The following is a 113,141-nucleotide window of genomic DNA, read 5'->3' on the forward strand; positions in this document are numbered from 1 at the left end:
CCTCAGGCGCGTTATGTGGGTTGACCTATGCAGCCCCGAGATCGGCGTGGTGAACGCGTAGCAGGGTGTGGGCGGCAATGGTGGCGGCGGTGCGGGTCAGCAAGCCCCAGAAGGTATGCGCGCCGTGGCGGGCCAGCTCCATCCGGTCGGTGAGCTCACCGAAGGTGACCTCGATGTAGTTGCGCCAACAGGCGATCACCTTGCGCAGGGCGCTGGGCATGCCGGCGCGCTGGGTCTTGGTGGGCGGGATCAGCACGGCGGTGCCGCGGGCGGCGCAGGCCGCGGCGAACGCCCGCCCGGCGAAGCCCTTATCCAGCAGGACGTCGCGCGGTGCCGGCCCGGTCTCGAGCAGATCGACCGCCACCTCCCGCTCGTTGACCGCGGCCGGCACGATGCTCCAGGCGCGCACCAGCCGGGATCCCAGGTCGGTGGTGACCGCCAGCCGGAAGCCGTAGAACCACTCGCCGTGCGCCCCGTCGCGGCCGAAGCGGGCGACCAACTCGTTTGGGCCGACCCAGCCATCGGGGCCGCGCACCCGGGAGGGGTGCTTGACCGGCAGCGCGGTGGTGTCGACCTGGGCGCAGTGATCGACCGGGCACCGAGCCGCGAGCGCGGCCCGCAGCTGCTCAAAGGCCGCCCACAGCCAGCGGATCCGCCGGTTGGCCTCGGACTGGTGCGGCAGCCGGGGAAACAGCTGCGCCCAGTTCCGGGCCACCTCGGCCACGAACCCGGCCTCGCTGCGCCGGCCCAGCAGATGACGGACCAGCGCGATGGTCAGCAGTTCGGCGTCGCTGCAGGCCGGGGCCGGACCCGGCCGCGCCGGGATGGTGACCTCCCCGGCGGTGATGGCGTCGTCGACGAGCACGTAGACGTGGACGAACAGGTCCTCGGTGGGCAGCATGATGGGCGCCTCTGCGGGCGAGGGGTCTTCGACAACCGCCACGTTCCGCAGAGGCGCCCCCATGTCAAGCGATCAGTTGACGTGGGCAACCCACATAACCCGCCTCAGGCGCCGCGAGGGGCCAGCGGGCTCTCCTCGACCGCCTGGCGCTCCAGCTTCTCCAGCCGGTTGCGTAGCATCCGCAGGTAGGGCTCGCGGCCCCGGGTGGCCTCCTCGTAGGCGACCAGGTCGGCCACGGTGGAGAGCTGGTAGCCGCGCAGCCGGCCGCGGAGCTGGGCGATCGTGAGGCTGTCGTAGCCCTCGACCGGGGCGGCGCCGGCGGCCGCGGCCCCCGTCGTGTCGGCGGCCTCGTCGGCGGTGGCCGACTCGTCGACGTCGGTGCGGACGCCGGTCGCCGCCGCCACCTCGGTGCCGCCCTCGTCGGTGGCGACCACCTCGCCGGTGGCGGCCCCGTCCTCGGTGGCGACCACCTCGTCGGTGGCGCCCACCTCCTCGGTGGCGCCCGCCTCGCCGGTGGCGGCCGGTGCGCTCGTGTCCTCGCCGGCGCCGAGGTCGTCGTCGACCTGCGCGCCCGCCGCGGTGACGACCTCGTCGCCGCGGCCGGTCGCGTCGTGGTCGTCGCCGGCCGGGGTCCCGTCGGTGGCGGGGCGGGTGTCGGCGTCGCTGACCCCGCTGCCGGCCGCCTCGTCGACCCCGGTGTCCTGCCGGTCGGCCCGGGCCGGGGCGCCGGGGGTCTCCTCGGCGGTCGCGGCGGGGGCCTCCTCGGCCGGTGTCTCGGGCGCGGCGACGCCCTCGTCGGTCACCGTGCCCTCGACGGTGGCGACCCCGCCGTCGGGCGTGAGGACGTCGACCTCGGAGGTGACGTCGGGCGCGCCGTGCTCCTCGCCGACGGGCGACCCGCCCGGGTCGCTGGGCGCCGGCGCCTCGGCCGTCCCCGAGGGGTGGACGTCGAACTCGGTCGCCTCGGCCTCCAGCAGGGACGCCGGCGGCGTCGTCGGGCTCTCGGCGATCTCGTCGCTGTCGACGGTGCCGGCGTCGCCCGTACCCCCGTCGACCAGCGCGCTGTCGGGGGCACCGTCGGCCTCCAGCAGCGCGGTCTCCAGCGCGTCCTCCGTGGTGAGGCCGGACTCGGCGCGGTCGAGGTCGAGGCCCGCGGCGGCCACCTCGTCGGAGATGTCGGCGAGCGCCTCGACGACCTCCTCGGGCGCCGGGTCGGCGGGCAACCCGGAGACCTCGTCGTCGATCATCGCGGCGACCTCCTCGGCCACCTCGTCGTCCTCGGCCGGCGCCGCGGCGCGGTCGAACGACGTCGCCTGGTCGAACCCGGGGGCGCGGTCGAAGGCGGACGTGCGCCCGGGGGTCGGCTCCGGCAGGTCCTCGTCGAAGGTCGCCATGCCGGGCTCGGCGTCGCCGCGCAGGCCGGTGAAGACCTCGTCCCCGCGGGCGACCAGACCCGAGTAGTGCTGCTGCACCTTCATCGTGGCCTGCATGGCCAGCCCGATCACCCGCACGGGGAGGCTCGGCAGCGCCCGAGGCAGCTGGAGGGTGTCGTCGATGACGGTTGCGGCCAGCCCGACCAGCGCCCGGACGAGCTGTGGGATCTCACGCGACATGGCCCCACCCTGCCCCGAATCGCCGCGCCCGACACCCCACTCCGGCGCGCAGCACACCGATGGTGGTAGGCGTCTCGTGCCCGGCGGCGGCTCCGGCAGGTGGGCGGTGTGAGCCTGCCGACACCCCCGAGGGTGGCCTCCCTGCAGGGACCCGGTGTGAGCTGGCGTTTGGCGTGTGCCTTGGGCAGGGCGGCCTCCTTGCAGGGTCCCGCCGCGAGCTTGCGAGTAGCGGGGGGCAAGGAGGTCCTTCTCCTACCATGGGGGGCATGGCTGATCAGCGCGGACGTGTCCTGCTGGCCGACCCCCGGGGCTACTGCGCCGGCGTGGACCGGGCGGTGGTCGCCGTCGAGCGCGCCTTGGAGCTCCACGGCGCCCCGGTCTACGTCCGCAAGCAGATCGTCCACAACAAGCACGTGGTGGCGACGCTCGAGCGGCGCGGGGCGGTCTTCGTCGACGAGACCGACGAGGTACCCGAGGGCTCGGTCGTCGTCTTCAGCGCGCACGGCGTCTCGCCCGCGGTGCATGCCGAGGCCGCCGCCCGGCAGCTGCGGACCATCGACGCCACCTGCCCGCTGGTGACCAAGGTGCACCAGGAGGCCAAGCGCTTCGCCCGCGACGACTACGACATCCTGCTGATCGGCCACCGCGGGCACGAGGAGGTCGAGGGGACCTCCGGGGAGGCGCCCGAGCACATCCAGCTCGTGGACGGCGCCGACGACGTGGCCGACGTCCAGGTGCGCGACCCGGAGAAGGTCGTCTGGCTGTCGCAGACCACGCTGTCGGTCGACGAGACGCTGGCGACGGTCGACCAGCTCAGGACCCGCTTCCCCGGCCTGCAGTCGCCGCCCAGCGACGACATCTGCTACGCCACGCAGAACCGGCAGCAGGCGGTCAAGCAGATGGCGAGCGAGTGCGACCTGGTGGTCGTCGTCGGCTCGACCAACTCGTCGAACTCCGTCCGGCTGGTCGAGGTGGCGCTGGAGGCCGGCGCGCGGGCCGCGCACCTGGTCGACTTCGCCTCCGAGATCGACCCGGCTTGGCTCGACGGCGTCGGCACCGTGGGCGTCACCAGCGGCGCCTCGGTGCCCGAGGTGCTGGTGGGCGAGGTGCTCGACTGGCTGGCCGAGCGCGGCTACCCCGACGTCGAGACGGTGAAGGCCGCCGAGGAGCGCCTGGTGTTCGCGCTGCCGCACGAGCTGCGTGCCAAGCGCGACGGAGCCGCCCGCCCCGCTCGCTGAACGGGGACCCCCGCCAACGACGAGAAGGCCCCCTCCCGGTTCCCGGGAGGGGGCCTTCTGCGTTCGGTCTGGACGTCGGCCCCTGGAGGGGGCCTCCCTCAGCGGCGCGCGGCCCATCGGATCAGCGCCACGACCCCGGCCGCCGCGGTGGCGACCGCCATCGCCGGGAAGCCGCGGATGAGCAGCGTGGCCACCGAGGCGAGGTTCAGCGAGGCCGACGGCGCGAGCGCGGTGTTCAGCGCGGCCACGGCGACGTAGACCAGCGGCGGGGCGATCACCGGGGTGAGCAGGTCGCTGCGGCGGACCAGCAGGGTCGCCACGGCGCTGGCCGCGGTCAGCGTTCCGAACGTGACCAGGCCGAGGCCGGTGTCGATCCACGACTCGAGGGCCGCACCGGCCAGCGTGACGAGGAAGACGGCGACGACGGCGACCGCGCCGCGCAGCCGGCTGCCCCGCTCGAGGGTCGAGGCCGTGGCGCCGCGACCGCCGGGACGGCGCCCGGCGGGCCGGGCCTCGGGCGGGCGGGGGTCGCGGCGGTCGTCGTCGGGGGTGGGCAGGTCGCGGGAGCGGTCCTCGCGCGAGCGCTCCTCGCGGACCCGCGGCCGGTCGGCCTCGGGGGAGACGGGTCGGCGGCCGGCGTCCCGCGCGGGGCGCGCCGTCCGGTCGGCGGACGGGCGCGGGGGCACCGGTGGGCGCTCGTCCCGGCGGCGCCCGGCGCGCGCCATGTCCTCGGGGAGGGGCGGCAGGTCGGTCGACCGCATCCGCGGGGGCGGCGGCGGGACCGGCGGACGGCCGATGCGCGAGACGTAGTCCGCGCCCTCGGGACGGGCGGCGACGCGCCGGCCGGCGCGGCCCGTGGACTCGCGCCAGGTGTCGGCGGTGCTCACCGAGGCCATGGCGGACCTCCCGTCCCCTCGTGGCGGACCTCCTGGCGGGGGTCCCTGTCGCGAGCCACGGTAACGACGGCGCAGGCCGGAGGGAGGGAGGACGGCAGCGAGGCGCGCTGTGCACAAGTGCCAAAACCGCAGCGCTGGGCGCACAGGAGGTGCGGGTCGCGGGACTCGTGTGACGGAGCGGTACGCGCGCGACGACGTGGACGCCCCCGGTCGCGCCGGCGGCCTCAGCCGGTCGTGCCGTCGCGCTCCGCCGTCCGCGAGTCGTCGTCCCGCGGCGGGAGGCCCGCCGGCCGGGGCAGCTCCCCGGGCAGCGGCAGCTCGGTGGGCCGCAGCGTGCGGACCGTGGCCTCGACCGGCGGCGGCGTGGGGACCGGTGACTCGGCGACCCCGAGGTCGTCGAAACGGCGGGCGGCCACGAGCACCGAGCCCTCGTAGGAGCCGACCGTCTCGTTGTACCGGGTCAGCGTCGACGACAGCGCCGAACCCAGCCGGATGAGGTGGCCGGACAGGGTGGCCAGGCGGGCGTGCAACCGGCGGCCGACCTCGAGCACCTGGTCGGCGTCGCGGGCCAGTCGTTCCTGCCGCCACGAGTAGGCGACGGTGCGCAGCAGCGCCAGCAGCGTGCTCGGGGTGGCCAGCACGACGTCGCGGCCGAAGCCGTACTCCAGCAGCCCGGGCTCGGCCTCCAGCGCGGTGGTGAGGAAGCCGTCGGAGGGCACGAACAGGACGGTGAACGGCGCGGCCGGGCGGAACGCCGTGGGGTAGCGCCGGGCGGCGAGGGCGTCGACGTGGGCGCGCAGCTGGCGGGCGTGCGCGACGATCCGCTCGGCGCGCACCGCGACGTCCTCGGCCTGCACCGCCTCGATGTAGCCGGTGAAGGGCACCTTGGCGTCGACCACGACCTGTCGGCCGTCGGCGAGGGTGACCACCAGGTCGGGCCGGACGCCCGCCCCGGCGTCGTTGGTGCTGGAGGGCTGCTCGACGAAGTCGCAGTGCTCGAGCAGGCCGGCGACCTCGACCACCCGGCGCAGCTGCACCTCGCCCCACCGCCCGCGCACGTGCGGGGTGCGCAGCGCGGTCACCAGCGCGGCGGTCTCCTGCCGGAGCAGCAGCGAGGTATGCCCGACGGTGCCCATCTGCTCCCGCAGCTCGCCGTGCGCGGTGGCGCGGTCCCGCTCGATGCCGGCCAGCAGCCGGTGCAGGTGGTCGAGCGACTCGTGCACCGGCTCCAGGCCGTCGTCGGCCGGGCGGCGCCGGGAGACCAGCGCGACGACGCCCAGGGTGACCGCGGTGGCCAGGAGCGCCCCGACGAGCAGACCGGTGAGCAGGGAGGCGGCGTCCACGATCCAGAGGGTGCAGCAAGCGACCGACACTTCCCGGGAGGCACACGGCCTTCCGGTCACCAGCGCCGAGCCCGGTGAGGCGCTGGAACGGCCCCCTCGCCGGGGGGCAAGGGGGTCCTCCGTCAGGCGGGGACGGGGGCGTGCGCCGCCTCGTGGTCGAGCAGCCACCGCTTGACCGGCGTGCCCCAGCGGAAGCCGCCGAGCCCACCGTCGGAGCCGAGCACCCGGTGGCAGGGGACGAACAGCGCCGCGGCGTTGCGGGCGCAGGCGTTGGCCGCCGCCCGGACGGCCGCGGGGCGCCCGCAGCGCGCGGCGAAGGCGGCGTAGCTGTCCGGCTCCCCGGCGGGGACGGTGCGCAGCACCTCCCACGCGTCCTCGAGGAAGGGGCCGGAGCGCTGCCGCACCGGGACGTCGTCGATGGCGGTCACGTCCCCGGCGACGAAGGTGGCCACCGCGTCGAGCACCGGCAGGTGCTCGACGGGCTCGACCCAGGCCGGCCGCAGCGCGCGGTGCACGACGGGCAGCAGGTCGGCGACGTCGGCGGTCCAGCCGCTGGCGAGGACGGCGCCGTCGGCGGCCACGACCACGGTGAAGGGTCCCGGTGGGGTGTCCACGGTGGCGGAGCGGGCGGGAAGCGTGGTCATCAGGCGCTCCGATCGAGGGGGAGTGGTCGGGTCAGGGGGACGGGGCGCGTGGACAGCGCCGGCACGGCGAGTGCCCACAGGTGCATCACGGCGTAGGACCGCCACGGCCGCCAGCGGGTCGCGGCGTCGGCGTCGGAACTGCCGAGGGCCGCCAGGGAGCGGCGCAACGCGAGGTCGCCGGGCAGCCACACGTCGGGGTCGCCGAGCCCGCGCAGCGCGACCAGCGCGGCGGTCCACGGGCCGATGCCGGGGACGGCGCGCAGCGCCCGGCCGGCCTCCTCGCGGTCGGCACCCGGGTCGAGCGGCACCGCCCCGGACGCCAGTGCCGCGGCGAGCGCGTGCACCGTCCGCCGGCGGGCGCCGGTCAGGCCGACGTCGATGAGGTCGGCGTCGGCGAGCGCGGCCGGGCGCGGGAAGGCGTGGGTCAGCGTGCCGACCGGCTCGGCCAGCGGCGTCCCTGCGGCCCGGAGCACCCGGGCGGTGAGCGTGCGGGCGCCGGCGAGCGAGACCTGCTGGCCGAGGACGGCCCGCACGGCCAGCTCGTCGGCGTCGGGGGAGGCGGGCACCCGGCGGCCGGGCGCGGCAGCGACCAGCCCGGCCAGCGCGGGGTCGGCGCCGAGGACGCCGTCGACGGCGTCCGGGTCGGCGTCGAGGTCCAGCGTGCGGCGGCAGCGCGCCACCGCCGTCCCCAGGTCGCGCAGCGCGGTGAGCTCGAGCCGCGCGGTCACCGCGGGGCCGCCGTCCGGGGCAGGGGAGAGGTGGACGACCCCGGGCCCGTGCGGCAGGTCGAGCACGCGGGAGAACGTCGTCCCGTCCCACTCCTCCAGGCCAGGGACGGCGTGCACGCCCAGGAACAGCAGCACCTCGGCGGCCTCGTACGGTGCGCGCGCGGCAAGCCGCAGCGTCAGCCGGCCGGGGGTGCCGGGCGGTCCGGCCGGCGCGGTCCGCCGCAGCTCGGTCGGGGTGGCGGCGAAGACCTCGCGGACGGTGTCGTTGAACTGCCGGATGCTGGCGAACCCCGCGGCGAAGGCAACGTCGGCCATCGGGAGGTCGGTGGTCTCGACGAGCAGCCGGGCGGTCTGGGCCCGCTGCGCCCGGGCCAGCGCGAGCGGGCCGACGCCGAGCTCGCCGACGAGCAGCCGGTGCAGCTGGCGCTCGGAGTAGCCCAGCCGCGCGGCCAGGCCTGGGACGCCGGAGCGCTCCACCTCGCCGTCGCCGATGAGCCGGACGGCGCGGGCGACGACGTCGGCGCGGTTGTCCCACTCCGGCGACCCGGGGACGGCGTCGGGGCGGCAGCGGCGGCAGGCCCGGTAGCCGGCGCCCTGGGCGGCGGCCGCGGTGGAGAAGAAGGAGACGTTGTGCGGCAACGGCGTGCGGGCCGGGCAGGAGGGGCGGCAGTAGATGCCGGTCGTGGCGACGGCGGTGAAGAACCAGCCGTCGAACCGGGCGTCCCGGCTGGCGACCGCGCGGTAGCAGCGTTCGGCGTCCAGCGGCGGTGTCACACGACGAGCATGACAGCGCGCGGGCCGGGGGACTGGCGGTTTCCGGACACGGCTGCCGGTGGGCGGCTACGCGGCGGCCGCGGCGTACGGAGCGTGCCGGCGGGTCCGGAGCGCGGCGACGGCGAGCAGGACCAGGCCGCCGGTCGCCCAGAGCGCCAGGACGGCCAGCGGTCCGCCGGCGCCGGTGCCGCCGAAGCCGGAGACCGCGCGCAGCGCGGCCACGACCGCTCCCGGGGGCAGTGCCTGGCCCAGCTCGCTCCAGCCGCCGGGTAGCAGTGCCGGGGCGCCGGCGGCGGCCGACAGCGGGTTGCCCAGGGCGATGACGGTCAGCTCGGCGAGGACCAGCCCAGGCCGACCCGCGACGGCGGCGACGCCCAGCACGCCCAGTGCGATGGCGGCGACCCCGAGGGAGACGACGGCCGACTCGGCCAGCCAGTCCCCGCTCAGCGCGCCGAGCCACCCGTGCAGGACCCCGACGGCGGTCGGGCCGGCCAGGAGGGCCAGGACGACGGCGCCCACCGCGCGGCGACCCGGTCCGCGGACCCGCAGCGCCAGGACCGCGCCGGCGACCGCGCCGATGACCGTCAGCGGCAGTGCGCCGGCGGCCAGTCCCGCGCCGCGCGGGTCGCCGGCCGGCGCGGGCGCGACGTCCTCGACCGGCACGGCGGCGCCGGTGGCCGCCTGCCCCACCTGGGTGAGCAGCTGCGCGACCGCGGGTCCGGCCTGGGTGGCGACGACGACGCTCGGCCCGCCGGGACCGAGGACGAGCGCCCCGGAGACCTCGCGGCTGCGGACGAGGTCCCGCGCCTGCTCGACGTCGGCGGCCGCGGTCACGTCGAACGCGCCCGGCTGGGCCCGGTCGAGGGCCGCCCGCGCCTGCTCGACGACCGGCGGGGGGCCGACCACCGCGACGGGGAGGTCGCGGGGCCGGGTCTGGGTGGCCGGCCACGCGAAGGCGGACAGCAGCAGGGCCAGGGCCGCGGTGAGCGCGAGCGCCAGCCCGAGGACGGTGCGCCAGGGGGTGTCCCCGGGCGGGAGAGCAGGGGAGTCGGACGTCGCCGTCCGGTTGGGGGTGAGGGTGCTCATGGCTGCTCCTCGGGTCGAGAAGGTCTGCAAATCGGACGACCGTTCGCCAATGAGGAGGGTGCTCCGCCCCACCCCGCCCGTCAAGACGGACGACCGTTCTCTAATGTGGTGGCGTGCCCCGCGTGACCGCCGACCACCTGGAGAACCGCCGGCAGGAGATCGTGCGTGCCGCGCTGCGCTGTTTCGCCCGCGAGGGGTTCCACGCCACGTCGGTGCGGGACGTGGTGCGCGAGTCCGGGCTGTCCGCGGGCGCGGTCTACAGCTACTTCCCGAGCAAGGCCGAGCTGGTCGCCGGCGCGGTGGAGCCCATCCTCGAGGCGCTGACCGGGGTGCTCGACGCCGTCGTCGTCGACACCGACCGGTCCCCGGAGCCGGGCCGGACGCCGGCGGAGGCCGTCGCGGAGGTGCTGCGGCGGATCTACCCGCTCGCGGTCGGCGGCGAGGTGGACTACACGCGGGTCGCCGTCACCGCGTGGGCCGAGGGGCTGCGCGACCCCGCCGTGCGGGCCATCGCGGAGCAGACGTACGGCACGGTCCGCGGCCGGCTGACCGACCGGGTGGCGACGTGGCGCGACGCCGGGCACCTGGCCGCCGACGTGGATGCCGAGGCGCTGGGGCAGGTGCTGTTCTCGACGCTGGTCGGCTTCGTCCTGCAGCACGCCCTGCTCGGCGACGTCGACCTCGACCGCTACGCGACCGCGGTCTGCCTGCTGCTGCCGCGCCCCTGATCCCGACGGCCGCCGCCGCGAGGGGGCGCGGGTCAGGGGAGCCGGCCGTCGTCGCGGACGATGCGGAGGTGCGGGCCGGTGTGGATGTCCTCCCGGGCGTCGTCCACGAGCGGCAGCCCGGCTACCCGGCGGACCCGGTTCGCCGGCACGTCGAGAGCCCGGGCGAGGGCCTCGGCCAGCCGCTCGGTCACCGGCCGGCGGTGCTGCCCACCGGCGATGCGCTCGATGGTCTGCGCGGTTACGGCCCAGCAGGATCGGCGGGCCGCCGCCACGGCGTCCCCGCCGAGCTCGAAGAGGCGGCGCTGCACCAGCCGCTGCAGGTCGTCGTCGGCCACCCGGTGAGGCTAGGTCGGCGCGGCCTCCGATGGCAGGGCCGCCGAGCCGAAGGCCGCCACGACCTCCCGGCTGCTGCAGCGGTGGGAGAGCAGGCTGTAGTCGAGGCCGGCCAGTGATCGCTCGGCCGCCTGGGTGTCCACGACTCCGCAGGCGTCGTCGACCACCACGGGCAGGAGGCCGAGGTCGGCGGCGTGCCGGGCGGTCGGCTCGACGCCGATCTCGAGGACGGCGCCGACCAGCACGAGGGTGGTGACGCCGCGGTCGCGCAGGACCTGCTCGACCGGGGTGCCGACGAACGCCGACATGCCGAGTTTGTCGAACACCGGTTCGCCGTCCACCGGTGCCAGTTCGCCGACGACCTGGGTGTGCGGCGCGTCCGGCGGGAAGGCCGCGGTCACCGCAGCCGCGTCCTGCACCCGCTGCCACGCCATGGCGGTGCGCAGCGCCGTCACGCCCATGTGGGTCGGCGGGAGCGACACGTGCCGGACGTAGAGCACGGGGACCGCTGCCTCCCGCGCTGCCTGCAGGACGGCCGAGATCCGCTCGACGAGCCGGTCCCGGTCCTGCACGTGGGCGAGGATGCCCACCTGCGCGTCGTACACGAGCACCGCCGACGTCGTCGGACGGCACATCTCGTCCACCGTCTCGGGGACCGCCATGCCGAAGGCCTGCTGCATGCGCGGCAGCCTGTCAGTCCCGGCAGCTCCCCGACCGGTCCAGCGCGCGGCGTCCTGGTCAACTCGGTCTGCCCCGGGTGGGTGGCCATCGATATGGGCGGCGCCGGCGGGCGCCCGGTGGCCGATGGGGCGGCCGGCGTGCTGTGGGCGGTCGACCTGCCCGACGACGGCCCCACCGGCGGCTTCTCCCGCGACGGCCGGCCGCTGCCGTGGTGAGCACGGACCCGACGGTCCGCGTGCACCGCTACGCCTCCGTGCCCGAGGTGCCCGGACCACCCAGGGCCGGCAGCACCGCCCGCGCCCGCTCCCCGGCCAGCAGCACCTCGGGCAGGCCGGCCAGCGCCGTGCGCATCTCCTCGACGCCACCGAACTGGAAGCCCAGCTGGGTGGGGTAGCAGGCGCAGGCGTCGGCGCGCCGGTCGAGGTCCTGGGGGAGGCGGACCTCGGCCAGCCCGTCCGGCAGCTCCGGGCCGGGGACGGCGGCCCGGTCGCGCAGCACGTAGGGGCTGTCGCGCCACCACAGCACCGGACGGTCCAGCCCCGCCACCGCCCGCAGCACCTGCCGGTGGTCGACGTGCCCGCCGAGCGCCTGCGGGGCCAGCCAGAGGTCGGCCTCGTGCCCCTCCAGCGCCGCGGTGAGCGACCGCCACACGTCGTCCCCGTCGTGCACGCCGGCGAACAGGTCGGGGGCGCTGGTGTACCCGCGGTGCGGCGCCTCGGGCAGGCCCAGGTAGACCGGCGTGGCGCCCAGCAGCGACATGGCCGCGGCGTCCTCGTCGCGCCGCAGGGCCAGGTAGTCGACGTCGGCCGGGAGCCCCTTGTCCAGCTGGCAGGCCAGCGCGAAGCCCTCGGGCTCGGGCACGCTCGCCGTGAAGCAGGTGACCACGGTGACGTCGTGGCCCTCCGCGGCGAGGGCCGCGAGGGTGCCGCCGACGGAGAAGGCGGCGTCGTCGAGGTGCGGGCTGACCGCGAGCACCCTCACAGCAGGTGGGCCGCCGCGCGGAACCGGCAGGTCAGGTCCACCCCCGCGGGCATCGACCAGTCGTCGGACGGCGTCGTCCCGACCACCTCCCGGTACACGTCGTCGATCGAGGCGGCCAGCACCGGCCAGGAGTAGAGCCGCCGCACCTCCTCGAGCGCCGTCGTCGCCAGCCGGGTGCGCAGCGCGCCGTCGGCCAGCAGGCGGGTCAGCGCGGCCCGCAGCCCGGCGACGTCCCCGGGCGCGTGCAGCAGCCCGTTCTCCTCGTGCCGCAGGCAGTCGACGACCCCGACGCTGTCGGTGCTCACCGTGGGCAGCCCGCTGGCCATCGCCTCGAGCAGCGTGTTGCTGAACCCCTCGCTGTAGGTCGGGCTGACGAAGACGTCGGCCGAGCGGTAGACCTCCGGCGCGCGCTCGGGCGGCACGAAGCCGAGGAACGTCGTCCGCTCGTCGGCACGGGCCCTCGCCTCGTCGAGGTCGGGACCGATGCCGGAGACGACCAGCCGGACGCCGTCGGGCAGCGCCTCGATCAGGTCCAGCACGCCCTTGCGCCGGTCCACCCGGCCGTGGAAGAGCAGCACCGGCGGCTCGCGCAGCGCGCCGAGCGGCCGCTCGGCCGGCGTGAACCGCCGCGTGTCGGTCGCCCCGGGGATGATCGTGAAGCGGGCCGGGTCGCTGCCGAGGTTGCCCACCACCTCGTCGCGGAAGCTGGCGCTGCCGATGAGCACCGCGCTCGAGGAGTCCACCACCGTGCGCATCGCCTCGGCGTGGATGGTGCAGCAGGTGCCCACCCAGTGGCCGTCGCCGCCCTGGATGCTCACCACGGCCGGCAGCCCGGTCTCGCGGGCGGCGGCCAGCACCGCCAGGCCGGGCGGGTAGCCGTACTGGGCGTGCAGCACGTCGAAGGGCCGCTCGGCGTGCAGGCCGACGACGGTGCGCACGATCTCCGCGATGTCGCCCTCCCAGTCGGCGGGGACGACGGTCTCGCCGCGGCTGGGCAGTGCCACCACCTCGACGCCGGCGGGCACGCGGTCGGCCGGGGGCGGCCCGCCGCCGTAGACGCGGGTGCCGGCCTCGTCGTCCCGGTACTGGCTGACCAGCGTCACCTCGGAACCGAGCGCGACCAGCTCACGCAGCAGGTTCTCCGCGTAGACGCTCATCCCGCTGACCGCCGGCCAGTAGCGCCGGCTGACGAAGCAGATCCTCACGCCGCCTCCTCCGCCGACCGCAGCGTGGCCATCGCCCGCGGCACCATCTCGTGCGCTCGGTGCCCGTCGCGAGAGAGCTCCAGGGTGACCAGCCGGTCGTATCCGACGTCCCGCAGCGCGCGCAGCACCGCGGGCAGGTCGACGTCCCCCTGGTCGAGGGGCAGGTGGTCGTGCACGCCGCGGCGCATGCCCTCGACGGCGACCGTGCCCAGGTGCGGGGCGAACGCGGCGACCGCCTCCTGCGGCTCGTACGCCCCGGCGACGACGCAGTGCCCGGTGTCCAGCGCCAGCGTGATCCCGGGCGCCTCCTCGGCCAGCCGGGCCCAGCCGTCGCAGTCCTCGACCAGCATCCCGGGCTCCGGCTCGACGGCGAGCGCGACGCCCCGCCCGCCGGAGCTGTCGACCAGCGCGCGCACGCCGTCGACCAGCCAGCCCCACGCCGCGTCGCGGCCGACCCCCGGCCGCGGCACGCCGGCCCAGAAGCTGACCGCCTCCGCGCCGAGCACCTCCGCCAGGTCGCAGGCCAGCCGCAGGTAGGCCAGCCGCCGCGCCCGGCCCTCGGCGTCCGGGGTGACCAGCGTCGGCTCGTGCTTGACCCGCGGGTCGAGCAGGTACCGCGCGCCGGTCTCGACGACGACGCCCAGGCCCAGCTCCTCGCAGCGGGCCCGCACCTTCTCCGCCTGGGCGAACGCGTCGGGCGCGAACGGGTCGAGGTGGACGACGTCCAGGGTCAGCGCGACGCCCGCGTAGCCGGTGTCGGCCAGGAGGGGCAGCGCGTCGGACAGCCGGTGCGAGGTCAGCCCGTTGGTGTTGTACGCGTACCGCAGTGTCGTCACCGGGCCAGCACCTCCGCGACCGTGTGCCGGCCGGGCTCGCGGTAGAGGGCGTAGAGCGCCCCCACCCGCCGGTCGGCGCCGGCGCGGTCGAACCAGGCCGGCCCGCCGAGGCGCGCTCGTGCCTCGGCGGTCAGGTGCACCCCCGCCCAGCCGCCCGGGTCGGCCCCGACCGCGACCAGCGGGTCGCCGCGCTCGAGCAGCCGGCGCACGCCGCGCTCGCCGATCCGCCCGTAGGACATCGTCTCGACCTCCAGGCCCGGCACCAGCACCTTGGCCGCGACCGCGTCGCCGACCGAGGGCTGCAGCTCGACCAGCACGTCGTGCCCGGCGGCGTGCAGAGCCCCGGTGACGGTCGCGTGCAGGTCGTCGCCGGTCCAGGTCGGCAGGTCGGCGAGCGCGACGGTCCCCCGGCGGGCGAGGACCGAGTCCTGCAGCAGGTCGACCAGCGCGCCGGTGCCCATCCGGGTCCAGGCCAGCATCGCCTCGAGGGCGCGGTCCTCCTCGACCAGCCGCTCCGGCGGGTGCCCGCCGCGCCACGAGTCGAGGTAGCCCGGTGGGGTCGCTGGCAGGACGACGTCGAACGGCCCGTGCATGAAGGCCTTGCGGCTGCGCGCGGAGGCGAACTCGTGCAGCGCCTTGCGGACGGCGGTGTCGCGGTCGGGGTGCGCCGCCTCGCCGCACGCCGTCGCCATGACCGGCACCGGCTCGGACAGGTCGCGCGAGCAGCCGACGGCGTAGACGTCGACCACGCCGAACTCCGTCGCCGCCAGCTTCACCATCACGTCGATGCCCTCGGCGTCGAGCCGGTCGAGCAGCGCCAGGGCGTCGGGGTCGCGCAGGCCGGCGAGGTCGACCACGACGCCGGTGTCCATGGCGCGGAAGGAGGTGGCGTTGCCGTCGCGCTGCAGCACCTCCAGCAGCGCGTGCGCGACCGCGCGCTCGGCGTCGAAGGCCGCGCCCTGTCCGTTGGTGATCACCGTGGTCAGCCAGCCGCCGGGCGGCGGGGCACCGGGCAGGTCGTCGGGGGCGGAGGCGACCAGCTCGGCGGGGACCAGCACCGTCTCGCCGTCCCGCTGCCGGGTCGTCGGCAGCCACTGCAGGGGCCGGTCGTCGTCGTAGGCGCTGCCGGCCTCCAGGCACAGGGTGCGCGGGTCGGCGACCCGGTCGCGGCCGTGCCGCCGGGTCATCTCCGCGAACGAGCCCTGCTCCCGCTCGACGCCCCGGTGTGCGCGCAGCGACAGCGCCATCTCGGCCATCTCGCCGAGCGCCCCGGTGCGGGCCTCCTCGCGGGTGGCGCCGTAGCCCAGGCCGCTGCCGCCGGGATGCGCCGGGCCCGGCGGCAGGACGGCGCTGTGCAGCGGCACGTCGAGGACGTCGAGGCCCTCGATGGCGAACTCGTCGACCGGGGTGGGGAAGGAGTCCAGGTACCGCTGCGAGGCGGTCGTGACCGGGGCGTTCACAGCTCCTCCAGGGCGACGGGGGCGGCGTCCGGCGGCCCGGAGAGCAGCCGCTGCACCAGGTGGACGACGTGGTCGGTGGTCACCCCGCGGACCAGCTCGAACGGCGTCGCGACGGCCTCGAAGTCCAGCGTGCCGACCACCGTCAGGTACTCGCGCAGCTCGCCGTGCGACAGCGGGATCTGCGCGTGGAAGGCCTTGTGCGCACTGAGCGCGACCGGGGCGCCGGCCTCGTCGACGTCCACCTTGAGCGAGTCGCCGCAGAAGAGGACGCCGCGGCGGCGGTCGTGCAGCACCGAGTGCCCGGGGAAGTGGCCGCCGGTGCGGTGCAGGGTGAGGTCGGGGGCCAGCTCCAGCTCGTCGTCCGCGGGCCAGGTGACCCGGAAGGCCTTGGTCCACTCCAGGTCCCGGACGCCGACGCAGACCACCCGCGGCTCCAGCTCCTGCTGCAGCTGCCACAGCGCGCCGTAGCCGTGCACGTGGCTGGAGGCCAGCACGTCGAACCCGCCCTTCGCGTCGGCCATCCGCCGCAGCCGGGCGAGCATGTCGGGGGTGTACCAGGGCGCGCACTCGAAGCCGACCAGGCCGGCGTCGCTCTCGATCACCCACCCGCGGCTGTCCAGCCCGAAGCGCGGGTGCGTGCCGAACTCCGTGACGCCGTCGACGGCGGTCGGCCGGCAGAAGCCCTCGACCAGCTCCTCGACCTGCGCGGGCGTGACGAACTCGAAGCCGTCCTCCGGCAGCGCGTTGCGGACGTCGGCGCAGACCGGGCAGGCCAGCGGCCCGGGCGCCGGCCAGCGCTGCCAGTGCCCGCAGTTGGTGCAGGCGTAGGCGGGCAGGTCGGGCAGCAGCCCGCGGTAGGGGTTGGTCATCTCGCGTCTCCCAGGGTGGTGAGGAGGAGGCGGTGCAGCGCCAGGTCGCGGTCGGCGTCGTACGGCCAGGGCGCGTGCCCGGCGACCGCGGCGGTGAAGGCGGCGAACTGCGCGGCGAACGGGGAACCGTCGGCGAACGGGACGTCGACCGGCTCGGGCCGGTGCAGCGTCAGGCACCCGCCCGCCGTCTGGCCCATCGTGTCGACGGCGACGGCCATCCCGCGGGTGCCGACGACCTCGAGCCGGCGGCGGGGGAGCGCGTCGGGGGTGTTGAAGGCGACGTGCAGGTCGACCAGCACGCCGCCCGCGGTGCGCCCGGAGAGCAGCGCGCCGTCGTCCACCGGGTAGTTCTGCACCCGGCGCTGCAGCAGCGCGCGCAGCTCGACGACGTCCTCGCCGAGCAGCACGCCGGCCAGGTCGAGGCCGTGCGGGGCCAGGTCGATGGCCGCGCCGCCGCCGGCCCGGGTCCGGTCGACCCGCCAGTTGTCGTGCGGCCGGCCGTCGGGCGACCAGTCGGCGGGCAGCCAGCAGCAGTAGACGATCCGCAGGGCGGTCACCGTGCCGAGCTCGGGAACCAGCTCGCGCAGCCGGACGTGCGCCGGGTGCCAGCGCTGGTCGTACGCCGTCCCGAGCAGGACGCCGGCCTCGCGGGCGGCGGTCGCCATCGCCCGGGCGTCGGCGACGTCGGCGGCCAGCGGCTTCTCGCAGAGCACCGCCTTGCCGGCCGCGGCCGCCGCCTCGACCACCTCGCGGTGCGCGGCGTTGGGGACGGCGACGTAGACCGCGTCCAGCCCGGGCGTGGCGAGGAAGGCGCCGAGGTCGGCGTGCGCCGGCCCGGCGACGTCCATCCGGGCCGTGGCGCCGGGGTCGCGGTCGTGCAGCGCGACCACGCGGGCGCCCGGCGTCGCGAGGAGGGCGGGCAGCGCGTGGTCGCGGGCCACCCAGCCGCAGCCGGCGACGCCCCACCCGACGGCGGTGCTCACCGCGCCCCTCCCCGCGGCGAGATCTGCACAGTGGCGCCCATCAGCGGCTGATGGGCACCACTGTGCAGATCTCGCGCGCTCACCACGCCTCCGGCAGGTCGACGAGCAACCGGCGGCGTGCCGCGTCGGCGGGCAGCGGGTCGGGCCAGCGGGCGGGCAGGTACGCCGAGCGCGGGCCGTACTCGGCGGCGTAGCGCTCGCTCGGCCAGCGCAGCTCCCCGTCGGCGTAGAGCGGGTTGCGGCGCAGCGGCGGCAGCGGTTCGCCGAGGTCGACCGGCGCGGGGGACAGCGGGTCGCCGGCCACCAGGGCGACCGCCTCGCTCGCGTGCAGGTCGGCGGCCGGGGCGGGGCGTGGGCGCCGGCCGGTGAGCAGCGCGCCGGTCAGCTCGGCGTCGTCGTAGAGCAGGTCGGTGCCGAGCACCGCGGCGTAGCCCTCAGGGGTCAGCGGCTCGCCGTGCGGGTCGGCGACGTGCGCGTGCCCGACGACGACGGTGCCGCCGTCCCCGGCGAGGTCGCGCATCGCCGCGGCCGCGGCCGGCTTGTCCCGCAGGAAGTAGAAGGCGTCGTGGCACAGCACGTAGGCCGGCGCCGGCACGTCCAGGTCGGGGACGCCGGTCACGTCGGCGCAGACGTAGCGCGCGGCCGGGCAGACGAAGCGCCGGGCCAGCCACAGCTTGGCCCAGACGACGTCGACGCCGACCAGGCCGGTGCAGCCCCGGCGGGCCAGCTCGCGCAGGTGCGTGCCGGTGCCGCAGGCGACGTCCACGACCGGCCTGCGCCCCGGCCAGTGCTGCTGGAGCAGGGCCAGGCCCGCGAGGTGGGTCGGGTCGGACCAGCGGTGGGCGAAGTAGTCGGCGACCCGGCCCATGCCGAGCAGCGCCATCGCCTCGCGCAGCGTCCCGGCCGCCGGCACCCGGGCCAGCTGCTCGGGCGGCGGGGGCGGCTCGGTCCACCAGTCGTCGGCGTCGGCCAGCAGCGCCACGCGGGCCCGGTCGACCTCGCCGTGTGCGATCAGGCCGGCCACCTCCGCGCGCAGCTCGTCGCGCCCGGCCCTCGCGTACGGGATGCCGTCGACCACCGGGACCGCCGGAGCCGGTGCGCTCACAGCGTCACCGTTCGCTCCCGCGCGGCGCCGCCGCCAGGTCGACACAGCCGCTCACAGTCCGGCCGCCGCCAGGACGTCGAGGTGGAAGGCCTGCACCGGCCCGGCGTGCACGAGCTCGAGGTCGTCGAGCGCCTGCGACGCGGTGAACGCCGCCGCGCGCGCGTGGTGGTGCACCTGCAGCACCCGGTCGAGCACGTCGGCGGCGTGGAACGCCTGCGACTCCGGCGCACCGGCGTCCGCCCGCAGCCGCAGCACGCCGCGCAGCCGCTCGGCCAGGGCACCGGGCAGGGCGGCCAGCTCCCGCTCCTCCAGCGTCGTCATCACCCGGTCGAGCGCCGAGCCGAGCAGCACCTCGCCGGCGAACCCGGCGTCGGGCAGCACGACGTTGTGCAGGTGGTGGGCCAGCCCGACGAGGAACGGCGCGACCGGGTCGGCGCCGAACACCGGGGCGACGAGCACGCCGTAGACCGCGACGGTCAGGCAGTGGTCGCCGTGGCTCTCCGGCGGTTCGACGACCACCCGCGGCTTCCCCGGGGCGGTGGCCCCGGCGCGCGGCTGGCGGTTGAGCCGCTCGGCGAGCGGGGGCGGCTGCGGCGCCGGGACGGCGAGCGGCAGGGCCGCGCGCAGCCGGGCCCGCAGGCCGTCGTCCAGCGGGCCGGCGACCTCGTCGAAGCCGCGGCGCAGCACGTCGAGCGCCTCGTCGTCGGCCAGGCCCGCCGTCCGCAGCACGGTGCCGTCGATGCCGGCCAGCCGGGCGCGGGCCACGGCCGCCGCCGTCTCCGACAGCGCGACCGCGGCCGCGTCCTCGCCCGCGACCAGCCGCCCCCAGGCGCGGGCGAAGGCCTGCTCGGCCAGCGAGCCGGGGGCGTCGGCGACACGGACCCGCTTGGCGTCGCCGACCTCGGTCAGCAGCGGGCGGAGCGCGGCGAGGGCGGGGGAGCCGCCCGTCACCGGCCGGCCGGCGCGCCGGCGACCCAGTCGAGCAGCACGCGCTCCTGCCGGTGCAGGGCGTGCTCGGGGGTGCTGCCGTCCGGGGTCATCGGCGCCTTGAAGAACCAGCCGAACTGGGTCTGCACGCCGGCCTGCCCGCGCTGCTGCGCCAGGTCGGTCAGCCGGGCCAGCTCGATCGCCAGCGGCGCGGCCAGGATCGAGTCGCGGCACTGGAAGTCGACCTTGACCTGCATGCGCTGGCCGAGGAAGCCGACGAGGTCGATGGCGTCCCAGGCCTCCTTCTGGTCACCGCGCGGGCGGTAGTAGTCGATCCGCACGACGTGGTCCTCGACCGGGTAGCCGAGGATCGAGTCCAGCACGCTGCCCTTGGTCTGCAGCTTGCTCTCCAGCGAGTCCGGGTCCTCGAGGGCCAGGCCGTCGCGGTTGCCCAGGATGTTGGTGGAGTACCAGCCCTCGACGGTCAGCGACCGGCTGCGGAAGGCCGGTGCCAGCACCGTCTTCATCATCGTCTGGCCGGTCTTGCCGTCCTTGCCCGCGACGGGCACGCCGCGGCTCTCGGCGAAGGCGATCAGCGCGGGGACGTCGGCGGCCAGCGACGGGGTGAAGTTGACGTACCCGACGCCCTCGGCGATCGCCGCGTAGGCATAGACCATCGAGGGGGTGATGGAGCGGTCGTCGGCGTCCAGGCCGGCCTCGAAGGCCTCGACCGTCTGCAGCGCGGGCGCCGCCGGGTCGGGCCAGCGCTCCGTGGAGGCCAGATTGACCAGCACCAGCCCGTCGAGCCGCTCCTCCTCGCGGAACCGGCGCAGGTCGGCCCGTACGGCGTCGACCTGCGCGCGGCGGGTCTCGGCGAGCACCACGTTGCCGCCGGTGACGTTGCGGCAGAAGTCGGCGTCGCCGGCCGCCGCCCACGGGGTGACCGAGGACAGGTACGGCCCGGCCTGCTCCAACTGACGGTGGTCGAGGACGCCGTGCTGGTCGGCGGCCTTACGCAGGTCGCTGCCATCGAGGTCCCAGCCGCCGACGACCAGGTCGGCGTAGTCGGCCATGCCGGTCGCCTCCGCGACCGGGACGCCGTCCACCTCCACTCCAGCGAGCGGCAGCCCGGAGGTGTCGCTCGCGCCGACGCGGAGCAGTTCCAGCCCCGCCACGGCGGTCGTCGCGACCGCTCCTCCGAGGCCGACGACGGCCATCCCGACCCGACGCGGTCCAGCAGACAACTCGATCCCCCTCGCACTCGACACCATGACGCGCGACCCACCGTGGCACGCCTCACCGGAGTCCGCGCGTCGAAAGTGGAATCAGTCCAGTTCTGGAGTCGGTTCCAGGTTCGTCCACCGACCGGTGGACGACGAGCCGCGTCGAGGCACCGACCGCGCGGCTGACCGCTGCAGGGATCGGGCGGGAGCCGGTGACGGTGGGGACCCACCTGCTGCGGGTCTCCGCCGAGCTCGCCGTCGACGACCGCGCAGGGGCGGTCATGGTCGCCGTGGAGCGCGGCCTGCTGCCCGGCCGCGGGCGATGACCGACTCGATCACCTCACCCTTCGCCCCGGCGTAGTGGTTGACGTCGGTCCACAGCTGCCGGGCGAGCTCCTCCTTGCGGGCCTGGTAGCGCGCGCGGTCGCCGGGATCTGCACGGAGCTGGTCGCGGAAGAGGAGGCAGCGCTCGACCTCGGGGTCGTCGGGGGCCCAGACGTGAACGTTGGCCGAGGGGCCGCAGCCCTCCGGGACGACCAGGCACCGGTGGCCGGGCTCGCGGACGTGCAGCCGGTAGCCGGCGGCCTCCAGCCGGCTACCGGCTGCACGTCCGGGGCCTCCGGGTCGGCGACGGTCACGAGGACGTCGACCCGCGGCTTGGCCCGCAGCCCGGGACCGACGTCGACCCGATGTGCTCGACGCGCCGGACGGCCGGCCCCAGCGCGGCCCGGATGCGCGCCTCGTGCTCGGCGTACTGCCGCGGCCAGTCGGGGTCGGGGTCGACGAGGACCACGTGCCTCGGCGTGGTGTCGCGCGGACCGACGACGACGTGGTCGAGGTACTCGTCGTCCACCGGTGGCGGGACCATCCGCGCTCCTCAGGCGGGGCGGCGCTCGGCGGTCAGCTCGCTCGGCGTGTCCCCGGTGTTCACCGTGGCGCTGGGCTCGACGAGCAGGACCTCCGCGCCGTGCTCGGAGAACGGCTGGTGCGGGGTGCCCCGCGGGACGACGTACAACTGACCGGGGCCGAGCGTGACGTCGCCGGCGTCCATGCGGATGGTGAGGGAGCCGGACAGCACGAGGAAGACCTCGTCGGTCTCGGGGTGGCTGTGCCGCGTGAACTCGCCTCGGGTCCGCACCACGCGCACGTCGTAGTCGTTGAGAACGGCGACCGTGCGGGGCTGCCAGGGCCGGTCGAGCCGGCGTAGGACGGCGGCGAGGTCGACGGGACCGGTCATGTGGTCATCGTGCCCCGACGACCGCCTCGCGGCGGGCGGTGCGCAGCTCGTAGAAGGCCGCGTCGAAGCGCCGCATCTGCCGCAGGAACGTCAAGGTGTGCGTGGGCCACAGCGTGACGTTGCGGCCGTGCTCGTCGCGGTACCAGGAGCGGCAGCCGCCGGCGTTCCAGACGGTGTCGGTGAGGGCGGCCTGCAGCTGGGCGTTGTAGGCGTCCTGCGCCGGACGACGGACCTCCAGCGCGCCGGCACCCGCCCGCTCCATCGCCCCCAGGGCCGCGAGCACGTAGCCGATCTGGGCCTCGATCATGAGCACGACCGAGCTGTGGCCGAGTACGGTGTTCGGGCCGAGCAGCAGGAAGAGGTTGGGGAAGCCGGCGACCGTCGTTCCCCGGTGGGCCTGCGCGCCGCCCTCGGCCCACCGCTCGGACAGCGTGCGGCCCTCCCGGCCGGTGAGCCGGTGCGCCAGCGGCAGGTCCATCACCCGGAACCCGGTGCCGTAAACGATCGCGTCGACCTCGTGCTCGGTGCCGTCGGCGTCGACCACCGAGTGCGCGCGGACCTCGGCGACCGGGGAGGCGACCAGCTCGACGTTGGGCCGGGTCAGCGCGGGCAGGTAGTCGTCGCTGACGATCACCCGCTTGCAGCCGATGGCGTAGTCCGGGGTGAGCTGGGCGCGCAGCTCCGGGTCGGGCACCTGCCGCTGGAGGGTGCGCAGCGACTGCCGCTCGAACAGCCGGCGCAGCAACCCGCCGCCGATGAGCGCCCGCGGCCGGGCCTCCCGGCTCCAGTACTGGCCGGTGCGCACGAGCCGTTGCGCGGCCGGAAGCCGCCGGAAGAGGGCCTGCTCGCGCGGGGTGTGGGCGCGGTCGGCGCGCGCGATGACCCACGGGGGCGTGCGCTGGAAGACGACCACGCGCGCCGCCGTCCGCTGCAGCTCGGGCACGAACTGGGCGGCCGAGGCGCCGGTGCCGACGACGGCGACGCGCTTGCCGGTGAGGTCGACGGCGTGGTCCCAGCGGGCGGAGTGGAACGACGGGCCCCGGAAGTCCGCGGTGCCGGGACCTCGGGCAGGTGCGGCTCGACCAGGCCGCCGCAGCCGCTGACCAGGACCACGGCGGTGAGCGGCCCGCGGCTGGTCTCCAGCCGCCACACCAGCGCGTCGTCGTCCCACCGCCCGGCGAGGACATCGGTGTCGCACCACAGGCGCGGCAGCACGCCGGCGTCGGCGGCGACCTGCTCGAGGTAGCCGCGGATCTCCGGCTGGCGGGCCTAGACGTGCGACCAGTCCGGCTTGGGTGCGGCGGAGAACGAGTAGAGGTGGCTGGGGACGTCGCAGGCCGCACCCGGTTAGGTGTTGTCCCGCCAGGTGCCACCGAGGCTGCCCGCCCGCTCGAGGACGACGAAGTCCTCGATGTCCGCCCGTCGCAGCGCGACCGCCGTGCCGATGCCGGAGAACCCGCTGCCGACGACGGCCACGCGGGTGTGGGCCGGCAGCGGACCGGTCGCGGTGGCGTGTCGGGCGGGCGGGCGGGGTCAACGGGGCCTGCCGGTGCGCGGGGTGACGAGCCTGGCACGGCCGGTGCCCGATCCGGCGGCGCCGTCCCGAGGCGGGGGCCGGGCCGCCCGGCGGGCCCGTAGGCTGGATGTGCCCGAGCGAGCTCGGCCATGAGCACAGCAGTCCGACGAACGCGGACGACGAGCGAAGCGAGGAAGTGCGCGTGAGTCTCACCATCGGCATCGTCGGGCTGCCCAACGTCGGCAAGTCGACGCTGTTCAACGCGTTGACCAAGAACGACGTCCTGGCGGCGAACTACCCGTTCGCCACCATCGAGCCGAACGTCGGCGTGGTCGGGGTGCCCGACCCCCGCCTCGACGAGCTGGCCCGGCTGTTCTCGTCGCAGAAGACGATCCCGGCGACGGTGTCGTTCGTCGACATCGCCGGCATCGTGCGCGGCGCCAGCGAGGGGCAGGGCCTGGGCAACAAGTTCCTGGCCAACATCCGCGAGAGCGACGCGATCTGCCAGGTGATCCGCGTCTTCACCGACCCCGACGTCGTGCACGTCGAGGGCAAGGTCAGCCCGGCCGACGACATCGAGACGATCAACACCGAGCTGGTCCTCGCCGACATGCAGACGCTGGAAAAAGCGATCCCGCGGCTGGAGAAGGAGTCGCGCAAGGACAAGGAGCGGGCCGCCCTGCTGGCTGCCGCCCTCGACGCGCAGAAGGTGCTCGACGAGGGGCGGACGCTGTTCTCCGCCGGCGTCGACCCCGAGCCGCTGCGCGAGCTGACGCTGCTGACGACCAAGCCGTTCCTCTACGTCTTCAACGTCGACGAGGAGGAGCTGGCCAACGAGGAGCTCATCGCCGAGCTGCGCGGCCTTGTGGCGCCGGCCGAGGCGATCCTCATGGACGCCAAGATCGAGGCCGAGCTCGCCGAGCTGCCCGACGACGAGGCTGCCGAGCTGCTCGCCGGCATCGGCCAGGAGGAGCCCGGCCTGCACCAGCTCGCCCGCATCGGCTTCGCCACCCTCGGCCTGCAGACCTATCTGACCGCCGGTCCCAAGGAGGCCCGCGCGTGGACCGTCCCGGTCGGCGCGACCGCCCCGCAGGCCGCCGGCGTCATCCACACCGACTTCCAGCGCGGCTTCATCAAGGCCGAGATCGTCTCGTACGGCCAGCTCGTCGAGGCCGGCTCCATGCAGGAGGCCAAGGCCCGCGGCTGGGTGCGCATGGAGGGCAAGGACTACGTCATGCAGGACGGCGACGTCGTGGAGTTCCGCTTCAACGTGTAGCAGGCGGCATTCGCGCAGGTCAGCGGCTCGTCAAGGTGGCCGAGTCCGCACCCAGTCCGCAACTGTCCGCGAAGAGTTCCTCGGCGGCGCGCCTCGTGCGGTCCTCCGCGGTGGGCCAGAGGTGGCTGTAGGTGTTCAGCGTCGTGGTGGCGCTGGCGTGCCCGAGGGCCCGCTGGACGGTGACGACGTCGCAGCCGGAGGCGATCAGTCCGGAGGCGTAGAAGTGCCGGAGGTCGTGCAGCTTCACGCCGCTGAGGCCGGCCGCGGCGAGCGTCGTCCGCCAGCGGTGGCCGACGGTGTTCTGGTGCGGCGGCTGGCCGGCGTCCCCGGTGAAGAGCCAGGTGCCCTCCGGGCAATGGGCGGCGACGTGCCGGGCGAGCAGGTCGACCAGGGACGGCGCGAGGTACACCTGTCGCTCGCTGCCGTACTTCGGTGCACGCAGCTCGATGGCACCGCCCGGGGCGCGCTGCACCTGGCGGGCGACGGTGAGGGTGCGGCGGAGGAAGTCGACGTCGCCGACGCGGACGGCGGCCGCCTCACCCAGGCGCAGGCCGGCGAAGCCGCACAGCCCGACGAAGGCGCGGAAGGGCCCGTCGGCGGCGTCGAGGATCGCCCCCACTTGGGCGGGCGTCGGCAGCGTCATGGCGGCGGCTGCTCGGCGCCGGCGGGGGAGGGCGACGCCCTCGCTCGGGTCGCGCGGGATCACCCGGTCGGCGACGGCGCCGCGCAGGACCGCGCGGACGTTGTTGGTCCGGGTGTGCACGGTGCCCGGCGCCAGGCCGCGGGAGACCATGCTCTTGACCCAGTGCTCGAGGTGCGAGCGGCGCAGCGACCGCATCCGGACGTCGGCGAAGGTCGTGGACCGGGCGGCCAGGCTCATCGCCGTCTCGGTGCCGGGTGCCCACACCTGGCGGGCCGACCACTCGGCGTAGTACTCGGCGAAGGTCTGTCGACCCGCGCCCGGGTCGACGTAGGTGCCGGTGACCACGGCCGCGGTGACCTCATCGAGCCAGCGCTGGGCGTCGACCTTGCGGTCGAAGTGGCGGGCGTGCTCCTTGCCGTGTTCGTCCCGGTATCGCGGCCGGTACTTGCCGTTCGGCAACCTCGAGATGCTGGCCATGCTGCTGCCCCTCGTCGTCGGTCGATCCGGCGCCCGCCCGAGGTCCCGGTGTAGCGCTCACAGGTCCGCCTGGGGGCTGGGGCGAGAATCTATGGCGGACCACTGCCATGTGGACGCTGGCGATCGGCGCAATCGCTGCGGCGCTCAGCTGCACCGGAGCGTCCCGCCGCTTCTCCAGTTGTTCTCCAGTAGCGGTGACCCGGGTCTCGTCCGTATCGGTTGGCCCTTGGAAGGGTTGGACGCGGGCTGCCGCTCCCCGCCCGGCAGCAGCGTGCCGGCTGCAGGAGGTCGTCGGAAACGCGTTGCGCGTCCCTGCGGGATGGGCCTACGGCCCACCCTTCCCCCGCCCGGTGCAGTCGGATGAAGGCTGGTTGTGGGAACCGGCCACACGTATGGACGAGCCCTGCCGTTCGCACACGCGCTAGCGATCATGACGGGACCCGTCGGGTCTTGACCTTCGAGCCGCCGCCATCGGACGCACGGCCCGATGGTGGCCGTCGGGGCGAGGTGCTCGGGGGTGGGAGTGGCCGCCCCCCTTAAGTCGGACGAGGGCGTGCCGATACCTGCCTCACGGCGGCGCGTCAGTGAGCGTCCGTCCGCCATCGCATCACGTGGAGAGACGAATGACTGAAGGCGCTCCCCTAGCCGAGGCCTCGGCCTTCGAGCCACCAGCTTCTGCGGCACCAGGCCAGCCCATGCCCCAAGGGCCGGCCAAGTCAGTCCGGTGGAGGTCCCTTCCGGGTGCCCTTCTGCTTGGTCTCGTCGTTGGCGGTGCAGTCGGGGCAGGCGTTGTGACCGCCGCGAGCGACCCGACACAGAGCGAGGCGTACCTCGCTCTGCAGGAGGAGCTGAGCACGGCCCAGGAGCAGGTGTCGGCCTCCGAGGCCGAGGCCCAGAGGGCGGCGGCCGATAAGCGCAGGGTCGAAACTGCAGCGGCGCAGCGCGACTCCGAGCTCGACCAGCGGGAGCGAAATGTTGCGGCAAGAGAACAGGCTGTGTCAGCCGTCGAGCAGCAGATTGCCGCCAACTCGATTGGTCAGGGCACCTGGACGGTCGGACGCGACATTGAGCCCGGCACCTACCGCACTCGCGAGGCCGTCGTGGGGGATTGCTACTGGGCCATTCTTGCGTCTGGCACCAACGGAGGGGACATCATCGAGAATGACATCCCTAGTGGCGGCTTCCCCACCGTGACGCTCAGCGCGGGGCAGGACTTCGAGAACAACGGATGTGGCACGTTCGTCAAACAGTAGTAGGGCTGCCCGTCCTGGACAGTCCCACATGGCAAGTCGCAGCTTATTGAGGAGTAGCATGATCATTGTCCGTCGTATTGGCGCTGCCATACTGGCGATCGCGGCTATCGCCGTTTGGTTCCTCATGGCCCCCACCGAGCCTGAAACGCCTGTCGTGCAAGCCCAAGAGTCGGTTCGAGACCGCAGTAGCGAGATCCGCTCCGCCCTCGCGGACTATGCACTGAACGAGGCGCGCACACAGGGTGCACCGCAGCAGGCGGTCGTGAACGGCTGGGTTGCGAAGGACCTGCTTACGATCATCGCCGAGCAGCAGAACGAAGCCCTCACCCGGGAGGAAGTTCCGCCGCCGGTGACTCCTGCTACGCCGATTGACGAAAGGGTCCCAGCCCTCGCAGGACTGCTCGTGCTGGGGCTCGCCCTTGCGGTGGCGACGTCGCCTCGGCCGACCCCTGTCGCTGGCACGGACGCGCCTGCTCGTACAGCTACATCGGAGCAGCCAGGGCTCGACAATGTCCAGCAGTCGGGCTTCTACAGCGGGCAGCAGTAGGATCCTCCCGCTCGAAGATCTGACTCACACCGCAATACCGGGACCCCTGAGATGCGCCATGACGGCCCACTCAGGGGTCCTGTAGTTGCGGAGGTTGGTTGGCGTCAGTGCCCCGCCGGTGGCCCAGTCCGAGGGCCTCGCCCATCACGGCGTGGAGTCAACGAAGCGTGTCGACGTCCGTCCGGTCCGTGTCCGCCGGCGGAACAGGATGTCGATCTGATGTGAGTGGCGGGGATCTTCAAGCACCCCAAGGCTGTAAGCATTGACCAGTTGGGCACAGAGACGCGTCCGACGCGAATGCCGTCTCGGCGCCGGTACCGATCCTGATGTGCGACGACGTGCCGGCTCGCGACCATCTTGACGATGTCGGGACCGGGCCGCAGATGATTTACGCGACGCCCGCGACGTGGTCACCATCGAGTCTGCGGTAAGCGTGGTCATCCCGGACATGAATGCAGCCGTGTTGTTGACTGCGCCGACCTGCCCCAGCAGGCATCTGACCAGCGGATATAGCGCTCAATGTGATTGACGGTCGACGGGCGGAAGTGGGCGTTCTGCGGACTATCTGCGGACTCGGGGCGGACTATCGACGGCGTCGGAGGACCGCAGTCAGGAGCGACGCCGCCCACAGCCGGCCGAGGATGCCGGCTGCAGCGGGTCGCCGGAAGGGCGCTGACGCGTCCCTATCGGGATGGGCCTGCGGCCCACCCTTCCCCCGACCCGCTGCAGCCGGAGGAGGCCGGTTGTGCGGAAGCGGCCAGAGGAGTGCGACGGGCGCAGATCCACCATCCGCCGCGACGTCGCCAGTGAGCAGCAGGTATCTCCTGCGCAGCCACCGGAGCACTGGGGGATCACTCCACGGCACGAGCCGCTCGAGCTCGGCGGGAGGCGGAGTCGGTAACCGCAGCACCGCGCACCGGGGCGAGGCTCCGCCGGAGACCTGCTGGACCGTGCGGGCTTAAAGCTGGGTTGCGACGTCTGCCGGCAGGCGGCGGGTGCCCTGCCAGTTGTCAACCGCGGACCTGCAGTAGTCCTCCAGTAGTCCTTGGGTCCGGGTGACCGCGGTCGGGGCGGTGCTGCCCGCACCTGTGGACAACGGCGGTCGTCCACAGAAGCGCAGGGCGCAGGCCCGTGGCAGCGACCAAGCACGGACGCTGCCGGCACGAGCCCAACGGAGGAGCGATGGGCTGGATGAGTCCGGTCGTCGACGGCCAAGAGCATGAAGGCTGGGTGGTGCCGCTACGAGCACGCGTCGCTGATCGCTCTCATCCTGCCCGCCGCCGACATCAACGTGTTGTCCCAGGACGTGCGGGTGGGCGCGTGGACCAGCGTGAAATCGTGAACTCCCGTTCTGACCTGCAAAAATACATCTCAGTCAATCAGAGTCAATCGAGCTCAATCGAACGATCATGTGCCCCGATTGTGCCCAAGGGCGGGGGGGCTCCGCGAGGATGCAGCGGGTCCACACGGCCGACGTCAAAATGGTGAAGGCCGTCGTGCGCGCCCGCACGGCGTCGCAGGAGCACTGCTGGCGGCGCTCGAAGGCCACGGCTGGTCGGCCGCGCCGGCCCGGTCCGCCCCGGCGAGGTCCAGCGCCGTTGGCACGGTACGGCCGGAGCCTCACGCGCACTCCCGCCGCGGACACCGGATCGAGACCTCCGCCTGGCACAGTCGGCGTGCGCCGCGAGGCGGTCGGGGGCCTGTGGACACGAAGCGGAAGCGGGTGGCTTAGCCTCGTCGGCGCCCGGACCTCGGTGAACAGCCGGAGCCGCCGCGGCTGATCACCACCCTTCACGTACCGCCCGGAGGCCAAGTCGACCGAGGACACCGACGAGGAGCGCGGTCGGCGCTGACGACGACACCGAGGTTGGGGAACACCACCATTCGTCCGCGGGTTGATCGAGCATCGTGGGCCCTGACACTGACGCCGGCCGCGTCGCCGTGCTCGTCGGTCTGCTGTTCGGACTTGCCGGCATGGGCAGCGCCGCCGTCGCCGTCACGATGCCCGAGATCGCAGCTGACCTGGACTTGACCACCGGTGGCGTTTCATGGGTGCTCACCCTCTACGCCCTGATGCTCGCGGTGGCGACGGCGGTCTACGGGCGCGTGGCCGACCTCGCTGGCATCCGCCTGCCATTTCTCGTAGGTGTTGGGCTCATGACCGCCGGCGCCGTGCTCGGAGGTCTCGCGCCGACGTACGAGGTCCTGCTCGGAGCGCGGGTGCTGCAGGGCTTGGGCGCCTCCGCCGTCCCGGTGCTCGGCATGGCCATCGTCACCGCCAAGTACGACGGACGGGTTCGCGCCCTCGCCCTCGGCCGTGTCGCCGGAATGGCGGCTGCGGTCGGTGCACTCGGCCCGCTGGCCGGCGGCCTCGTTGCGGACCTCCTGGACTGGCGCGCCGTCGTTGTCCTCCCCGCGTTGGGACTGCTCGTCGTCCCTGCGCTGTGGCGTGCGGTCCCGACGAGGGGGACCGGCGCCCGGCTCGACGTGCTCGGCGCGATCCTGGTGGCTGGCACCGCGGCGGGGCTCGTGCTGCTCCTGCAGTCCCCGTCCTCCGGTGTCGTCGTCGCCATAGCGGGCGTGGTTCTCCTGGGGCTCGGTGTCCCCGCTGTGGCGGCCCGCGTCCGCCGCCGGCCCGAGGGATTCCTCCCGCACACAGTCATTCGCGAGCCGGTCGTCGTCCGCAGTGCCCTGGCGGCCTCCGCGGTCCCGGCGGCGTGGTTTGCCTTGCTGATCGCCGTGCCGGCGGTCCTCGCACTGCGGGGATGGTCGCCGCTCGAGGTCGGCCTTGCCCTCGTGCCCAGCGCCTTCACCGGTCTCCTGGGGCCGCGGCTGGCGGGGCCGATGCTCGCCCGCCTCGGACCCAACCGGTCGCTCGCGGTGGCCGGGGTCACGGCGGGAGCCGCTCTCGCCCTGGCCGCCCTTGGCGCCGCTGCGGGGTCCGCCACGGTCCTGGTCTGCGCAGTCGTCCTCGTGACCTTCGCCTTCGGTCTCGGCCAGCCGGCGCTGATGGCCGCGGTCAGCGGAGCGGTACCGGTCGACGTCCGTGGGGTCGCGCTGGGCATCGCCATGCTCGTCTTCCTCGTCGGTGGGGGTATCGGGTCCGCGATCGTCGGAGGATTCGGCGAGGTGTTCGGGCTGGACCGGAGCCTGCTCCTCCTCGCGGTCTTCCCCCTTGCCGGCACCCTCGGGCTTGTGGGGTCGATCCGCGCCGAGCGCTCGGCACGATCGGCCCGCGGTCCGGACGGGCAGGACCGTGACGTGCGGCTCGGAGACGGCCGCTAGCTACTGGGGACGGTCGGGCCGACCGGCGGACGCACGGGACTGCCCCCAGTTGCACTGACTCTGCTGGACTCGCCGGGGCGGCGCTGGGCCTTGCCCCTTGAGCGTTGTGGGCTGACGACGGCCAAGGTTGGCTGAGTTGCGGACTTCCTGCGGACTAACTGCGGACTGGGACAGCGCGTTCCCTGGCCCGTGTGAACCTCCTCGGGTGGCGGCACGCCGCTCCCAGCCGGCCGAGGGTGCCGGCTGCAGCGGGTCGCCGGAAGGGCGCTGCGCGTCCCTGCGGGATGGGCCTACGGCCCACCCTTCCCCCAATCCGCTGCAGCCGGATTCAAGCCGGTCATGGGGAGCGACCAGGAGTGTGTGGATAGGCGTCGGGGCATCGGCGGGGGTGACTCACCCGTCAGCCGCTTGATCAGCCTCCCCGGTCACTGCCGCTAGCGCTGCACCCGCCAGAGAGTCCCGCATCCCCGTTCCGCGGCCGGCAGGGCGGGCTGTCCGCGGCGCTGCTTGCCCGCTCCCCGCCCGAGGCGCCGGTGCAAGCCGCAAAGGTTTTCAAGCCTGCTGTCGCGACTCCCGGAGCCATCGCCAATCAACCGTTTTCGCAGGTCAGACACCGAACCGCGTTGACCCCCATCTACCGCGACAAGCCGCCACGTCCCCGTACTACGGGCACGCAGCGGGCACGGCGTTCCAGCGACCCCCACGCCGGGGGGACTGTCGCGCCCCGGGTCTGATGGGGGCCCTCCACCAGCTTGAGGATGAGCGGCGAGGCGGCACTCGAGGAAGTGCCCCGACGCGCTGCGCCAGCGGAGGCGGCCCGGATGGCGGGTCGGGTCGAGGCCCGGCGTGGCCGGCCGCTAAGACCGCAGTGGTGATGGGGAACGCTTCTAGCGTGTTCGATCATCATCGAACGCTCCCGGCCGCGGGCAGATGGGCCAGGACGGTTGGCCCGCTAGTAGCGGGGATCTGGAGGCCGGCGCCACGTCCAACCGCGTGGACTTCAGTCACGATCCACCCGACCTGACCGTAGACACGCCGCCCCCAGGACCGAGGACTCGTGCGGCGAGTGCGTGCTGGTACAGCGCGGCTCAGGGCCGCTGCTAGAGCCGTTTGGTGGGCAGGCGCAGGCACCCACCGGGGGTCGCACTCCGGGCCGGCGGGCCTCTCGCGCCCGTGCACCACAACGACCCCCGCGAAGAGCCCGGACCGCTCGTCCTGTAGATCGAGGTTTGGCGACTGCGCCTGTCACGGACACCCCCGCTCCTCAGGCCACGAGGGCGCTCACGCGGCGCAGCCAGAAGCTCACATTCCGGCAACACCAGCACCGTTCGCCGCATGTCGCGGCTGCGCCTGTCCTAGGCTCGCCCGCATGCGAGGGGAGGCGCCGGGCCCCCAAGCGCCGAACCACCACGCTGTCAGCCCCATAGAACATGCTGCGCCTCGCCCTATCATCATCGAAAGGCGGAACCACGGACATGCACCTGACGTATGCCCAGGCCCAGGAGTTGACGGCCGAGGAGCGCTACAAGCTCGCTCTGCAGGCCTACGAGGAGCTCGCCAGCAAGAACCCCGCCCTCGAAGCGGCACCCGGTCGCATGGCGAGTGAGATCAGCGACGAGACCGGCGTGGATTTTGCGACCGCCGCCATCGTCGCTCTCTCGGCCGCCGGCGCATAAGCCAACATCCACGGGGGGCGTAGTGGAAGCGGCCGAGCGCGGCGACCGTCGATCAGGACGGGCTAATACCGACATCCGGGAAGATCTGCGGAGCGAATTTGAACGCGATCTCGACCGCTTCTACTACACCTACTATTTCAGGCGCTTGGCTGAGATCACTCAGGTGGCGAGCTATACGGCCCCACGAGCCACGTCCAGCGCCAGCGGAGCTAGCGCCCTCCCTCACAACCGCCTGACTCACTCACTGAAGGTCGGGCAAGTCGGCCGCCGCATGGCGCAGTACCTCATAAACGACTCCGACAACGCGACCGGAATCGAACAGGCCGGCGGACTTGACCCTAATGTCGTGGAAGCCGCAGGACGCGCTCACGATTTGGGCCATCCTCCTTTTGGTCACATCGGCGAAGAGGTCTTGGATGCCGTCGCAGCAGAACTAGGGCTTAATGACGGCTTCGAGGGTAACGCGCAGACCTTTCGCATCCTTGCGAGCTTGGTGCAACGCTACTCGCGCCAGGATAAGCAGCCATCCGACGACGGCCTGAATCTGACCAGCGCGACTCTCGCAGCCTCAGTGAAGTACCCCTGGCCCAGAGGAGAAAGCGGCAAGCGGTGGCGAAAGTTTGGCTACATCAGCCTGGATGAAGCCAAGTTCCAGGACATGGTCGCCCCACGACTCCTGTCAAGGGACAAGGGGACGCTGGAAGCGCAGATTATGGATTGGGCGGATGACATCACATATGCGACGCACGATATAGAAGATTTCGCCCTTGATGGGAGCATCCCCATTGCAGCTCTTCACCACCGCCAAGAGGGAGACGGGGACGACGCCTTCTTCCGTCCTGTCAACCCCGAAGAGTTCGAGGCATTCTGGTCGTACGCGGAAACGAAGCTGCGCGCGATGGACAAGGTTACAAGCGCAGAAGCCAAACGCGAGTTTCAACGGCTTGCCACGCTGTTCCCTCGCCGACAGCCCGATGGCAGCAGGCGGGCCGAAGCTCATCTGAGTCGCCTGTCATCTCACATCATCACCCTCACTAGCCAAGCTACATCGGTCAACGCCGTCGGTGAACTGGAGCGCCACGAAGAGATCGTAGGCCTAGTCAATGCGCTCAAACAGCTCACTTGGTATTACGTGATCGACAGGCCCGACGTAGCGTCAGCTCAGCGGGGGCAGCGTAAGCGATTGCGAGCACTGACTCTCGAACTCGTCGATTGGTGCACAGAGGCCTTTCGCACGGAGGACATCCCGCCATGGGGCGGACACCCTACGAAGCTTAGTGCCAGCGAGATACGCGCCAACGCGAACGCCCTGCCAGATTTTTTGCGCGATCTCGTTTCAACGCTCCTTGAGGCGAACAATCGACACGGCGCATATCGCGACGATCGTGCGAGAAATATTGCCCGGGGCGTCATCGATTTTGTGGCATCTATGCGCGAGACTGAAGTCGACGAACTGTTCTCCAGGATGTGCAGTGGCGACACGCACAGAGCATGAGCGCCGCTACCTGGTGCACTCGCTTGAGGATGTGCCCGGGCTCGACAGGCGGCACGGTCACGAGCTTATTGTGCAAGGCTACTTGGCCTCCCACGATGGGGCCACGCTGCGAATTCGCCGACGGATGGGAATGCGAAGCGAGACGGGACCGCCGCTGTACGAAGCCATTGGGAGCTTAGAGTACAAGGGACCCCGCCAAAATGCCGCTCGCCTTGAGCACGACTGGCCCGTTCCCGACCACATCGCCCCCCTGCTGATGCGGCTAGCAGCCCATATAATCCGTAAGCGTCGCTTCAGCATCGTAACAAGCGAGGGCCCCTGGGATATCGACGAGTTCCTTGGCGAGAACAGCGGCTTGATCATCGCTGAGTTCGAATCAGAGCAGGCAGTTCGAAATCTCCGTCGACCCGAGTGGTGCTACTCGGAAATCACTCCGGTTCGCGATTTTGACAATGAGCAACTAGCAATGCGACCAATCTCCATGTGGCCGGCCAGCGATCTCGAGAAATACAAACTCTTACCCAAGGCACATCAGGACTAGGCGCCCTCGGGCGTCGCGGCGATCGAGGGCCGTGGGACCTCTGTGGCCCAATGAGATTATTGGCGGTGTTGCCGCTTAGGCCACAAGAGCCCTATGAGCTGATTCCGACGAGCACACCCCCGGGGCGGCCATCGCGACGGACCATGTTCACCAGATCCTGGTCCTCGAGTTGGGTCTGCTGCTCGCGGAGGGTCCACCCTCGCTCGGAAAGAAGACGGCACATGCGGGCAGGCCGGGGGCGCGGCCGACGCCTTCTAGTCGTCATGGCGGAATTCGCGGATGGCCTGCAGGCCTTCGTGGCTGACTTCGGCGCTGCTACCTAGTCGCAGCCCTGCTCAATTGCACCTAAGGGAAGCCGCGCCGCACTTGGCGGCAGGATCGGCGAAAGTTAATCAGGCTCGTTGCCATTGGCGGCTCCTTGGCCAGCAGAGTCAGAGTCGCGGCGGGTGCGCCCATCTGCCTCGTTGTTGAGCGCAACCGCACGGGAAAGTCCGTCCATCCGAAGTATCCCGTGGGCCGTCTTGAGGGACATTCGGCACTCCGCGGCACGCCCGCCCATGAAACCGACAGCCTCGCCGTGGGGGGTCCCGCGCGAGCCAGACTCGCCCACTCCCTCCCGCACCTCAGACCCGGTGGCCCTCGTCGAAGGCATCGACATCGGGAGCGCAAGGTGTTCGCCGGCGCCCTTGATCTCAGCCTCGCCGACGCGGAAACTTGACGATCGGACCTTGTGCCTTGCTCGGACTCCAAACAGCAGACCGGCCGCGGAGATCTGACTGCAGAATAATCAGCAATCATCAACAGTGCCCGGGAACGTACAGAAGACGGTACAGAAGACGGCACGCATGCTACCAATGGGGGTAGTCCGGGCCCAGCTTCGTGGGGCCCAACGCCGTTTCTGGGGGTGGCGTGTTGGTCATTGTTGAGTGGCGTTGATAAATGCATGGCGGAATGAAGGTCTACGCTGGTGCTCCTGCGGCGGCCCGGCACTACGTGGAGACCGGCCGGGGCCGGGCCGATGACTACTACCTGACCGAGGGAACCGGGATCGCCCGCCGCTACACCGCTGCCGGCGGTCGAGTGCAGGAGCTCGCCGCGCTGGCCGGGGATGGCTACGAGGCGTGGGTGGCCGGCCTGAACCCCGACACCGCGGCGGCCCGAGGGCGGCTGCGCACAGACGAGCGGGCGGTGCGGTTCGTCGAGGTGGTCGTCAACGGGCCGAAGTCGTGGTCGCTGGCCGCCGCCCTGCATCCGGACATCGCCACCGCCTACGACGCCGCGCAGGACCGCGCCGCGATCCAAGTCATCGGCTGGCTCGGCGAGCACGCGACCACCCGGGTGGGACCGCGCGGTGGGCAGGTGCAGATGCCGGTCGAGCGCCTGGAGGCGGTGACGGTCCGCCACCACACCTCCCGGGCCGGGGATCCGCACCGGCATCTGCACCTGCAGGTCAACGCCCGGGTGTTCGCCGCCGGGCGATGGCGGGGGCTGCACACGGTGGGCGTGCGGGACTTCCTCGCGGCCATCAACGGGATCGGGCACGCCGCGGTCGCCACCGACCCGCAATTCCGCGCCGCACTGGCCAGCCACGGCTACACCCTGGGCGCGACTGGAGAAGTACTGGAGCTCGCCGAGCATGTGGGCGCGTTCAGCGCCCGGGCGGCGCAGATTGGCCGCCACCGAGACCGCTACGAACGGGAGTGGACGACCGCACACCCCGGCCAGACGCCCGGGCCGGCGCTGCGGCGGGCTTGGGATGCGCGGGCGTGGGCCGAGGGCCGCCCGGACAAGGTCACCCCGCAACCCGGCGCGGACCTCGCCGCCCGTTGGGTGGCCGAGCTGGTTGCCCTCGGCTACCGCGACCCCGGACGGCCCCTCGACCTGACCCCGACCCCGGTGGGCGGGCTGGACCGCGACGGTGCGGTTGGTCGCGTCCTGGCCCGGCTGGCCGCCGGCCGTTCGGCGTGGAACCCCGCCGACGTCCGCGGCGAGGTGGAGCAGCTGATCGCCGCCGCCGGGATCGTGGTGGATGCCGCCGTCCGTGGCGAGCTGGCCGAGGACCTCACCACCCGCACCCTGCACCGATGCGTGCCGCTGCTGGCCGGCGACGGCACCGCTGTTCCCGAGCACCTGCGGGCGTGGACGTCCCAGCCGGTACTCGACGTCGAGGCCGACCTGCTCGACCGGCTCGCCGCCCGCAGTCAGATCGTCGAGGACGCCGACGAGCCGGCGCTGCCGCCTGTCGTGCGCGGGCGGCTGGATGCCGGGCAGGCAGCGGCGGTCGCCGCGCTGACCGGCGACCGGCCGCTGGTGGTGGTCGAGGGTGCCGCCGGCGCCGGCAAGACCACCACCCTGGCCGCCACCCGCCAGCTGCTCGAGACCGACGGGCGCCGGCTGGTGGTGGTCACCCCGACCCTCAAGGCGGCCAAGGTCGCCGCCACGGAGGTCGGCACCCGCACCGGGTCGGCAGCATGGTTGGCCTTCCAACACGGCTGGCGCTGGGCCGAGGACGGCGTCTGGACCCGGTTGGCCCTCGGCCAGGCTGACCCGGTCACCGGAGTTCCCCACGCCGGCCCGAGGGGCGCGGCACGGCTGGCCGCGGGGGACCTCCTTGTCGTTGACGAGGCCGGGATGCTCGACCAGGACACCGCCCGCGGGCTCCTCACCATCGCCGACGAGTGCCGGGTCCGCCTGGCGCTGCTCGGCGACCGCCACCAGCTGGCCGCCGTCGGCCGCGGCGGCGTCCTCGACCTCGCCGCCCGCGAGGTCGACCCGGCAGCCCACCTGACCCTGGACGCGGTGCACCGCTTCGTCCGCACCGACGAGACCGGGCAGACAGCGCCGGACGGCGAGTACGCCGGGCTGACCTTGGCCATGCGCACCGGCGAGGACCCGGGCGCGGTGTTCGACACGCTCTCCGCCCGCGGCCGGATCCGCGTCCACGCCGCCCGCGCGGCGCTACAGGAGGCGCTGGCCGCCACCGCCGCCACCTGCTACGGGGTCGGTGAGCAGGTGGCGGTGGTGGTCGACACCCGCGAGCAGGCCGCCGAGCTGGGCGCCGCCATCCGGGAACGGCTGGTTGCCGCTGGCCGGGTCGACGACGCGCAGGTCGCGATCACCGGCAGCGGGCAGCGCATCGGGGTCGGCGACCGGCTCGCCACCCGCCGCAATGACCGCCACCTCGGCGTCGCCAACCGTGACACCTGGGCCGTCACCGCCGTCGACCGCGACGGCCTGCTGACCGTCATTCCCAGCACAAGGAACGTCACCCCTGCCGACGTCACCCCGTCCACGCCGCGGCAGCGTGTCCTGCCGGCGGACTACGTCACCTCCCATGTGGAGCTGGCCTATGCCAGCACCGCGCACGGCGTGCAAGGTGACACAGTCGCGACCGCGCACATGGTGATCGGCGAGCACACCGGCGCCGCAGCTGCCTACGTCGGCATGACCCGCGGCCGCACCGCTAACACCGCCCACCTGATCGCTGAGGACCTGGCCGAGGCGCGGGAGCAGTGGATCGCCGTGTTCAGCCGCAACCGAGCCGACCTCGGCCCCGGTCACGCCGCGGATTTCGCCGCCCGGGAGGCCGCCCGCTACGCCCAGCCCCGGTCGCTGGCTCAAGCGCTCGCGGATCTGCGTTCCGCGTGGACGGCTGAGCAGCGCTGCCTCGATCAGCTGGCCGTCGTCCGGTCGCGCCGTGACCTCCTGAGCGGTATCGCCGCGCTCGAGGCCGACCAGGTCGACCGGCTCGCCGCACTGCAGGTCGCGTGCGGACGGGCGGAACTCGATGTGGAGCACGCTCGCGAGCGGACCGAGGCCAGCGCCACTGCTGTCGCCGCCGAGGCCGACCGCGTCCGCGGAGAGCTCTTGGCCACCTGGGACGCCCAGCGCGGCACGGCCGCCGAGGCCGCCCGCATCGTGCTCGACGGGCCCGGCCGATTCGGGCTGCGGCGAGCCGCCGTCGCACGGGCTGCCGAGCAGCTCACCACCTGGGCGCACACCTGGCGTCCGCTGCTGCCGACCATGGCCCGCGACCCGCGGCGGATCGCCGCGTTCGCTGCCGCGGCCGATGACCGCCCGCACCTGGAGGCGGCCTTCGGCAGTCACGCCCGCAGCCACGCCGAGTCCACCCGCCCTGAGCACGTCCGGCTCACCGCTGCCGCCGACGCCGCACGGGCGGCGCACGACCGCGTCCGGCGCGACCTCGCCCACGCAAAGAGTCAGTGGGCGGACCGGCTCACCCGCCTCGACGCGACCGGCTCCGACCTCACCGGGCTGCAAGCCGACACCGCACGGGAGGTGGCGCACGCCGAGCAGCAGCTCGTCGCCGCGCGGGCCCGAATCGAGCAGCTCCGGGCCGAAGCGGCCCTCCTCGGTCAACCGGCCGACCGCCTCATCCGGGAACGCGACAGCTGGCGTGCCGAGCACAGCGCCGACCGCACGCCGCGTGGACCGGCGACCACCCCACCGCCACCGCCGGGCGTCCGTCACCCGCGACCCGAGCACGACCGGCAGCCTGTGGGACGTCCCGGCATGGGGCCCGGCCTCGGGCGATGAGCTTGAGTCATCACTGAGCTGCAGGACGCCACCCCAGCGTCAGCCGTCCATGACCTACGTGACGGAGACCAAGGTGGACAAGGGCCGCCGAGCCCTGTGAAGGGCCAGCGCCTGAGTCGACGCGGGTGTTCGCCGGGTCAGGACGACGTGGCCTCCGGCAGAAGCGTGAACGCTTCGACATTGACGGGCGAACGACCGTGAAGTGCCGCCGATGGAAGGTGGCGATGCGATGGATGCCGAGGCGCTCGGCGATGGCGATGACCGACGCGTCGGTACCGCCGAGGCGAAGGTCGGCATAGCGCTCGGCGAGGTCGGCCATACGAGCGACATCAGTGTCGGTCAGCTCGGCCAACTGCAGGCCACCCGGCCGGAAATCGCGCAGGAACGGGCCTCGGCGTCTGGGCCGCCCCACTCGCTGAGGAGGTAACAAACCTCGGCGACCACGGTGGGCGGGACCAGTCGCGGTTCATCAAGAGACTCGAGGAGCCGCGCCGCGCTGTGGTGGTTGGTGTCTGCGGTCCTGGCGGCGGCGACGAGGACCTTGGTGTCGAGGACGTTGGTGTCGAGGAGGATCACTCGTGGCCGAAGCCCCGCTTGAGGTAGTCGTCGGTCCGGGTGGAGAGGTCGTCGGGGCCCCCGTGCACCGAGCCGATGAAGTCCAGCTTGCGGGACGCCGGCCGCTCGATGGGATCACTCGACTGCTGCGCTGACTCGTCGGTAGCGCGAACCACGTGAAGGCGGTGACCGGGCCGCACGCCGTGGCGGCGCAGCTCGGCGAGCAACTCGGCTGTGTCCTCGGGAACGGTCAGGTCCCAGCCGTCGGTGGAACTCATGATCAGCAGGTTACCGAGAGATCACGATGACGAATCGCGCCCTGATGGGGTGTTCGTCCGTATCAGTGCCGGTCGCGGTGGTCGCCACAGCTGGCGCTGCACGTGCGGGAGTCGTCGTTCGGCCGACCCTTCGCGGGGATCCGGCACCGGGTCTCCATCAAGCGCGGCTCGGACGAGTTCCGCAGGTGTGGAGAAGTAGCGGCCGTGGGTGCGCTTGCTTCGCCGAGCGAGTCGGCGGTGAGGACGACGACTTCGAGATCCGCGTTGGTCTGGGCGATCTCCGCGTCGACGCGAACGGCTAGCACCGCGTCAGGCAACGTTCGCGCCGAAGGCGGCCCAAGGGACGGCCACGATCCGCTACTTGCGGCGACCGTCGGACCCGTCCCTACGAGCGCGACCCCGGTTGGCGCGAGATCAGGAGAGGGTCCGCAGTTCGCCGTCGGTCGGGGCCGGGTCCGAGATCGGCGTGGTGCCGTGCGCCGCCAGCCAGGCGGCTTTCCTGCGGGTGGAGGCCTGAGCGAGCCAGGCGTCCTGCACCAGTTCGGCCAACTCCTGCCGGGTGATCTCCCCGAGCCGGCTGGCCTGCACCAACACCGAGTTGTGCCCGTCGAAGTGCGGGGTGGTGAAGAACGGCGTTGTCTCATCCTGGACCAGGGCCTGCTTGTCGGCTTCGGACTCGACCCAAAAGACGATCACGTCGGGAAGCCTCTCCCCGGTCGAGGCGTCCACGGCGTCCGGCCGCGGGGTACGGAAGAAGACGAAGGACTTCCCACCCACCTGGTACACGGCATTGCCGCGCGCCCCGTGGACGACGGTCACGTGCGGGAGCCCCAGCGCGAGTTCGTGCACGTCCTCTACCCGTGCCGGCCGATCAGCGGTCACGCCGGGCAGCGTAGGAGCGGATCCCGTGGCCGTGCAGGACGGCGGACAACGGGTCGGGTTGGCGAAGGGCAACCCGACCCATCCATCTGGCCTCCAAACGGTCGGGCGGTCGGGCCTGCTGACCCGGCGGACCCGACTACTAAATTCCGATGCCAAGAGAATGCGTCGACGGATCGACCTGACAGGACACTTCAAGTCTGCCAGCCACGCCGGCAGGCGGCCCTGCGATCGGCAGCGGCCGATGGCCTCGGCGTGCGGAGCCGACCGGCCGAACACCGCCAGGTCGAGGATGCCGTGGCCGGAGGCGCGGGCGTACGCGCTGGTTATGCGCCGGCACTCGCGAGGATGCCTTCAGCCCACTCGACCGCCTGGGGCGCCAGCTCGTCGGCGTCGAGCTCGTTCTGGCATATATGTTCGCGTCCAGCCACTGGCATCTCGCGGACAGGCTCATGTCAGGGGCGTCGTTCACCACGAAGGTCTGCTTGCAGAGGAAACAGGGGACCGCTGAGTGGTCTCTCTTATCCACGGCGTGAGCTGTAGGGCAATGTGCATGGTCATTGCTATCCCGAAGTACATCCTTCACCGCGTTGAGTCATATAGGCCGCACGGCTGAGCTTTGGCCTTGACTCGACAGCAAATATGCGGATGATCACCGTTATGGCTACGAAGACTTCCGTCGTCCTCATCGACGATCTGGATGGCGAAACCCCCGCCGACACCACTGTCAGCTTCGGTCTCGACGGCAGGAGCTACGAGATCGACCTCTCGGACAACAACGCCGCCGAGTTCCGCGACGCCCTGTCGAAGTACGTCTCGGCGGGTCGTAAGTCCGGCTCGACGAGCAAAGGCCGGGCCGCTGTTCGTCACACCACCACTGACTCGATCGACCCCGCAGCCGTCCGAGCTTGGGCCAAGAGCCAGGGCATCGACGTTTCTCCGCGCGGCCGCATCAAGAGCGACGTGGTCGAGCAGTTCCGGGCCGCCGGCAACTGATGGTGGGGCGGGCCGCCCTTGGGTGCTTGCTCACCCTTTGACGCCTTCCCCAGAGCAGCGACCTTGCAGAGCGCTGAAGTCGGTCACCCGTAGCCCCGTGTCGACGTCGACTGTCGGCACGGGGCTTCACGTTCCGGCGGTGCCGATCACCGAACACCTAAGCCGGGGCGTGTCGAGCACGCGCTCACGAAGGCCGGGGAACGACGTGCCCCTCCGGTCCGGTCGCCGTCGAGGTGAGCCTGCTGCCGGAGGGCGCCACCCGCGACCGCCGGCTCGATGGCTGGTCCACGAACACCAGCGACGGCCTGCTCCGCGGCCCGTGCGCGTGGCTCAAGGAAGACGGGCCCTGAGTTCTGTCAGGAGTCTCTCGGCTGGCTTCGGACGGACCAGGTTCGGCCAATCTAATGCCGCGACAGGCAACCTGCGCCCTGAAGGCGGCTTGAGGGACACCCGGTTGTGCAGGCATGTGCGGCTGGGACACCGAATCGCTTCCGCGCGCACCGACCGGTGCGGAGGACCGGGAGCGCCGGGTATCGCGTACGCCGGGTGATGGGTGTAGCACTGGTGCGTGAGCGGTCGGGGGACCGATTTCTTCGTCAGTCATGCCGGGCGGGACACCGCCTGGGCGGAGTGGCTGGCCTGGCAGCTGCAGGAGGTCGGCTACAGCGTCGAGCTGGACGTGTGGGACTGGGCGCCGGGTGAGGACTTCGTGGCCCGCATGGCCGCGGCGCTTGAGCGGGCCGACCGGCTGTTGGCGGTGTGTACCGAGGCTTACTTCGCCTCGGTGTTCGGCGGCGCTGAGCTTCGGGCGGCCTTCGTGGAGTCCGCGGCGACCGAAGCTCGGATCGTGCCGGTGCTGGTCGAGCCGGTCACCCTGCCCCCGCTGTACGCACCGCTGATCCATCTGGACCTGACCGGCCTGGACGAGGCCGCGGCGGCGGCCCGGCTGCGGACCCGGCTGGCCGGAGGTCGACCGACCGGCCCACCCCCGTTTCCCCGTGGAGGATCGGCGCGGAGTGACGGACCGGGTGACCGGCCGGGGTTCGCCGGTGCTCTACCGGCGGTGTGGAAGGTGCCGCCGCGCAATCCGCGGTTCACCGGCCGGGACGGCATGCTCGCCGAGCTGCGCCGGCGACTGCACGCGGGCGAGGCCACGCTGGTGGTGCAGGCCCTGTACGGGCTGGGTGGGGTGGGCAAGACCCAGCTGGCATTGGAGTACGCGCACCGGTTCGCCGCCGACTACGACCTGGTGTGGTGGATCGACGCCGAACAGCCGGTGCTGATCCCCGAGCAACTGTTTACCCTCGCCATCCGGCTGGGCCTCTCCGCCGGCCCGACCGTGGCCGACACGGTGGAGCGGCTGCTGGCCGAGCTGCGCGCCCGGGACCGCTGGTTGCTGGTCTTCGACAACGCCGAGGGGCCGGCCGACGTTTCCGACTACCGGCCCGACGGTCCCGGGCACGTGCTGATCACCTCCCGATCTCCCGGCTGGGGGGCGCTGGGCGGGCGGCTGGAGGTCGACGTGCTTGCCCGAGCGGAGACGATCGCGCTGCTGCGGGCCCGGATCCCGGCCCTGGACGAGAACCTGGCGGACAAGCTGGCCGCCGAGCTGGGCGACCTGCCGTTGGCCGCCGCTCAGGCCGCCGGCTATCTGGAGCAGACCGACCTGCCGCCGGCGGACTACCTGCGCCGGTTCCGCGCCCACCGCGCCGGCCTGCTGGCCCGCGGTGAGGTGATCGGCTACCGCGGCCGGGTCGACACTGCCTGGGCGCTGTCGGTGGAGCGGCTGCGCTGCGAGGACCCGGCCGCGGTGCGGCTGCTGGAGCTGGCCGCCTTCCTCGCCCCCGAACCCGTGCCGCTGACCCTGTTCAGTGACCACGCGGAGCTGCTGGGCGAGCCGCTGGGCAGCGTCGCCGCCGATCCCGACGCGCTGGCCGACACCGTCGGCGCGCTGGTCGGCTACTCCCTGGCCCGCCGCTCCGCCGACGCCTTCCAGCTGCACCGGCTGGTGCAGGTGGTCATCCGCCAGCAGCTGCCCCTAGACCGGCAGCAGGCCACCGCCGAGCAGGTGCTTGCGCTGCTGGCCAACGCCGCCCCCGGCGACCCGGAGGACCCGGCGAGCTGGGCTGGCTACGCCCGGCTCGCTCCGCACATCCTCGTCACCGCCCCGCTGGGTGACCACTCTGCCGCCAGCCGACGACTGGTCCTGGACACCGTCCGCTATCTGCAGGTCCGCCGCGACAGCCACGCCGGCCGAGCCGTCGGCGAACCGCTGCTCGACCGCTGGCGGGCCATCCTCGGCCCCGACCACCCCGACACTCTCGCCGCGGCGGCCAGGCTCACCATTGCCCTGATCTCGGTGGGTGAGGTGGAACCGGCCCGCCTCCTGAGTGAGGACACCCTGCGGCACTGCCGCCGGGTGCTTGGCCCGGACCACCCCACCACCCTGGGGGCGACGACCGCCCTCACCCTCGCCCTGGCCCTGCTGGGTGAGGCTGAGCCGGCTCGCACACTCGCCGAGGACACCCTGCGGCGCAGCCGCCGGGTGCTCGGCCCCGACCACCCCGTCACCCTGTTGGCGGCGGCCGCCCTGACCCTCGCCCTAGCCTTGCTGGGTGAGGCGGAGACGGCCCGCGCCCTGGGCGAGGACACCCTGCGGCACTGCCACCGGGTGCTCGGCCCGGACCGCACCACCACCCTGTTGGCGGCGGCCGCCCTGACCCTCGCCCTGGCCTTGCTGGGTGAGGCGGAGCCGGCCCGCGCCCTGGGCGAGGACACCCTGCGGCGCTCCCGCCGGGTCTTCGGCCCCGACCACCCGATCACCAAGTACCTAACCCAGGACGCCGGCTAACCACCTCGTGCTGGGTGGCAGCACCTCACCAATGCCAGATCGCCCTGAACAGGCCGCTCAGGGCCAACGTTGACTGACGCGGTGCTGGGGCTTCCTCGCACGCGTGTTCGCCGACGAACTCCTCGACGTCGAGCTTGCCCGGTGCACCGGTCCTACCTCAGCAAGAAGTTGGCCATGCCCCTACAGGCTCGGCCGGCAGCGGGGACCCCGTGGAGGACACGGCCGGATACCAGGCTGCCAGCACCGCATGGGGTGTGTGGAGGGGTATGCCGAGCCACAGGCAGTCCGCACACAGTCCGCAAAACGGTCAATCAGGCCCCATCACTGCCGATCTTGCTCAACAGCATATGCGCAGCTCAAAGGCCATATCCGTCGCTTTTCAACGTCGTCCAAAGAGCCCAGATTCGTTCCGCTTCAACGTCTGACGGCGGTTTCGCCCCCTGCCGGTGGTACGGGACGGCGTGAGCGGGGGCGGCGGCCTCGAGCCGGTGTCGCCGTCCCGCCCGCAGCAGCGTGCACCGCACCGATCGTGTCGGTGAGGTCGCTCGATCCCCGTGGCAGCGATCCGCAGCGGTCGAGGTCTTGACGAAGCTAACGGTGTTAGCCAATGTAGTGGCTAACACCGTTAGCTCTTCGAGGAGTACGCCATGACCAAGCGGCTGCGCACCGACGTCGACATCGATGCAACGCCTGAGCGGGTGTGGGAGGTGCTCACCGACCTCGCCGCGTACCCGACGTGGAACCCGTTCATCGTCCGAGCCGAGGGGGCCGTGGAGCCGGGGCGCCGGCTGACCCTGACCATGAAGCCGCTCGGCGGCCGGGCGACGACCCTGCGCCCCCGGCTCGTCGAGGTGGACGTGCCCCGGCGGTTGCGGTGGCGCGGCACGGTGGGGGTGCCCGGGCTCATGGACGCCGAGCACTCCTTCACGCTCGAGCCCCGGGGGAGCGGTACCCGGCTCGTCCACCAGGAGGACTTCCGCGGTGTCCTCGTCCCGCTCCTCGCCGCGGCGCTGGACCGGAAGACGCTGCCTGCCTTCCTGGCGATGAACGAGGCACTCAAGAGCCGCGCCGAGCACGCCGCGTCGCACCTCGGTGGCTGACCCCCTCTCGACGCGTGCGCGCGAGATCGCGACCGTCGCCCGGGACGTCCTGGAGCGGGAGGGGCCGGACGCGCTGACCATGCGCCGGATCGCCGAGGTCATGGGGATCCGGGCCCCGTCCCTCTACAAGCACGTGCCCGGCAAGGACGCGCTGGAGGTCGCGATCACCATCGCCGGCTTCGAGGAGGCCGCCGCCGGGTTCGAGGCAGCGACCGACGGCGCGGCCGACCCACTGGCGGCGTTCGTCGGGGCCTATCGCGCCTTCGCCCGGAGACACCCGCACGTGTACCGGCTGATGACCGACCGACCCCTGCCCCGCGCGGACCTGCCTCCGGGGCTGGAGGAGCGCACCGCCGCGCCGCTCCAACGGGCCACGGGCAGCCCGGCTCGGGCCCGCGCGGCGTGGGCCTTCATCCACGGCATGGTCCTGCTCGAGCTGACGCACCGCTTCCCGGAGGACGGGGTCACCGAGCAGGCCTGGCAGGTCGGCATCGCGGCGATGCAGCGCGAGGCGTGACCGGGCCGACTCCCAGTGGTCCGGCGGTGCCCGCAGCAACCGCGACGCCGACCGATCCCCCACCCACCACCCCAGGAGTCCGCCATGGACATCCCGCAGGCACCTCGCCGACTTCGGCGACCGGGCGGACGACCGCCACGCCAACCCGCTGAACTGGTACGTCCGGCCGATCTTCCTGCTGCCTTCGGCTCGGTCCGCCTACCGGCGCAGCGGCTGGGGCACCACGGGCATCCTCGTCGCCCTGGCCGCCAGCGCCTCCCGGTCCCCCGCGCCCTCGTGGCCCGGTGCCGCCGAGGTCTCGACGGTCCCCGAGCGGTCGCTCCGTCGAGGGGCACGGGAGTCGTCATGCGAGGCGTGACGCGGCGATCGGTGCTGCAGGCGAGCGCCTGCACCGGCGCGGCCGCGATCGCGGGCAACGCCTTCGTGGGGAAGGCGGCGATGGCGTGGTTCCGAGAACTCGACGCTCCGCGCTGGCAGTTGCCGCTGCCTGCCTTCTTGAGCGTCGGGGCGCTCTACTACGGGGTCATCGGCTACGTGCTCGCACGGAGCATCGACCGTCGCGACGCGCAGAGCACCGCCTGGAGCCTCGCGGTCCTCCTCGGCAACGAGGCCTGGAACGGGGTCTTCTTCGGCCGTCGGAGTGCCCGTGCCGGCTTCGTCGGCCTGTGCGCCTTCATCGTCCCCCTCGTGGCGCTCCAGCGATCGGTGGCTGAGGACCCGCGCTCACGCTGGGCCCTGGCCCCGTACACGGCCTACGTCCTCGGCTACGACCTGCCGTGGGTCTACCGGCTGTGGCGGCTGAACCCCGCACCCCTGCGACCGCATCCCCGGCACCAGTGACCGAGGAGCCGGCGCCGAGCCACCGCCCGTGTCGGCTGCCCCGAGAAGCTTCGTGTTCGGCGTCCCGAGCCCGGCAATGGTGTGCGCGGATGCGCAGTTCCCGTGGAGGAACTGCGCATCCGCGCACACTGTCGTGGAGACGTCCGCGGGACGCCCGGCGCGGCCGAGCCCGCACCCGTACGCGGTGGCCGCTACGGCCACCCCGTCGTCACGGTCGCCCGGTGGAGTCGTCGCTCGACTTCGCGGGCGGGACCAGCGGGTCGGGCACCGGAGCTCGGCCCCCGGGGGTCCCACCCGTGCCCGACGCCGGCGCCGGCGGTGGCGCGACGGGGTCGACCGCCCCGATGTCCGCCGTCCCGCCGCTCGTGCCCTGTCGGCCGGACCCACCCCCGGCGAGCTTGTCGATGGTGCTCTGGAGCGGAGCCGGGGCGGCGGCCCTGACCTGCTCCACGGCCTGCTGCACCTCCGGCCGTCCCATGAAGCCGGCCGTGGCCTGCCTGATCTGCTCGTACCGGGCCCGCCCGGCGCGCGCGCCGAGCACGTACCCGACGCCCAGGCCGAGCCCCAACGACAACCTGCCCATGACTCTCCTCCAGCTCTTCTCCAGTCGTTCCCCGGTCTCGGCCACAGCCTCGGGTAGAGCCTCTGCTGCCGCGCCCAGCGCGAGCACGGCGCCCAGCCCCGCCCGTCCGGCGCGGACGGCGCCCTCGGCCACCCGCGGCACGGCGGCCGCGACCGCCAACGCGGCTGCATCGGTCGCCCGCAGGACCGAGTCGGTGCCGACGCGGGCCGCGCGCCCGGTCGTGGCCAGCAGCGGCGCGACCCGCGTCGCGGCCACGTCGGTGTACCGCACCGCCGTCGACGCCGCGCGGCCCAGGAACTCGGCCCCTGCGGACGCGCCCTGCAGCGCGAGGCGGCCCGACGCGTCCAGCGTCGGTCCGGCCGCCGCCGCGAGCTCCGCGGCCCGCGCGCGGGCCGCGGCGGTGCCGGCGAGGGCGCGTTGCGCGGCCGATCTCGGCGGGGGAGCCGCGCGTCGGAACGGGCGCACCGACCCGAGGGACGACCCGCGGCGCAGCCGTACCCCCGCGACGACGGCTGCGGCCAGCGCCGCGAGGACGGCCACGGCCGCCGCGGCCCCACGACCGCGGTCCGCGCCGCCGCTCGCGACGGGCCGTCCCGCGGCCGCGTCCGGCGCGGCCCTCGCTGGCTCGGGTGCCATCGGCTCACGTGCCGTCGGCTCGGGCCCCGTCGGGCCCGGCTCGGCTCCGGTCGGCTCGGACCCGGTGGACCCGGCCTCGGTGGACCCGGCCTCGGTGGACCCGGCGTGGGTCGGTTCGGCCTCGGCCGGCAGGAGGCTGTCCGAGGTGGCCGTCGAGAAGTCGATGCCGTAGTGCCGGTAGAGCGTCGCCTCCTGGTCCTGGGACAGCTCGCGGGAGGGACCGAACCGTGGCGCGCTCTCGGCCTGGTCCCGGGTGACGGCGACCTGCACCCGATCGCCGCTCCCCGTCGCGTCGACGAGCGGGACCACCACGGTCGCCTCGTCGCGGTCGGCGTACATCCACTCCGGCCGGCCGGTCGCCTCGTCGGCCAGCAGGGCGGCGCACACCCCGATCTCGGCGCCGTCGCGGTCGACCACCGTCCGGCCGACCCAGTCCCTCGCGGCCTCCCGGTCGGGCAGTGTCATCGTCGCCCCCTGTCGTGCGCGGCCGGACGCCGTGTCGGCGGCCGTCGCCCGCAGCTACCCAGCAGGTGGCGCGCCAATCCGCACGGCCGCCCGGACCCGGCACGAGCTGGCCGCTGGGACCCCAGCGGGATCGGGTGACGACGCCGCGTCAGGGACGCCGGGCACCGAGCGGCCGACCGGGGAGGCCACGTGCCGCCCGTCCGTCACCGCAGCAGGGCACTCGCCGCTGGGGTCACGCCTGGCTGCGGGGCTGCTCGGTCGCCGGTGTGGACTCGTCCTGCGGCAGGTCACGCGGTCGGGGCACCCGCACCGTGGGGTCCGGTCGATCCGCGGCCGACGCTCCCACGCGGGCGGCGCGCCGCCGCGCGAGGAGCACCTTCGTGCCGAGCCGAGGCCGCAGCAGCGACGCCGGCGGGTCGATCAGGTTCGCCACCCTCAGGAAAGCTGCGCCCACCTCGGGGTCGACCGCAGCCGCCGCCTGGACCTGCGCCACGTAGGCGTTGACCAATCGCACCCGCACCGGCCGGGGGCCGGGAACCGCTGGCAGTCGCAGGTCGCTGCCGGCCGCGATGTCCCAGGCCACGTCGATGAGCCCCGCGGCCCGGCGGAAGAACTGCGGTGCGAGGTCGTCGACACCAGCGATCAGGAGGTCCCGCAGGGCGAGGGCCTCGGCAGCGGCCACGGTGATCCCCTGGCCGTAGACCGGGTTGAAGCTGCTCAGTGCATCCCCGGTGACCACCAGGCCCCGGGGGAACCGCGTCAGCCGCTCGTAGTGCCGTCGGGTGCTGCTGACGAAGTGGTAGGTCCGGGGACCGTCGAGCGGCTCCCGGTCCGCCATGAGCGCGGCGATCTCCGGTGCGGTCAGGCCAGCTGCGAAGGTGCGGAAGCCGGCCAGGTCCGTCGGTGCGGTGTCCCCGTGGTACCCGCCGGCGGCGATGATCCACCGGTTCCCCTCGATCGCGAGGGCGGCGCCGAACCGTGGTCGGGCGACGGTGGCCCCGACGAGGCAGGCCCGATCGCCGTCGAGGTCGTCGGCGTACCGGGGAACGATCCAGGTGGTGTACCGGATGTCCACGTCGATCCGGGATTCCGCCGGTCGGTCGAAGCCGTGCGACGCGAGCCAGGACGGGGTGTGCGACCCGCGCCCCGTCGCATCCACCACCAGGTCGGCCGGGAGCGCTTTCTCGTCCGTGCTGCCGACCGACGGGCTCCCGTGGCGCACGCGTACTCCCGACACCCGCCCGTCCGTCGCCACCAGGTCGGTGAGCTGGGCGGGCGCGACGAGCTCGACCCCGGGGAGGCCGAGGACACGGGCCCGCACCCGGTCCTCCAGCAGCGGCCGGCTCAGGGCGACGGCCTGCATCCCGATCGGGGACTGGCGCAGCAGGTGCCCGTCGTTGTACCAGCGGGCGTCACCCTGCATGTCGCCGACCGCGGCGCCGTGCTCGACCAGCTCGTCGGTGAGGCCGGGGAAGAGCTCCTCGAGGACCTCACGGCCACGGGCGAGCAACCCGTGGGGGTGCCGGCCCTGGGGGACGCCCCGCCGCGCGGCGATCTCACCCGGGAGGTCGTCCCGGTCCACCACCGTGACCCGGTCGAACGCCTCGGTGAGCACCCGGGCGGTCAACAGCCCGCTCAAGCTCGCCCCGACGACGACCGCTCGCTGTCCCGTCCGTGCCATGACGGTCCCTCCCCGGGCTGTCACCCTGCGATGACGGGACGGTCCTCCGGGTGCCGCCGCATCGGGAAGGGTCGTCGGACCCGTGCGCTGTGACGTCCGGCGCTGGGCCGGTGGCCCGACGTGTCGGACCGACGGAGCCGACGGAGTGCGCGGGTGCGCAGCTCCGGAGCTCGGAGAACGCGCACCCGGCGCACGCCGGTGCCGTGACATCAGCGGGTGAAAGGGTCCGGGACGTTCCCGCGGGAACGTCGACGGGCTCAGGCGGCCAGCGGGTGGTGGTGGCAGCGGCCACCGGCGGTGGCGCGGGCGCCGCAGGGCGCGCCGGCCTTGGTGCGACCGCCGCTGTCGCCGCAGCGGGCGGGAGCGGCGACGGCCGGCGCGGCCACCGCGGAGGCCACGACGAGCGGGCGGGAGAAGGGCAGGACGACGGCGTCGTTCTCCTCGGCCGGGGTGGCGGGGAGGAGAGCGGCGGCCGGGGTCGGGCGGGCGGCCCGGCGGTGCAGGACCGTCGCGGCGGTCGACCCGGCGAGGAAGGCGGCGAGGGCGGTGGCGACGTGGCTGGCGCGCATGCCCACGTCATCGGCGGACGACGCGTCCGGTGCGAACCCGCACGTCACACGTGCCCCGCGCGTCGCAGCTCGCTCAGCGGAGCCGTGCATCACCCGTTGCACCCCGGGGTAGCGGAGGTGCTCCGAAGCCCCGCGAGAGGGAGGACGAGCGATGACCACCAAGGTCGAGAGGTCGATCCAGGTCGACGTACCGGTGAACCAGGCCTACAACCAGTGGACCCAGTTCGAGGACTTCCCGCACTTCATGGGCGGGGTCCGGGAGGTCCGCCAGCTCGACGACCGGCGGCTGCACTGGGTCGCCGAGATCGCCGGCGTCCGGCGGGAGTGGGACGCCTCGATCCTCGAGCAGGAACCCGACCGGAAGGTCGCCTGGGCCGCGACCAGCGGCGCCACCAACGCCGGCGCCGTCCGCTTCGAGGCCGCGGGCCCGAGCTCGACGATCGTGTACCTGACCCTGGAGTACGAGCCCGAGGGCGCCGTCGAGCAGATCGGCGACAAGCTCGGCATCGTGGAGCGGCAGGTCAAGTCGGACCTCGAGCGGTTCAAGGAGCTGATCGAGGACGAGGGCTACGCCACCGGCGCGTGGCGCGGCTCGATCAACGAGGACCTCGACGTCGGCACGCCCGGCGTCGGGGACGCCGTCGGCTCGCACGGGGACCAAGGCAAGGCCGGGGTCTCCGGGACGGCCGTCGCCGCCGGTGTCGCGGCCGTGGCCGGCGTCGCGGCGGCGGCCGGCGCGGCCGTGGCCGCGTCGTCGAAGGGGGACGAGGAGACGCCGCAGCCCGAGGGGGGCGTGCGCCAGCCCCAGGAGGTCACCGTCGTCGAGCAGCCACCGCCGGACGTGGTGCGGGACGACGCGCTGACCCGGGAGTCGGACCCGGCGGGCTACACCGCGCCGTCGTCCACGGAGGGCGTCGAGCAGGGTGTGCGGGACTCCGGTGACGACCCCATGATCGGCGGCGGCAGCCGCACCTGAGTGCCGTGGTCGGTGGAGGCGGCAGCGACGCCGCCTCCACCGACCGGCACGTTCACTGCGGGGGCCGCGGGGCGCCGTGCCGGTCGGGGGCCTGGCACGCTCACTGCGTGACGCGCGTCGGCGTGGTGCTGGGCGGTGGCGGGGTCGTGGGCCAGGCGTACCACTCGGGCGTGCTGGCGGTGCTCGAGCACGACTTCGGCCTCGACGCACGCACGGTCGACGTGATCGTGGGGACGTCGGCGGGCTCCATTACCGGCACGCTGCTGCGGCTGGGCGTCTCGGCCGAGGACCTCGCCGCCTGGACGGTGAAGGCCCCGCTGTCGGACGAGGGCGACGTCCTCCGCCACGTGGCCGGCACCCCCGTCCCCGAGCTCGCGCCGTTCAACCCGCTGCACGTCCTGCGCCGGCCGCTGCGGCTGCCGGGGCGGCACATGGTGCAGCGTGCGCTGACCCGGCCGTGGCGGTTCCGGCCGTTGGCGGCGGGCATGGCGCTCCTGGCGCCCGGACGGCACGACGTCGCCGAGCAGTTGGCCGCTCTCCGCGAGCTGGAGGGACCGGGGTGGCCGGAGCCCGACCTGTGGATCTGTGCCGTCCGCCGGCGCGACGGGCGCCGGGTCGTGTTCGGCCGCCCGGGTGCGCCCGACGTCCCGGTCCACCAGGCGGTCGCGGCGTCCTGTGCCGTGCCCGGGTACTTCGCCCCGGTCGAGATCGGCGGGCACCAGTACGTCGACGGCGGGGTGCACTCGCCCACCAACGCCGCGGTCCTCCGCGGTCGGCGTCTGGACCTCGTCGTCGTCATCTCGCCGATGAGCGGTCCCGCGGGGTGGCTCCCCGACGTCTACGCCGCGTCCCGCCGGCACGCCGCCCGCCTGCTGAGGCACGAGGTGGGGGCGCTGCGGCGGGCGGGTGTCCGGACGGTCGTCTTCGCCCCCGGCGCGGCCGAGCAGCGGGCCATGGGCAACGACATGATGTCGCGGCACGACCTGGGCGGGGTCATCCAGCAGTCCTTCCTGGCCGCCGGCGCGTACGCCGCGACCCCGGAGGTCGCCGGCCTCATCCGGGCGGCGGTCGACCGGCGGAGCGGCTGACCGCCACCGCCGGCGTCCCGACGTCGAGTGGTGGTCACCCGGGTGCTGCGGCAACGTCCCGTGGGACCCCGAGGGACAGGAGCACCGTCGTGGAGTACCGCACGCTCGGCCGCAGCGGCTGCTCGGTCTCCGCCCTGGCCCTCGGCACGATGACCTTCGGCGCCGAGACCGACGAGGCGGGCGCGCACGAGCAGCTCGACCTGTTCGTCGAGGCCGGCGGGACGCTGGTCGACCTCGCCGACGTCTACTCCGCCGGTGCCGCCGAGGAGATCACCGGGCGCTGGCTGGCCGACCGCCCGGCCGAGGTCCGCGACCGCGTCGTCCTCGCCACCAAGGGCCGCTTCCCGATGGGCGCGGACCCCAACGCCCTCGGCACGTCCCGCCGCCACCTGCGGCGCGCCCTCGACGACTCGCTGCGTCGGCTGGGCGTCGACCACGTCGACCTCTACCAACTGCACGCCTGGGACCCGCTGACCCCGCTCGAGGAGACGCTGCGCTTCCTGGACGACGCCGTCTCGGCGGGCAAGATCGGCTACCCGGGCCTGTCCAACTTCACCGCATGGCAGGTGCAGCAGGCCGTCGACCTCGCCGAGCACCGGCACCTCGCCGTCCCGGTGACGCTGCAGCCGAGCTACAGCCTGCTGGTGCGGGACGTCGAGTTCGAGATCGTCCCCGCCTGCCTGCACAACGGCCTCGGCGTGCTGCCGTGGGGCCCGCTCGGCGGCGGCTGGCTGTCGGGCAAGTACACCCGCGACCGGCGGCCCGAGGGCGCGACCCGGCTGGGGGAGGACCCCGGCCGCGGCATGGAGGCCTACGACCGGGTGGGCTCCCGGCAGCGCACCTGGGAGGTGCTGGAGGTCGTCCAGGACGTCGCCGAGGCCCGCGGGGTCTCGATGCCGCAGGTCGCGCTCGCCTGGCTGGTCGACCGGCCGGCCGTCACCTCGGTCGTCCTCGGTGCCCGCACCACCGACCAGCTACGCGACGACCTGGGCGTCGTCGACGTGACGCTGGACCCGGAGGACCGCGCCCGGCTGGACGCCGTCAGCGACCCCGGCCGCGCCGACTACCCGTACGGGGACGTCGGCGCCGAGCAGCGCAGCCGCACCCCCGCCGGCGCCTGACCTACGGGGCCGGCCGCAGCCGGGCGAGGACCCGGTCGCGCGCCAGCCCGGCGGCGGTCGCGTCGAAGCCGGGGGAGTCCCGCTCGGCGAACCAGTGCCGTACCCCCTCGTATCGGTGGACGACGACCTCCGCCCCGGCGTCCCGGAAGCCCGACGACACCTCCGCGAGCTCCTCCTCGGGAAACCACGGGTCGCCCGGCGCGGCGTGCAGCTCCACCCGCCGGGTGCGGACGTCCCCGGCCGGCGGCCGGCCGCCGTAGAAGAGCACCAGCTCGTCGGGTGCCGCCTCGCCCCGGCCGGCCAGCGGGCAGGCGAGGAACGCGCCCAGCGAGAAGCCCATCGCCGCCCACGGGACGCCGTCGGCCGCGAGGGTGTCCGCGCACGCGGCCACGAGTTCGGCGGTGGCCGGGTCGGCCAGGGCGGCGTCGGCGCGGGCCTCGGCCTCCGCCTCGGTGGCCGGGAGCGCGCCGTCGAACAGGTCGGGTACCAGCACCCGCCGCCCGGCGGCGACCAGGTGGTCGGCCCACTCGCGCACCGCCGGGGTCACGCCCCACCACGGGTGCAGCAGCAGGAGGCCGGGCGCGTCGGCGGGGCCGGCGGCGAGGACGCGGTCGCTCGTGGACACCGCTGCACCGTAGCCGCGGAGGCCGACACCCGGAGCCCGCACCCGGGACCACCCGGACCCGGGGAACGGGGGACCGATCCGGGCGTTCCCCGGTTCCCGCGCCGCCCGGGCGGGGCCAGGCTCGTGCCATGACAACTCCCTCCCCGCTCCCCGTCCCCACCCGGCCCGCACTGCGCCGCAGCGGCAGTGACCGCTGGCTCGGCGGCGTCTGCGGCGGCCTCGCCGAGTACAGCGGCATCGACGCCGTCCTCTGGCGGGTCGGCATGGTCGGCCTCACCGTGACCGGTGGCGCCGGCGTCGTCGTCTACCTGCTGCTGTGGGTAATGCTGCCGTCGGCGCCGCTGCCCGCCGACCGCTCACCGTCGATCGTCGACGGGTACGTCGACCGGCTGCACACCGCGGTCGCCGGCGCCCGGACCGGCCCCGCGCCGACCGACCGTGGCTGAGCGTCCCGGCGTCGTCGAACGGCGACGACGGCGTCGGATGGGCCACGATGACGCCCGTCCACACTCTGCCGACCCGTACGGGAGACCCGACGTGACCGTTCCGACCGGACCGCAGCAGCCGCCCGCCCCGATGGTCGTGCCGGCCTTCTTCATCAGGCAGCGGATCACGCTGATGGTCAACCGCTACGAGGTCGTCGGGATGAACCCCGACGGCTCCGAGGGGCCGCTGCTCGCCTTCGCGGAGCAGAAGCGCATGAAGCTCAAGGAGGAGGTCGTCTTCTACGCCGACACCTCGAAGAGCCGCCCGGTCTTCCGGTTCAAGGCGCGGCAGCGGCTCGACGTCGCGGCCGAGCACGACGTCTTCGACGAGTACGGCAACCCGCTCGGGTACTTCCGCAAGCAGTTCGGCGCCAGCCTGCTGCGCTCGACGTGGGACCTGTCGACCCCGACGCTCAACGCCGTCGGTCGGGAGCGGCGCCAGTCGATCGCCATCCTGCGCCGGGTCTGGGACTTCATCCCCTACATCGGGGACGTCTGGGTGCCGTTCGTCTTCCACTTCGACTTCGTGGACACCGCGACCGGCGCCCCGGTGATGACCAGCGAGCGGCAGAAGGCCATCCGGGACCGCTACACCGTCACCGTGGCCGACCCCCGCCTGGACTTCCGCGTCGCGGCCGCCATGGCCGTCGCCCTCGACGCGCTGCAGAGCCGCTAGTCGAGGGCGCCCTCGTGGACGACCTCCAGCGCCGCCTGCAGGTCCTCCGACTGCCGGCTCGCGCTGTCGAGGTCGCGTCACAGCCGGTCGCGCTCGGCGCCGTGGGCCCCGTGTCCCGCGGAGCAGCGGGCACCCGTGACCGGCCCGGGCTACGGCAACACCTCGTCGAGCCGGGCCTGCAGGAGGGCCCCGGGCGAGAAGTGCCGGGCTCCGCATGCGCGCAGTGTGGCAGGACGGACGCGCTGTCACGGTCCCCCTCCGCGGGGTGAGGCAGGCCCGGTGCTCGCCGTCGTGGGGTGAAGGCCCGCCGCCGGGTGGCCGATGCTGTCCCCGTGGTCGGACTCCTCGCGCGTGCCCGGCGCGGTCGCACCCGGCAGCCGGCCGATCGGCCGCTGCGGGTCGTCCGGGGCTGCGCGGCCGTCCTGGCATCGGCCTACGTGCTGTCCGTGGCCGCTCACGGGCTGGGCGCCGACGGCCTCCTGGCCACCCTCGCCGTCGGTGGCAAGTGGCTGTTCCTCGTCGGGCTGACCGCACTCCTGGTGACGCGGGCCGCCACCGTGCGGGAGGACCGCTGTGCCTGGCTGCTGTTCGCCGCCGCCGTGGGCTCCTACACCGTGGGCTCGCTGGGCTACGCCATCGCCGACGCCTCGCCGGGGCCGATCGTCCGCCCCGCCTGGTTCGACGTGGCCTTCGTCGGCTTCCACCCGCTGGCCTCCGCCGCGCTGTTCCGCATGCTGCGCGCGCGGGTCAGGCGGCTGACGTCGAGCATGTGGCTCGACGCCTTCGTCACCGGCCTGACCGCGGCGGCCTTCGCGGCGGCGTTCGCGTTCGGCGCCTACCTCGACCTGGCGGTGCGCGGCGCCGTGCTCGTCGTCGCCTACCCGGTCGCCGACCTCCTGCTGCTGGTGCTCATCGCCGGCGCTCTCGTCGTCATCGGCCGCGGTGCCGGTGCCGCCTGGTGGTGGCTCACCGCCGGGACGGCGATGTTCGTGGTCACCGACACCGGCTACGCCTACCAGGTCGCGCACGGCACCTACGTCGTCGGCGGTCCGCTCGACATCGGCTGGGGCCTGGCGTTCCTCTGCTACGGCCTGGCCGCCTGCCAGGTGCCCCGGCAGCGCACCTCCGACCCGCTGCGGGGCGTCCGAGCGCTCGTCATCCCGGGGCTGTGCGCCATCGGCGCGCTGGTCCTGCTGCTGCAGGGCTACCTCCAGGAGGGCGACCCGGTGGCCGGCGGGCTGGCCTTCGGCGCGGTGGTGGCCGCCCTCGCCCGCACCGCGCTGACCTTCCGCGAGGTCCGCGCCCTGGCCGACAGTCGGCAGCAGGCGCGCACCGACGAGCTGACCGGCCTGCCCAACCGCCGCCAGGTGTTCGAGACCCTCTCCGTCGCGGACGCGCGGATGGCGACGGGCGGCGGCACCGCGGTCCTCGTGCTCGACCTCGACCGGTTCAAGGAGATCAACGACTCCCTCGGCCACGGCGTCGGCGACGCGCTGCTGCGCGAGGTCGGGCCGCGGCTGGCCGGCCACCTGCGCTCCGGTGACCTGCTGGCCCGGCTCGGCGGTGACGAGTTCGTCGTCCTGGCCAGCGGGCTGGGAGAGGACGGCGCGCTCGCGCTGGCCCGCCGGCTCTGCGCCACGCTCGAGCGGCCGTTCCAGCTCGCCGGCATGTCCCTGAGCGTGGAGGCCAGCGTGGGCATCGCCCTGGGCCCGAGGCACTCCTGCCACGCCCAGGAGCTGCTGCAGATGGCCGACCTGGCCATGTACGCGGCCAAGGCCGGCCGCAGAGGCCCGGTCGTCTACGACGAGCAGCGGCACGGCTCCGGCCGGCACCGCCTCGAGGCCGTCGCCCAGCTGCGGCGGGCCATCGACGAGGGCGAGCTGACGCTGCACTACCAGCCGAAACTGAGGGTGGCGACCGGCCGGGTGGAGGGGGTGGAGGCGCTGGTGCGCTGGCAGCACCCCGAGCGCGGGTTGCTGTTCCCCGACGCCTTCATCGAGCTGGCCGAGTCCGCCGGGCTCATGGCGGCCCTGACCAGCCGGGTGCTCGACACCGCGCTGGCCCAGCGGCGCGAGTGGTCCGACCGCGGTCTCGAGCTGGTGGTCTCGGTCAACGTGAGCCCGTCGAACCTGGTCGACGAGCGGTTCCCCGACGAGGCGGCCGGGCTGCTCGCGCGGCACGGCGTGCCCGCGACCGCGCTGGTCCTCGAGGTGACCGAGAGCCTGCTGATGGAGGACCGGGAGCGCGCCGTCCGCGTGCTCGCCGGCCTGCGCGAGGCCGGCGTGGGCGTCTCCATCGACGACTACGGCACCGGCTACTCCAGCCTCGCCTACCTCGCGACGCTGCCGGTGACCGAACTGAAGCTCGACCGCACCTTCGTCCGCACGATGACCGGCAGCGCCCGGTCGGCGGCGATCGTCACCTCGACCCTGCAACTCGCGCACGCGCTCGGCCTGGTGTTCGTCGCCGAGGGCGCCGAGGACCCGGTGACCGTCGAGGCCCTGGCCGCCCTGGGCTGCGACGTGGTCCAGGGGTACCAGCTGAGCCCGCCCCTGCCGCCCGAACAGCTGGAGCGGTGGCTCGGGACCCGGGCCACCGCCTCCGTCGGCTGAGCGCTCGGCCGGCCGGCCCCGGACGCGCCGGAGGGTGGGGACCCGGTGCCCGGGGCCCCACCCTCCGTCAGCTCTTCGGCCGCGCCCCGGCGCGCAGGGCGCCGAGCAGGTCGTGGTTGAGCCGGGAGATGTTCTCCATGGAGATGCCCTTGGGGCAGGCCGCCGAGCACTCGCCGATGTTGGTGCAGCCGCCGAAGCCCTCGCGGTCCTGCTGGGCGACCATGTTGATCACCCGCTCGTTGCGCTCGGGCTGGCCCTGCGGCATGAGGCCCAGGTGGCTGACCTTGGCCGCGGTGAACAGCATCGAGGAGGCGTTCGGGCAGGCCGCCACACAGGCGCCGCAGCCGATGCAGGTGGCCGCGTCGAAGGCCGCGTCGGAGTCCTTCTTCGGCACCAGGATCGAGTGGGCCTCCGGCGCGGTGCCGGTGGGGGCGCTAATGTAACCGCCGGACTGGATGATCCGGTCCAGCGCGCCACGGTCGACCGACAGGTCCTTGATCACCGGGAACGCCGTCGCGCGCCACGGCTCGATGTCGATCGTGTCGCCGTCCTTGAACTTGCGCATGTGCAGCTGGCAGGTGGTGGTGGGACCACCCGAGGTGCCGCGGCCGTGCGCCGTACCGTTGATCATCAGGCCGCAGCTGCCGCAGATCCCCTCGCGGCAGTCGTGGTCGAAGACCACCGGGTCGTCGCCGGCGAGGATCAACTTCTCGTTCAGGACGTCGAGCATCTCCAGGAACGACATGTCCGGGGAGATGTCCTCGACCTGGTAGGTCACCATGCGGCCCTTGTCGGCCGGGCCCTTCTGCCGCCAGATCCGCAGCGTCAGGGTCATGCCGTGCGGGGCCATGGCCGGGTCGGTCGCCGTGCCGGACGCGAAGGTCGCGCCCTCACGTGTCGCTGTCACTTGTAGCTCCGCTGGGCGAGGTGGACGTACTCGTACTCGAGGGCTTCGCGGTGCAGGACGGGGGGAGCGCCCTCCGGCGTCCACTCCCACGCGGCGACGTAGGCGAAGTTCTCGTCGTCGCGCAGCGCCTCGCCCTCGGGGGTCTGGCTCTCGGCCCGGAAGTGCCCACCGCAGCTCTCGTTGCGGTGGAGGGCGTCGATGCACATGAGCTCGGCGAGCTCGATGAAGTCGGCGACGCGGCCGGCGTGCTCCAGGGTCGGGTTGATCGTGTCCTGGTCGCCGGAGACCTTGAGGTTCGTCCAGAACTCCTGGCGGATCTCGGGGATCCGGTCGAGGGCCTTGCGCAGGCTCTCGTCCGAGCGCTCCATGCCGCACAGGTCCCACATCAGCCGGCCGAGCTCGCGGTGGAACGAGGCCGGGGTGCGGGTGCCGTTGATGGACAGCAGCTTCTGCATCCGACCCTGCACCTCCTGCAGCGCCTCGGCGACGGCCGGGTGGCTGTCGTCGACCTTCGGGAACGGGCCGTCGGCGAGGTAGTCGTTGATGGTGTTCGGCAGGACGAAGTAACCGTCAGCCAGGCCCTGCATCAGCGCGCTGGCACCCAGGCGGTTCGCGCCGTGGTCGGAGAAGTTGGCCTCGCCGATCACGAACATGCCGGGGATCGTCGACTGCAGGTCGTAGTCGACCCACAGCCCACCCATCGTGTAGTGGACCGCCGGGTAGATCCGCATCGGCGTCTCGTAGGGGTCCTCGCCCGTGATCTGGGCGTACATGTCGAAGAGGTTGCCGTACTTCGCCTCGATGGCCGGCCGGCCCAGCCGCTTCATGGCGTCGCCGAAGTCCAGGTAGACGCCCAGGCCACCCGGACCCACGCCGCGGCCCTCGTCGCACACGTTCTTGGCCTGGCGCGAGGCGATGTCGCGGGGCACCAGGTTGCCGAACGACGGGTAGATCCGCTCGAGGTAGTAGTCGCGCTCGTCCTCGGGGATGTCCCGCGGGTCACGGGTGTCACCGCGCTCCTTGGGCACCCACACGCGGCCGTCGTTGCGCAGCGACTCGCTCATCAGCGTGAGCTTGGACTGGTAGTCGCCCTTGACCGGGATGCAGGTCGGGTGGATCTGCGTGTAGCAGGGGTTGGCGAAGTACGCGCCCCGCTTGTGCGCCCGCCAGATCGCCGTGGCGTTGGAGCCCTTGGCGTTCGTGGACAGGTAGAAGACGTTGCTGTACCCGCCGGTGGCCAGGACGACCGCGTCGGCGAAGTGGGTGCTCACCTCGCCGGTGATGAGGTTGCGCGCCACGATGCCGCGGGCCCGGCCGTCGACAATGATCAGGTCGAGCATCTCGTGCCGCGCGAACTGCTCGACGGTGCCGGCCGCCATCTGCCGCTCCAGCGCCTGGTAGGCGCCGTAGAGCAGCTGCTGACCCGTCTGACCGCGGGCGTAGAAGGTCCGCGACACCTGCGCGCCACCGAAGGAGCGGTTGTCGAGCAGGCCGCCGTACTCGCGGGCGAAGGGCACGCCCTGGGCGACGCACTGGTCGATGATGCTGACGCTGACCTCGGCCAGACGGTGGACGTTGTCCTCCCGCGAGCGGAAGTCGCCGCCCTTGACCGTGTCGTAGAACAGGCGGTGCACGCTGTCGCCGTCGTTGCGGTAGTTCTTGGCGGCGTTGATGCCACCCTGGGCGGCGACGCTGTGCGCCCGGCGCGGGCTGTCGTGGAACCAGAAGTTTTTGACCTTGTAGCCGGCCTCGCCGAGCGTCGCGGCGGCCGAGCCGCCGGCCAGGCCGGTGCCGACGACGATGACGGTCAGCTTGCGGCGGTTGGCCGGGTTGACCAGGCGGGCGCGGAACCGGCGGGTGCTCCAGCGCTCGCCGATGGGCACGTCCACCGGCGCCTTGGTGTCGGCGATCGGGTTACCGACGGTGAAGAGGTCGAGAGGCATCGCGTTGAGCTCCTTAGCCGACGAGCCCGAACAGGACGCTGAACGGGACGAGCAGGAAGCCGCCGATCAGCACCACGGAGAAGACCAGGGCGAAGAGGTTGACCGTCCGCTCCCGGCGCTTGTTGCTCTGCCCGAGGGTCTGCGTGGCACTCCAGATGCCGTGCCGCAGGTGCATGCCGAGCAGGACGAGGGCGATCACGTAGACCGCGGTGATGAGCGGGTTGGAGAACCCGGCGACCAGGCGGTCGTAGGGCGTGGTGCCGGGGCCCTCCGGGTTCGCCACGCCCATCGTGAGGTCGAGGATGTGGTAGACGACGAACAGGCCCACGATCACGCCGCCCCAGCGCATGGTCCGCGAGGCGTAGCTCTGGGCCACCGCCTTCTTGGTGACGTAGCCGTTCGGCCGCGCCCGCTTGGCCTGCCGCCACAGCGAGATCGCCGCCCAGATGTGGGCGATCACGGCGGCCAGCAGCACGATGCGGATGATCGTGAGGGTCGTCTGCGCGGGCACGGCCGGCTCACCGATCGTGCGGATCCAGTGGGAGTAGTCGTTGAACGACTCGCGGCCCGCGAAGACCTTGAGGTTCCCGATCATGTGCGCGATCAGGTAGAGCACCAAGATGATGCCGCTGACCGCCATGACCGCCTTCTTGGCGACCGAGTTGGTCTTGGCGGCCTTGGGGGTTCTGCGCTGTCCCGGTTGCGTCACGGTCACCACGAGGGCAAAGGTAGGCCTCCCGCTGGCTGGCGACCATGTGAACGCGTGGTGACTCAGCTCTCGTAAGGGTGCCCTTACCGGCTCGGGCGGTTAGGGTGCGCGCCCGCGGGGCGGCGGGACTTCGGCCGCGGGGTTCGCGGGCACCCCCGCGGGGGAGGGACACGACATGGCTGGACCCACGCGAGGATTCCTCGGCCGCCGCCGTGAGCGCAACCCGCGGCTGCCGCCCGGGCAGTACGACGTCGGCCGCGACTGGCCGGTGCTGACCGCCGAGCCGACGCCGCGCATCTCGCCGGAGACCTGGAGCCTGACCGTCGACGGCCGGGTGGAGGCGCCGACGACGTGGACCTGGGACGAGGCCCACCGGCTGCCGCGCTCGGAGTACCGCGGTGACATCCACTGCGTCACCACGTGGTCGAAGTTCGACACCTGGTTCGCCGGCGTCAGCGTCGACACCCTGCTCGAGGCGGCCCGCCCGACCGCCGACGCGCACTTCCTCGTCGCGACGTCCAAGACCGGCTACACCACCAACCTGCCGCTCGAGGACGTCACCGGCGGCCGGGCGTGGGTGGTCTGGGAGTACGACGGCGGCCCGCTGCCGGTGGAGCACGGCGGCCCGGTGCGGCTGCTCGTGCCGCACCTGTACTTCTGGAAGAGCGCCAAGTGGGTCACGCGGCTGACGCTGCTGCAGCGCGACCAGCCCGGCTTCTGGGAGCAGAACGGCTACCACGACCGCGGCGACCCGTGGCGCGAGCAGCGCTACCAGGGTGACTGAAGAAGGACCCCCGGAAGGACCTCGCTGCCCCCCACCGCTCGCGAGCTCGCGGCGGGACCCTGCACCGAGGCCGTCCGACCCCGCGCCGGCTCGGGGCGAGCCTCGGGACGGAGCCGGGCGGGCGCCCAGCGGCGGGTGGCGGACGGCGACCGTCGCGGAGGTCGACCGTCCCGTGCCGCAGGCCGTGCGGCTGCGGCTGTCGGTGGCCGACCGGGTCGACCACCTCCCGGGGCAGCACTACGTCGTCCGGCTCACCGCGCCGGACGGGTACCGCGCGCAGCGTTCGTACTCGGTCGCCTCGGCGCCGTCGGACCCCCTGGTCGAGCTGTTCGTCGAGCGGCTCGACGACGGCGAGGTGTCCGGCTACCTCGCCGACGTCGTCGAGTCGGGCGACGAGCTGGAGGTGCGCGGCCCCATCGGCGGTTGGTTCGTGTGGGACGGCACACACCCGGCCCTGCTGATCGGGGGCGGCACCGGCGTCGTCCCGCTGGTGGCGATGCTGCGCACCGCGCGCGAGCTCGGCCGCACCGACCTGCTGCGGACCGCCGTCTCCACGCGCACCCTCGCCGAGCTGCCCTACGCCGACGAGCTGCGGGCGGCCGGCGTCGTCGTCGTCACCACCCGCGAGGCGCACGGGGTGCGGCCGGCCGGCCGGCTCACCGCCGCGGACCTGGTGCCGCTGTGGGAGCCGGGGCAGACCGCCTACGTCTGCGGGTCGGACGGGTTCGCCGAGACGGCCAGCCAGCTGCTCGTCGACTTCGGCGTCCCCGCCGCCGGCATCCGGGTGGAGCGCTTCGGCGCGAGCGGGTGAACCTGCTCGTCCGGGGCGCCCGCCGGCGGGTCCCCCGGGGAGGATGGGCCCGTGCACACCGAGGTCGGCCCGGTCGACACCGTCGACGACGAGCTCCGGGCGCAGCTGCTCGCCTGCTGGGCCGACGTGAGCAACGCCGGCGGGTCGGTCGGCTTCGTCCCCCCGGTGACCGAGGAGGGGGTCGCCCCCTACCTGGACGCGGTGATCGAGCGGGTGCACCGCGGCCGGGAGCTGCTCGCCGTGCTGCGGGTGGACGGCCGACTGGCCGGTTTCGCCGTCCTCTCGTTGTCGGTCAGCCCGCTGCGGCGGCACTGGGCCACGGTGCTGCGCGTCCAGGTGCGCCCGGAGCTGCAGGGGCGGGGCCTGGGCCGGGTGCTCATGACCGGGTTGCACGACATCGCGCGCACGCGCGGGCTGGAGTTCCTCCACCTCACCGTCCGGGGCGGCACCGGCCTCGAGGCCTTCTACGCCGACATCGGCTACCGCGAGTTCGGCCGGATGCCCGGCGCGATCCGGGTGGCCCCCGGCGACGACCGCGACGAGCTGCACCTGACCTGCCGGCTGTGACCGCGCGGTGTCCGTCGCCGGCCGGCGGTGGCGCCGAGCGGGCCCACCTGGCTCGGGGGCGGGATCGCGAGCGCTGACCGGGTCCCGACGACCGGTCGTCGGGTGTCCCGCCGGCACCTCCACCCCTGCTTCCTCCTGGAAGCAGGGGTGGAGGTCCGGAGACGGTGCACCCACGAGGGTCTCTCCAGCCCTCACGGCCACCGCGTCCCGCAAGTCGACCGCTGCCCACAGGAGGGGCACCGGTCGCCGGGGATCGGCGCACCCCCGCGACCGTCGTCAGGCCAGTGGGTCGCGGCCGTCCAGCGTCCCCTCGGACGAGAGCAGCGCGAGCCGGGCGAACAGCTCCTCGGCGTACCAGCCCTCCTGTGCGGTGCGGGTCACGACGGCGGCGTGCGCAGCGCGGTCGTAGGCGAAGGAGTTCAGCGCCGACGCGGAGTCCCAGACGCTGAAGGTGCCCTGCAGCCCGAGCGGCGCCTCGCCGATGCCCAGCGCCAGGCGCAGCCCCGGGCTCTCGTGCAGATCGGCCGAGACGGGCGGGACGGCGCGCCAGAACCGAACCGCCTTGCGGGGGGTCAGCCGGGCGCGGGTGACCGCGGCGACCGGGCCGTCCCAGCGCTGCGGCCAGGGCCGGCCGAAGGGCTCCTCCCGCGACCACCGGCCTCGGGCGGCGAGCGGCCGCATCCGGGCGCTCCACTGCTCGTCGGCGATCCGCCGCCACCGCGCGACGACGTCCCCGGTCTCGAAGGCGGCGGCCGCGTGCTCGTCGTCCCACACGGCCAGCAGCGCCCAGCGGCGCGGGTCGGCGTCGCGCACCGTGAAGCTGAGCCCACTGCCGGTGCCCAGCAGCTTGGCGAAGCGCAGCCCGGGGCTGCGGCGCAGCGGCCGCCGGTCGGTCGCCATCCGCACCAGCGCGGCGGGCACCGCCCGGCCGGGCACGCCCCACACGTGCAGGGTCGCCAGCCGTCGTGTGGTCACGGACCCGATCCTCCCCGTCGGAGGGCGGCCGTGCCGGACCGGTCGGCCGCGACGTGTGCACCGGCCGGGGAGCCCGGGTAGCTCCCGTCCGGTCGCGCCTCCACCTCGGACCCGGGAGCCGGCGGGCCGCCCGAGAGGAGGCCTGCCGTGGCGCAGTCCGCACGCGAGGAGCTGGGCACCACCGACGCTCCCGAGGAGGACCAGGTCGTCGAGGCCTTCCACCGGATCGTCGACGAGGGAGCCCAGCGGCTGCACCGCTCCTGGCGGGAGGTGCTGACCACCGGGCTCGCCGGCGGCCTGGAGGTCGCCACCGGCGTCGTCGCACTGCTGGCCGTCTACGCCGAGACCGGCAGCCACCTGCTGGCCGGCCTGGCCTTCAGCATCGGGTTCATCGCGCTGATGCTGGCCAGGAGCGAGCTGTTCACCGAGGGGTTCCTCGTGCCGGTGACCGCCGTCGTGGCCGGCCGCGCCAGCCCCGCGCAGCTCGCCAAGCTGTGGTCGGGCACGCTGGTGGCCAACCTGGTCGGGGGCTGGCTGGTGATGTGGCTGGTCGTGCACGCCCTCCCGGAGCTCGGCGCCACCGCGGTCGAGTCGGGCCGGACCTTCGTCGAGGCGCCGCTCGACCTGCGGGCGGTCTCGCTGGCGCTGCTGGCGGGCGCCTTCATCACGCTGATGACCCGCATGCAGCACGGCGCGGACTCCGAGGCCGGCAAGCTCGCCGCGTCGGTGGCCGGGGCGTTCCTGCTCGCCGGCCTGGTGCTGTTCCACTCGATCCTGGACTCACTGATCATCTTCGGGGCCATCCACCACGGCGCCCCGTACGGCTACGGCGACTGGCTGGCCTGGTTCTGGTACACGACCCTGCTCAACGTCGTCGGTGGGCTCGTCGTCGTCACGTTTCTGCGGCTGGTGCGCAGCAAGGAGCTCATCGAGCGCGAGCGGTCGGCCGCCGGCGCCTGAGGACGCCGTCCCGCCGAGCTTCCCGGGTCGCCCCGCGCCCGGGCGGTGTGCGCAGTGCTGCTCGAACGCCGCGACCTCCGAGCCCGGCTCAGCGGGGCCCGAAGGCGACGGCCCAGAAGTCGGCGAAGAGCGCCGGCGGCTGGGGCGAGGACCACATCTGGTTGGTGAGCAGCACCGCCGTGGTCCCGGTGACCGGGTCGCTCCACCAGGAGCTGCCCAGGCCGCCGTCCCAGCCGTGGGAGCCCGCGTGCCGGCCACCGGGCTCGTCGGTGCGGCGGACGCCGATCCCGAGGCCCCAGCCGCCGCCCTCGTCGTCCACGGCGCCGGCCTGCTCGGTGGTCATCGCCCGCACCGTCTCCGCCGCGAGCACCCGGGTGCCCTCCGGCGTGCGGCCCCCGGCGGCCAGCACCGCGGCGAAGGCGGCCAGGTCGTCGACGGTGGACACCAGGCCGTCGCCGCCGTCGGGGAACGCAGGGAGGCGCGCCCACTGACCGTCGGCGGGGTCGTAGACCTCGCGGCTGCCGTCCTCGCCCGGCGGCGTCCAGTGCGGGCCGAACCGGTCGCGCGCGTGCTCCGGCACGGCGAACCCGGTGTCGCGCATGCCGATCGGCGCGAGAACCCGCTCGGTGAGCACCTCGGGCAGTGGCCGGCCGGCGGCCCGGGCCACGAGGACGCCCAGCACGCTGGCACCGGTGTGGTACAGCCAGCGCTCGCCGGGCTGGTACGCCAGCGGCACGCCGGCCAGCCGGCGCAGCCACTCGTCCGGCGCCGGGGCCGCCTGTGGGGCGGGCGGGCCGGCGGGCAGCCCGGCCTCGGCCAGCGCGGCGAGGGTGGGGCTCGGCCATGGGGCGGTGAAGTCCATGCCGAGCCCGAGCCGGAAGGTGAGGACGTCGCGCACGGTGATCGGGCGGCCGGCCGGCACGGTGCCGGCGGCGGCGTCGGCCGGGTCGGCCAGCACCTCCCGGCCGGCGAGCTCGGGCAGCACGTCGTCCACCGGGTCGTCGAGGCCCAGCCGCCCCTCGTCGACCAGAGCCAACGCGGCCGCGGCCACGACCGGCTTGGTCGTCGAGGAGATGCGGAAGAGGGTGTCCGGGCGCACCGGGTCGTCCCCGGCCGGCGTGTGCGTCCCGGCCGCCCCGCGGGCCACCTCGCCGTCCCGGCGGACCCACCACGCCGCCCCGGGCACCGCGTCCGCGACCACGTGCCCGGCCACCACCGCCTCGACGTCCTCCGCCAGCCCCACGGCTGCCTCCTCGCTGTGTCGTCCCCTGCTCCGACCGGCCGGCGCCGCCGGACTCATCGGCCGGCGGCCGCCCCGGACCGCGGTGGAGTGGTGCCCGGCGGTGAGGACGACGGCCCCGCCCGGCTCGTCCACCGGCCGGCGGGTGCGGAACCGGCCCCGTGGACGACGTCGCCGGATACCCTGCCGTCGGCGCGAGACCGTGCGATCCGGCCCCGTCCCACGTCGTTCCGGACGCGCACCTGCGCCGCCTTCCGGACGGCCCTCGCGAGGAGGGGACTCCCATGGGTTCGCTGCAGCGCACTCGGGCCGGCACGGCACGGCCGGTCGGGCTCCTCTCGGCAGTGCTCGCCGGCCTCCTCACCGGGGGGATGGTCCTCATCGAGGTGGTGCTGCTGCCGTTCTGGCGCAGCGTCCCGCCCGAGGAGTTCCGCCGCTGGTTCACCGCGAACGCCCCGCGGATCCGCGCGCTCATGGTGCCGCTGGGCGCCGCCGCCGGAGCGGCCGGCGTCGCCACGGCGGCCGCGGAGGCGTCCGTCTCCCGCCGTCCCGGTCCGGCCTCCCTGACGGCCGCGGCAGCCACCGTGGGCGTCGTGGCCGTCACCGTCACGGTGAACGAGCCGGCCAACGCCCGGTTCACCGGAGGCTCCCTGACCGATGCGGAGACCAGGGACCTGCTGGGCACGTGGGCCCGCTGGCACCACCTCCGCGTCGCCCTCGGGGTCGTCGCCACCGTGGCCGCGGCGTCGGCCCTGCGCGGGCGTCCTCAGCCGCGGGCGGCCCGGTGGACGGTGGTCAGGTAGCGCGCGGTGGCCAGGCGCTGGACCAGCCTGCTGACCGGCCCGCCGAGCCGGGCCAGCGGCGAGGCCAGCCGGGCGAAGACCCGCAGCGTGAAGACGACGTCGCCGCCGGGCTCCCGTCGGACGAGGAACGCCTCCTCGCCGCTCTCCGGGTGGCCGGGCAGCGTGCCGTAGGCGAAACCACGCTCGTCACCGGTCGTCTGCGCCCACACCACGCGGCAGGGGATGTCGTAGCCCGGCCGCGGCAGCCCCGCCGTGAGGACGACGACGGTGCCCGGCTCGTCCGCCGGCCCGGTCGCCCGCACCCGCAGCCCGACGCTGCGCTGCAGGCGCCAGTCGAACACCGCCGCCGCGGCCCGCTCGAAGGCCGCCGCCCCGGAGCCGACGACGACCGACCGCTCCACGTGGTCGTAGCCCGCGGGCAGCGCGGGCTCCCGCGTCGCGCCCACCTCCGGGTAGGTGAACGGGACGTCGGTCAGGTCGGCGGGGTCGAGCACGCGCAGGAGACCCATGGCCCCAGTGTCGTGGTCGCCGGTCCGGGCGCCGTCCCCGCCGGTAGGGTCGCGGCCACTGTGCTGCCCGCCGTCACCGCCACCCGCTACGTCACCCCGCTGCGCGAGGGTGGCTCGCTGCCGGGTCTCATGGAGGCCGACGACCTGGGCACCTACGTGGTGAAGTGGCGGGCCGCCGGGCAGGGCGTGAAGGTGCTGGTCGCCGAGGTCGTCTGCGGTGAGCTGGCCCGCGCCCTGTCGCTGCCGGTGCCCGCGCTGGTCACCGTCGACGTGGCCCCCGAGCTGGCGGTGGGGGAGCCCGACGTCGAGGTGCAGGAGCTGCTGCAGCGCTCCGCCGGGGTCAACCTGGGGCTGGACTACCTGCCCGGGGCGCTCGACTTCGAGGCCGCCGCCGGCTCCGTCGGGTCGGAGCTGGCCGGCCGGGTGCTGTGGTTCGACGCGCTCGTGGGCAACGTCGACCGCTCCTGGCGCAACCCCAACATGCTGTTCTGGCACGGCCGGCTGCAGCTGATCGACCACGGGGCCGCGCTGACCTTCCACCACCACTGGCCCGGCGCGGCCGCCGCGGTGGCCCGGCCCTACGACGCCGCGCAGCACGCGCTGGTCGAGTGCACGCCCGACGTCCGCGCCGCCGATGCCGCGCTCGGCGGTCGGGTCACCCGGCCGCTGCTCGAGCAGGTGCTGCACCAGGTGCCCGACGCCTGGCTGGAAGAGGCGGCACACGGGTGGCCCCGGTCAGGGCACCGCCCCGAGCCTGCGAGGGGTGGGGAGGCCGGGGTCCTTTCGGCGGTGCGCGCCCGCTACGTCGACCAGCTGCTGGCCCGGCTGGCCGCCCGCGACGCCTGGCTGCCGCCGCTGGTGGCCACCGCGGCCGCGGGCGGATCGCGGCGCCGGGCCCCGCGGGGGGAGAACCGGCCGGCGTGGCTGGGCCCGCCGCCGCCCGAGGGGATCACACAGCGGTGAGCCGGGAGACCTTCGAGTACGCCGTGCTGCGCGTCGTGCCGCGGGTGGAGCGGGGGGAGTCGCTGAACGCCGGCGTCCTCGTCTACTGCCGCCAGCGCGACTACCTCGGCTCCCGGGTGCACCTGGACACCGACCGGCTGCGGGCCCTGGACCCCACCGCCGACCCCGAGGCGATCCGCAGCGCGCTGCAGGCCGCCGCCGACGTCTGCGCCGCCGACCCGGCCTCGGGCGCCGCCGGGCGGGAGGCCCTGGGTTCGCGGTTCCGCTGGCTGACCGCGCCGCGCAGCACCGTCGTCCAGGCCGGTCCGGTGCACACCGGGCTCACCGACGACCCCGACGCCGAGGCCGACCGGCTGCTGGCGCTGCTGGTCCTGCCCGTCCAGGGATGACCCAGGATCCCCACAGCGACCACACAGGTCACGGGAGCTTCACCTCGCGTCCACCTGATCAGGGGAGCCCGCTGCCTAGCGTGCAAGGGACCTTTGTCACCTGATCAGAGGAACCTGATGACGGACATCCGCGCCCCCTGGCGCCGCTACCTGCCGCTGCTCGGCGCCAACACGGTGCGGCACGGCACCACCAGTCACACCACGTGCTTCTACAAGTGCGGCAACGCGTGTGACCGGCCGGTGCCCAACCAGACCGGCAACCCCACCTTCGCCTCGGTCGTCCAGTCCGCCGTCAGCCGGCGCAACGTGCTCAAGGCCGCCGGGGTCAGCGCCCTCGTCGTGGCAGCCGGTCCGGCCCTGCCCGCGGCCGCCCACGACCGCCCCCGGCGCGGGGGAGCGGCCGGTACCGACGCACCTCTGACGTTCCAGCCGGTCGAGCAGAACCAGCTCGACGAGCTCGTCATCCCGGCCGGCTACTCCTCCACCGTCGTCCTGCGCTGGGGGGACCCGGTCGAGGAGGGCTCGCCGGAGTTCCGCATCGACGCCCAGACCCCGGAGGCGCAGGCCAAGCAGTTCGGCTACAACTGCGACTTCATCGGCTGGCTCCCGCTCGACGACGACAACGCGCTGCTCGTGGTCAACCACGAGTACACCGACGAGCAGCTGATGTTCGCCGGCGTCGCCGACGAGGAGGGCGCGGGAGACATCACCGACGAGCAGAAGCGCATCGCGATGATGGCGCACGGCATCTCCGTGGTGCAGGTCCGCCGCGTCGGCCGGACCGGTCAGTGGCGGCCCACCCCCGAGCGCGACCGCAACCGGCGGATCACCACCGAGACCGAGTTCGAGCTGACCGGGCCGGCCGCGGGGTCGGAGTACCTGCGGACCAGCGCCGATCCCGAGGGCCGCACCGTCCGGGGGACGCTGAACAACTGTGCGGGCGGCATCACGCCGTGGGGCACCACGCTGCACGGCGAGGAGAACTTCAACCAGTACTTCGGCGCCTCCGCACCGATCACCGACGCCCTGCAGCTGGCGGCGCTGGAGCGCTACGGCGTCAGCGCCGAGGACGCCCCGACCCGGCGGTGGGAGACCGCCGACCCCCGCTTCGACCTGGCCGAGGAGCCCAACGAGGTGAACCGGTTCGGGTGGGTCGTCGAGCTCGACCCGTACGACCCCACCTCGACGCCGAAGAAGCGCACCGCCCTGGGTCGCTTCAAGCACGAGGGCGCCAACATCCAGATCGACCGGGACGGCCGGGTCGTCGCGTACTCCGGCGACGACGAGCGCTTCGACTACATCTACAAGTTCGTGTCGAAGAGGCGGTACCGCAAGGGCGAGGGACGCCGGACGCGCGAGCACAACATGACGCTGCTGGAGGACGGCGACCTCTACGTCGCCCGCTTCACCGGCGACTCCCCGGCCGCGGAGATCGACGGCAGCGGCGCGCTGCCCAGCGACGGCGAGTTCGACGGCACCGGCACCTGGGTCCCCCTGGTGGAGGACGGCCGCTCGACGATCCCCGGCAAGGACGTCGCGTGGGTGCTGACCTTCACCCGGCTGGCCGCCGACCGGCTCGGCAAGCGGCTGGACGACAACGGGGACCCGGTGCTCGACGCCGCCGGGGACGAGATCGTCGACGACCCGTCGAAGGTGCCGACCAAGATGGACCGGCCCGAGGACATCCAGGTCAACCCGGTCAACGGCCGCGTGTACGCGGCGCTCACCAACAACTCCCGGCGGGGCACCGAGGGCCAGCCGGGGGCGGACGAGGCCAACCCGCTCACCCGCTCGCACGCCTTCTCGGAGGGCGAGGAGGGCGCCGAGGCGAGCTACGGCGAGCAGCCGGGGAACAACAACGGGCACGTCATCGAGTGGGAGGAGACGGGGTCGGCCGGCGGGACCGGGTTCAGCTGGCGGATCTTCCTGCTCGCCGGTGACCCGGAGCGCCCGGAGACCTACTTCGCCGGCTACGACAAGTCCCAGGTGAGCGCCATCTCCTGCCCGGACAACCTGGAGTTCGACCCGGCCGGCAACCTGTGGATCTCCACCGACGGCAACGTCCTGTCGACCCGCAACCAGGAAGCCGGCACCACCGGACTGGTGGGCACCAACGACGGGTTGTTCGCCGTGCCGACTGCGGGCCCGGAGCGCGGTCACCTCAAGGCGTTCCTCACCGTCCCCATCGGTGCCGAGTGCAGCGGCCCGATGATCCCGGCGGACGGCAGGTCGGTGTTCGTGTCGGTGCAGCACCCCGGTGAGACGACCGGGTCGACCGTGGAGACCCCGTCGAGCACGTGGCCCGAGCACCGGGCCGAGGGGGGCTTCCCGCGGCCCAGCGTCGCGGTGGTCTTCCGCCACGACGGGCAGCGCCTGGGCGTCTGACGGAGGGCAGCCTCCTCTCGATCCGGGAGGACGCCGGCCGGCCCGGGGGTGACCCCCGGGCCGGCCTGCCCGCCCTCAGCCGGGGAAGAGCCCGTCGATCCGGCGGGCGAGCTCGAGGTCGAGCTCGGTGACCCCGCCCGCGGAGTGGGTGACCAGCGTGAGGTGCAGCCGGCGCCAGCGCAGGTCGACGTCGGGATGGTGGTCGAGCTGCTCGGCGACGAACGCGATCCGCACGAGCGCGGCGACGGCGTCCGGGAACCCGGGCAGCTCGACGGTGCGCCGGATGCCCTCGCCGTCCCCCGACCAGAGTGGCAGCCCCGACAGGGCGGCGGTGAGCTGGTCGGGGGACAGGCGGGACGGTCGCGGCACGGCGGTCATCCTGCCGCCGGAGGGCCTAGAGGTGCAGGCCGCACTCGGTCTTGCCGCGGCCGGCCCAGCGACCGGCGCGCGGGTCCTCGCCCGGGGCCACCGGACGGGTGCACGGTGCGCAGCCGATCGAGGCGTAGCCGATCTCCTGCAGCGGGTTGACCGGCACCTGATGCTCGGCGGTGTAGGCGTCGACGTGCTCCTCCGTCCACGCGGCCAGCGGGTTGACCTTGACCATGCCGCGCTTGGCGTCCCAGTCGACCACCCTGGTGCCGGCGCGGGTCGGGGACTCGTCGCGGCGGACGCCCGAGCCCCAGGCGCTGTACCCGGCCAGCGCCTTCGCCAGCGGCTGGACCTTGCGCAGCGAGCAGCACAGGTCCGGGTCGCGGTCGTGCAGCCTCGCGCCGTGCTCGGCGTCCTGCTCGGCGACCGTCTGCTCGGGCAGCACGTTGACCAGCGTGATCGGCATGACGCCGCTGACCCAGTCGCGGGTGCCGATGGTCTCGGCGAAGTGGTAGCCGGTGTCGAGGAAGACGACGTTGACGCCCGGCACCGCCCGCGACGCCAGGTGCGAGAGCAGCCCGTCGGCCATGGACGAGGTGACCGCGAAGTCGTCGCCGAAGGTCTCCCCGGCCCAGCGCAGGACGGCGAGCGCCTGCTCGACGGGGTCGGCGATGCCCTCGAAGCGGGCGTCGGCCTCGGCGGCGAGCTCCCGCGTGGGCCGGACGGCGGTCGTCATGGCTGCTGCACTCCTGTTCCGGTGAGCCGGACGGTGAAGGTCCGCAGGCAAGCGGCGCAGTGCCACTCGCCTCCGTCCCCGTGCGGGGTCAGCTCCTCGTCCCCGCAGTACGGGCAGAAGAACACGGGCAGGTGCCGTGTCCTTCCCTCCTGCGGCTGGTCGTCCATCTCAGAGCAGCCAGGCCTCGTCAGCCCGGGCGACATAGGCGGCGAAGCTCTCGCCGGCCTCCCGCCGCTCGACGTAACCGCGCAGCACGCGCTCGCAGTAGTCGGCCGTCTCGGCCTTGGTCACCTTGTGGCCGCGGAACTTGCGGCCGAACGCCGCCTCGACGCCGAGGTGGCCGCCCAGGTGCACCTGGAAGCCCTCGACCATCTCGCCCGCGTCGTCACGGACCATCGAGCCCTTGAAGCCGATGTCGGCGGTCTGGAACCGCGCGCAGGCGTTGGGACAGCCATTGACGTTGATCGACAGCGGCGTGTCGAAGTCCGGCAGCCGCTTCTCCAGCTCGGCGTAGAGGTCCTGCGCGTGCTGCTTGGTCTCGACGATCGCGAGCTTGCAGAACTCCAGCCCGGTGCAGGCCATCGTGCCCCGCCGGAAGGCGCTGGGGCGGACCTGCAGGTCGTGCTCGGTCAGCGCAGCGACCAGGTCCTCGACGTTGTCGTCCGGCACGTCGAGGATGACGAGCTTCTGCTGGGCGGTGGTGCGGACGCGCCCGGCGCCGTACCGGTCGGCCAGGTCGGCGACGCGGGCCAGCAGCGAGCCGTTGATGCGGCCGGTGCGCAGCGCGAAGCCGAGGGCGTTGTTGCCGTCCTTCTGCCGCAGAACGCCGACGTGGTCGCGCTGGTCGTTCCTGGGGGCCGCGGGCGGGGGGCCGTCGGGCAGCGCCGTCTTCAGGTACTCGTCCTGCAGGACCTGGCGGAACTTCTCCGGGCCCCAGTCGGCCATGAGGAACTTGATCCGGGCGCGGTTGCGCTGCCGGCGGTAGCCGTAGTCGCGGAAGATCGAAGTGCAGGCCGCCCACACGTCGCTGACCTGCTCCGGCCGGACGAAGACGCCGATCCGCTGGGCCAGCATGGGGTTGGTCGACAGCCCGCCGCCCACCCACAGGTCGAAGCCGGCCTCGCCGGCCTCGTTGACCACGCCGACGAACGAGACGTCGTTGATCTCGTGGCCGGTGCAGTGGTCGGTGCAGCCGGAGATCGACGTCTTCCACTTGCGCGGCAGGTTGCTGAACTCGGGGCTGCCGATGTACTTGTCGACGGTCTCCTGCAGGTACGGGGTCCCGTCGATGACCTCGTCGTCGAGGATCCCGGCCAGCGGACAGTTGAGCATGACGCGCGGGGTGTCACCGCACGCCTCGGTGGTCGACAGCCCGACCGCCTCGAGCCGCCGCCAGATCTCGGGGACGTCCTCGATGCGGATCCAGTGCAGCTGCACGTTCTGACGGTCGGTGACGTCGGCGACGTCCCGGCCGAACTCGGTGCTGATCCCGGCGATGACCCGCAGCTGCTCGGAGGTGAGCTGCCCGCCGTCGATGCGCACGCGCAGCATGAAGTAGGAGTCCTCGAGCTCCTCGGGCTCCAGCACGGCGGTCTTCCCGCCGGGGATGCCCTGGGCCCGCTGGGTGTAGAGCCCCATCCAGCGCATCCGGCCGCGCAGGTCGGAGGGGTCGATGCCGCCGAACCCGGTGTGGGCGTAGATGTCGAGGACCCGCTGGCGCACCGTGAGGCCGTCGGCGTCCTTCTTCATCCGCTCGTTGGGGTTGAGCGGCTCCCGGTAGCCCAGCGCCCACTGGCCCTGGCCACGCTGTGGTGTGTCGCGACGCTGGGGCCTGGTGCTGGTGCGGGGGGTCGTCACGGTGGCACTTCCTTCTGCGCCGTCCGCCGCGGCGCCGGGACCGGGACGGGGTGGGCGCTGCCAGATCGGGAGGCGCAGCGGGTGCTGCGGGAGACCGGGGTCAGCGCGCGGGGCGACAGACCGCGCTGCTGACCAGCGCGAGGTCGATGTGACGGCGCGCGACGAGGAGCAGGGCGCGACCGGTCACGCCTCCCATGGTCCCACACCCGACGGAACCGGAGGAGTGTGACTCAGGGAACAGGTGCCGTCGCCCCGTCGATCGCCTCCCGGATGCGGGCGACCGACTCGGGGAGCGGGGTCTGCGCGGTGTCGATGACCACCTCGGCGCGCGCCGGCGGCTCGTACGGGTCGTCGATGCCGGTGAACCCGGACAGCTGCCCGGCGCGGGCCCGCGCGTACAGGCCCTTGACGTCGCGGCCCTCGCAGACCGCCAGCGGCGTGGACAGGTGCACCAGAACGAACCGGCCGTGCCGCTCGACCAGCGCGCGGGCCTCCTCGCGGGCGGCCTCGTAGGGGGCGATCGCCGCGACCACGACCGTGCCGCCGTGCTTGACCACCTCGCCGGCGACGAAGCCGATGCGCCGGATGTTGAGGTCGCGGTCCTCGCGGGAGAAGGACAGCTCGCTGGACAGGTGGGTGCGCACCACGTCGCCGTCCAGCACGGTCACCGGCCGGCCCTCGGCCTCCAGGTCGGCGACCAGCGCGTCGGCGATCGTGGACTTCCCGGCACCGGACAGGCCGGTGAGGAACACGGTCACGCCCGGGCGCTGCTCGGCTGGCATGCCCGCCAGTCTCGCGCAGGCCCTCGCGGCTCCGCCGCCCCGCCCCGGCTACCGGCGCTCGGTGGAGTAGGCGGCGTCCCCGAAGGAGCGCCACGCCTCCTCGACCGCGATGAGCTCGGCGACCGCCGGCGGCAGCTCGCCCGCGACGACGTCGGCGAGGGTGACCCGCTCGAGCACCCGCCGGTAGGCCTCCCGCGCCGCGACCCACACCGAGGCCAGCGGGACGGCGGTGCCCGAGTACTCGACGTCCTCCGGGCGCTGGCCGTGCACCTCGGCGAGGAAACCCTGCTCCACGCGCATGACCCGGGCGATGGAGACCTCCGACGGCGGGAGGGCCAGCCGGTAGCCGCCGTCGCGGCCACGCTGGCTGGTGACCAGCCGGGCGTGCTGGAGGTCGCCGAGGATCGACTGGAGGAACCGGGAGGGGATGCCCTGGGCCGCGGCGATGCGGTCGCAGGTCAGGGCTCCGGGTGCCGCCGCGGCCAGTTCCACGGCGGCCCGGACGGCGTAGTCGACCCGGGCGGTGATGCGCACGGCGGCCAGTCTGCCCTGTCTGGGAGGGTGACACCGTGTCGCAGCTGCGTTTCACCACCTTGGTGGAGGCGCCGCTGACCGTGGCCTTCGACGTCGCGCGGGCCCTCGGCCGCCCCTGGCCGGTGCCGCTGGAGGAGGTCGTGTCGGTCCGCCCGAACCGTGACCTGTACGCCGTCGGGCCCGGCCACGGCTGGCGTCGGCTGACCCACTCCCGCCGTTTCACCGCCACCGGCGCCGGCACCGTCGTCGAGGAGCAGGTCGACTGGGCGACCGCGCTGCCGGGCCCGCTCGGGCGGGTGGTGGACCCGCTGCTGCGCCGGCGGGTCCGCCGCGCGATGCGGGCGCACCTCGACGGGTACGCCGCCGCGGCGGCGCGGCGCGCGCTCGACGTCGTCCAGGTGGTCGGCGCGGCGCTGGTGGACGGCGACCGGGTGCTCGTGGCCCGCCGGTCGGGCGGGCCCTACGACGGCTGCTGGGAGTTCCCCGGCGGCAAGGTCGAGCCGGGGGAGGAGGAGCTTCCCGCGCTGGTCCGCGAGATCGGCGAGGAACTGGGCGGGACCGTCGTCCCCGAGGGGTTCCTGGGCGAGGTGGTGCTCGACGGCGTGGTCGCCGGCGGACTACCCGGCGCCTCGACGCTGCGGGTGTGGTGGGCCCGGCTGCAGCCCGGCAGCGAGGTCACCGCGCACGAGCACAGCGAGCTGCGCTGGCTGGCCGCCGGCGAACTGGAGTCCCTGGACTGGATCCCTGCCGACCGGCCACTGCTGCCCGCCGTCCGCGCGCTGCTGGCCCGCCTCTGACACACCGCGGGCGCCGTCCCGGAGGAACGGCGCCCGCGGCGACGTGCTGGAACGGCCCCGTCCAGAGGCTCACCCCGAGCTAGCGAGGGGTGAGGAGGACGGGGCGGCCTCCTTGCAGGGTCCCACCGCGAGCCTGCGAGGGGTGGGGGGCAAGGAGGTCCTTTATTTGAAGACGTCCTTGACCTTCTCGCCGGCCTGCTTGAGGTTGCCGGAGGCCTGGTCGGCCTGGCCCTCGGCCTGCAGGTCGCGGTCGCCGGTCGCCTCGCCGACGGTCTCCTTGCCCTTGCCGGAGAGCTCCTCGGCCTTGTTCTTCATCTTGTCGATGCCACTCATGTCGACTCCTCTCTCGCCAGAGTTGGCTGGTCTACCCACCGCCGACGGACCTGACACACGGGGGTCGGAGGGGTGGAAGATGTCCGGTCGACCTGCCGTCAGGCCGGAGATCCTCAACTACAACGGACCCCTGGGCGCGTGCAAGCATGATTCCACCCTGTGAGATGGTGAGCCGAGGTCACAAGTCGGTGTCGGTCGTGGACGCCCTTCGCGGGGCGCGCCTAGGGTCCCGGCTCGTACCGAGTAGACCCGGTACCTGTCCGCACGACCCCGGCCGCCCGTCCGTGAACGCTGGCTGCCGGCGAACCAGTCCGTTCCCCCCGCTGAGCGGGACGAGGGAGGCATTGCACGTGAGGTTGAGCAAGCGCTCTGCTGCGCTCATCGCGACCGGTCTGTCCGGCGCGATGCTGCTGTCCGCCTGTGGTGGCGGCGACGACGACGGCGGTAGCTCGGGGGGTGCCGCCGCGGACGGCGGCACCTTCAGCATCTACATCAACGAGCCCGAGAACCCGTTGGTCCCCGGCAACACCACGGAGACCGAGGGCGGCCAGGTCGTCGACACGCTGTGGACCGGTCTGGTCGAGTACGACCCGGAGACCAACCAGGCCGCGTACACCGGCGTCGCGGAGTCGATCGAGTCGGCGGACCAGCAGACCTGGACGGTCACGCTGAAGGATGGCTGGACGTTCCACGACGGCACCCCGGTCAACGCGCAGTCCTTCATCCAGGCGTGGAACTACACCGCCAACAGCGCCAACGCACAGGGCAACAGCTACTTCTTCGCCAACATCGCCGGCTACGACGACCTGCAGGCCGCCGAGACCGGCGGCCAGCCCGCCGCCACCGAGATGAGCGGTCTGCGGCAGCTCGACGACCTCACCTTCGAGGTCCAGCTGGCCGAGCCGTACGCCCAGTGGCCCACCACGACCGGGTACAGCGCCTTCTTCCCGCTGCCGCAGGCCTTCTTCGACGACCCCGAGGGCTTCGGCGAGCAGCCGATCGGCAACGGCCCCTTCCAGGCCGAGGAGCCGTTCGTCCCCGGCGTGGGCATCACCCTGTCCCGCTTCGACGAGTACGGCGGGGACCAGCCGGCGAACGCCGAGTCGGTCGAGATCCGCGTCTACACCGAGCAGAGCACCGCGTACACCGACCTGCAGGGCGGCACGCTCGACATCGTCGACACCCTCCCGCCGGACGCCATCGCGACGGCCGAGCAGGAGTTCGGTGACCGGTACATCGAGACCGAGCAGGGCGACATCACCTCGCTCGGCTTCCCGACCTACGACCAGCGGTTCGCCGACCCGAACGTGCGCAAGGCCTTCTCGATGGCGATCGACCGGCAGGCAATCAGCGACGCCATCTTCAACGGCACCCGCACGCCGGCGGCGTCGTACATCAGCCCGGTCGTCAACGGCCATCGTGCGGACGCCTGCGACACCTGCCAGCTCGACGTCGAGGAGGCCAACCGGCTGCTCGACGAGGCCGGCTTCGACCGAAGCCAGCCGGTGGACCTGTGGTTCAACGCCGGCGGTGGCCACGAGGAGTGGATGCAAGCGGTCGGCAACCAGATCCGGGAGAACCTGGGCGTCGAGTACGCGCTGCGCGGTGACCTGCAGTTCGCCGAGTACCTGCCACTGCAGGACGCCCAGGGCATGACCGGCCCGTTCCGCTCCGGCTGGATCATGGACTACCCGGTCGCCGAGAACTTCCTCGGCCCGCTGTACTCCACCGAGGCCCTGCCGCCGGCCGGGTCGAACGTGACCTTCTACAGCAACCCGGAGTTCGACCGGCTGCTGGCCGAGGCCAACGCCGCGGACGGCGACGAGGCCGCCATCGCGGGCTACCAGGCCGCCGAGGACGTGCTCCTCGCCGACTTCCCGGCCGCCCCGCTGTTCTACCGGCTCAACCAGGGCGCGCACTCCGAGCGCGTCGACAACGTCATCATCAACGCCTTCGGTCGCATCGACGCGGCGGCAGTCGAGGTCGTCGAGTGACGGTCTGACCGAGTCGGACAGCTGAGGCACGAGGGGTGCGCCCGACCCACCCGGGTCGGGCGCACCTTCGTGTCCGGCCCCTACCCTGAGCCCGGCTGAGCCCGGGCCCCGCTCCTGGAGAACCAAGGAGGCAGCGCATGGGCCGCTACATCGCCCGCCGCCTGCTGCTCACCATCCCCGTCCTGATCGGGGCCTCGTTCCTCATCTTCGCGATGGTGTACGCGCTGCCCGGTGACCCCATCCGGGCGCTCGCCGGCGACCGGCCGCTCTCGGAGGCCGTGCAGGCCCAGCTGCGGGCCGAGTACAACCTCGACGACCCCCTCTGGCTGCAGTACCTGAAGTACGTCGGCGGCCTGCTCCAGGGCGACTTCGGCACCGACTTCTCCGGCCGGGCCGTGCTGGACACGATCGAACAGCGGCTGCCGGTCACCGCCAGGCTGGCCCTCGCCGCCGTCATCTTCGAGGCGCTGATCGGCCTGACCGCCGGCATCCTCGCCGGCATCCGCCGCGGGTCCTTCTTCGACAACCTGGTCCTGGTGACGACGACGCTGATCGTCTCCGTCCCGGTGTTCGTCCTGGGCTTCGTCGCGCAGTACGTCTTCGGCCTGCGGCTGGGGCTGTTCCCGACGTCCGGCATCGGCGAGGGCTGGTACAGCTACGTTCTGCCCGGCCTGGTCCTGGCCAGCCTGTCGCTGGCCTACGTGGCCCGGCTGACCCGGACCAGCCTCGCGGAGAACCTGCGGCAGGACTACGTGCGGACGGCGCGCGCCAAGGGGCTCAAGCCGGCGGTCGTCATCGGCAAGCACACGCTGCGCAACAGCCTCATCCCGGTCGTGACGTTCATCGGCGCCGACATCGGGGCGCTGATGGGCGGGGCCATCGTGACCGAGACCATCTTCAACATCCCCGGCCTCGGCCGAGCGGTGTACGACTCCGTGCTGCGCCAGGAGGGGGCGGTCGTGGTCGGCATCGTGACGCTGTTCGTCTTCTTCTACATCTTCTTCAACCTCGTCGTGGACATCCTGTACGCCCTGCTCGACCCGAGGATCCGATATGACTGAACGGCCGCCCACCGACCGCGCGACCGGGCTGGCCACTCCGGAGCACGGAACGGACCAGCCCCGGACCGAGCGCGCGGAGGCCACCCTCGAGGCGGAGGTCGCCGGCAGCCCGGCGATCGAGGAGGCCAGCCTCTGGTCCGACGCCTGGCGCAGCCTCCGCAGGAACCCGTTCTTCCTCGTCGGAGCGCTGCTGCTCGCCGTCTTCCTGGTGATGGCCGCGTTCCCGCAGTTGTTCACCAGCGTCGACCCGCGGTCGTGCGACCTGGCCCGCTCGGCGGAGGGCCCGAGCGGCTCGGCCTGGTTCGGCTACGACGTCCAGGGCTGCGACTACTACGCCAACGTCGTCCACGGGGCCCGGGTGTCGGTGACCATCGGCTTCCTCGCGATGCTCGGGACCCTGGCGCTCGGCATCGTGATCGGCTCGCTGGCCGGCTACCACGGCGGCTGGATCGACAGCGTCCTGGCCCGGGTCACCGACATCTTCTACGGCCTGCCGCTCATCCTGGGCGCCTTCATCCTGCTGTCCGTGCTGCCCGAGCGCGGCGTGCTCGAGGTGGCGCTCGCGCTGGTCGTCTTCGGCTGGATGACGTCGATGCGACTGGTCCGCTCGACGGTCGTCTCCGTGAAGGAGGCCGACTACGTGCAGGCGGCGCGGGCGCTCGGGGCGCCGACGCGGCGGATCCTGGTGCGGCACATCCTGCCCAACGCCATCGCCCCGGTGCTCGTCTACTCGACGATCTACATCGGGACGCTGATCGCCGCGGAGGCGACGCTGACCTTCCTCGGCATCGGGCTGCAGCTGCCGGAGATCTCCTGGGGTCTGCAGATCAACTCGGCGCAGACCCGGCTCCGGGACGCCGCGCACCTGATCTTCTTCCCGAGCATCTTCCTGTCGCTGACCGTGCTCTCCTTCATCCTCATCGGCGACGCCCTGCGCGACGCCCTCGACCCGAAGCTGCGGTGATCACGACGTCGTCCGCCATGTCCCACCCCGCACCCCTGCCCGCCCCGCTGCCCGGCACCCCGGTCCTCGAGGTGGAGGACCTCTCCGTCGAGTTCCGGACACCCAAGGGCGTCGTCAGGGCGGTCAACGGGATCAGCTACGAGGTCCACCCCGGCGAGACGGTGGCCATCCTCGGCGAGTCCGGTTCCGGCAAGAGCGTCAGCGTCCAGGCCGTCATGGGCATCCTCGACTCGCCTCCCGGTTTCGTGACCGGTGGCCGGGTGCTCTTCGAGGGGCGGGACCTGCTGGGTGCCAGCGCCGAGGAGCAGCGCGCCGTCCGCGGGCCGGGCATGTCGATGATCTTCCAGGACGCCCTGTCCTCGCTGAACCCGGTCTTCACCGTCGGTCACCAGATCGCCGAGATGTTCCGGGCGCACCTCGGCACCAGCCGCAAGGAGGCGAAGGAGGCAGCGATCGAGTTGCTCGACCGGGTACGCATCCCCGCGGCCCGTGAGCGGGTCAACGCCTACCCCCACCAGTTCTCCGGCGGCATGCGGCAGCGGGTGATGATCGCGATGGCGCTCGCGCTCAACCCGAGGGTGCTCATCGCCGACGAGCCGACGACGGCGCTCGACGTCACCGTCCAGGCGCAGATCATGGAGCTGCTCAAGGACCTGCAGCGCGACACCGGCATGGGCCTGCTGCTCATCACCCACGACCTCGGCGTGGTCAACGAGGTCGCCGACCGCGTCCTGGTCATGTACGCCGGCAACGTCGTGGAGACCGGCACCGTCGACGAGGTCTTCAGCGACCCGAGCCACCCCTACACCGAGGGCCTGATGGCCTCGGTCCCCGCGGTGGAGGACAAGGGAAAGCGCCTGCAGCCCATCGTCGGGACGCCGCCGGACCTCTCCCGCATCCCGTCGGGTTGCCCGTTCCACCCGCGCTGCCCGCGCCGGGTCCTCGAGGGGGCGCCGCCCGGTAGGAACTGCCGAGACGACGTCCCCCTGCTGCTCCCGGTCGGCTCCATCGGCCGGGCCAGCGCCTGCCACTACCGTGAGGAGGTCCTCCGTGCGCGCAGAACCGGAACCCCGGCCTGACGAGCCGCTGCTCGAGGTGCGCGGCCTCGTCAAGCACTTCCCGCTGACCCAGGGGGTCATCGCCCGCCGCGTCGTCGGCCACGTCCACGCGGTGGACGGTGTCGACCTCACCCTCCGCCGTGGCGAGACCCTCGGGCTGGTGGGCGAATCCGGCTGCGGCAAGTCGACCGTGGCCAAACTGCTCATGGGGTTGGAGAAGCCCACCGCGGGACAGATCCTGTTCCACGGCGAGGACGTGGCGCGGATGAACCGGCGCCGGCTCAAGGAGTACCGCCGCCGGGTCCAGATCATCTTCCAGGACCCGTACGCGTCGCTGAACCCGCGGATGACGGTGGGCGACATCGTCGCCGAGGGCTGGGAGGTCCACAAGGACGTCGTCCCGGCCAAGGACCGGCGCAAGCGCGCCCGCGAGCTCATCGAGCGGGTGGGACTGAACCCCGATTACGTGAACCGGTACCCGCACCAGTTCTCCGGCGGCCAGCGGCAGCGCATCGGCATCGCCCGGGCGCTGGCACTGCAGCCGGAGGTCATCGTCTGCGACGAGCCGGTGTCGGCGCTCGACGTGTCGGTGCAGGCCCAGGTGGTCAACCTGCTCGAGGACCTGCAGGACGAGTTCGGCCTCTCCTACGTGTTCATCGCCCACGACCTGTCCGTGGTGCGCCACCTCTCCGACCGGGTCGCGGTCATGTACCTCGGCAGTGTCGTGGAGGAGGGCACCGACGACCAGGTCTACGGGGCGGCGTCGCACCCGTACACGCAGGCGCTGCTGTCCTCGGTCCCGCTGCACGAGCCGCACCTGCGTGGCCAGAAGGACCGGATCATCCTGCAGGGCGACGTGCCGAGCCCGGCCGACCCACCTTCGGGCTGCCGGTTCCGCACCCGCTGCTGGAAGGCCCAGGACATCTGCGCCCAGGAGGCCCCCGCACTGGTCGACCGCGGCCAGGGACACCCGTCGGCCTGCCACTTCGCCGAGGCCCGCGAGGTCGTCCCGCTGGAGAGCTGAGCGGCGCGGCACGACGACCATGGCGTGGTGACCACCGCTGCGCCGCGCGGAGCGGTCAGCGCGCCATGATCGCGTCGGCGGTGCCAGGGAGGATGTGTCCGTGACGCCCTCCCGCCGCATGCTCCTGGTGCACGCCCACCCCGACGACGAGACGATCAACAACGGCGCCACCATGGCCCGCTACGTCGCCGAGGGGGCCGCGGTCACCCTGCTCACCTGCACCCTCGGTGAGGAGGGCGAGGTGCTGGTCCCCGAGCTGGAGCTGCTCGCCCCCGAGCACGCCGACCAGCTCGGCGGGTACCGGATCGCCGAGCTCCGGGCCGCGATGGAGGCCCTGGGCGTGACCGACTGGCGCTTCCTCGGCGGCGCGGGCCGGTACCGCGACAGCGGGATGATGGGGAGCCCGGCCAACGAGAAGCCCCGCGCCTTCTGGAACGCCGACCTCGACGAGGTCGTGGCGCACGCCGTCGCCGTCGTCCGGGACGTCCGGCCGCAGGTCGTGGTCACCTACGACGAGAACGGCGGCTACGGCCACCCCGACCACATCCAGGCCCACCGTGTCGCCATGCGTGCCGTGGACGCCGCCGCCGACCCCGCGTACCGCCCCGACCTCGGCGACGCGTGGGACGTCGCGAAGGTCTACTGGTGCTGCGTGCCGCGCTCGGTGATGCGGCAGGGCATCGAGGCGCTGGCGGCACTGGGGGAGGACTCGCCGTTCGCGTCGCTGGGCGAGGTGGACGACGTGCCGTTCGCCGTCCCCGACGAGCTGGTCGCCGCGGCGGTCGACGGGCGGGCGCACGCCGGGCGCAAGGACGCCGCGATGCGCGCGCACGCCACCCAGATCACCGTCGACGGCCCGTTCTTCGCGCTGTCGAACAACCTCGGCAAGGAGGTCCTCGGTACCGAGTACTACCGGCTGGTGCGCGGGGACCGGGGCCCGGCCGCGACGCCCGAGGGCTGGGAGGACGACCTGTTCGCCGGCCTGGACGCGTGATCCGGGGCCTCGGGGCGGCGCTGCTGGTCACCGTGCTGGCGGCGTGGCTGGCCGTGGTGGAGGTCCTCTGGCTGCCGCTGCGGGTCCTCGGTGTGCCCGTCCCCGTGTCGGTGGTCGCGGCGGTCGTCGGCAACCTGCTGCTGGTCGGCCTGGCCGTGCGGCTGACCGGCTCGCGCCCGGCCGCGGTGCTGCCCGCCGTGGTGTGGCTGGTCATTGCGGTCGCCGCCAGCCTGCGCCGTCCCGAGGGCGACCTGCTGCTCGTCGGCGGCGGCGTCCTCGGGGTGTTCTCGATGGCCTTCCTGCTGGGCGGTGTGGTGGCCGCGGCGTTCGCCGTCGGCAAGGTGCTCGCCGCCCCCCGGGACGGCGTCAGGCCGGCGCGTACCGGTAGTGGTACCGGTGGTGCTCGATGAAGCCCGCTCGCCGGTAGAGCGCCCGCGCCGGGGCGTTGGCCGCCGACACCTGCAGGTAGGTCCACCGCGCGCCGCGGTCGGCGCCCCACCGCTGCAGCGCGGCCATGACCGCGGTCGCCAGCCTCTGCCGGCGGTGGCGCTCCGCGACGGTGACCGCGGCGACGCCCAGCCAGTCGTCGGTGACCACCCCGCGGGCGACGGCGGCCAGCGGCGCCGGGGGCGGGTCGAGCCGCACGGCGGCGAAGGCGACCTCCTCGGCGTTGCCCAGCACGGCGCGGGCCGAGGGCGGCAGCGGCAGCCCGCGGTGCCGGTACCCGGCCAGCCACGCCTCGTCCGGCTCGGGGGAGAGGGTGACCGGGACGCCGTCCGGGGCCCCCGGCGTCAGCGCGGCGGTCAGCACGAGCACGTCCTCGTCCCGCTCCCACCCGGCCGCGGCGAAGGCGTCGTCGGCGGCGCGGGACTGGCGGCCCGGCAGCATCGCGCACGGCCGCAGCCCGCGGTCGGTGTACCAGCACGTGACGGCGTCCACCGCGTCGGGCAGCGGCATGCCGGGGTCGCCCACGACCAGCGCGGAGTTGGCCCGGCCGGTGAAGCCTCCACCCGCGCGCAGCAGCCAGTCGCCCAGCCGGGCCTCCTCCGTCCCGCGCCAGCCGCGCGCGGCCAGCAGTTCGAGGCCTGCGACGTCCAGGGGTGACCGACTCTGTCCCACGGCCCGATCCTGCGGGGTCCGCGCGGCGCGAGATCCGGTGGGGGCTCACCCGGCGGTGGCCCACCAGGCCACCCGTTCCGTTTCACGAGAGCGCCACGGGCCATACTTGAGGCCAGAGACGACCGGCCGTCGCGCCGGCGGAGCAGCTCCGCACGTCCCCGGGAGGGAATCACCGTGACCTACGTCATCACCCAGGCCTGCGTCGACGTCCTCGACAAGGCGTGCATCGACGAGTGCCCGGTGGACTGCATCTACGAGGGCGACCGGATGCTCTACATCCACCCCGACGAGTGCGTCGACTGCGGCGCCTGCGAGCCGGTCTGCCCGGTGGAGGCCATCTACTACGAGGACGACGTCCCGGACAAGTGGAAGGACTTCTACAACGCCAACGTGGAGTTCTTCTCCGACCTTGGCAGCCCCGGCGGTGCCGCCAAGACCGGCAAGATCGGCAAGGACCACCCGCTCGTGGCCGCCCTGCCGCCGCAGGGCGAGGGTCACTGACGGGCACGGCCACGGGGGAGGTGGCCGGCCGACTGCCGGACTTCCCCTGGGACTCGCTCGCCGGCGCCCGGGCCCGGGCGTCGGCGCACCCCGGCGGGGTTGTCGACCTGTCCATCGGGACGCCGGTCGACGACACCCCTGAGCTGCTCGCCACCGCGTTGGCCGGCGCGGGCAACGCGCCGGGCTACCCGACCGCGCTGGGTACCGCCGAGCTGCGGACCGCCGCGGCCGGCTGGCTGCAGCGCCGGCTGGGAGTGCGGCTGGCCGACCCGCTGGGCGCCGTGCCCTCGGTGATCCCCACCGTGGGGTCCAAGGAGCTCGTCGCGCTGCTGCCGACCCTGCTCGGGCTGCGCGGCGCCGGCACGGTGCTCATCCCCGAGGTCGCCTACCCGACCTACGAGGTCGGCGCGGTGCTGGCCGGGCTCACCGTGCGGCGGACCGACACCCCGCCGGACGACGCCGCCGGTGTGGTGCTGGTGTGGTTGAACTCCCCGGGCAACCCGCACGGTCGGGTGCTGACCGGTGACGAGCTGCGCGCCTGGGTGGCGTGGGGCCGGGCGCACGGCGTGCCGGTGGTCGCCGACGAGTGCTACGCGACCCTGGGCTGGGACGTCGAGCCGCGGTCGGTCCTGCACCCGGAGGTCGCCGGTGACGACCACACCGGCCTGCTCGCGGTGCACTCGCTGTCCAAGCAGTCGACCGCCGCGGGCTACCGCGCCGGGCTGCTCTCGGGCGACCCGGCGCTGGTCCGCCAGGTCTGGGAGGTCCGCCGGCACCTCGGGCTGCTGGTGCCCACGCCGGTGCAGGCCGCGATGGCCGCCGGGCTGGCCGACGACGCCCACGTCGGCGAGCAGCGGGAGCGCTACCGCGACCGCCGCGGCCGGCTGGCCGCCGCCGTCCGGGCCGCCGGGGCGCGCATCGACCACTCCGAGGCCGGGCTGTACCTGTGGGTCACCCGGGACGAGGACTGCTGGACGACGATCGACTGGCTGGCCGGCCTGGGCATCGTGGCCGCGCCGGGTTCCTTCTACGGCCCCGCGGGCGGGCGGCACGTGCGCATGGCGCTCACCGCCACCGACGAGCGGGTCGACGCCGCCGTGGGTCGCCTGACCGGCTGAGCGCGGGCGCCGCCTCAGCGGGCCAGTTCCAGGCGCACCGCGTCGGGGCCGGCGTCCGAGGGCGCCCACCCGCCGGCGGGGGTCCACTGGGAGCCGGCGAAGGACACCGACCGCAGCCCCAGCCGCTCGGCGTGCGCGACCGCCCAGGTGACCGCCGGCCAGCCGAACGCCGCGTCGACCTCCACCGCGCCGAAGCGCTCGGTGGTCGTCGCGCCCAGCTCCGACTCCACGACGCCCGCGGCGGCGGTGACCCGCGCGCTGAGCCGCCCGCCGGGGACCGGGGTCTCGTAGCTGCAGGTCAGCCGGCCCGGTTCCGGCGCGGCGAACGCCGCGGTGAGCTGCTGGGCCAGGGGCTCGTGCTTCTGGTAGGCCTCCGGGAAGCCGCTGCGCTGCACGCGCTGGGCGGCGTCGGTGAGCCGCAGGGACTCCCAGTTCCGCACCCGGACCAGGCCGTCGTAGAACTCGCCCGCCGCGTAGACCGGGTCCCGCACCTGCTCCGGGGTGCCCCAGCCCTGCGAGGGGCGCTGCTGGAACAGGCCCAGGGAGTCGCGGTCGCCGTAGTCGAGGTTGCGCATCGTCGACTCCTGCTGCGCGGTCGCCAGGGCGATGACCACGGCCCGCTCCGGCAGCCCGCGGGCCCGCCCGACGGCGGCGATGGTCGCGGCGGAGCCGGCCTGCTCGGCGGTCAGCGTGAGGCCGGTGCCCGCCACGGTGCAGGTGCCGGTGAGGGCCACCGGATCGGGACCCTCGATGCTGCGCACCAGCGCGACCACCCCCAGGACGACGAGCCCGACGAGGCCCAGCGGCAGCCAGGAGCGCCACGACCCGGCCGGCGCCCCCCGGCTCCCGCGCTTGGCGGGGGGCCGGCGCCGGGGGGCCGGGCGACGCGCCGGCGGCCGGCGGGCGGACGTCGTCCGCCGGGCCGTCGCGCTGCGTGTGCTGCTCATCGCCCGTGACTGTAGGTGCGCTCCCTGGCAGCGCGGTGCTGCCGCGGGGAGGTGTCCGTCGCTACCGTGTCCCGCCCAGCCACCCGCGAGGAGACCGCATGAGCGACAGCCTGCTGCCCGGCACCACCGCGACCCGGGTGCCCACCGACCGGCTGACCCAGAACGTGCTGCACCCCGAGGGTGTCGACCCGGCCGGGCCCGGGGAGGCCGTGCTCTTCGTGCACGGCAACGTCAGCTCGGCGCTGTTCTGGCAGCAGCCGCTGCTCGCCCTGGCCGAGACCGGCCGGGTGCGGCCGCTCGCGGTCGACCTGCGGGGCTACGGCGACACCGACCCGCTGCCGATCGACGCGCGGCGCGGGGTGCGGGACTGGGCAGACGACGTCGCCGCGCTCGTCGACGCCCTCGGCCTCGACCGGGTGCACCTGGTCGGCTGGAGCATGGGTGCCGGCGTGGTGCTGCAGTTCCTGCTCGACCGGCCCGAGCGGGTCGCGTCGGTGGCGCTGGTCGCGCCGATGTCCCCGTACGGCTTCGGCGGGACCGCCGGGCCGGAGGGGCGGCTGCTGTCGGAGGACGGCGCGGGCTCCGGGGCCGGCGTGGCCAACCCGGAGTTCGTGGCTGCGATCGCCGCCGGCGACACCACGGCCGACCGCCCGACCAGCCCGCGGGCGGTCCTGCGCGCCTTCTACGTGGCGCCCGGGTCGCTGCCCGTCGACCCGCAGCTGGAGGACGTGTTCGTCGCCTCGATGCTCTCCACCCGCACCGGCGAGGACCACTACCCGGGGGACGCGGCCACCTCCGCCACCTGGCCGGGCGTGTCACCGGGGGAGCGGGGGGTGCTCAACACGGTGGCGCCCACGGTGTTCGACCTCTCCGGGATCGCCGACCTGCCGGGCAAGCCGCCGGTCCTGTGGATCCGCGGGGACGCCGACCCCATCGTGTCCGACGCGTCGCTGTTCGACCTGGCACAGCTGGGTGCGCTGGGTGCGGTGCCGGGCTGGCCGGGGGCCGACGCCTGCCCGCCGCAGCCGATGGTCGCCCAGACCCGCGCCGTCCTGGACCGCTACGCCGCCGGCGGCGGGACCTACCAGGAGGTCGTGCTGCCGGGTGTCGGGCACTCCCCGCACATGGAGCGGCCGCAGGAGTTCGTCGTCGCCCTGCTCGAGCACCTCGACGTCCCGGCTCTACCGGGGGACGCCTGAGCCCGCCCGGCCCCCGTCCCGAGGGGTCCTCCCTCAGGTGTTGGCGTGCAGTTGGGCGTTGAGCTCGCCCCAGGTGCCCGTCCGCGGCAGGGCCTCGAGGGCGCCGGAGACCGAGTTGCGGCGGAACAGCAGGCCGTCCCGCCCGGAGAGCTCGGCGGCCTTCACCACCGAGCCGTCGGGCAGGGTCACCCGTGAGCCGGCGGTCACGTAGCAGCCGGCCTCCACGACGCAGTTGTCGCCGAGGGAGATGCCGATGCCCGCGTTGGCGCCCAGCAGGCAGCCCGAGCCGATCGAGACGACCTGCTTCCCGCCGCCGGAGAGCGTGCCCATGATGGAGGCGCCGCCGCCGATGTCGCTGTCGGGGCCGACGACGACGCCCGCGCTGATCCGGCCCTCGACCATCGACGGCCCCAGGGTGCCGGCGTTGTAGTTCACGAAGCCCTCGTGCATGACCGTCGTCCCCTCGGCGAGGTGGGCGCCCAGCCGCACCCGGTCGCCGTCGGCGACACGGACGCCGGAGGGGATCACGTAGTCGACCATCCGCGGGAACTTGTCGACGCCGTAGACGGTGACCTGCCCGTGCGCGGCGCGCAGCCGGTGCGGGTTGAACGAGGCGGCCTCGACCGGGCCGGCGCTGGTCCAGGCGACGTTCGTGAGCAGCCCGAAGACGCCGTCCATGTTGATGCTGCGCGGCGTGACCAGCCGGGCGGAGAGCAGGTGCAGCCGCAGCCAGACGTCGTGGGCGTCCGCGGGCGGTGCCGACAGGTCCGCGATGACGGTCCGGACGGCGGCCACCTCGACGCCGCGGGACTCGTCGCTGCGCACCAGGCCGCCGTAGTCGGGGCCGAGCTCGCCGGAGATCTCCAGCGCGCCCAGCCGGGTGGTGCCGGTCCGGGCGCCCTCGGGCGCGCCGAGCCGCGGCTCGGGGTACCAGGTGTCGAGCACCGTGCCCGCGCGGGTCACGGTGGCCAGACCGGCGGCGACGGCGGAGAGCGGGGCGGGGTCGGTCACGGGGACGACGCTACCGAGCGCCGGTCGCTCGCTGCCGACTCGGTCGGGGGCCGGGTGGCCGGCCGATGCACCCCCGCGCGGCCACCACGCGGGGCAGCGGGAGGGTCCCGGGAGACAGGAGTGCCCTCCCGGCCGCCTGTGGTGAACAGCGGGTGACGGGCTGCCGCGCTGCGGCGGCTGGGCCCGGACGCCGCCCGTAGGCTCGGGAGTCGTGACCGACCTGCCCCTGCTGGACCCCGCCGCCGACGTCCTGACGCTCACCCGCGCGCTGGTCGACGCGCCGTCGGTGTCGGGCAGCGAGGCGCCGCTCGCCGACGCCGTCGAGGCGGCGCTGCGGGCGCTCGGGGGCCTCGAGGTCGAGCGGGTCGGGGACGCCGTCCTCGCCCGGACCGACCTCGGGCGCCCGACCCGGGTGGTCCTCGCCGGACACCTGGACACCGTGCCGATCGCCGACAACGTGCCCAGCCGGCTCGACGAGGGGACCGGCCGGCTCTACGGCTGCGGCGCCAGCGACATGAAGGCCGGCGACGCGGTGATGCTGCGGCTGGCCGGGCGCTTCGGCGTCCCCGGCGCCGAGCCCGCCCACGACCTCACGTTCGTCTTCTACGACAACGAGGAGGTCGAGGCGGTGAAGAACGGCCTCGGCCGGGTCGCGCGGGAGCGGCGCGGGTGGCTCTACGGCGACCTCGCGATCCTGCTCGAGCCGACCGACGGCGAGGTCGAGGGTGGCTGCCAGGGCACGCTGAAGGCGGTGCTCGAGGTCCCCGGCCGGCGCGCGCACAGCGCCCGCAGCTGGCTGGGCGTCAACGCGGTCCACGGCGCGGCCGGCATCCTCGCCACGCTGGCGGCCTACGAGGCGCGGGAGGTCGACATCGACGGCTGCGTCTACCACGAGGGGCTCAACGCCGTCCGCATCGAGGGTGGGGTGGCCGGCAACGTCATCCCGGACGCCTGCGCGGTGACGGTCAACTTCCGCTACGCCCCCGACCGGGACGAGGACGCCGCCGAGGCGCACGTGCGCGAGGTCTTCGCCGACGCGCTCGCCGCCGGGGCGACGCTGACCGTCGTCGACAACGCCGGCGGGGCGCTGCCGGGCCTGTCCGAGCCCGCGGCCGCGGCCTTCGCCGCCGCCGTCGGCCGGCCGGCGCGGGCCAAGCTCGGCTGGACCGACGTCGCCCGCTTCGCCGCCTTCGGCATCCCGGCCATCAACTACGGCCCCGGCGACCCGCAGCTTGCCCACACCCGCGAGGAGCACGTCCTCGTCGACCGGCTGCAGCCGGCCGAGGACGCGCTCGTCTCGTATCTCGCCGGACAGGCCGACCGATCGCCCACCGACCAGGAGCGTGCATGACGACCACCCCCGAGCCCGCCAACGCCCGCAAGCCGCGGCCCACCCGCCACCGCGGCCCGGTGATGCTGCGCGGCGGGGAGCCCGACCCCCGCCTGCAGGGGACGACCACCGACGCGCGGCTGCTCGACCGCCGCGGCCCGACCGACTGGGTGCACACCGATCCGTGGCGGGTGCTGCGCATCCAGAGCGAGTTCGTCGAGGGCTTCGGCCTGCTCTCCGAGCTGCCGCGCGCGGTGAGCGTCTTCGGCAGCGCCCGCACCCCGCAGGACTCGCCGCACTACGCCTCCGGCGTGGCGATCGGCGCGGCGCTGGCCGAGGCCGGCTACGCGGTCATCACCGGCGGCGGCCCGGGCGCGATGGAGGCCGCCAACCGCGGCGCGTCCGAGGCCGGCGGGCTCTCGGTCGGCCTGGGCATCGAGCTGCCGTTCGAGCAGGAGCTCAACGAGTGGGTCGACGTCGGCATCGCGTTCCGCTACTTCTTCGTCCGCAAGACCATGTTCGTGAAGTACGCGCAGGCCTTCGTCATCCTCCCCGGCGGCTTCGGCACCCTCGACGAGCTGTTCGAGGCCCTCACCCTGGTGCAGACCCGCAAGGTGACCCGCTTCCCGGTGGTGCTGTTCGGGTCGGAGTACTGGTCGGGGCTGGTCGACTGGCTGCGGACGACGATGGTGCCCGCGGCCACGATCAGGGACACCGACCTGGACCTGTTCACGGTCACCGACGACGTCGACGAGGTCGTGCGGATCGTCCAGTTGGCCGAGAAGGCACGGCAGGCCGGCGACAACGGCGGCGGGATGCGGGCCTTCCCCGTCGACTTCCCGGTCGACGACGAGCCCAGCGACGCCTGAGGGCCCGGGTGCTCGAGGCGGTCGTCGTCGTCCTCACCGTCGCGGTGGTCGGCGGGCTGCTGTTCCTCGGCGGCTCGGTGCTGCTCGGCCGCGGCGAGACCCAGCCGCCCGCCGACCCGGACCGCTCCCCGCTGGAGCTGCCCGAGGACCGGCCGGTCAGCGCGGACGACGTGCGCGGCGTGCGCATGGCGGTGACCGTCCGGGGCTACCGGATGACCGAGGTCGACTGGCTGCTCGAGCAGCTTGCCCAGGCGCTCGAGGAGCGCGACGCGGAGGTCGCGGCGCTGCGCGCCCGCCTGGAGGAGACCGGGCGGACGGCGCCCGGTCCGGACGACGCCCCCGCGGGCGGGAACGGAGCGCGGAACGGTGCGTGAACTGGTGGAGACGGTGGTCGTGGACGCACCGCCGCAGCAGGTGTGGGCGGCGCTCACCGACTGGACCCGCCAGGGGGAGTGGATGCTGCTGACCGACGTCGAGGTCACCGGCGGGGACCCGCACGCCGTCGGCGGCCGGCTGGCGGCCCGCACCGGCCTGCCCCTCCGGGGACGCCGCCGCGGCGTGCTCGACACGATGGTCGTCACCCAGTGGGACCCGCCCCGGCGAGCCGTCGTCCAGCACACCGGCCGGATCGTGCGCGGGCCGGGCACCTTCGAGGTCACGCCCCAGGGGGCGGGTTCCCTCGTGACCTGGACCGAGCAGCTGTGGCTGCCCTTCGGGCTGCTGGGGCGGGTGGGCTGGCCCCTGGTGAAGCCGGCCGCGGTGGTCGGCGTCCGGCTGTCCCTGAAGCGCTTCGCCGACTTCGCGCGCCGCTATCCCGGCCGCGCTTGACCCGGCCCCTGGGGCCGGCTCCACGGTGGGCGAGACGAGCAGATGTTGCGGGTCGGCGACTTCCTGCGCCGCACCCGGCTGTCACCCGAGGCGCTGCGGCGCTACGGCGACCGGGGCCTGCTCGCGCCCTCGCGCGTCGACCGGCACACCGGCTACCGCTGGTTCGCCCCGGCCCAGGTGGCCCGGGCCCGCCTCGTCGGGCTGCTGCGCCGGCCGGCATGCCGCCGGCCCGGGTGCGGGAGGTGGTCGACCTCGAGCCGGCCGACCGGCTGGCCGCGGTCGACCGCTGGTGGCGCGACGTCGAGGACGACGTGGCGCGCCGGCGGGCGCTCGTCCGCTCCCTGCACCGGCGACTCGCCGGCGACGACGACCCCCCCGGAGGCCCCCGTGCACGACGTCGCCCTGCGCACCACCGACGAGCTCACCCTGCTGACCACGCAGCGGCGGCTGACCGTCGAGGAGCTCGGCGCCTTCGTCCCCGACGCCGCCCGCGCCCTCGAGGAGCACCTCGCGGCGTCGGGTGCGACCCGCGCCGGCGCGCTGCGGGTCGTCTACCACGGCATGGTCACCGCCGACAGCGACGGCCCGGTCGAGGTCGCCGTCCCGTTCACCGGCACGGTGCGGCCGACGGGGCAGCTGGCGGTGCGCCGGCAGCCCGCCGGCCGGGAGGCGGTCACCGTGCTGACCCGCGCCGAGGCGGAGTACCCACGCCTCCTCGACGCCTACGACGCCGTCGCCCGCTGGTGCGACGCCGCCGGGCTGGCGCGCATCGGCAGCCCGGTCGAGGTGTACCTCACCGGCCGGGACGTCGGCCCTGGCGAGCCCCATCTCGAGGTGGCCTGGCCGGTCAGCTGACCGCGTCACGCCGGGAGCGGGCGAAGGCCAGCGCCTCGCGCGCCAGCGGCAGGTCGGTGGCCGGCTCGCCGTCGGCCAGCGCGATCCACTCGTGGTAGGGCCGGCCCCGGCCACCGAACGGCCCGCCGCGCCCGTCGGCGAGCAGCGCGGCCACCCGGTCCCCGGGCAGCTTGAGCACCAGGGCGCCGCGCACCACCATCGCGAAGGCCGCGCCGTCGACCTTCAGTGCCCGCGACCCGAACCGGCGCGGGCCGGTGGTGTCGGGGGGCGTCACGTCCGGCTCGTCGGCGAGGGCGTCGACGAGGGCGGCGAGGCGGTCGGCGGCGTCCATCCGCTCATGCTGCCCGGACGGCGGGGCCCGCGGGTGCCCCGGTGGCCCGGACGGCGTCCCGGCTGGCGTACCAGCGCCGCCACAGCACCGCGGCCGTCCCGAGCGTGACGACGGTGCCGCCGTCCCACATCAGCCGGGCGCCCTCCGCGGCGTGCACCACCCCGGGCGGGGGCGTGGCGTACAGCCACGTCGCCAGGACGTCGTGGGCGGCCGCGCCGGCGGCCAGCGCGGTGGCCCGCACGCCGACCCCACGGCGGTGCGGCGCCGGGTCGACGGCCAGCACCGCGGCGGTCGCGAGGTACCCGCTGACGAGCACGTGCAGCGCCACGAGCGCACCCAGGGCCGGGCTGTGGCCGGCGGCCGCGTGCAGCCCGGTGCCGTAGAGCAGCCAGAGCCCGGCGGCGTTGACCGGGACGGCGACCAGCGGGTCGGCGGCCCGGCGCAGCGGCGGGGTCCGCAGCAGCCGGGCCAGCCGCCGGGCCGCCGCGACCGGCAGCGCCCGCAGCGCCAGGGTGGCCGGGGCGGCCAGGACCAGCAGCAGCGGCGCGACCATGCCCAGCAGGAGGTGCCCGGCCATGTGGGTGCGCAGGTCGCCGTGGGCAGTGGTGAGGACCACACCCGCGCCGGCCGCGGTCAGGCCGGTCAGCCAGGACGCCGTCCGCCGCAGCGGCCACGGGGTGCGCCAGCCGGCCGTGACGTACAGCGAGCCCGCGGCCAGCAGCGCCAGGACCGGCAGCGCGCTCACCGGGCGGGACGGCGCCGGGCGCGCACCAGCAGCACGGCGCCGGCGGCGAGAAGGACGACGGCGGAGGCGTTCCACGCCAGGTCGTAGCCGGTGAGGTCGACGCCGTAGCGGACCTGGTGCACCCGCAGCAGCTTGTGGTCGACCACGCCGTCCCACAGCTGGAAGGCGCCGGCGCCCAGCAGCACGAACGCCCACCACCGGCGGGGGTCCAGGGCGCCGCGGCGGCGCAGGTCGGCCAGCAGCGCCAGCCCGGCGACGACGGCCGAGAGCGTCGCCGCGTGCAGCAGCCCGTCGGATACCAGGCCCACCGTCCCGCTCGCGCGGTCGTAGAAGGAGTGCCAGCCCAGCAGCTGGTGGAAGACGATCTCGTCGACCGAGCCCGTGAGGCCGGCGCCGAACAGCAGCCCCGAGGCCGCCGGCCGCCGTCCGGGCGGGGGAGGGGCAGCGCGCACCGTCGGGCGGTGCCCGGTGCCGGCGCCGGGAAACGCCCGGGCAGGATGACCGGGTGCGGGGGCAGCGGTGAGCCGACGGGGTTGGGCGCTGTTCCTGGCGATGTCGCTGATCTGGGGCGTGCCGTACCTGCTCATCAAGGTGGCCGTCGAGGACCTGCCGCCCGTGGTCGTCGTCTTCGGCCGGTGCGTGCTCGGCGCGGCGCTGCTGCTGCCCTGGACCGTCGCCCGGGGCGGGCTGCGCACCGCGCTGCGGCACTGGCGGCCGCTGCTGGCCTTCACCGCGCTGGAGATGACCGGCCCGTGGCTGCTGCTGGCCTACGCCGAGCAGACGCTGTCGAGCTCGCTCACCGGCCTGCTCGTCGCTGCGGTGCCGTTCGTGGCCGCGCTGGCCGGGTGGCTGGCCGGCGAGGAGGAGCGGCTGACCCGCGTCCGGCTGCTGGGCATGGGCCTGGGCGTGGCCGGCATCGGCCTGCTGCTCGGCCTGGACGTCGAGGGCCTCGCGCCGCTGCCGCTGCTCGCGGTCGCGCTGGTCGTCGTCGGGTACGCCACCGCGCCGCTGATCGTCAGCCGGGCGCTGCCCGACGTGCCGGGCGTGGCCGCCAGCGCGGTGGCGCTCACCGTCACCTCGCTGGTCTACGCGCCGTTCGCCGTCCCCCGGCTGGACGCGGCCGCGCGGGCGCCCGCGGACGCGCTGCTGGCCGTGCTCGTCCTCGGGCTGGTGTGCACCGCGCTGGCGCTGGCGCTGTTCTTCGCGCTGATCCGCGAGGTGGGCCCGCAGCGCGCGCTGGTCATCACCTTCCTCAACCCGGCCGTGGCGGTGCTGCTCGGCGTGCTGCTGCTCGACGAGCCGCTCACCCTCGGCCTCGCGGTGGGACTGCCGGTCGTCGTGCTCGGCTGCGTGCTGGCCACCCGTCGCGGCCCGGCCCGCCGTACCCCTGCCGAGCCGGGTGGCGTCGACGCCGCCGTCCCCTGACCCACCCCTCCGGAGGAGCGCCCCCGTCCCCCCTCAAGCGGCGGCGATCGGTTGCCGACAACCCGGTTGGCCCCGCTGGTCCGCGGGCGCTCCGGCAGGAGGGACGCGACAGATGCGCGACGTCGGTGCCGCTCGGCGCGGTGGTCGGCGTCCCCGCGGCCGGCTGCTGCGGCCGCTGACCGGCGTCGTCGCGGTGCTGACCGTGGCGCTGTGCGGGCAGACCCCGCCCTCGCCGCGGCTGGAGACGGCGAGCACCCAGGACCCCGCACCGCCGGCGAGCGTCGGGGTGACCGACGCCGACCGGGCCCTGGCCGTCTCGTGGTCCGCGTCCACCGAGACCGCGACGAGCGGGTACCAGGTCTTCCTGGACGCCGAGACCGCCCCCCGGGTCTCGACGAACGCCGCCACCCGGACCGCGACCCTGACCGGCCTGGTCAACGGCCGGGAGTACGCGGTCACCGTCCGGACCGTGACGGCGACGACCGTCCTCTTCATCCCGACCACGTACGTGGGGCAGCCCAGCACGCCCCTGCGGGGCACACCGCGAGACGCCGTCGCGCCGGCCGCCCCGACCGGGGTGACCGCTGCCCGCGGCGACGGCCGGGTCACGCTGTCCTGGACGGCCAACAGCGCGGACTACGACGCGGACGGCTACCGCGTCCTCCGCGACGGCGTCCCGGTCACCGACCTGCTCGCCGGCCGCGGCACCGCCGGTTGGACCGACACCGGTCTGGTCAACGACCGCACCTACGCCTACACGGTGGAGACGCACGACACCTCGGGGAACTGGTCGGCCGCCTCCACGCCGGCGGTCGGCGCGACCCCGACCGACCTCACCCCGCCCGGTGCGCCGACCGGCCTCGTCGGGGGGCGGGGGGACGGCCGGGCCGGCCTGTCCTGGACGGCGAACACCGAGCCCGACGTGGCCTCCTACCGGGTGCTGCGCGACGGCGTCGAGGTCGCCACGGTCCCCGGCACGACGTACCTGGACACCGGGCTGGTCAACGACCGGACGTACACGTACACGCTGGTCGCCGTCGACGGCCACGGGAACCGGTCGGCGGCCTCGACCGCGGTCCAGGTCACGCCCACCGACCTCACGCCGCCCGCCGCGCCCACCGGCCTGACCGCCGTCCGCGGCGATGGGCAGGTCGCCCTCTCCTGGGCGGCGAACACCGAGCCCGACCTGGCCTCCTACCGGGTGCTGCGCGACGGCGTCGAGGTCGCCACCGTGGCCGGCGCGACGACCTACACCGACGCCGGGCTCGTCAACGACACGCCCTACCGCTACACGCTCGCTGCGGTGGACACCCACGGCAACCGGTCGGTCTCGTCGTCGCCGGCGACCGCGACACCGCACGAGCTGAGCGCCCCGGCGCCGCCCACCGGCCTGGCGGCCACCGCCGGCGACCGGCGGGTCGAGCTGACCTGGGCGGCGAACGCCGAGACCGACCTGGCCTCCTACCGGGTGCTGCGCGACGGCGCCGTCCTCGCCACCGTGACCGGCGGGACCGCCCACACCGACACCACCGTGGTGAACGAGACGACCTACGACTACGCGGTCGTCGCCGTCGACACCCACGACAACGCCTCCGCGCCGTCGGAGACCGTGCGCGCGACACCGGCCGACCGCCTCGCCCCCGCCCGCCCCGCCGGGTTCACCGCGACCCGCGGCGACGGCGAGGTGACCCTCAGCTGGACGCCGAACGCCGAGCCCGACCTGGCCTCCTACCGGGTGCTTCGCGACGGGGTGCAGGTCGCCACCGTAACCGGGTCGACCACCCACACCGACGTCGCCGTCGTCAACGACACGGCGTACGGCTACGAGCTGGTCGCCGTCGACACCTCCGGCAACGTCTCGGCCGCCGCGACGGCGTCGGCCACCCCGACCGACCTCACCCCGCCGCCGGCCCCCACGGGCCTGACCGCGGTCGACGGCGGGGACCGCGTCAGCCTGTCGTGGACGGCGAGCCCCGAGCCCGACGTCGCCGGCTACGTCGTGCTGCGCGACGGCACGGAGGTCGCGACCGTTGCCGGGACCACCCACATCGACGGCAGCCCGGTCGACGGCGCCGCGCACAGCTACGCGGTGGTCGCGGTCGACACCCACGGCAACCGGTCGGCCGCGTCCACCGCGGTCGAGGTGGCCGCGGCGGACCGCCGGGCGCCGGCCGCGCCCGACGGGCTGGTCGCGACCGCCGGCGACGGCCGGGTCACGCTCACCTGGACCGCGAATACCGAGCCCGATCTCGCCGGGTACGTGGTGCTGCGCGACGGCGTGCGGACCGCCACCGTTCCCGGCGCGACGTACACGGACACCACCGCCGTCAACGACACCGCGTACCGGTACGAGGTCGTCGCCGTCGACACCTCGGGCAACGCCTCGGGACCGTCCACGGCCGCGGCGGCGCAGCCGACCGACCTCACCGCGCCCGCCGTCCCGGCCGGGTTCACCGCCGTCCGCGGCGACGGGCAGGTCGCCCTCTCCTGGACGGCGAACGCCGAGCCCGACCTGGCCTCCTACCGGGTGCTGCGCGACGGCGTCGAGGTCGCCACCGTGACCGGCGCGACGACGTACGCCGACACCGGGCTGGTCAACGACCGGACGTACGGCTACACGCTGGTCGCGGTGGACAGCCACGGCAACCGCTCCGGCTCCGTGTCGCTGAGCGCGACCCCGACCGACCTCACCGCGCCGGCGGCGCCGGCCGGGTTCACCGCGGTCCACGGCGACGGGCTGGTCGAGCTGACCTGGACGGCGAACGCCGAGCCCGACCTCGCGGGGTACCTGCTTTACCGCGACGGGGTCCAGATCGCGACACCGGCCGGGACGTCGTACACCGACGCCGGGCTGGTCAACGACCGCACCTACGGCTACGCGCTGGTCGCCGTCGACACCCGCGGCAACCGCTCCGAGCCGGCGACCGCCGACGCCACCCCGACCGACCTCACCCCGCCGCCGGCGCCGACCGGCGCGACGGCGACCGCGGGCGACCGCCAGGCGGTCGTGGGCTGGGACGCCGGGGGCGCCGACGTCGCCGGGCACCGGGTGCTGGCCGCCGACGGCAGCACCGTCGCCACCGTGCCGGCGCCGGCGACCTCGGCGACGGTGACCGGCCTGACCAACGGCACGACGTACGCGTTCACCGTCGTCGCGGTCGACTCCGCGGGCAACGTCTCGGCGCGCTCCGCCGCGGTGTCGGCGACCCCGCTGTACGCCGCCGTCCCGGTCGAGGGAGCGGGGGAGAGCGGCGGCGTGGCCGCCAGCAGCGACGGCCGGTACGTCGTCGTCGGCACCCGCGCCCGCCTGGAGCCGTCGGACACCAACACCGCCTACGAGCTGTACCTCGTCGACCGCACCGCCGGCACCCGGACGCGGATCGCCCCGCTGCCGGCGACCGCCACCGGCGCGGCCGACACCACGAACACCAGCGTCCCGGCGGTCAGCGACGACGGGCGCTCCGTCGTCCTGGCCACGACGGCGGCCCTCGACCCGCGCGACACCAACGGGCTGGCCGACGTCTACCGCTACGACGTCGCCGCCCGCGGCTGGACCCTGGTGAGCGCACCGCAGGGCGGCAGCGCCGCCCCGACGGTGGCCGGCACCCTGCTGCAGCCCGCGGCGTCGGTCTACGCCACCGGCCCGTCGGTCGCGGTGTCGGGCGACGGCGACCTGGTGCTCTTCTACTCGGCGCGGGCCGACCTGGTCCCCGGTGACACGAACGGTCGGGTCGACGTCTTCGCCAAGCGGCTCTCCGACGGGAGCGTCACCCGGGTCTCCACGACGCCGACCGGCGGCGAGCTGAGCGGCGCCGCCACGGGCCCGGCCCTGGCGCTGACCCCGGACGGCCGGTTCGCCGTCTTCGGCGCCGACAGCCCCTCCGGGGTCCTGGCCTACCGCAGGACGCTGTCCGGAACGGGCGCCGGCGAGCTGCGGGTGGTCTCGCAGGTCACCACCTCCACCGGCCGGACCCTGCCCTTCGCCGTCTACCGCGACACCGGCGACCTCGCGGTCAGCGACGACGGGCGCTACGTCGCCCTGGTCACCAGCAACCGCGTCACCACGGCCTTCCCGGCGCAGACCTGGCCGACCGGGCTGGCCTACCGGGTGGACACCGTCACCGGCGCCGTCGTCCCCTTGGGCACCGGGCAGACGACGGTGTGGGAGCACCAGGTCGAGCTCGACCCGACCGGCCGCCACGCCTTCTTCTCCACCGCCGCGGCGGCGCTGCCGGCCGACACCAACGGGCACACCGACCACTACCGGCGCGACCTCGACGGCGGCGTCCCCGGACCGCTCGTGCTGGTCACCGCGGACGCCTCCGGGCGGCCCACCGCCGGCCCCACCGGCGCGATCACGCCGGCCGAGTACGGGCGGGTGCTGGCGGTCACCGGCGACCGGGTGATGGTGACGACGTCGCAGCCGCTGACCGCCTCCGACGTCAACCGGCTGCGCGACCTCTACACCAAGGACCTGCTGACCGGGGCCGTGGGCGTGGGGCTGGGCTGACGCCCCCTGTCACCGCCGGTGGCTAGCGTGCACCGGGTGGACGAGCGCACCCGCTGTGCAGAGCTGGTCCGGTGTGCCTGGGGGGACAGCGCGCCGGAGTACGTGGCCTACCACGACGAGGAGTGGGGGACGCCGCTGCACGGCGACGACGCCCTCTTCGAGCGGCTCTGCCTCGAGGCGTTCCAGTCGGGGCTGTCGTGGCTCACCATCCTGCGCAAGCGCCCGGCGTTCCGGGCGGCCTTCGCCGGCTTCTCGATCGACGCGGTGGCGCAGTTCGGTCCGGACGACGAGGCGCGGCTGCTCGCCGACGCCGGGATCGTCCGCAACCGCGCCAAGGTCGCCGCCGCGATCGGCAACGCCCGCGCCGCCCAGCGGGTCCCGGAGGGGCTCTCGGCGCTGCTGTGGTCCTTCGCGCCGACGGCCCCGCGGCCCCGTCCGGCCACCCTCGCCGACGTCCCGGCGACCAGTCCGGAGTCGACCGCGATGGCCCGCGGGCTCAAGCGCCGCGGGTTCGTCTTCGTCGGCCCGACGACCGCCTACGCGCTCATGCAGGCCACCGGGATGGTGGACGACCACGTAGCCACCTGCTTCCGGGCCTCGTGACGCGCGGGACGGCCCCCGTGCAGGGTCCCGCCGCGAGCGTGCGAGTCGTGGGGGGCAAGGGGGTCCTCCTCCCCTCGGGTTGGACCTCCGGCGGGGATACGGGATCATGGGCGGTGGAGCTCACAGCATCGACGACGCCGTGCGCAGCCCCCGGGCCGCGCACGGCCGACGAAGGAGGCACGCATGGCGGCCATGAAGCCGCGCACGGGTGAAGGTCCCCTCGAGGTCACCAAGGAGGGGCGCGGCCTGGTCATGCGCGTACCGCTCGAGGGCGGCGGTCGTCTGGTCGTCGAGCTGTCGCCCGACGAGGCCGCAGCCCTCTCCGAGGCACTGAAGGGCGCGACCAGCTGAACACCGCCGCGAGCCTGCCTCCGGGCAGCCCCGCGCAGGACGACGCGGCCCCGGCCGCCGGCAGCACGCCGGCGACCGGGGCCGCGCCGTTGCCGCGGGTCGAGGTCCGCACCGATCTCCCGGCGCTGGGGGAGGACGACGTCCTGGCCGTGCCGGTCGGCAGCGGCGCCGCGCTGCCCGGCTGGCTGACCGCGCCGGATGCGCCGGTCGACGCCGGCCTCCTCGCCGGCGCGCTGGCCGACACCGGCAACACCGGCCGCCCCGGCAACGTCACCAACCTGCCGGTGCCCGGCCGCCGCCCCCGCAGCGTGGTCGCCGTCGGGATCGGCGACGCGACACTGCCGGACCTCCGGGGCTACGTGGCCACCGCCGTCCGCCGCGCGCAGACCCTCGCGGAGCACGGCGCGCGCCGGCTGGTGCTGCCGCTGGACGACGCGGCCGCCCCCGCCGGTGCCGAGGAGGTCCGCGCCGCCGTCGAGGCCGCGCTGCTGGCCGGCTACCGCTACCGCGAGACCTCGACGCCGCACCCGCCGCGGCTGGCCACCGTCACGGTCGTCGCCGCCGACGGCGCCGACCCGGCGGTCCTCGCTGCCGCCCGCGCGGGCGAGGCGGCGGGGCGCGCGGTCGCCTGGGCCCGCGACCTGGTCAACACGCCCAGCAACACCAAGGACCCCGCCTGGCTGGCCGAGCGGGCCGTCGAGCGCTTGGGTGGGCTGCCGCACGTGACGGTCACCGTGCTCGGTCCCGACGAGCTGCGGGCCTGGGGCTTCGGCGGCGTGCTCGCCGTCGGCGGCGGCTCGGCCTCCCCGCCGCGGGTCGTCGTGGCGTCCTACCGGCCTCCGGGGGCCGCTCCCCAGCACCCCGTGCTGGTCGGCAAGGGCATCACCTTCGACACCGGGGGCCTCTCGATCAAGCCCAACGCGGGCATGCGCGAGATGAAGACCGACATGGCCGGGGGCGCCGCCGTCCTCGCCGCGGTCGACGCCGCCGCCCGCCTCGGGCTCCCGGTCGCCGTCACCGCCGTCGTCCCGGCCGCGGAGAACGCCGTCTCCGGCTCGTCCTACCGCCCGGCCGACGTCGTCCGGCACGTCGGCGGCCGGACGACGGAGGTGCTCAACACCGACGCCGAGGGCCGCATGGTGCTCGCCGACGGGCTGGCGTGGGCGCGGCTGGAGCTGGGCGCCACGGTGCTCGTCGACGTCGCCACGCTGACCGGGGCGATGAAGGTCGCCCTCGGCACCCGCACCGCGGGGCTGTACGCCACCACGGACGGGCTGGCCGACGCGCTGCGCACCGCAGCCGGTCACGCCGGCGAGCCGGTGTGGCGGCTGCCGCTGGCCGAGGAGCACGCCGACCTGCTGGACAGTCCCGTCGCCGACGCGAACAACGCGCCGGGCAACCCGGGCGGCACCACCGCGGCGCTGTTCCTGCGCCCCTTCGCCGGGGACCTGCCGTGGGCGCACCTGGACGTCGCCGGGCCGGCGCGGGCCGGGTCCGACGAGGGCGAGGTGGTCAAGGGCGGTACCGGCTTCGGCGCCCGGATCCTGCTGCGCTGGCTGGAGGCCGGCGCCCCGGTGGACGCGCCCGTGGTGGTCGACCGATGACCGACGAGGGCGTCGTCTTCCCGGCCGGCCCCGACGGGCGGCGCAGCACCGCGGCGCTGGGCCGGGCCGTCGTCGCCGACGCGCTGCGCCCGGTCGACCCGGCCGGTGCCGGCGCGGCCGAGCGGGAGACCAACTGGCGGGCCGGGTACCTGGCGCACTTCCGCCGGCTGGTGGAGGTCGGCCTGCCCTCGCGGGAGGCGGCGCTGACGGTCGCGGACGCCGGCCTGACGTCGCTGCACCGGCGGATGCGGGTGGCCGCACCGGACGGGGCGGAGACCGGCCTCGAGACGCTGGCCACCGCGCCCGCGGGCCGGGCCCTCGCCACGGCGGAGGTCCCCGGCACCGCCGAGCCCGAGCGGGAGCTGTCGCTGCCCTTCCGCGGTGAGCGGCTGCGCGGCGACGCGCTGCTGCGTCGGCTGGACACCTGGGTCGAGTGCGGCAGCGTCGAGCCCTCGGCCGCCGAGGCGGTGCGCACCGTCGCCGCGCACCCGGAGTGGCTGGCGCTGCCGGGCAGCACCGTCGTCGTGCTCGGCGCCGGTGCGGAGATGGGGCCGCTGACCGCGCTGCTGCGCTGGGGTGCGCGGGTGGCCGGGGTCGACCTGCCCCGCCGAGCGCTGTGGGAGCGGGTGCTCGACACCGCCCGCCGCGGCGCCGGCACGCTGCTGTACCCGCTCGACGACGCTTCGCTGTACCCGGCCGACGACGCCTCCCGTGCCGGGGCGGACCTGATCACCGAGGTGCCCGCGGTCGTCGACTGGTTGACCGGCCTGCCGGGCCGGGCGGTGCTGGGCAACTACGTCTATGCCGATGGCGCCACCAACGTGCGGGTCTCGACGGCGGTCGACGCGCTCACCGTGCGGCTGGCCGCCGCGCGGAACGACCTCGCCCTGGCCTTCCTCGCCACGCCGACCGACGTCTTCGCCGTCCCGCCGGACGCCGTCGCCCAGTCGGTGCGCGCCTACGCCGGGCGGTCGCGGGCGGCGAAACTGCTGGGCCGGCCGCTGCGGACGCTGTCGGCCGGGCGGCTGCTGCAGCGGGCGTACCTGCCCGGCAGCGACCCGGGCGTCGTCGACAGCCTGGTGGCCCAGCAGGGGCCGAACTACGCGCTGGCCAAGCGGCTGCAGCGGTGGCGGGCGACGGTCGCCCGGGCCGCCGGGACGACGGTGTCGATGAACGTCGCCCCGCCGACCCGCACCCGGTCGGTGCTGAAGAATCGCGCCCTGGCGGCGGCCTACGCGGGTGCCCACCGGTTCGGCGTGGAGGTGTTCGAGCCGGCAACGTCCAACGTGCTCATGGCCGCGCTGCTGGTGCACGACCTGCACACCGGCGGCGGTCCCGAGCACGAGCACCCGTGGCAGGACGAGGCGTACGCCGCGGTGCACGGCGGGCTGTGGCGGTCGGCCTACGCGCCGCGCAGCGCCCTCGGCCTGGCCGCCCTGCTCGGCTACGGCGCCGCCCGAGGCTGAAGAAGGACCTCCCTGCCCCCCGCCGCTCGTCGAAGGACCCCGTCCTCCCCACCCTTCGCAGGCTCAGGGCGGGACCCGGGACGGGGCCACCGTGGGGGCAGGGGTCCTCTCAGCCGCGCGGGGCGGTCGCGGACCGGCGCAGCGCCCGTCGCACGGCGTCGAGGACGTCGGCCTCCGCCAGACCGAGCCGGCGCGCCGCGGCGACCAGCCGGCCGGCGGCCTCGGTCAGCTCCAGCTCGTCCGCCGTCGCCGTCGCGCTGACCACCGCGCCCCGGCCGCGGCGCAGCTCGATCAGTCCCTCGTCGCGCAGCTGCTGGTAGCCGCGCAGCACGGTGTGCACGTTGACGTCGAGCGAGGCGGCCAGGTCCCGGGCGGCCGGGAGCCGGTCGCCGGGGCCGACGGCGCCCGCGGCGATGTTGCGGCGCACCGCCGCGGCCACCTGGTCGCCCAGCGGGACCGGTGAGGCCGGGTCGATGCCGATCAGCACACCCGGCTCCGCTCGGCGAGGGTGTTGACCAGGGCGGCGGCGGTCGCGGCGTCGTCGACGGTCACGAGGAAGCGGGACCCGTCGGCGAGCTCCAGGTCCAGCGCCTCGCCGCTGCGGAGGAGGACCGCCGTCCGCTCGCCGCGCACCCGCAGCCCCCAGCCGCCGAGCTTCCGGGCGCGGACGTCGGACCGCCCGGCGCGGACCACACGGGTGAGCGGCACGTGCACGCGGGGGCGCGGGAGGAGGGTCGGGCGCGCGCTGACCCCGGTGTGGTCGACGGTGACCCGCACGGAGGCGGTGGGGGCCAGCGCGGCCGCCACGACCAGTGCCGGGACACCTGCGGTCGGGCCGGCGACGACGGCCAGCGCGACGCCCAGCCCGGCCAGCACCACGGCACCGGCCAGCACTGGCGGCGCCACCACCACGCGCGTCCACACGGCCCGGGTGCCCTCGGGCAGCTCGACCCGGGGCGCGTCCGGCGGTGGGGACTGCCGGGCCTCGGCCGGAGCGGGGCCCCGCGCGAGGGCCCACCCCAGCAGGCTGCCGCCGCCCAGCGCCACGAGCACGAGCGGGAGCAGCCACCTGGGCGCCGGCTCGCCCAGCAGGGTGCCGCGGTCGAGGCTGGTGGCGAGGAGCGCTCCGGCGCCTGCCGCCAGCAGCGCGGCCGACCCGGTCGCGGCCGTCGCGACGAGTCGCAGCCCGGCCGGGTTCCGGCGCACGTCGCGGGCCAGCAGACCCCACAGCAGGGTCAGCCCGGCGCCGACGGCGAGCGCCGCCGCCGCGAACGCCCCGACGGACGCGACGGCGTCGACGACGCCGTCGGGTCCGACGTGCGAGGCCACCCCCGCGGGGAAGCGGTCGCGCCAGGCCAGCGCAGCGAGGGCCACCGACCCCGTCGCCAGGAGGGGGGACCACGGGACGACCCTGACCGAGCGCTGCACCACGACCTCCACGTTGTTTGAGTTTCGCTATAACAAGTATGGCGCAACGACAGGGTGTCGGCAAGCACCGGCCCTGGCCGCCCGCCGGCCGGCTGCGCCAGAGTGGGCCGCCACCGACCCCGAGGAGCGTCCATGGCCCGGCCGTCCACCGTCCGCGGCGTGCTGGCTTTCCTGCGGGCTGGGGACCTCCGTGCCCGGCTGCGGGTGACGCGCGACGGCCGGGCCGCCGTCCGGCTGAACACCGGCGCGGCGGCGCTGCGCACCGGGGTGCTCGACGTCCTCGCCGGTGGTCCGGCCGCGACGTCCGAGCTGGCCCGGCGGCTGGGCACGCCCGAGGAGGACCTGCTGGCGGCCTTCCAGCGGGTCCTCGCCGCCGGCGGGCTGGTGCGCGAGGACCGCGGCCGGTGGTCGCTGACCGCAGGTGGGCGCGCCCTCGTGGACGACGACCTGGTGCGGGCGTCCCACGAGGCGTTCGCCGGCTTCCACACGGGCCTCTACCGGGAGCTCGGCCCGCTGCTGGCCGGCGGTCCGCGGCGGCGGGACGTCGTCGAGGAGGGCGGGGTGATCGCCCGGGTCTCGGCGGCCTTCGAGCCGTTCGTCGACCAGGTCCTGCGGGAGACGGTGGCGGCGGTCGCCCCACGGCGGGTGCTGGACGTGGGCTGCGGCGCGGGGCTGCAGCTGGCCGCGATGCTGGAGGCTGCACCCGGCGCGGAGGGCGTGGGGGTCGACACGGACGCCGACGCCGCCGTCCTGGCTGAGCGGACGCTGGCCGACCGGGGGCTGACCGGGCGGGCGCGGGTCCGCCGGGGTGACGCCCGGGACCTGGCCGGCGGCGCGGAGGCCCCGTTCGACCTCGTGCTGCTGGCCAACGTCGTCTACTACGTGCCGGTCGGGGAGCGGGTCCCCCTGCTGCGCTCGCTCGCCCGGCTGCTCACCCCTGGGGGCGTCCTCCTGGTCGTGACCACGGCTGCGACGCCGCAGCTGACCAGCCGGCACTTCGACCTGCTGCTGCGCGCGCAGGAGGGGGCGATGGAGCTGCCGGACGTCGACGTGCTGGTCGGTCAGCTGCGCGGGGCGGGACTCGAACCGGCCCCACCACGGCGGATCGCGCCCGGCATGCCGCTGGTCGCGGTCCCCGCCGTCCGCCCCACCTGACCGTTCCCGGGCGGCCCCCGTGCAGGGGCCCGCCACGACCGTGCGAGCGGTGGGGGGCTGGGGGTCCTCGTTCACCCCGGTCCGACGAGGCCCGCGACGATCTCCGCCGACAGCGCCACCAGCGGCAGGCCGCCACCGGGGTGCGACGAGCCGCCGACGAGGAACAGCCCCGGCACGGGCGAGGCGTTGGCCGGGCGCAGGAACGCCGCGCGAGCGCCGTTGCTCGACGTCCCGTAGATCGAGCCGCCGACGCTGCGGGTGTCGCGCTCGAGGTCGGCCGGCGTCCGGACGACGCACCAGCGCACCCGGTCGCGGACGTCCAGCCCGCGGCGGGCCAGCACGTCGAGCACCTGCTGCGCGTACCGGTCGGCCAGCCCGGGGGCGTTCCAGTCCACCCCGCCGGCCGGGTCGTGCCGAGGCGCGTTCACCAGCACGAACCACGACTCGCTGTCGTCGTCGGGACGGGTCGCCGGGTCGTCGGGGGCGCTCACGTACACGGTGGGGTCGGCGACGGGCTGCGGGGCGCCGCGGTGCCGGCCGACGCCGAAGACCGCGTCGAACTCGGCGTCGTAGTCGTCGGGGAACAGCACGGTGTGGTGCGCCAGCCCCGGCGTCCGCCCGCGCAGCGCGAGCAGCAGCACGAACCCCGAGAGCGACGGCGTGCTGCGGGTCAGGTCGCGGCGCACCCGCCGGGTCGGGCGCGAGGCGGGCAGCAGGTCGGCGTACAGCGTCGCGGCGTCCGCCCCCGAGACCACGACGTCGGCCCGCAGCACCTCCCCGTCGGCCAGCCGCACCCCGGCGACGCGGCCGCCCTCGACCAGCACCCGCTCGACGGGGGTCCCGGTGCGGACGACGGCGCCCCGCTCGACCGCCCGCACGGCCACCGCCTCGCCCAGCCGGCGCAGCCCGCCGCGCACGTACCAGGAGCCGAACCGCTGCTCGACGTACGGCACGGTCGCGAGCACCGCAGGGGCGCGCCGCGGGTCGGAGCCGGAGTAGGTGGCGTAGCGGTCGAGCAGCGTGCGCAGCCGCGGATCGGGCAGGTACGCCGTCCCCAGGCCGCGCAGCGTGCGCCACGGCGCGACCGTCGCGACGTCGGAGCCGCTGCGGGCCAGCCGGGCCAGCGTGGCCCCGCCGGCCAGCGGGGAGCGCAGGAACGGCTGCTCGGTCACCCGCCACATCGCCGCGGCCCGCGCCATCAGCGCCGCCCACGAGGCGCCGGCCCCCGCCCCCAGCGCGGCGTCCAGCGCGCCGGGGATCGCGGTGGCCCCGCCGGGCACGGACAGCGGCGTGCCGTCGGCGAAGCGGTAGGCGACGGCGGGGTCCAGGCGGACGAGGTCGACGGCGTCCTCGAGCGGCCCGCCGGTGGCCGCGAACAGGTCGCGGTAGAGCTGGGGCAGGGTGACCAGGCTCGGCCCGGTGTCGAAGCCGTGCCCGTCCCGGGCGTACCAGCCCAGCTTGCCGCCGACCTGCGGCGCCTGCTCGAGCACGGTCACCGCGTGGCCCAGGGCGGCCAGCCGGGCCGCCGCCGCCAGGCCGCCGAGGCCGGCGCCCACCACCGCCACCCGCGCCACGCCGCCACGGTACGGCGGCGCGCTGACGACCCCCGGGTGCAACCCCTCGGCACCCCGCCCGGGGGACGGCCTCAGCGCGGGACGGCGAGGGCCAGGACGGCGAGGTCGTCGGCCTCGTACCGGGAGTCGCGCAGTCGTTCCTCGACCGCGGCGGTGATGGCCTCGACGGTCGCCTCCGCGTCCCCGCAGCCCCCGGCGAGCACCCGGCACAACCCGTCCTCGCCGAACTGGACGCCGGCGTCGTCGCGGGCCTCGGTGACCCCGTCGGTGTAGAGCACCAGGGTCGACCCGGGGGGCAGCCCCACCTCGACCACCGGGACGTCGAGGTCCGCGGCGATGCCCAGCGGCCGGCCGGGCGCCCCGATCTCCCGCGGGCCCTCGGGGTCGACCAGCACCGGCAGCGGGTGCCCGGCCACGCCGACGCTCGCGCAGACGCCGTCCGGACCAGGGGAGAGCACCAGGCAGCAGGCGGTGACGAAGCGCAGCGGGCCGTCGGTCTGGGCGCGCAGCAGCGCTTCGTTCACCGCGCGCAGCACCTCGGCCGGGCCGGCGGTCGTCTCGGCCGCCGGGCTCGCCGCCGCCCGGGCGGTGTGCCGGGTCAGTGCCGTGACGGCCGCGGCCTCGGCGCCGGTGCCGCAGACGTCGGCGATGAGCACCAGCCAGCGGCCGTCGGGCAGCGGCATGACGTCGTAGGTGTCCCCGCCGACGAGTCCGGCGCCGCCGCCGGGCCGGTAGCGGGCGGCCAGCTCGACGCCGCGGATGGCCGGCAGGTGTGAGGGCAGCAGGCTGCGCTGCAGCGTCTCGGCGAGCTGCCGGACCTCCGACTCGGCGCGCAGCCGGCCCAGGAACTGGCCGATCTGCCGGCCGGCGTGAGCCAGCACGTCGAGCAGCTCGGCCGGCACCGGCCGCTCCTCCCGGGAGAACAGCTCGCACACCGCGAGCAGCTCGTCACCGTGCACCACGGGAAAGGCCACGCCGCTGCGGATCCCGTCGGCGCGCGCAGCCTCGGCCCGGAGGAAGGTCGGGTCCTCCCACAGGTTCCCGACGGCCACGGGCGACCGGCGGGTCCAGACCAGGCCCGGGAGGCCCGTGCCACGGCGGAATCGCTGCGCGCGGGATGCGGCGTGCAGGGCGCCCGGCTCCTGGTCGGGCGCGGTCCATGTGCCGACGTGGGACAGGCTGCCGGTCGTCCGATCGGGCTGCCAGAGCGTCGCGGTGTCCCAGTCCAGCTCGGTGCACAACGTCGGCAGCAGGTCGCGGAAGGCGACGTCGGCGTCGCGGGCCTCGGTGAGCGCCGCGGTCACCCGTAGCGTCGCGGCGAGGTAGCGGCTGACCTCGAACTGCCGCTCCAGCAGGATCGTCGTGCTCGCGTCCCGCAGGACGGCTACCACGAGGGGGTCGCCTGCCACCGGGGCCGGGTGCCGCAAGCGCGAGAGGGTGAGGTCGATAGGGACCTCGTGACCGTCGGCGTGCAGAGCGGGCACCTGCGTCGTGGACCCCACGAGTTTGCCCTCACCGGTCTCGCGGTAGCGCGAGAATCCGGCGCCGTGACCGGAGCGGAGCCGTTCCGGCATGAGCACCGTCAGGGACCGCCCCAGCAGGGCCTCCGGGCGGTGCCCGAGCAGCCCCTGGACCGCCCCGTTGACGTAGGCGATCCGACCGTCCCGGTCGGCGACGACCACGGTGTCGGGCAGCGCGGCCAGCAGGGCCGGCGCTGTCACTGCGGCGTCGTACTCGGACAGCATCCCCTCACCTCATCACCCCGGGGTTGCACACAGAGTCGCACACGTTGTGTCAGTGACCCAGCACGGCCCGTCGACAGGTCGACACGGAAACGGGCCGTTGCGTCAGAACGCGTAGCGGATGCGCAGCCACGGCGCGTGCGCGGCGACGAGCTCCTGCACCCGGGTCACACCGGCGCGCTTGACGTCGTTGCGGTAGCGCACGTTCCAGCTGCCGTTCTGGCTGCGCTTGGGCTGCTGCAGGTCCGGCCGCCAGAGCAGCTGCTCGGCCCTGGGGTGCCAGCCGAGGTTGACCTGGTGCAGGTCCCGGTTGTGGGTCAGCAGGATGACCTCGGCGGCGGCCTGGGCCTTGGCGGCGGGGGAGAGCTCGTCGTCCAGCCGGCGCAGCAGCTGCGCCCAGTCGGCCTCCCAGCCCTCGCGGAGGACGACGGGGGAGAGGTTGAGGTGCACCTCGTAGCCGGCCTCCACGAAGTCGTCCACCGCCGCGATCCGCTCGGCAACCCGGCTGGTGCGGATGTCGAGCACCTTGGCGTCGTCCTCGGGCATCACCGAGAAGCGGATGCGGGTGCGGCCCCGCGGGTCGAGCTCGAGCAGCTGCCGGTTGACGTACTTGGTGGCGAAGGAGGCCTTGGCCGTCGGCAGCTCGGCGAAGGTCGCGACCAGGTCGGCGACGTTGTCGCTGACCAGCGCGTCGACCGAGCAGTCGCTGTTCTCGCCGAGGTCGTACACCCAGGCCTCGGGATCGCACTGGTCGGGCTCGGTCTTGGGGCCCTGCCGGGCGACGTGCCGGCGCAGGTAACCGGAGATCTGCTCGATGTTGGTGAAGACGGTGATCGGGTTGGCGTAGCCCTTCTGCCGCGGGACGTAGCAGTACGCGCAGGCCATGGCGCAGCCGTTCGCCGTCGAGGGGGCGATCCAGTTCGCCGAGCGGCCGTTGGGCCGGGCGGTCAGCGACTTCTTGACGCCGAGCACCAGCGTCTCGGACTTCACGCGCACCCAGCGCTCGACGTTGCCCTCGTTGCCGTGCAGCTCCGGGATCTTCCAGTGCGAGGGCACCTCGACCACGTCTGCGCCGGGGAAGCGGGCCAGCACCTGCTGTCCGCGGGGGGAGGCGAGGGCGGCGGGCTCGGCGTAGACCTGGCGGACCTGCAGCAGGCGGGACAGGTCATCGGAGGGGGCGGGGGACGACGAGGCGGCAGGGCTTCCCACGCCCGGTACAGCACCAGGTGTCCGTGGGGTGTTCCGGCTGGTCGGCGCGCCGGACGGGTCAGCAGCCGGTGGACGGCGAGGGCAGCGGCCCTGGGGCGGGCCACAGCCGGCCGGTCACCGTCCCGACGAGCGAGGAGACCGGTACCGGGCCGAAGGCACGCGAGTCGACCGAGCCGTCGCGGG

General features: G+C 74.3%; 110 protein-coding genes (1 of these 110 running past the window's edge). 54 read left to right on the forward strand and 56 right to left on the reverse strand.

The features are described from left to right. Positions 1-25: 25 nt before the first annotated feature. Complete coding sequence (locus tag BLW63_RS17080) at positions 26-901, reverse strand: IS982 family transposase (protein WP_139263503.1); 876 nt, start codon at positions 899-901, stop codon at positions 26-28. Positions 902-1,005: 104 nt separating this feature from the next. Beyond that, a complete protein-coding gene (locus BLW63_RS26920) occupies positions 1,006-2,514 on the reverse strand; it encodes a hypothetical protein (protein ID WP_170856822.1) in 1,509 nt (502 codons plus the stop codon). A gap of 266 nt (positions 2,515-2,780) precedes the next feature. Here BLW63_RS26920 and BLW63_RS17090 point away from each other — a divergent pair, with 266 nt between their 5' ends. Further along, positions 2,781-3,752, forward strand: a complete 972-nt coding sequence (locus tag BLW63_RS17090) for a 4-hydroxy-3-methylbut-2-enyl diphosphate reductase (protein ID WP_091158859.1) — start codon at positions 2,781-2,783, stop codon at positions 3,750-3,752. Between the two features lie 98 nt (positions 3,753-3,850). Here the strand turns inward: BLW63_RS17090 and BLW63_RS17095 are convergent, their stop codons facing one another. The 5 genes from BLW63_RS17095 to BLW63_RS17115 all read right to left on the reverse strand — a co-directional run bounded on the left by BLW63_RS17095 (position 3,851) and on the right by BLW63_RS17115 (position 9,223). Further along, positions 3,851-4,648, reverse strand: coding sequence for a DUF6542 domain-containing protein (locus BLW63_RS17095; protein ID WP_091158861.1), 798 nt, complete (start codon positions 4,646-4,648; stop codon positions 3,851-3,853). Between the two features lie 224 nt (positions 4,649-4,872). Continuing rightward, entirely contained in the window at positions 4,873-5,991 is a 1,119-nt protein-coding gene (locus BLW63_RS17100) for a DNA recombination protein RmuC (protein ID WP_091158864.1), read from the reverse strand. A 122-nt stretch (positions 5,992-6,113) separates the two neighbouring features. Beyond that, positions 6,114-6,635, reverse strand: a complete 522-nt coding sequence (locus BLW63_RS17105; protein WP_091158867.1) for a methylated-DNA--[protein]-cysteine S-methyltransferase — start codon at positions 6,633-6,635, stop codon at positions 6,114-6,116. Further along, positions 6,635-8,137 carry an AlkA N-terminal domain-containing protein gene (locus BLW63_RS17110; RefSeq protein WP_091158870.1) on the reverse strand — a complete coding sequence of 501 codons (1,503 nt, stop codon included), beginning with the start codon at positions 8,135-8,137 and terminating at the stop codon, positions 6,635-6,637. Before BLW63_RS17110 ends, BLW63_RS17105 begins: the two co-directional genes overlap by 1 nt. A 66-nt stretch (positions 8,138-8,203) precedes the next feature. Further along, the gene (locus BLW63_RS17115) at positions 8,204-9,223 is read right to left on the reverse strand and encodes a hypothetical protein (RefSeq protein ID WP_091158872.1); all 1,020 of its coding nucleotides are present in this window, start codon (positions 9,221-9,223) and stop codon (positions 8,204-8,206) included. Positions 9,224-9,336: 113 nt separating this feature from the next. Here BLW63_RS17115 and BLW63_RS17120 point away from each other — a divergent pair, with 113 nt between their 5' ends. Then, complete coding sequence (locus tag BLW63_RS17120; RefSeq protein WP_091158875.1) at positions 9,337-9,951, forward strand: TetR/AcrR family transcriptional regulator; 615 nt, start codon at positions 9,337-9,339, stop codon at positions 9,949-9,951. A gap of 32 nt (positions 9,952-9,983) precedes the next feature. On the opposite strand, the gene BLW63_RS17125 is transcribed toward BLW63_RS17120, so the two are convergent. Next, positions 9,984-10,286 carry a hypothetical protein gene (locus tag BLW63_RS17125; RefSeq protein ID WP_091158878.1) on the reverse strand — a complete coding sequence of 101 codons (303 nt, stop codon included), beginning with the start codon at positions 10,284-10,286 and terminating at the stop codon, positions 9,984-9,986. 9 nt (positions 10,287-10,295) lie between these two features. Next, positions 10,296-10,964 (reverse strand): cysteine hydrolase family protein, encoded by a 669-nt coding sequence (locus tag BLW63_RS17130; RefSeq protein WP_091158881.1) that lies wholly within the window; start codon positions 10,962-10,964, stop codon positions 10,296-10,298. 81 nt (positions 10,965-11,045) lie between these two features. Between BLW63_RS17130 and BLW63_RS28605 the strand changes: the two genes are divergently transcribed. Beyond that, positions 11,046-11,180, forward strand: coding sequence for a hypothetical protein (locus tag BLW63_RS28605; protein ID WP_280140536.1), 135 nt, complete (start codon positions 11,046-11,048; stop codon positions 11,178-11,180). Positions 11,181-11,208: 28 nt separating this feature from the next. On the opposite strand, the gene BLW63_RS17140 is transcribed toward BLW63_RS28605, so the two are convergent. The 14 genes from BLW63_RS17140 to BLW63_RS27405 all read right to left on the reverse strand — a co-directional run bounded on the left by BLW63_RS17140 (position 11,209) and on the right by BLW63_RS27405 (position 23,267). After that, positions 11,209-11,940 carry a PIG-L deacetylase family protein gene (locus BLW63_RS17140; protein WP_244522639.1) on the reverse strand — a complete coding sequence of 244 codons (732 nt, stop codon included), beginning with the start codon at positions 11,938-11,940 and terminating at the stop codon, positions 11,209-11,211. A gap of 2 nt (positions 11,941-11,942) precedes the next feature. Beyond that, the gene (locus BLW63_RS17145; RefSeq protein ID WP_091158887.1) at positions 11,943-13,151 is read right to left on the reverse strand and encodes a glycosyltransferase family 4 protein; all 1,209 of its coding nucleotides are present in this window, start codon (positions 13,149-13,151) and stop codon (positions 11,943-11,945) included. After that, complete coding sequence (locus BLW63_RS17150) at positions 13,148-13,987, reverse strand: sugar phosphate isomerase/epimerase family protein (protein WP_244522640.1); 840 nt, start codon at positions 13,985-13,987, stop codon at positions 13,148-13,150. The genes BLW63_RS17145 and BLW63_RS17150 overlap by 4 nt, the downstream gene beginning before the upstream one ends. Continuing rightward, a complete protein-coding gene (locus tag BLW63_RS17155) occupies positions 13,984-15,447 on the reverse strand; it encodes a YcaO-like family protein (protein ID WP_211517149.1) in 1,464 nt (487 codons plus the stop codon). The genes BLW63_RS17150 and BLW63_RS17155 overlap by 4 nt, the downstream gene beginning before the upstream one ends. Then, entirely contained in the window at positions 15,444-16,316 is an 873-nt protein-coding gene (locus BLW63_RS17160) for an MBL fold metallo-hydrolase (RefSeq protein WP_091158889.1), read from the reverse strand. The genes BLW63_RS17155 and BLW63_RS17160 overlap by 4 nt, the downstream gene beginning before the upstream one ends. Beyond that, entirely contained in the window at positions 16,313-17,299 is a 987-nt protein-coding gene (locus BLW63_RS17165; protein WP_091158892.1) for a Gfo/Idh/MocA family protein, read from the reverse strand. The genes BLW63_RS17160 and BLW63_RS17165 overlap by 4 nt, the downstream gene beginning before the upstream one ends. Before the next feature lie 79 nt (positions 17,300-17,378). Further along, positions 17,379-18,404 carry a class I SAM-dependent methyltransferase gene (locus BLW63_RS17170; protein WP_091158895.1) on the reverse strand — a complete coding sequence of 342 codons (1,026 nt, stop codon included), beginning with the start codon at positions 18,402-18,404 and terminating at the stop codon, positions 17,379-17,381. 51 nt (positions 18,405-18,455) lie between these two features. After that, a complete protein-coding gene (locus tag BLW63_RS17175; RefSeq protein ID WP_091158898.1) occupies positions 18,456-19,355 on the reverse strand; it encodes a hypothetical protein in 900 nt (299 codons plus the stop codon). Next, positions 19,352-20,548, reverse strand: coding sequence for an inositol-3-phosphate synthase (locus BLW63_RS17180; protein WP_170856824.1), 1,197 nt, complete (start codon positions 20,546-20,548; stop codon positions 19,352-19,354). The genes BLW63_RS17175 and BLW63_RS17180 overlap by 4 nt, the downstream gene beginning before the upstream one ends. 285 nt (positions 20,549-20,833) lie before the next feature. Continuing rightward, positions 20,834-21,145 (reverse strand): GrpB family protein, encoded by a 312-nt coding sequence (locus tag BLW63_RS28990; RefSeq protein WP_091159229.1) that lies wholly within the window; start codon positions 21,143-21,145, stop codon positions 20,834-20,836. A gap of 43 nt (positions 21,146-21,188) precedes the next feature. Beyond that, positions 21,189-21,422, reverse strand: a complete 234-nt coding sequence (locus BLW63_RS28610) for a GrpB family protein (RefSeq protein ID WP_091158901.1) — start codon at positions 21,420-21,422, stop codon at positions 21,189-21,191. Positions 21,423-21,431: 9 nt separating this feature from the next. Beyond that, positions 21,432-21,791, reverse strand: coding sequence for a cupin domain-containing protein (locus BLW63_RS17200; RefSeq protein ID WP_091158903.1), 360 nt, complete (start codon positions 21,789-21,791; stop codon positions 21,432-21,434). Between the two features lie 4 nt (positions 21,792-21,795). Continuing rightward, positions 21,796-22,941: a flavin-containing monooxygenase gene (locus BLW63_RS17205; RefSeq protein ID WP_211517150.1), complete on the reverse strand. Its 1,146-nt coding sequence runs from the start codon at positions 22,939-22,941 to the stop codon at positions 21,796-21,798. Between the two features lie 197 nt (positions 22,942-23,138). Continuing rightward, complete coding sequence (locus BLW63_RS27405) at positions 23,139-23,267, reverse strand: NAD(P)-binding protein (RefSeq protein ID WP_211517151.1); 129 nt, start codon at positions 23,265-23,267, stop codon at positions 23,139-23,141. 242 nt (positions 23,268-23,509) lie between these two features. Here BLW63_RS27405 and ychF point away from each other — a divergent pair, with 242 nt between their 5' ends. Further along, complete coding sequence (gene ychF, locus BLW63_RS17210; RefSeq protein ID WP_091159232.1) at positions 23,510-24,583, forward strand: redox-regulated ATPase YchF; 1,074 nt, start codon at positions 23,510-23,512, stop codon at positions 24,581-24,583. Positions 24,584-24,602: 19 nt separating this feature from the next. On the opposite strand, the gene BLW63_RS17215 is transcribed toward ychF, so the two are convergent. Next, positions 24,603-25,703 (reverse strand): tyrosine-type recombinase/integrase, encoded by a 1,101-nt coding sequence (locus tag BLW63_RS17215; RefSeq protein ID WP_091158905.1) that lies wholly within the window; start codon positions 25,701-25,703, stop codon positions 24,603-24,605. A 791-nt stretch (positions 25,704-26,494) separates the two neighbouring features. Here BLW63_RS17215 and BLW63_RS17220 point away from each other — a divergent pair. From BLW63_RS17220 to mobF, 8 genes are all read left to right on the forward strand, one after another. Then, positions 26,495-26,956, forward strand: a complete 462-nt coding sequence (locus BLW63_RS17220) for an Rv1352/Rv1906c domain-containing protein (protein WP_091158906.1) — start codon at positions 26,495-26,497, stop codon at positions 26,954-26,956. A 58-nt stretch (positions 26,957-27,014) separates the two neighbouring features. Continuing rightward, entirely contained in the window at positions 27,015-27,503 is a 489-nt protein-coding gene (locus BLW63_RS17225; protein WP_091158909.1) for a hypothetical protein, read from the forward strand. A gap of 1,219 nt (positions 27,504-28,722) precedes the next feature. Continuing rightward, the gene (locus BLW63_RS28615) at positions 28,723-28,845 is read left to right on the forward strand and encodes a hypothetical protein (protein ID WP_280140538.1); all 123 of its coding nucleotides are present in this window, start codon (positions 28,723-28,725) and stop codon (positions 28,843-28,845) included. Between the two features lie 566 nt (positions 28,846-29,411). Continuing rightward, on the forward strand, positions 29,412-30,788 hold the full coding sequence (locus BLW63_RS17230) for an MFS transporter (protein ID WP_091158911.1): 1,377 nt from the start codon (positions 29,412-29,414) through the stop codon (positions 30,786-30,788). Positions 30,789-32,218: 1,430 nt separating this feature from the next. Further along, positions 32,219-32,464, forward strand: coding sequence for a hypothetical protein (locus tag BLW63_RS17235; protein ID WP_139263625.1), 246 nt, complete (start codon positions 32,219-32,221; stop codon positions 32,462-32,464). Positions 32,465-32,486: 22 nt separating this feature from the next. Continuing rightward, positions 32,487-33,959 (forward strand): dGTP triphosphohydrolase, encoded by a 1,473-nt coding sequence (dgt, locus tag BLW63_RS17240; protein ID WP_170856826.1) that lies wholly within the window; start codon positions 32,487-32,489, stop codon positions 33,957-33,959. Then, positions 33,937-34,500, forward strand: coding sequence for a CYTH domain-containing protein (locus BLW63_RS26200; protein WP_139263627.1), 564 nt, complete (start codon positions 33,937-33,939; stop codon positions 34,498-34,500). Before dgt ends, BLW63_RS26200 begins: the two co-directional genes overlap by 23 nt. Before the next feature lie 951 nt (positions 34,501-35,451). Next, positions 35,452-39,057: a MobF family relaxase gene (mobF, locus tag BLW63_RS17245; RefSeq protein ID WP_091158917.1), complete on the forward strand. Its 3,606-nt coding sequence runs from the start codon at positions 35,452-35,454 to the stop codon at positions 39,055-39,057. A 10-nt stretch (positions 39,058-39,067) separates the two neighbouring features. On the opposite strand, the gene BLW63_RS28995 is transcribed toward mobF, so the two are convergent. From BLW63_RS28995 to BLW63_RS17265, 4 genes are all read right to left on the reverse strand, one after another. Beyond that, positions 39,068-39,409: a hypothetical protein gene (locus BLW63_RS28995; RefSeq protein WP_211517152.1), complete on the reverse strand. Its 342-nt coding sequence runs from the start codon at positions 39,407-39,409 to the stop codon at positions 39,068-39,070. Further along, positions 39,397-39,633: a PIN domain-containing protein gene (locus tag BLW63_RS29000; protein ID WP_211517153.1), complete on the reverse strand. Its 237-nt coding sequence runs from the start codon at positions 39,631-39,633 to the stop codon at positions 39,397-39,399. Before BLW63_RS29000 ends, BLW63_RS28995 begins: the two co-directional genes overlap by 13 nt. Continuing rightward, positions 39,630-39,890, reverse strand: a complete 261-nt coding sequence (locus BLW63_RS17255) for a hypothetical protein (protein ID WP_091158919.1) — start codon at positions 39,888-39,890, stop codon at positions 39,630-39,632. The genes BLW63_RS29000 and BLW63_RS17255 overlap by 4 nt, the downstream gene beginning before the upstream one ends. 414 nt (positions 39,891-40,304) lie before the next feature. Continuing rightward, positions 40,305-40,772 (reverse strand): MmcQ/YjbR family DNA-binding protein, encoded by a 468-nt coding sequence (locus BLW63_RS17265; RefSeq protein ID WP_091158924.1) that lies wholly within the window; start codon positions 40,770-40,772, stop codon positions 40,305-40,307. Positions 40,773-41,429: 657 nt separating this feature from the next. Between BLW63_RS17265 and BLW63_RS17270 the strand changes: the two genes are divergently transcribed. The 5 genes from BLW63_RS17270 to BLW63_RS26925 all read left to right on the forward strand — a co-directional run bounded on the left by BLW63_RS17270 (position 41,430) and on the right by BLW63_RS26925 (position 47,073). Next, a complete protein-coding gene (locus BLW63_RS17270) occupies positions 41,430-41,765 on the forward strand; it encodes a histone-like nucleoid-structuring protein Lsr2 (RefSeq protein ID WP_091159235.1) in 336 nt (111 codons plus the stop codon). Between the two features lie 568 nt (positions 41,766-42,333). Beyond that, positions 42,334-44,616: an FxSxx-COOH system tetratricopeptide repeat protein gene (gene fxsT, locus BLW63_RS17275; protein ID WP_091158926.1), complete on the forward strand. Its 2,283-nt coding sequence runs from the start codon at positions 42,334-42,336 to the stop codon at positions 44,614-44,616. Between the two features lie 647 nt (positions 44,617-45,263). Continuing rightward, positions 45,264-45,716: an SRPBCC domain-containing protein gene (locus BLW63_RS17280; RefSeq protein ID WP_091158929.1), complete on the forward strand. Its 453-nt coding sequence runs from the start codon at positions 45,264-45,266 to the stop codon at positions 45,714-45,716. Next, positions 45,709-46,233, forward strand: a complete 525-nt coding sequence (locus tag BLW63_RS17285) for a TetR/AcrR family transcriptional regulator (RefSeq protein ID WP_091158931.1) — start codon at positions 45,709-45,711, stop codon at positions 46,231-46,233. The genes BLW63_RS17280 and BLW63_RS17285 overlap by 8 nt, the downstream gene beginning before the upstream one ends. A gap of 354 nt (positions 46,234-46,587) precedes the next feature. Continuing rightward, positions 46,588-47,073: a TspO/MBR family protein gene (locus tag BLW63_RS26925; protein ID WP_170856827.1), complete on the forward strand. Its 486-nt coding sequence runs from the start codon at positions 46,588-46,590 to the stop codon at positions 47,071-47,073. A gap of 208 nt (positions 47,074-47,281) precedes the next feature. On the opposite strand, the gene BLW63_RS17295 is transcribed toward BLW63_RS26925, so the two are convergent. The 3 genes from BLW63_RS17295 to BLW63_RS26930 form a co-directional block, all read right to left on the reverse strand. Further along, complete coding sequence (locus BLW63_RS17295) at positions 47,282-48,757, reverse strand: hypothetical protein (RefSeq protein WP_091158937.1); 1,476 nt, start codon at positions 48,755-48,757, stop codon at positions 47,282-47,284. 232 nt (positions 48,758-48,989) lie between these two features. Beyond that, positions 48,990-50,438 carry an FAD-dependent monooxygenase family protein gene (locus tag BLW63_RS17300; protein WP_091158939.1) on the reverse strand — a complete coding sequence of 483 codons (1,449 nt, stop codon included), beginning with the start codon at positions 50,436-50,438 and terminating at the stop codon, positions 48,990-48,992. 257 nt (positions 50,439-50,695) lie between these two features. Next, the gene (locus BLW63_RS26930; RefSeq protein WP_091158942.1) at positions 50,696-51,007 is read right to left on the reverse strand and encodes a hypothetical protein; all 312 of its coding nucleotides are present in this window, start codon (positions 51,005-51,007) and stop codon (positions 50,696-50,698) included. 151 nt (positions 51,008-51,158) lie between these two features. On the opposite strand from BLW63_RS26930, the gene BLW63_RS17310 reads away from it, so the two are divergent. The 3 genes from BLW63_RS17310 (at position 51,159) to BLW63_RS17320 (ending at position 54,192) form a co-directional block, all read left to right on the forward strand. After that, positions 51,159-51,983: an SRPBCC family protein gene (locus tag BLW63_RS17310; RefSeq protein WP_091158945.1), complete on the forward strand. Its 825-nt coding sequence runs from the start codon at positions 51,159-51,161 to the stop codon at positions 51,981-51,983. 107 nt (positions 51,984-52,090) lie between these two features. After that, positions 52,091-53,071, forward strand: coding sequence for a patatin-like phospholipase family protein (locus BLW63_RS17315; RefSeq protein WP_091158948.1), 981 nt, complete (start codon positions 52,091-52,093; stop codon positions 53,069-53,071). Positions 53,072-53,160: 89 nt separating this feature from the next. Then, the gene (locus BLW63_RS17320) at positions 53,161-54,192 is read left to right on the forward strand and encodes an aldo/keto reductase (RefSeq protein WP_091158950.1); all 1,032 of its coding nucleotides are present in this window, start codon (positions 53,161-53,163) and stop codon (positions 54,190-54,192) included. A 1-nt stretch (position 54,193) separates the two neighbouring features. Here BLW63_RS17320 and BLW63_RS17325 read toward each other — a convergent pair whose 3' ends face one another. Further along, positions 54,194-54,817: a dienelactone hydrolase family protein gene (locus tag BLW63_RS17325; RefSeq protein WP_170856828.1), complete on the reverse strand. Its 624-nt coding sequence runs from the start codon at positions 54,815-54,817 to the stop codon at positions 54,194-54,196. Between the two features lie 128 nt (positions 54,818-54,945). Here BLW63_RS17325 and BLW63_RS17330 point away from each other — a divergent pair, with 128 nt between their 5' ends. From BLW63_RS17330 to BLW63_RS17340, 3 genes are all read left to right on the forward strand, one after another. After that, a complete protein-coding gene (locus BLW63_RS17330) occupies positions 54,946-55,263 on the forward strand; it encodes a PspC domain-containing protein (RefSeq protein WP_091159237.1) in 318 nt (105 codons plus the stop codon). A 91-nt stretch (positions 55,264-55,354) separates the two neighbouring features. Further along, on the forward strand, positions 55,355-55,978 hold the full coding sequence (locus BLW63_RS17335; RefSeq protein ID WP_091158955.1) for an LURP-one-related family protein: 624 nt from the start codon (positions 55,355-55,357) through the stop codon (positions 55,976-55,978). 332 nt (positions 55,979-56,310) lie between these two features. Continuing rightward, the gene (locus BLW63_RS17340) at positions 56,311-58,590 is read left to right on the forward strand and encodes a putative bifunctional diguanylate cyclase/phosphodiesterase (RefSeq protein WP_139263629.1); all 2,280 of its coding nucleotides are present in this window, start codon (positions 56,311-56,313) and stop codon (positions 58,588-58,590) included. 67 nt (positions 58,591-58,657) lie between these two features. On the opposite strand, the gene BLW63_RS17345 is transcribed toward BLW63_RS17340, so the two are convergent. The 3 genes from BLW63_RS17345 to BLW63_RS17355 are packed head-to-tail and all read right to left on the reverse strand — an operon-like array spanning position 58,658 to position 62,149. After that, a complete protein-coding gene (locus BLW63_RS17345; RefSeq protein ID WP_244522642.1) occupies positions 58,658-59,497 on the reverse strand; it encodes a succinate dehydrogenase/fumarate reductase iron-sulfur subunit in 840 nt (279 codons plus the stop codon). Further along, complete coding sequence (locus BLW63_RS17350) at positions 59,494-61,440, reverse strand: fumarate reductase/succinate dehydrogenase flavoprotein subunit (RefSeq protein WP_091158961.1); 1,947 nt, start codon at positions 61,438-61,440, stop codon at positions 59,494-59,496. The genes BLW63_RS17345 and BLW63_RS17350 overlap by 4 nt, the downstream gene beginning before the upstream one ends. A 13-nt stretch (positions 61,441-61,453) precedes the next feature. Then, positions 61,454-62,149, reverse strand: a complete 696-nt coding sequence (locus BLW63_RS17355) for a succinate dehydrogenase cytochrome b subunit (protein ID WP_091159241.1) — start codon at positions 62,147-62,149, stop codon at positions 61,454-61,456. 175 nt (positions 62,150-62,324) lie between these two features. Between BLW63_RS17355 and BLW63_RS17360 the strand changes: the two genes are divergently transcribed. The 3 genes from BLW63_RS17360 (at position 62,325) to BLW63_RS17370 (ending at position 64,311) form a co-directional block, all read left to right on the forward strand. Continuing rightward, positions 62,325-62,933 carry a sulfite oxidase-like oxidoreductase gene (locus tag BLW63_RS17360; protein ID WP_091158963.1) on the forward strand — a complete coding sequence of 203 codons (609 nt, stop codon included), beginning with the start codon at positions 62,325-62,327 and terminating at the stop codon, positions 62,931-62,933. Positions 62,934-63,105: 172 nt separating this feature from the next. After that, positions 63,106-63,744 carry an FAD-binding oxidoreductase gene (locus tag BLW63_RS17365; protein ID WP_170856829.1) on the forward strand — a complete coding sequence of 213 codons (639 nt, stop codon included), beginning with the start codon at positions 63,106-63,108 and terminating at the stop codon, positions 63,742-63,744. A 51-nt stretch (positions 63,745-63,795) separates the two neighbouring features. Further along, a complete protein-coding gene (locus tag BLW63_RS17370) occupies positions 63,796-64,311 on the forward strand; it encodes a GNAT family N-acetyltransferase (RefSeq protein ID WP_091158966.1) in 516 nt (171 codons plus the stop codon). A 276-nt stretch (positions 64,312-64,587) separates the two neighbouring features. Here BLW63_RS17370 and BLW63_RS17375 read toward each other — a convergent pair whose 3' ends face one another. After that, positions 64,588-65,286 carry a monooxygenase gene (locus BLW63_RS17375; RefSeq protein WP_091158968.1) on the reverse strand — a complete coding sequence of 233 codons (699 nt, stop codon included), beginning with the start codon at positions 65,284-65,286 and terminating at the stop codon, positions 64,588-64,590. 147 nt (positions 65,287-65,433) lie between these two features. On the opposite strand from BLW63_RS17375, the gene BLW63_RS17380 reads away from it, so the two are divergent. Then, positions 65,434-66,246: a formate/nitrite transporter family protein gene (locus BLW63_RS17380; RefSeq protein ID WP_091158970.1), complete on the forward strand. Its 813-nt coding sequence runs from the start codon at positions 65,434-65,436 to the stop codon at positions 66,244-66,246. An 88-nt stretch (positions 66,247-66,334) separates the two neighbouring features. On the opposite strand, the gene BLW63_RS17385 is transcribed toward BLW63_RS17380, so the two are convergent. Further along, a complete protein-coding gene (locus BLW63_RS17385; protein ID WP_170856830.1) occupies positions 66,335-67,489 on the reverse strand; it encodes a serine hydrolase domain-containing protein in 1,155 nt (384 codons plus the stop codon). 281 nt (positions 67,490-67,770) lie between these two features. Here BLW63_RS17385 and BLW63_RS17390 point away from each other — a divergent pair, with 281 nt between their 5' ends. Further along, positions 67,771-68,289: an anthrone oxygenase family protein gene (locus BLW63_RS17390; protein ID WP_091158975.1), complete on the forward strand. Its 519-nt coding sequence runs from the start codon at positions 67,771-67,773 to the stop codon at positions 68,287-68,289. Here BLW63_RS17390 and BLW63_RS17395 read toward each other — a convergent pair. Beyond that, on the reverse strand, positions 68,253-68,798 hold the full coding sequence (locus BLW63_RS17395; RefSeq protein WP_091158978.1) for a DUF1990 domain-containing protein: 546 nt from the start codon (positions 68,796-68,798) through the stop codon (positions 68,253-68,255). The two genes, BLW63_RS17390 and BLW63_RS17395, sit on opposite strands and share 37 nt — an antisense overlap. 60 nt (positions 68,799-68,858) lie before the next feature. On the opposite strand from BLW63_RS17395, the gene BLW63_RS17400 reads away from it, so the two are divergent. The 3 genes from BLW63_RS17400 to BLW63_RS17410 all read left to right on the forward strand — a co-directional run bounded on the left by BLW63_RS17400 (position 68,859) and on the right by BLW63_RS17410 (position 72,535). Continuing rightward, the gene (locus tag BLW63_RS17400; protein ID WP_091159246.1) at positions 68,859-69,761 is read left to right on the forward strand and encodes a HipA family kinase; all 903 of its coding nucleotides are present in this window, start codon (positions 68,859-68,861) and stop codon (positions 69,759-69,761) included. Continuing rightward, positions 69,758-70,150, forward strand: a complete 393-nt coding sequence (locus BLW63_RS17405; RefSeq protein ID WP_091158981.1) for a DUF3037 domain-containing protein — start codon at positions 69,758-69,760, stop codon at positions 70,148-70,150. Before BLW63_RS17400 ends, BLW63_RS17405 begins: the two co-directional genes overlap by 4 nt. A gap of 117 nt (positions 70,151-70,267) precedes the next feature. Next, positions 70,268-72,535: a PhoX family protein gene (locus BLW63_RS17410; RefSeq protein ID WP_091158983.1), complete on the forward strand. Its 2,268-nt coding sequence runs from the start codon at positions 70,268-70,270 to the stop codon at positions 72,533-72,535. Between the two features lie 75 nt (positions 72,536-72,610). Here the strand turns inward: BLW63_RS17410 and BLW63_RS17415 are convergent, their stop codons facing one another. From BLW63_RS17415 to BLW63_RS17435, 5 genes are all read right to left on the reverse strand, one after another. After that, the gene (locus BLW63_RS17415; RefSeq protein WP_091158986.1) at positions 72,611-72,913 is read right to left on the reverse strand and encodes a 4a-hydroxytetrahydrobiopterin dehydratase; all 303 of its coding nucleotides are present in this window, start codon (positions 72,911-72,913) and stop codon (positions 72,611-72,613) included. A gap of 16 nt (positions 72,914-72,929) precedes the next feature. Beyond that, complete coding sequence (locus BLW63_RS17420; protein WP_091158989.1) at positions 72,930-73,640, reverse strand: phosphoadenylyl-sulfate reductase; 711 nt, start codon at positions 73,638-73,640, stop codon at positions 72,930-72,932. A gap of 168 nt (positions 73,641-73,808) precedes the next feature. Then, on the reverse strand, positions 73,809-75,497 hold the full coding sequence (locus BLW63_RS17425; RefSeq protein WP_170856831.1) for a nitrite/sulfite reductase: 1,689 nt from the start codon (positions 75,495-75,497) through the stop codon (positions 73,809-73,811). Between the two features lie 230 nt (positions 75,498-75,727). Next, on the reverse strand, positions 75,728-76,279 hold the full coding sequence (cysC, locus tag BLW63_RS17430; protein ID WP_091158995.1) for an adenylyl-sulfate kinase: 552 nt from the start codon (positions 76,277-76,279) through the stop codon (positions 75,728-75,730). 48 nt (positions 76,280-76,327) lie between these two features. Continuing rightward, complete coding sequence (locus tag BLW63_RS17435; RefSeq protein WP_091158998.1) at positions 76,328-76,813, reverse strand: RrF2 family transcriptional regulator; 486 nt, start codon at positions 76,811-76,813, stop codon at positions 76,328-76,330. A gap of 35 nt (positions 76,814-76,848) precedes the next feature. On the opposite strand from BLW63_RS17435, the gene BLW63_RS27420 reads away from it, so the two are divergent. Further along, positions 76,849-77,610, forward strand: a complete 762-nt coding sequence (locus BLW63_RS27420; RefSeq protein ID WP_211517154.1) for an NUDIX domain-containing protein — start codon at positions 76,849-76,851, stop codon at positions 77,608-77,610. 162 nt (positions 77,611-77,772) lie between these two features. On the opposite strand, the gene BLW63_RS17445 is transcribed toward BLW63_RS27420, so the two are convergent. Further along, positions 77,773-77,943, reverse strand: coding sequence for a CsbD family protein (locus tag BLW63_RS17445; protein ID WP_091159000.1), 171 nt, complete (start codon positions 77,941-77,943; stop codon positions 77,773-77,775). Between the two features lie 350 nt (positions 77,944-78,293). On the opposite strand from BLW63_RS17445, the gene BLW63_RS17450 reads away from it, so the two are divergent. The 7 genes from BLW63_RS17450 to BLW63_RS17480 all read left to right on the forward strand — a co-directional run bounded on the left by BLW63_RS17450 (position 78,294) and on the right by BLW63_RS17480 (position 85,448). After that, positions 78,294-79,937 (forward strand): peptide ABC transporter substrate-binding protein, encoded by a 1,644-nt coding sequence (locus tag BLW63_RS17450; protein WP_211517155.1) that lies wholly within the window; start codon positions 78,294-78,296, stop codon positions 79,935-79,937. A 137-nt stretch (positions 79,938-80,074) separates the two neighbouring features. Beyond that, entirely contained in the window at positions 80,075-80,998 is a 924-nt protein-coding gene (locus BLW63_RS17455; protein WP_091159003.1) for an ABC transporter permease, read from the forward strand. Then, positions 80,991-81,962 (forward strand): ABC transporter permease, encoded by a 972-nt coding sequence (locus BLW63_RS17460; protein ID WP_091159005.1) that lies wholly within the window; start codon positions 80,991-80,993, stop codon positions 81,960-81,962. The genes BLW63_RS17455 and BLW63_RS17460 overlap by 8 nt, the downstream gene beginning before the upstream one ends. 17 nt (positions 81,963-81,979) lie before the next feature. Then, on the forward strand, positions 81,980-83,041 hold the full coding sequence (locus tag BLW63_RS17465; protein WP_091159253.1) for an ABC transporter ATP-binding protein: 1,062 nt from the start codon (positions 81,980-81,982) through the stop codon (positions 83,039-83,041). Next, positions 83,013-84,044, forward strand: coding sequence for an ABC transporter ATP-binding protein (locus BLW63_RS17470; protein WP_170856832.1), 1,032 nt, complete (start codon positions 83,013-83,015; stop codon positions 84,042-84,044). Before BLW63_RS17465 ends, BLW63_RS17470 begins: the two co-directional genes overlap by 29 nt. 100 nt (positions 84,045-84,144) lie before the next feature. After that, positions 84,145-85,038: an N-acetyl-1-D-myo-inositol-2-amino-2-deoxy-alpha-D-glucopyranoside deacetylase gene (gene mshB, locus BLW63_RS17475; RefSeq protein WP_091159010.1), complete on the forward strand. Its 894-nt coding sequence runs from the start codon at positions 84,145-84,147 to the stop codon at positions 85,036-85,038. Further along, entirely contained in the window at positions 85,035-85,448 is a 414-nt protein-coding gene (locus tag BLW63_RS17480) for a hypothetical protein (RefSeq protein ID WP_091159012.1), read from the forward strand. Before mshB ends, BLW63_RS17480 begins: the two co-directional genes overlap by 4 nt. Here BLW63_RS17480 and BLW63_RS17485 read toward each other — a convergent pair. Then, positions 85,405-86,157, reverse strand: a complete 753-nt coding sequence (locus BLW63_RS17485) for a GNAT family N-acetyltransferase (RefSeq protein ID WP_091159014.1) — start codon at positions 86,155-86,157, stop codon at positions 85,405-85,407. The two genes, BLW63_RS17480 and BLW63_RS17485, sit on opposite strands and share 44 nt — an antisense overlap. A 174-nt stretch (positions 86,158-86,331) precedes the next feature. Here BLW63_RS17485 and fdxA point away from each other — a divergent pair, with 174 nt between their 5' ends. Further along, positions 86,332-86,658, forward strand: coding sequence for a ferredoxin (fdxA, locus tag BLW63_RS17490; protein ID WP_012947287.1), 327 nt, complete (start codon positions 86,332-86,334; stop codon positions 86,656-86,658). Positions 86,659-86,678: 20 nt separating this feature from the next. Further along, positions 86,679-87,776 carry a succinyldiaminopimelate transaminase gene (dapC, locus tag BLW63_RS17495; RefSeq protein WP_170856833.1) on the forward strand — a complete coding sequence of 366 codons (1,098 nt, stop codon included), beginning with the start codon at positions 86,679-86,681 and terminating at the stop codon, positions 87,774-87,776. Positions 87,777-87,790: 14 nt separating this feature from the next. On the opposite strand, the gene BLW63_RS28620 is transcribed toward dapC, so the two are convergent. Further along, positions 87,791-88,723 carry a hypothetical protein gene (locus BLW63_RS28620; protein ID WP_211517156.1) on the reverse strand — a complete coding sequence of 311 codons (933 nt, stop codon included), beginning with the start codon at positions 88,721-88,723 and terminating at the stop codon, positions 87,791-87,793. Between the two features lie 98 nt (positions 88,724-88,821). Between BLW63_RS28620 and BLW63_RS17505 the strand changes: the two genes are divergently transcribed. Beyond that, a complete protein-coding gene (locus BLW63_RS17505) occupies positions 88,822-89,922 on the forward strand; it encodes an alpha/beta fold hydrolase (RefSeq protein ID WP_091159017.1) in 1,101 nt (366 codons plus the stop codon). Positions 89,923-89,955: 33 nt separating this feature from the next. Here BLW63_RS17505 and dapD read toward each other — a convergent pair whose 3' ends face one another. Then, positions 89,956-90,933 carry a 2,3,4,5-tetrahydropyridine-2,6-dicarboxylate N-succinyltransferase gene (gene dapD / locus BLW63_RS17510; RefSeq protein WP_091159020.1) on the reverse strand — a complete coding sequence of 326 codons (978 nt, stop codon included), beginning with the start codon at positions 90,931-90,933 and terminating at the stop codon, positions 89,956-89,958. A gap of 211 nt (positions 90,934-91,144) precedes the next feature. Between dapD and dapE the strand changes: the two genes are divergently transcribed. From dapE to BLW63_RS17535, 5 genes are read left to right on the forward strand one after another with little or no spacing between them, the layout of a single operon-like run. After that, entirely contained in the window at positions 91,145-92,284 is a 1,140-nt protein-coding gene (gene dapE / locus BLW63_RS17515; protein WP_091159022.1) for a succinyl-diaminopimelate desuccinylase, read from the forward strand. Continuing rightward, the gene (locus tag BLW63_RS17520) at positions 92,281-93,132 is read left to right on the forward strand and encodes an LOG family protein (RefSeq protein ID WP_091159025.1); all 852 of its coding nucleotides are present in this window, start codon (positions 92,281-92,283) and stop codon (positions 93,130-93,132) included. Before dapE ends, BLW63_RS17520 begins: the two co-directional genes overlap by 4 nt. A gap of 8 nt (positions 93,133-93,140) precedes the next feature. Beyond that, positions 93,141-93,506 carry a DivIVA domain-containing protein gene (locus BLW63_RS17525; RefSeq protein WP_091159028.1) on the forward strand — a complete coding sequence of 122 codons (366 nt, stop codon included), beginning with the start codon at positions 93,141-93,143 and terminating at the stop codon, positions 93,504-93,506. Further along, the gene (locus tag BLW63_RS17530) at positions 93,499-93,960 is read left to right on the forward strand and encodes an SRPBCC family protein (protein WP_091159031.1); all 462 of its coding nucleotides are present in this window, start codon (positions 93,499-93,501) and stop codon (positions 93,958-93,960) included. Before BLW63_RS17525 ends, BLW63_RS17530 begins: the two co-directional genes overlap by 8 nt. A 42-nt stretch (positions 93,961-94,002) precedes the next feature. After that, the gene (locus BLW63_RS17535; RefSeq protein WP_091159034.1) at positions 94,003-94,815 is read left to right on the forward strand and encodes a MerR family transcriptional regulator; all 813 of its coding nucleotides are present in this window, start codon (positions 94,003-94,005) and stop codon (positions 94,813-94,815) included. Here BLW63_RS17535 and BLW63_RS17540 read toward each other — a convergent pair. Genes BLW63_RS17540 through BLW63_RS17550 form a run of 3 tightly spaced genes read right to left on the reverse strand, consistent with a single transcriptional unit; the run spans position 94,808 to position 96,343 of the window. Further along, positions 94,808-95,146 (reverse strand): hypothetical protein, encoded by a 339-nt coding sequence (locus tag BLW63_RS17540; protein WP_091159037.1) that lies wholly within the window; start codon positions 95,144-95,146, stop codon positions 94,808-94,810. The two genes, BLW63_RS17535 and BLW63_RS17540, sit on opposite strands and share 8 nt — an antisense overlap. 4 nt (positions 95,147-95,150) lie before the next feature. Next, complete coding sequence (locus BLW63_RS17545; RefSeq protein WP_091159040.1) at positions 95,151-95,891, reverse strand: cytochrome c oxidase assembly protein; 741 nt, start codon at positions 95,889-95,891, stop codon at positions 95,151-95,153. Continuing rightward, positions 95,888-96,343 (reverse strand): DUF2243 domain-containing protein, encoded by a 456-nt coding sequence (locus tag BLW63_RS17550; RefSeq protein ID WP_091159042.1) that lies wholly within the window; start codon positions 96,341-96,343, stop codon positions 95,888-95,890. Before BLW63_RS17550 ends, BLW63_RS17545 begins: the two co-directional genes overlap by 4 nt. A 67-nt stretch (positions 96,344-96,410) precedes the next feature. Between BLW63_RS17550 and BLW63_RS17555 the strand changes: the two genes are divergently transcribed. The 6 genes from BLW63_RS17555 (at position 96,411) to BLW63_RS17580 (ending at position 105,850) form a co-directional block, all read left to right on the forward strand. Continuing rightward, positions 96,411-97,316, forward strand: coding sequence for a DMT family transporter (locus BLW63_RS17555; RefSeq protein WP_091159044.1), 906 nt, complete (start codon positions 96,411-96,413; stop codon positions 97,314-97,316). 112 nt (positions 97,317-97,428) lie between these two features. Continuing rightward, positions 97,429-101,826, forward strand: coding sequence for a fibronectin type III domain-containing protein (locus BLW63_RS17560; RefSeq protein ID WP_091159046.1), 4,398 nt, complete (start codon positions 97,429-97,431; stop codon positions 101,824-101,826). Between the two features lie 36 nt (positions 101,827-101,862). Further along, positions 101,863-102,429, forward strand: a complete 567-nt coding sequence (locus BLW63_RS17565) for a DNA-3-methyladenine glycosylase I (protein ID WP_280140539.1) — start codon at positions 101,863-101,865, stop codon at positions 102,427-102,429. A gap of 183 nt (positions 102,430-102,612) precedes the next feature. After that, positions 102,613-102,780 (forward strand): DUF3117 domain-containing protein, encoded by a 168-nt coding sequence (locus BLW63_RS17570; protein ID WP_012947303.1) that lies wholly within the window; start codon positions 102,613-102,615, stop codon positions 102,778-102,780. A gap of 89 nt (positions 102,781-102,869) precedes the next feature. Continuing rightward, positions 102,870-104,384: a leucyl aminopeptidase family protein gene (locus BLW63_RS17575; protein ID WP_091159051.1), complete on the forward strand. Its 1,515-nt coding sequence runs from the start codon at positions 102,870-102,872 to the stop codon at positions 104,382-104,384. Then, positions 104,381-105,850 (forward strand): MDR/zinc-dependent alcohol dehydrogenase-like family protein, encoded by a 1,470-nt coding sequence (locus tag BLW63_RS17580; protein WP_091159053.1) that lies wholly within the window; start codon positions 104,381-104,383, stop codon positions 105,848-105,850. The genes BLW63_RS17575 and BLW63_RS17580 overlap by 4 nt, the downstream gene beginning before the upstream one ends. A 109-nt stretch (positions 105,851-105,959) precedes the next feature. Here BLW63_RS17580 and BLW63_RS17585 read toward each other — a convergent pair whose 3' ends face one another. Both BLW63_RS17585 and BLW63_RS17590 read right to left on the reverse strand, forming a co-directional pair. Continuing rightward, complete coding sequence (locus tag BLW63_RS17585; protein WP_091159056.1) at positions 105,960-106,337, reverse strand: GntR family transcriptional regulator; 378 nt, start codon at positions 106,335-106,337, stop codon at positions 105,960-105,962. Continuing rightward, positions 106,331-107,290 (reverse strand): hypothetical protein, encoded by a 960-nt coding sequence (locus BLW63_RS17590; protein WP_091159058.1) that lies wholly within the window; start codon positions 107,288-107,290, stop codon positions 106,331-106,333. The genes BLW63_RS17585 and BLW63_RS17590 overlap by 7 nt, the downstream gene beginning before the upstream one ends. A 120-nt stretch (positions 107,291-107,410) precedes the next feature. On the opposite strand from BLW63_RS17590, the gene BLW63_RS17595 reads away from it, so the two are divergent. Next, on the forward strand, positions 107,411-108,433 hold the full coding sequence (locus BLW63_RS17595) for a class I SAM-dependent methyltransferase (protein ID WP_091159060.1): 1,023 nt from the start codon (positions 107,411-107,413) through the stop codon (positions 108,431-108,433). A 71-nt stretch (positions 108,434-108,504) separates the two neighbouring features. Here the strand turns inward: BLW63_RS17595 and BLW63_RS17600 are convergent, their stop codons facing one another. The 4 genes from BLW63_RS17600 to lepB all read right to left on the reverse strand — a co-directional run. Next, complete coding sequence (locus tag BLW63_RS17600; protein WP_091159261.1) at positions 108,505-110,007, reverse strand: phytoene desaturase family protein; 1,503 nt, start codon at positions 110,005-110,007, stop codon at positions 108,505-108,507. A 71-nt stretch (positions 110,008-110,078) separates the two neighbouring features. Then, entirely contained in the window at positions 110,079-111,752 is a 1,674-nt protein-coding gene (locus BLW63_RS17605; RefSeq protein ID WP_091159063.1) for a SpoIIE family protein phosphatase, read from the reverse strand. 102 nt (positions 111,753-111,854) lie between these two features. Next, positions 111,855-112,958 (reverse strand): spore photoproduct lyase family protein, encoded by a 1,104-nt coding sequence (locus tag BLW63_RS17610; RefSeq protein ID WP_091159066.1) that lies wholly within the window; start codon positions 112,956-112,958, stop codon positions 111,855-111,857. A gap of 58 nt (positions 112,959-113,016) precedes the next feature. Next, positions 113,017-113,141: the 3' end of a signal peptidase I gene (gene lepB, locus BLW63_RS17615; RefSeq protein WP_211517157.1), read on the reverse strand. It continues 436 nt past the right edge of the window; only the last 125 of its 561 coding nucleotides appear in the window; the start codon falls outside the window, past its right edge — the gene reads right to left on this strand; the stop codon is at positions 113,017-113,019.

This window comes from Geodermatophilus africanus (assembly GCF_900107105.1).
GTDB classification, from domain to species: Bacteria; Actinomycetota; Actinomycetes; order Mycobacteriales; family Geodermatophilaceae; genus Geodermatophilus; species Geodermatophilus africanus.

What these genes read in the sequence shown, in the direction of transcription:
- BLW63_RS17080 (WP_139263503.1), bottom strand. Translation starts at nt 901, where the DNA reads ATGCTGCCCACCGAGGACCTGTTCGTCCACGTCTACGTGCTCGTCGAC.
- BLW63_RS26920 (WP_170856822.1), bottom strand. Translation starts at nt 2,514, where the DNA reads ATGTCGCGTGAGATCCCACAGCTCGTCCGGGCGCTGGTCGGGCTGGCC.
- BLW63_RS17090 (WP_091158859.1), top strand. Translation starts at nt 2,781, where the DNA reads ATGGCTGATCAGCGCGGACGTGTCCTGCTGGCCGACCCCCGGGGCTAC.
- BLW63_RS17095 (WP_091158861.1), bottom strand. Translation starts at nt 4,648, where the DNA reads ATGGCCTCGGTGAGCACCGCCGACACCTGGCGCGAGTCCACGGGCCGC.
- BLW63_RS17105 (WP_091158867.1), bottom strand. Translation starts at nt 6,635, where the DNA reads ATGACCACGCTTCCCGCCCGCTCCGCCACCGTGGACACCCCACCGGGA.
- BLW63_RS17115 (WP_091158872.1), bottom strand. Translation starts at nt 9,223, where the DNA reads ATGAGCACCCTCACCCCCAACCGGACGGCGACGTCCGACTCCCCTGCT.
- BLW63_RS17130 (WP_091158881.1), bottom strand. Translation starts at nt 10,964, where the DNA reads ATGCAGCAGGCCTTCGGCATGGCGGTCCCCGAGACGGTGGACGAGATG.
- BLW63_RS17160 (WP_091158889.1), bottom strand. Translation starts at nt 16,316, where the DNA reads ATGACCAACCCCTACCGCGGGCTGCTGCCCGACCTGCCCGCCTACGCC.
- BLW63_RS17180 (WP_170856824.1), bottom strand. Translation starts at nt 20,548, where the DNA reads ATGGCCGTCGTCGGCCTCGGAGGAGCGGTCGCGACGACCGCCGTGGCG.
- BLW63_RS28610 (WP_091158901.1), bottom strand. Translation starts at nt 21,422, where the DNA reads ATGGTCCCGCCACCGGTGGACGACGAGTACCTCGACCACGTCGTCGTC.
- BLW63_RS17200 (WP_091158903.1), bottom strand. Translation starts at nt 21,791, where the DNA reads ATGACCGGTCCCGTCGACCTCGCCGCCGTCCTACGCCGGCTCGACCGG.
- BLW63_RS17215 (WP_091158905.1), bottom strand. Translation starts at nt 25,703, where the DNA reads ATGGCCAGCATCTCGAGGTTGCCGAACGGCAAGTACCGGCCGCGATAC.
- BLW63_RS17225 (WP_091158909.1), top strand. Translation starts at nt 27,015, where the DNA reads ATGATCATTGTCCGTCGTATTGGCGCTGCCATACTGGCGATCGCGGCT.
- BLW63_RS28615 (WP_280140538.1), top strand. Translation starts at nt 28,723, where the DNA reads ATGAAGGCTGGGTGGTGCCGCTACGAGCACGCGTCGCTGATCGCTCTC.
- BLW63_RS17235 (WP_139263625.1), top strand. Translation starts at nt 32,219, where the DNA reads ATGCTGCGCCTCGCCCTATCATCATCGAAAGGCGGAACCACGGACATG.
- mobF (WP_091158917.1), top strand. Translation starts at nt 35,452, where the DNA reads ATGAAGGTCTACGCTGGTGCTCCTGCGGCGGCCCGGCACTACGTGGAG.
- BLW63_RS17255 (WP_091158919.1), bottom strand. Translation starts at nt 39,890, where the DNA reads ATGAGTTCCACCGACGGCTGGGACCTGACCGTTCCCGAGGACACAGCC.
- BLW63_RS17270 (WP_091159235.1), top strand. Translation starts at nt 41,430, where the DNA reads ATGGCTACGAAGACTTCCGTCGTCCTCATCGACGATCTGGATGGCGAA.
- BLW63_RS17280 (WP_091158929.1), top strand. Translation starts at nt 45,264, where the DNA reads ATGACCAAGCGGCTGCGCACCGACGTCGACATCGATGCAACGCCTGAG.
- BLW63_RS17295 (WP_091158937.1), bottom strand. Translation starts at nt 48,757, where the DNA reads ATGACACTGCCCGACCGGGAGGCCGCGAGGGACTGGGTCGGCCGGACG.
- BLW63_RS17300 (WP_091158939.1), bottom strand. Translation starts at nt 50,438, where the DNA reads ATGGCACGGACGGGACAGCGAGCGGTCGTCGTCGGGGCGAGCTTGAGC.
- BLW63_RS26930 (WP_091158942.1), bottom strand. Translation starts at nt 51,007, where the DNA reads ATGCGCGCCAGCCACGTCGCCACCGCCCTCGCCGCCTTCCTCGCCGGG.
- BLW63_RS17310 (WP_091158945.1), top strand. Translation starts at nt 51,159, where the DNA reads ATGACCACCAAGGTCGAGAGGTCGATCCAGGTCGACGTACCGGTGAAC.
- BLW63_RS17330 (WP_091159237.1), top strand. Translation starts at nt 54,946, where the DNA reads ATGACAACTCCCTCCCCGCTCCCCGTCCCCACCCGGCCCGCACTGCGC.
- BLW63_RS17350 (WP_091158961.1), bottom strand. Translation starts at nt 61,440, where the DNA reads ATGCCTCTCGACCTCTTCACCGTCGGTAACCCGATCGCCGACACCAAG.
- BLW63_RS17360 (WP_091158963.1), top strand. Translation starts at nt 62,325, where the DNA reads ATGGCTGGACCCACGCGAGGATTCCTCGGCCGCCGCCGTGAGCGCAAC.
- BLW63_RS17390 (WP_091158975.1), top strand. Translation starts at nt 67,771, where the DNA reads ATGGGTTCGCTGCAGCGCACTCGGGCCGGCACGGCACGGCCGGTCGGG.
- BLW63_RS17395 (WP_091158978.1), bottom strand. Translation starts at nt 68,798, where the DNA reads ATGGGTCTCCTGCGCGTGCTCGACCCCGCCGACCTGACCGACGTCCCG.
- BLW63_RS17410 (WP_091158983.1), top strand. Translation starts at nt 70,268, where the DNA reads ATGACGGACATCCGCGCCCCCTGGCGCCGCTACCTGCCGCTGCTCGGC.
- BLW63_RS17415 (WP_091158986.1), bottom strand. Translation starts at nt 72,913, where the DNA reads ATGACCGCCGTGCCGCGACCGTCCCGCCTGTCCCCCGACCAGCTCACC.
- BLW63_RS17420 (WP_091158989.1), bottom strand. Translation starts at nt 73,640, where the DNA reads ATGACGACCGCCGTCCGGCCCACGCGGGAGCTCGCCGCCGAGGCCGAC.
- cysC (WP_091158995.1), bottom strand. Translation starts at nt 76,279, where the DNA reads ATGCCAGCCGAGCAGCGCCCGGGCGTGACCGTGTTCCTCACCGGCCTG.
- BLW63_RS17445 (WP_091159000.1), bottom strand. Translation starts at nt 77,943, where the DNA reads ATGAGTGGCATCGACAAGATGAAGAACAAGGCCGAGGAGCTCTCCGGC.
- BLW63_RS17455 (WP_091159003.1), top strand. Translation starts at nt 80,075, where the DNA reads ATGGGCCGCTACATCGCCCGCCGCCTGCTGCTCACCATCCCCGTCCTG.
- BLW63_RS17460 (WP_091159005.1), top strand. Translation starts at nt 80,991, where the DNA reads ATGACTGAACGGCCGCCCACCGACCGCGCGACCGGGCTGGCCACTCCG.
- BLW63_RS17465 (WP_091159253.1), top strand. Translation starts at nt 81,980, where the DNA reads ATGTCCCACCCCGCACCCCTGCCCGCCCCGCTGCCCGGCACCCCGGTC.
- BLW63_RS28620 (WP_211517156.1), bottom strand. Translation starts at nt 88,723, where the DNA reads ATGAGCAGCACACGCAGCGCGACGGCCCGGCGGACGACGTCCGCCCGC.
- BLW63_RS17505 (WP_091159017.1), top strand. Translation starts at nt 88,822, where the DNA reads ATGAGCGACAGCCTGCTGCCCGGCACCACCGCGACCCGGGTGCCCACC.
- BLW63_RS17520 (WP_091159025.1), top strand. Translation starts at nt 92,281, where the DNA reads ATGACGACCACCCCCGAGCCCGCCAACGCCCGCAAGCCGCGGCCCACC.
- BLW63_RS17535 (WP_091159034.1), top strand. Translation starts at nt 94,003, where the DNA reads ATGTTGCGGGTCGGCGACTTCCTGCGCCGCACCCGGCTGTCACCCGAG.
- BLW63_RS17540 (WP_091159037.1), bottom strand. Translation starts at nt 95,146, where the DNA reads ATGGACGCCGCCGACCGCCTCGCCGCCCTCGTCGACGCCCTCGCCGAC.
- BLW63_RS17560 (WP_091159046.1), top strand. Translation starts at nt 97,429, where the DNA reads ATGCGCGACGTCGGTGCCGCTCGGCGCGGTGGTCGGCGTCCCCGCGGC.
- BLW63_RS17570 (WP_012947303.1), top strand. Translation starts at nt 102,613, where the DNA reads ATGGCGGCCATGAAGCCGCGCACGGGTGAAGGTCCCCTCGAGGTCACC.
- BLW63_RS17580 (WP_091159053.1), top strand. Translation starts at nt 104,381, where the DNA reads ATGACCGACGAGGGCGTCGTCTTCCCGGCCGGCCCCGACGGGCGGCGC.
- BLW63_RS17595 (WP_091159060.1), top strand. Translation starts at nt 107,411, where the DNA reads ATGGCCCGGCCGTCCACCGTCCGCGGCGTGCTGGCTTTCCTGCGGGCT.
- BLW63_RS17605 (WP_091159063.1), bottom strand. Translation starts at nt 111,752, where the DNA reads ATGCTGTCCGAGTACGACGCCGCAGTGACAGCGCCGGCCCTGCTGGCC.